The 114,054-nt window shown below is 62.6% G+C and carries 98 protein-coding genes, 3 rRNA genes, 1 pseudogene and 1 riboswitch (2 of these 103 running past the window's edge); of the genes and pseudogenes, 40 read left to right on the top strand and 62 right to left on the bottom strand.

The features are described from left to right. Positions 1-319, top strand: the 3' portion of a protein-coding gene (locus D8767_RS26300; RefSeq protein ID WP_016715358.1) for a hypothetical protein. The gene continues 101 nt to the left of window position 1, outside the view; only the last 319 of its 420 coding nucleotides appear in the window; its start codon lies off the left edge, out of view; the stop codon is at positions 317-319. After that, a complete protein-coding gene (locus D8767_RS26295; RefSeq protein ID WP_016715359.1) occupies positions 319-1,131 on the top strand; it encodes a cobalamin-binding protein in 813 nt (270 codons plus the stop codon). Before D8767_RS26300 ends, D8767_RS26295 begins: the two co-directional genes overlap by 1 nt. On the opposite strand, the gene D8767_RS26290 is transcribed toward D8767_RS26295, so the two are convergent. The 5 genes from D8767_RS26290 to ribB all read right to left on the bottom strand — a co-directional run bounded on the left by D8767_RS26290 (position 1,109) and on the right by ribB (position 6,998). After that, complete coding sequence (locus tag D8767_RS26290; RefSeq protein WP_016715360.1) at positions 1,109-2,980, bottom strand: TonB-dependent receptor domain-containing protein; 1,872 nt, start codon at positions 2,978-2,980, stop codon at positions 1,109-1,111. The two genes, D8767_RS26295 and D8767_RS26290, sit on opposite strands and share 23 nt — an antisense overlap. A 104-nt stretch (positions 2,981-3,084) precedes the next feature. Continuing rightward, the gene (gene dxs / locus D8767_RS26285; RefSeq protein ID WP_016715361.1) at positions 3,085-4,980 is read right to left on the bottom strand and encodes a 1-deoxy-D-xylulose-5-phosphate synthase; all 1,896 of its coding nucleotides are present in this window, start codon (positions 4,978-4,980) and stop codon (positions 3,085-3,087) included. A 105-nt stretch (positions 4,981-5,085) separates the two neighbouring features. Then, entirely contained in the window at positions 5,086-5,973 is an 888-nt protein-coding gene (gene ispA, locus D8767_RS26280) for a (2E,6E)-farnesyl diphosphate synthase (RefSeq protein WP_016715362.1), read from the bottom strand. Beyond that, positions 5,970-6,212: an exodeoxyribonuclease VII small subunit gene (locus tag D8767_RS26275; RefSeq protein ID WP_003255380.1), complete on the bottom strand. Its 243-nt coding sequence runs from the start codon at positions 6,210-6,212 to the stop codon at positions 5,970-5,972. Before D8767_RS26275 ends, ispA begins: the two co-directional genes overlap by 4 nt. 135 nt (positions 6,213-6,347) lie before the next feature. Then, on the bottom strand, positions 6,348-6,998 hold the full coding sequence (gene ribB, locus D8767_RS26270; RefSeq protein WP_016715363.1) for a 3,4-dihydroxy-2-butanone-4-phosphate synthase: 651 nt from the start codon (positions 6,996-6,998) through the stop codon (positions 6,348-6,350). 80 nt (positions 6,999-7,078) lie between these two features. Beyond that, positions 7,079-7,220, bottom strand: a riboswitch (FMN riboswitch). Positions 7,221-7,378: 158 nt separating this feature from the next. On the opposite strand from ribB, the gene D8767_RS26265 reads away from it, so the two are divergent. Further along, positions 7,379-8,365: a zeta toxin family protein gene (locus D8767_RS26265; RefSeq protein WP_016715364.1), complete on the top strand. Its 987-nt coding sequence runs from the start codon at positions 7,379-7,381 to the stop codon at positions 8,363-8,365. 38 nt (positions 8,366-8,403) lie between these two features. Here the strand turns inward: D8767_RS26265 and D8767_RS26260 are convergent, their stop codons facing one another. The 3 genes from D8767_RS26260 to D8767_RS26250 all read right to left on the bottom strand — a co-directional run bounded on the left by D8767_RS26260 (position 8,404) and on the right by D8767_RS26250 (position 11,415). Continuing rightward, on the bottom strand, positions 8,404-9,294 hold the full coding sequence (locus tag D8767_RS26260) for an alpha/beta hydrolase (RefSeq protein WP_016715365.1): 891 nt from the start codon (positions 9,292-9,294) through the stop codon (positions 8,404-8,406). Positions 9,295-9,376: 82 nt separating this feature from the next. After that, the gene (locus D8767_RS26255; RefSeq protein WP_016715366.1) at positions 9,377-10,723 is read right to left on the bottom strand and encodes a sensor histidine kinase; all 1,347 of its coding nucleotides are present in this window, start codon (positions 10,721-10,723) and stop codon (positions 9,377-9,379) included. Beyond that, positions 10,723-11,415, bottom strand: coding sequence for a response regulator transcription factor (locus D8767_RS26250; RefSeq protein WP_016715367.1), 693 nt, complete (start codon positions 11,413-11,415; stop codon positions 10,723-10,725). The genes D8767_RS26255 and D8767_RS26250 overlap by 1 nt, the downstream gene beginning before the upstream one ends. Positions 11,416-11,597: 182 nt before the next feature. Between D8767_RS26250 and D8767_RS26245 the strand changes: the two genes are divergently transcribed. Next, positions 11,598-13,775 (top strand): TonB-dependent siderophore receptor, encoded by a 2,178-nt coding sequence (locus D8767_RS26245; RefSeq protein WP_122048461.1) that lies wholly within the window; start codon positions 11,598-11,600, stop codon positions 13,773-13,775. Between the two features lie 145 nt (positions 13,776-13,920). Here the strand turns inward: D8767_RS26245 and D8767_RS26240 are convergent, their stop codons facing one another. The 13 genes from D8767_RS26240 to D8767_RS26180 all read right to left on the bottom strand — a co-directional run bounded on the left by D8767_RS26240 (position 13,921) and on the right by D8767_RS26180 (position 27,056). Continuing rightward, positions 13,921-14,571 (bottom strand): cytochrome c, encoded by a 651-nt coding sequence (locus D8767_RS26240; protein WP_016715369.1) that lies wholly within the window; start codon positions 14,569-14,571, stop codon positions 13,921-13,923. A 9-nt stretch (positions 14,572-14,580) separates the two neighbouring features. After that, positions 14,581-15,522: a copper resistance protein B gene (locus tag D8767_RS26235; RefSeq protein ID WP_016715370.1), complete on the bottom strand. Its 942-nt coding sequence runs from the start codon at positions 15,520-15,522 to the stop codon at positions 14,581-14,583. Beyond that, positions 15,512-15,823: a hypothetical protein gene (locus tag D8767_RS26230; RefSeq protein WP_033693656.1), complete on the bottom strand. Its 312-nt coding sequence runs from the start codon at positions 15,821-15,823 to the stop codon at positions 15,512-15,514. Before D8767_RS26230 ends, D8767_RS26235 begins: the two co-directional genes overlap by 11 nt. Then, the gene (locus tag D8767_RS26225) at positions 15,820-17,565 is read right to left on the bottom strand and encodes a copper resistance system multicopper oxidase (protein WP_016715372.1); all 1,746 of its coding nucleotides are present in this window, start codon (positions 17,563-17,565) and stop codon (positions 15,820-15,822) included. The genes D8767_RS26230 and D8767_RS26225 overlap by 4 nt, the downstream gene beginning before the upstream one ends. Before the next feature lie 404 nt (positions 17,566-17,969). Continuing rightward, the gene (locus tag D8767_RS26220) at positions 17,970-18,671 is read right to left on the bottom strand and encodes an XRE family transcriptional regulator (RefSeq protein ID WP_016715373.1); all 702 of its coding nucleotides are present in this window, start codon (positions 18,669-18,671) and stop codon (positions 17,970-17,972) included. Positions 18,672-18,858: 187 nt separating this feature from the next. Further along, positions 18,859-19,386, bottom strand: coding sequence for an inorganic diphosphatase (ppa, locus tag D8767_RS26215; RefSeq protein ID WP_003255365.1), 528 nt, complete (start codon positions 19,384-19,386; stop codon positions 18,859-18,861). Between the two features lie 93 nt (positions 19,387-19,479). After that, the gene (locus tag D8767_RS26210; protein ID WP_016715374.1) at positions 19,480-20,295 is read right to left on the bottom strand and encodes a zinc-dependent peptidase; all 816 of its coding nucleotides are present in this window, start codon (positions 20,293-20,295) and stop codon (positions 19,480-19,482) included. A 9-nt stretch (positions 20,296-20,304) separates the two neighbouring features. Beyond that, a complete protein-coding gene (locus tag D8767_RS26205) occupies positions 20,305-20,952 on the bottom strand; it encodes a DedA family protein (RefSeq protein ID WP_016715375.1) in 648 nt (215 codons plus the stop codon). 185 nt (positions 20,953-21,137) lie between these two features. Then, positions 21,138-21,596 (bottom strand): GNAT family N-acetyltransferase, encoded by a 459-nt coding sequence (locus D8767_RS26200; protein WP_016715376.1) that lies wholly within the window; start codon positions 21,594-21,596, stop codon positions 21,138-21,140. A gap of 108 nt (positions 21,597-21,704) precedes the next feature. Beyond that, positions 21,705-22,523, bottom strand: a complete 819-nt coding sequence (gene eutC, locus D8767_RS26195) for an ethanolamine ammonia-lyase subunit EutC (protein WP_020371285.1) — start codon at positions 22,521-22,523, stop codon at positions 21,705-21,707. A gap of 8 nt (positions 22,524-22,531) precedes the next feature. Continuing rightward, a complete protein-coding gene (locus tag D8767_RS26190) occupies positions 22,532-23,926 on the bottom strand; it encodes an ethanolamine ammonia-lyase subunit EutB (protein WP_016715378.1) in 1,395 nt (464 codons plus the stop codon). Positions 23,927-23,972: 46 nt separating this feature from the next. After that, positions 23,973-25,421 (bottom strand): ethanolamine permease, encoded by a 1,449-nt coding sequence (eat, locus tag D8767_RS26185; protein WP_016715379.1) that lies wholly within the window; start codon positions 25,419-25,421, stop codon positions 23,973-23,975. A 114-nt stretch (positions 25,422-25,535) separates the two neighbouring features. Beyond that, complete coding sequence (locus tag D8767_RS26180) at positions 25,536-27,056, bottom strand: aldehyde dehydrogenase family protein (RefSeq protein WP_016715380.1); 1,521 nt, start codon at positions 27,054-27,056, stop codon at positions 25,536-25,538. 256 nt (positions 27,057-27,312) lie between these two features. Here D8767_RS26180 and D8767_RS26175 point away from each other — a divergent pair, with 256 nt between their 5' ends. From D8767_RS26175 to D8767_RS26160, 4 genes are all read left to right on the top strand, one after another. After that, positions 27,313-29,286, top strand: a complete 1,974-nt coding sequence (locus tag D8767_RS26175) for a sigma-54-dependent Fis family transcriptional regulator (protein ID WP_016715381.1) — start codon at positions 27,313-27,315, stop codon at positions 29,284-29,286. A gap of 66 nt (positions 29,287-29,352) precedes the next feature. Next, positions 29,353-30,702, top strand: coding sequence for a UDP-N-acetylmuramate:L-alanyl-gamma-D-glutamyl-meso-diaminopimelate ligase (mpl, locus tag D8767_RS26170; protein ID WP_016715382.1), 1,350 nt, complete (start codon positions 29,353-29,355; stop codon positions 30,700-30,702). After that, positions 30,699-31,328, top strand: a complete 630-nt coding sequence (ubiX, locus tag D8767_RS26165) for a flavin prenyltransferase UbiX (RefSeq protein ID WP_016715383.1) — start codon at positions 30,699-30,701, stop codon at positions 31,326-31,328. The genes mpl and ubiX overlap by 4 nt, the downstream gene beginning before the upstream one ends. Further along, entirely contained in the window at positions 31,325-31,612 is a 288-nt protein-coding gene (locus D8767_RS26160) for a YceK/YidQ family lipoprotein (RefSeq protein ID WP_016715384.1), read from the top strand. Before ubiX ends, D8767_RS26160 begins: the two co-directional genes overlap by 4 nt. Before the next feature lie 46 nt (positions 31,613-31,658). Here the strand turns inward: D8767_RS26160 and D8767_RS26155 are convergent, their stop codons facing one another. The 6 genes from D8767_RS26155 to D8767_RS26130 all read right to left on the bottom strand — a co-directional run bounded on the left by D8767_RS26155 (position 31,659) and on the right by D8767_RS26130 (position 38,950). Next, positions 31,659-32,303 (bottom strand): oxidoreductase, encoded by a 645-nt coding sequence (locus D8767_RS26155; RefSeq protein ID WP_016715385.1) that lies wholly within the window; start codon positions 32,301-32,303, stop codon positions 31,659-31,661. 27 nt (positions 32,304-32,330) lie between these two features. Then, positions 32,331-34,064, bottom strand: coding sequence for a C13 family peptidase (locus D8767_RS26150; RefSeq protein WP_016715386.1), 1,734 nt, complete (start codon positions 34,062-34,064; stop codon positions 32,331-32,333). 671 nt (positions 34,065-34,735) lie between these two features. Then, positions 34,736-35,842 (bottom strand): acetoin dehydrogenase dihydrolipoyllysine-residue acetyltransferase subunit, encoded by a 1,107-nt coding sequence (locus D8767_RS26145; RefSeq protein WP_016715387.1) that lies wholly within the window; start codon positions 35,840-35,842, stop codon positions 34,736-34,738. Beyond that, entirely contained in the window at positions 35,839-36,861 is a 1,023-nt protein-coding gene (locus D8767_RS26140; RefSeq protein ID WP_013970705.1) for an alpha-ketoacid dehydrogenase subunit beta, read from the bottom strand. Before D8767_RS26140 ends, D8767_RS26145 begins: the two co-directional genes overlap by 4 nt. Positions 36,862-36,894: 33 nt before the next feature. Beyond that, entirely contained in the window at positions 36,895-37,872 is a 978-nt protein-coding gene (locus D8767_RS26135) for a thiamine pyrophosphate-dependent dehydrogenase E1 component subunit alpha (RefSeq protein WP_016715388.1), read from the bottom strand. 22 nt (positions 37,873-37,894) lie between these two features. Next, positions 37,895-38,950, bottom strand: a complete 1,056-nt coding sequence (locus D8767_RS26130; protein WP_016715391.1) for an ATP-NAD kinase family protein — start codon at positions 38,948-38,950, stop codon at positions 37,895-37,897. A 283-nt stretch (positions 38,951-39,233) separates the two neighbouring features. Here D8767_RS26130 and D8767_RS26125 point away from each other — a divergent pair, with 283 nt between their 5' ends. Next, positions 39,234-41,087: a sigma-54-dependent Fis family transcriptional regulator gene (locus D8767_RS26125; RefSeq protein WP_016715392.1), complete on the top strand. Its 1,854-nt coding sequence runs from the start codon at positions 39,234-39,236 to the stop codon at positions 41,085-41,087. 72 nt (positions 41,088-41,159) lie between these two features. Here the strand turns inward: D8767_RS26125 and accC are convergent, their stop codons facing one another. The 6 genes from accC to D8767_RS26095 form a co-directional block, all read right to left on the bottom strand. Further along, on the bottom strand, positions 41,160-42,515 hold the full coding sequence (accC, locus tag D8767_RS26120; protein WP_016715394.1) for an acetyl-CoA carboxylase biotin carboxylase subunit: 1,356 nt from the start codon (positions 42,513-42,515) through the stop codon (positions 41,160-41,162). A 17-nt stretch (positions 42,516-42,532) separates the two neighbouring features. After that, positions 42,533-42,997 (bottom strand): acetyl-CoA carboxylase biotin carboxyl carrier protein, encoded by a 465-nt coding sequence (accB, locus tag D8767_RS26115; protein ID WP_016715395.1) that lies wholly within the window; start codon positions 42,995-42,997, stop codon positions 42,533-42,535. A gap of 99 nt (positions 42,998-43,096) precedes the next feature. Further along, positions 43,097-43,552 carry a type II 3-dehydroquinate dehydratase gene (gene aroQ / locus D8767_RS26110; RefSeq protein ID WP_003255330.1) on the bottom strand — a complete coding sequence of 152 codons (456 nt, stop codon included), beginning with the start codon at positions 43,550-43,552 and terminating at the stop codon, positions 43,097-43,099. 179 nt (positions 43,553-43,731) lie between these two features. Beyond that, positions 43,732-45,504, bottom strand: a complete 1,773-nt coding sequence (locus tag D8767_RS26105; protein ID WP_016715396.1) for a protein-disulfide reductase DsbD — start codon at positions 45,502-45,504, stop codon at positions 43,732-43,734. A 163-nt stretch (positions 45,505-45,667) separates the two neighbouring features. Further along, positions 45,668-46,447: a methyl-accepting chemotaxis protein gene (locus D8767_RS29810; RefSeq protein WP_372237809.1), complete on the bottom strand. Its 780-nt coding sequence runs from the start codon at positions 46,445-46,447 to the stop codon at positions 45,668-45,670. Positions 46,448-47,759: 1,312 nt separating this feature from the next. Next, positions 47,760-49,118 carry a diguanylate cyclase gene (locus D8767_RS26095; RefSeq protein ID WP_016715398.1) on the bottom strand — a complete coding sequence of 453 codons (1,359 nt, stop codon included), beginning with the start codon at positions 49,116-49,118 and terminating at the stop codon, positions 47,760-47,762. A gap of 248 nt (positions 49,119-49,366) precedes the next feature. Here D8767_RS26095 and D8767_RS26090 point away from each other — a divergent pair, with 248 nt between their 5' ends. From D8767_RS26090 to speA, 4 genes are all read left to right on the top strand, one after another. After that, on the top strand, positions 49,367-50,434 hold the full coding sequence (locus D8767_RS26090; RefSeq protein WP_016715399.1) for a DUF2333 family protein: 1,068 nt from the start codon (positions 49,367-49,369) through the stop codon (positions 50,432-50,434). A 2-nt stretch (positions 50,435-50,436) separates the two neighbouring features. Next, the gene (locus D8767_RS26085; RefSeq protein ID WP_016715400.1) at positions 50,437-50,973 is read left to right on the top strand and encodes an NUDIX hydrolase; all 537 of its coding nucleotides are present in this window, start codon (positions 50,437-50,439) and stop codon (positions 50,971-50,973) included. Positions 50,974-51,200: 227 nt separating this feature from the next. Further along, positions 51,201-51,572 carry a translation initiation factor Sui1 gene (locus D8767_RS26080; protein WP_016715401.1) on the top strand — a complete coding sequence of 124 codons (372 nt, stop codon included), beginning with the start codon at positions 51,201-51,203 and terminating at the stop codon, positions 51,570-51,572. Positions 51,573-51,723: 151 nt separating this feature from the next. Continuing rightward, positions 51,724-53,637, top strand: a complete 1,914-nt coding sequence (gene speA / locus D8767_RS26075) for an arginine decarboxylase (RefSeq protein ID WP_016715402.1) — start codon at positions 51,724-51,726, stop codon at positions 53,635-53,637. A 37-nt stretch (positions 53,638-53,674) separates the two neighbouring features. Here speA and D8767_RS26070 read toward each other — a convergent pair whose 3' ends face one another. The 3 genes from D8767_RS26070 to D8767_RS26060 form a co-directional block, all read right to left on the bottom strand. After that, on the bottom strand, positions 53,675-54,067 hold the full coding sequence (locus D8767_RS26070) for a hypothetical protein (RefSeq protein WP_230852939.1): 393 nt from the start codon (positions 54,065-54,067) through the stop codon (positions 53,675-53,677). A 16-nt stretch (positions 54,068-54,083) separates the two neighbouring features. Beyond that, positions 54,084-54,425 carry a polymorphic toxin type 44 domain-containing protein gene (locus D8767_RS26065; RefSeq protein WP_085985044.1) on the bottom strand — a complete coding sequence of 114 codons (342 nt, stop codon included), beginning with the start codon at positions 54,423-54,425 and terminating at the stop codon, positions 54,084-54,086. Positions 54,426-54,569: 144 nt separating this feature from the next. Further along, positions 54,570-55,919 (bottom strand): MATE family efflux transporter, encoded by a 1,350-nt coding sequence (locus tag D8767_RS26060; RefSeq protein ID WP_016715403.1) that lies wholly within the window; start codon positions 55,917-55,919, stop codon positions 54,570-54,572. 179 nt (positions 55,920-56,098) lie between these two features. Between D8767_RS26060 and D8767_RS26055 the strand changes: the two genes are divergently transcribed. Then, entirely contained in the window at positions 56,099-61,000 is a 4,902-nt protein-coding gene (locus tag D8767_RS26055) for an alpha-2-macroglobulin (protein WP_016715404.1), read from the top strand. 46 nt (positions 61,001-61,046) lie between these two features. Here the strand turns inward: D8767_RS26055 and D8767_RS26050 are convergent, their stop codons facing one another. Next, the gene (locus D8767_RS26050) at positions 61,047-61,340 is read right to left on the bottom strand and encodes a hypothetical protein (protein WP_016715405.1); all 294 of its coding nucleotides are present in this window, start codon (positions 61,338-61,340) and stop codon (positions 61,047-61,049) included. Positions 61,341-61,417: 77 nt separating this feature from the next. Between D8767_RS26050 and pbpC the strand changes: the two genes are divergently transcribed. Both pbpC and D8767_RS26040 read left to right on the top strand, forming a co-directional pair. Next, positions 61,418-63,772, top strand: a complete 2,355-nt coding sequence (pbpC, locus tag D8767_RS26045; RefSeq protein ID WP_063977315.1) for a peptidoglycan glycosyltransferase PbpC — start codon at positions 61,418-61,420, stop codon at positions 63,770-63,772. Between the two features lie 91 nt (positions 63,773-63,863). Then, complete coding sequence (locus D8767_RS26040) at positions 63,864-65,519, top strand: ShlB/FhaC/HecB family hemolysin secretion/activation protein (RefSeq protein ID WP_016715407.1); 1,656 nt, start codon at positions 63,864-63,866, stop codon at positions 65,517-65,519. Between the two features lie 68 nt (positions 65,520-65,587). Here D8767_RS26040 and D8767_RS26035 read toward each other — a convergent pair whose 3' ends face one another. From D8767_RS26035 to D8767_RS26000, 8 genes are all read right to left on the bottom strand, one after another. Further along, a complete protein-coding gene (locus D8767_RS26035; protein WP_122048519.1) occupies positions 65,588-66,361 on the bottom strand; it encodes a response regulator transcription factor in 774 nt (257 codons plus the stop codon). A 119-nt stretch (positions 66,362-66,480) separates the two neighbouring features. Continuing rightward, entirely contained in the window at positions 66,481-66,951 is a 471-nt protein-coding gene (locus tag D8767_RS26030) for a prepilin peptidase (protein ID WP_016715409.1), read from the bottom strand. Between the two features lie 204 nt (positions 66,952-67,155). Further along, positions 67,156-67,725, bottom strand: coding sequence for a DUF4136 domain-containing protein (locus D8767_RS26025; RefSeq protein ID WP_016715410.1), 570 nt, complete (start codon positions 67,723-67,725; stop codon positions 67,156-67,158). Between the two features lie 19 nt (positions 67,726-67,744). Continuing rightward, a complete protein-coding gene (locus tag D8767_RS26020; protein ID WP_016715411.1) occupies positions 67,745-68,380 on the bottom strand; it encodes a DUF4136 domain-containing protein in 636 nt (211 codons plus the stop codon). A gap of 21 nt (positions 68,381-68,401) precedes the next feature. Next, complete coding sequence (locus tag D8767_RS26015) at positions 68,402-69,151, bottom strand: methyltransferase domain-containing protein (RefSeq protein WP_016715412.1); 750 nt, start codon at positions 69,149-69,151, stop codon at positions 68,402-68,404. Beyond that, a complete protein-coding gene (locus tag D8767_RS26010; protein ID WP_009685784.1) occupies positions 69,148-69,453 on the bottom strand; it encodes a MazG-like family protein in 306 nt (101 codons plus the stop codon). Before D8767_RS26010 ends, D8767_RS26015 begins: the two co-directional genes overlap by 4 nt. 55 nt (positions 69,454-69,508) lie before the next feature. Continuing rightward, on the bottom strand, positions 69,509-70,360 hold the full coding sequence (locus D8767_RS26005) for a MaoC/PaaZ C-terminal domain-containing protein (RefSeq protein ID WP_028699147.1): 852 nt from the start codon (positions 70,358-70,360) through the stop codon (positions 69,509-69,511). Positions 70,361-70,362: 2 nt separating this feature from the next. Then, positions 70,363-71,715 (bottom strand): 3-oxoacyl-ACP reductase, encoded by a 1,353-nt coding sequence (locus tag D8767_RS26000; RefSeq protein ID WP_016715414.1) that lies wholly within the window; start codon positions 71,713-71,715, stop codon positions 70,363-70,365. 118 nt (positions 71,716-71,833) lie between these two features. Here D8767_RS26000 and D8767_RS25995 point away from each other — a divergent pair, with 118 nt between their 5' ends. Then, positions 71,834-73,114, top strand: a complete 1,281-nt coding sequence (locus tag D8767_RS25995; RefSeq protein ID WP_016715415.1) for an acetyl-CoA C-acetyltransferase — start codon at positions 71,834-71,836, stop codon at positions 73,112-73,114. A gap of 54 nt (positions 73,115-73,168) precedes the next feature. Continuing rightward, positions 73,169-73,948, top strand: coding sequence for a helix-turn-helix transcriptional regulator (locus tag D8767_RS25990; RefSeq protein ID WP_028699149.1), 780 nt, complete (start codon positions 73,169-73,171; stop codon positions 73,946-73,948). Positions 73,949-74,013: 65 nt separating this feature from the next. Here D8767_RS25990 and D8767_RS29805 read toward each other — a convergent pair whose 3' ends face one another. The 5 genes and pseudogenes from D8767_RS29805 to D8767_RS25970 form a co-directional block, all read right to left on the bottom strand. Beyond that, a complete protein-coding gene (locus tag D8767_RS29805; protein ID WP_371257973.1) occupies positions 74,014-74,742 on the bottom strand; it encodes a methyl-accepting chemotaxis protein in 729 nt (242 codons plus the stop codon). 129 nt (positions 74,743-74,871) lie between these two features. Further along, positions 74,872-75,759: pseudogene (locus D8767_RS29800) on the bottom strand (cache domain-containing protein); the annotation flags it as partial. A 365-nt stretch (positions 75,760-76,124) separates the two neighbouring features. Next, positions 76,125-76,535 carry a Cu(I)-responsive transcriptional regulator gene (cueR, locus tag D8767_RS25980; protein WP_016497881.1) on the bottom strand — a complete coding sequence of 137 codons (411 nt, stop codon included), beginning with the start codon at positions 76,533-76,535 and terminating at the stop codon, positions 76,125-76,127. Further along, positions 76,532-78,946, bottom strand: coding sequence for a heavy metal translocating P-type ATPase (locus tag D8767_RS25975; RefSeq protein WP_016715418.1), 2,415 nt, complete (start codon positions 78,944-78,946; stop codon positions 76,532-76,534). The genes cueR and D8767_RS25975 overlap by 4 nt, the downstream gene beginning before the upstream one ends. Before the next feature lie 52 nt (positions 78,947-78,998). After that, positions 78,999-79,385 (bottom strand): hypothetical protein, encoded by a 387-nt coding sequence (locus D8767_RS25970; RefSeq protein ID WP_016715419.1) that lies wholly within the window; start codon positions 79,383-79,385, stop codon positions 78,999-79,001. Positions 79,386-79,516: 131 nt separating this feature from the next. Between D8767_RS25970 and D8767_RS25965 the strand changes: the two genes are divergently transcribed. Continuing rightward, a complete protein-coding gene (locus D8767_RS25965) occupies positions 79,517-79,714 on the top strand; it encodes a heavy-metal-associated domain-containing protein (protein WP_016715420.1) in 198 nt (65 codons plus the stop codon). A 104-nt stretch (positions 79,715-79,818) separates the two neighbouring features. After that, positions 79,819-81,000 (top strand): multidrug effflux MFS transporter, encoded by a 1,182-nt coding sequence (locus D8767_RS25960; protein ID WP_016715421.1) that lies wholly within the window; start codon positions 79,819-79,821, stop codon positions 80,998-81,000. Here the strand turns inward: D8767_RS25960 and D8767_RS29405 are convergent. After that, positions 80,951-81,148 (bottom strand): hypothetical protein, encoded by a 198-nt coding sequence (locus tag D8767_RS29405; protein ID WP_080578136.1) that lies wholly within the window; start codon positions 81,146-81,148, stop codon positions 80,951-80,953. The two genes, D8767_RS25960 and D8767_RS29405, sit on opposite strands and share 50 nt — an antisense overlap. A 457-nt stretch (positions 81,149-81,605) precedes the next feature. Here D8767_RS29405 and D8767_RS25950 point away from each other — a divergent pair, with 457 nt between their 5' ends. Further along, positions 81,606-82,319, top strand: coding sequence for a helix-turn-helix transcriptional regulator (locus D8767_RS25950; RefSeq protein WP_016715422.1), 714 nt, complete (start codon positions 81,606-81,608; stop codon positions 82,317-82,319). Between the two features lie 19 nt (positions 82,320-82,338). Here the strand turns inward: D8767_RS25950 and D8767_RS25945 are convergent, their stop codons facing one another. From D8767_RS25945 to D8767_RS25925, 5 genes are all read right to left on the bottom strand, one after another. After that, positions 82,339-83,286 (bottom strand): adenosine deaminase, encoded by a 948-nt coding sequence (locus D8767_RS25945; RefSeq protein ID WP_016715423.1) that lies wholly within the window; start codon positions 83,284-83,286, stop codon positions 82,339-82,341. Positions 83,287-83,372: 86 nt separating this feature from the next. After that, the gene (locus tag D8767_RS25940) at positions 83,373-84,059 is read right to left on the bottom strand and encodes an SDR family oxidoreductase (RefSeq protein ID WP_016715424.1); all 687 of its coding nucleotides are present in this window, start codon (positions 84,057-84,059) and stop codon (positions 83,373-83,375) included. A gap of 366 nt (positions 84,060-84,425) precedes the next feature. After that, entirely contained in the window at positions 84,426-85,010 is a 585-nt protein-coding gene (locus D8767_RS25935; protein WP_016484768.1) for a YigZ family protein, read from the bottom strand. A 9-nt stretch (positions 85,011-85,019) separates the two neighbouring features. After that, the gene (locus tag D8767_RS25930) at positions 85,020-85,682 is read right to left on the bottom strand and encodes a TetR/AcrR family transcriptional regulator (protein ID WP_016715425.1); all 663 of its coding nucleotides are present in this window, start codon (positions 85,680-85,682) and stop codon (positions 85,020-85,022) included. Positions 85,683-85,772: 90 nt separating this feature from the next. Continuing rightward, positions 85,773-86,690 (bottom strand): LysR family transcriptional regulator, encoded by a 918-nt coding sequence (locus tag D8767_RS25925; RefSeq protein WP_016715426.1) that lies wholly within the window; start codon positions 86,688-86,690, stop codon positions 85,773-85,775. A gap of 118 nt (positions 86,691-86,808) precedes the next feature. Here D8767_RS25925 and D8767_RS25920 point away from each other — a divergent pair, with 118 nt between their 5' ends. The 8 genes from D8767_RS25920 to D8767_RS25880 all read left to right on the top strand — a co-directional run bounded on the left by D8767_RS25920 (position 86,809) and on the right by D8767_RS25880 (position 99,079). Next, positions 86,809-88,155, top strand: a complete 1,347-nt coding sequence (locus D8767_RS25920; RefSeq protein ID WP_016715427.1) for an aspartate aminotransferase family protein — start codon at positions 86,809-86,811, stop codon at positions 88,153-88,155. A 73-nt stretch (positions 88,156-88,228) separates the two neighbouring features. Beyond that, complete coding sequence (locus tag D8767_RS25915) at positions 88,229-89,722, top strand: CoA-acylating methylmalonate-semialdehyde dehydrogenase (protein WP_014861053.1); 1,494 nt, start codon at positions 88,229-88,231, stop codon at positions 89,720-89,722. A 560-nt stretch (positions 89,723-90,282) separates the two neighbouring features. Further along, positions 90,283-91,819: ribosomal RNA gene (locus D8767_RS25910) — 16S ribosomal RNA — on the top strand. A gap of 279 nt (positions 91,820-92,098) precedes the next feature. Then, a 23S ribosomal RNA gene (locus D8767_RS25905) occupies positions 92,099-94,991 on the top strand. A 133-nt stretch (positions 94,992-95,124) separates the two neighbouring features. Next, positions 95,125-95,240: ribosomal RNA gene (gene rrf / locus D8767_RS25900) — 5S ribosomal RNA — on the top strand. The 16S, 23S and 5S rRNA genes sit together here, the layout of an rRNA operon. A gap of 276 nt (positions 95,241-95,516) precedes the next feature. Further along, positions 95,517-96,176, top strand: coding sequence for a paraquat-inducible protein A (locus D8767_RS25890; RefSeq protein WP_016713418.1), 660 nt, complete (start codon positions 95,517-95,519; stop codon positions 96,174-96,176). Then, on the top strand, positions 96,163-96,786 hold the full coding sequence (locus D8767_RS25885) for a paraquat-inducible protein A (RefSeq protein ID WP_016713417.1): 624 nt from the start codon (positions 96,163-96,165) through the stop codon (positions 96,784-96,786). Before D8767_RS25890 ends, D8767_RS25885 begins: the two co-directional genes overlap by 14 nt. Next, positions 96,779-99,079: a PqiB family protein gene (locus tag D8767_RS25880; RefSeq protein ID WP_025754944.1), complete on the top strand. Its 2,301-nt coding sequence runs from the start codon at positions 96,779-96,781 to the stop codon at positions 99,077-99,079. Before D8767_RS25885 ends, D8767_RS25880 begins: the two co-directional genes overlap by 8 nt. Before the next feature lie 207 nt (positions 99,080-99,286). On the opposite strand, the gene rpsT is transcribed toward D8767_RS25880, so the two are convergent. Continuing rightward, positions 99,287-99,565, bottom strand: coding sequence for a 30S ribosomal protein S20 (gene rpsT / locus D8767_RS25875; RefSeq protein WP_003247625.1), 279 nt, complete (start codon positions 99,563-99,565; stop codon positions 99,287-99,289). Between the two features lie 250 nt (positions 99,566-99,815). Between rpsT and murJ the strand changes: the two genes are divergently transcribed. From murJ to ispH, 6 genes are all read left to right on the top strand, one after another. Beyond that, positions 99,816-101,354: a murein biosynthesis integral membrane protein MurJ gene (murJ, locus tag D8767_RS25870; protein WP_016713415.1), complete on the top strand. Its 1,539-nt coding sequence runs from the start codon at positions 99,816-99,818 to the stop codon at positions 101,352-101,354. A 118-nt stretch (positions 101,355-101,472) separates the two neighbouring features. Then, entirely contained in the window at positions 101,473-102,423 is a 951-nt protein-coding gene (gene ribF, locus D8767_RS25865) for a bifunctional riboflavin kinase/FAD synthetase (protein ID WP_025754946.1), read from the top strand. After that, entirely contained in the window at positions 102,420-105,251 is a 2,832-nt protein-coding gene (gene ileS, locus D8767_RS25860; RefSeq protein ID WP_016713413.1) for an isoleucine--tRNA ligase, read from the top strand. Before ribF ends, ileS begins: the two co-directional genes overlap by 4 nt. Continuing rightward, the gene (lspA, locus tag D8767_RS25855; protein ID WP_016713412.1) at positions 105,244-105,759 is read left to right on the top strand and encodes a signal peptidase II; all 516 of its coding nucleotides are present in this window, start codon (positions 105,244-105,246) and stop codon (positions 105,757-105,759) included. The genes ileS and lspA overlap by 8 nt, the downstream gene beginning before the upstream one ends. Then, a complete protein-coding gene (fkpB, locus tag D8767_RS25850; RefSeq protein ID WP_016713411.1) occupies positions 105,752-106,189 on the top strand; it encodes an FKBP-type peptidyl-prolyl cis-trans isomerase in 438 nt (145 codons plus the stop codon). Before lspA ends, fkpB begins: the two co-directional genes overlap by 8 nt. A 14-nt stretch (positions 106,190-106,203) precedes the next feature. Next, positions 106,204-107,151 (top strand): 4-hydroxy-3-methylbut-2-enyl diphosphate reductase, encoded by a 948-nt coding sequence (ispH, locus tag D8767_RS25845; protein ID WP_016713410.1) that lies wholly within the window; start codon positions 106,204-106,206, stop codon positions 107,149-107,151. Here the strand turns inward: ispH and D8767_RS25840 are convergent, their stop codons facing one another. Then, positions 107,152-107,634, bottom strand: a complete 483-nt coding sequence (locus D8767_RS25840) for a GspH/FimT family protein (RefSeq protein WP_016713409.1) — start codon at positions 107,632-107,634, stop codon at positions 107,152-107,154. It lies immediately after the preceding gene. A gap of 109 nt (positions 107,635-107,743) precedes the next feature. Here D8767_RS25840 and D8767_RS25835 point away from each other — a divergent pair, with 109 nt between their 5' ends. Genes D8767_RS25835 through thiO form a run of 5 tightly spaced genes read left to right on the top strand, consistent with a single transcriptional unit; the run spans position 107,744 to position 110,568 of the window. Then, entirely contained in the window at positions 107,744-107,926 is a 183-nt protein-coding gene (locus tag D8767_RS25835; protein WP_025754948.1) for a prepilin-type N-terminal cleavage/methylation domain-containing protein, read from the top strand. Continuing rightward, a complete protein-coding gene (locus D8767_RS25830) occupies positions 107,923-108,564 on the top strand; it encodes a PilW family protein (RefSeq protein ID WP_016713407.1) in 642 nt (213 codons plus the stop codon). The genes D8767_RS25835 and D8767_RS25830 overlap by 4 nt, the downstream gene beginning before the upstream one ends. Continuing rightward, positions 108,561-109,025, top strand: coding sequence for a hypothetical protein (locus D8767_RS25825; RefSeq protein ID WP_016713406.1), 465 nt, complete (start codon positions 108,561-108,563; stop codon positions 109,023-109,025). The genes D8767_RS25830 and D8767_RS25825 overlap by 4 nt, the downstream gene beginning before the upstream one ends. Position 109,026: 1 nt before the next feature. Beyond that, positions 109,027-109,416, top strand: coding sequence for a type IV pilin protein (locus D8767_RS25820; RefSeq protein WP_016713405.1), 390 nt, complete (start codon positions 109,027-109,029; stop codon positions 109,414-109,416). A gap of 54 nt (positions 109,417-109,470) precedes the next feature. Further along, on the top strand, positions 109,471-110,568 hold the full coding sequence (gene thiO, locus D8767_RS25815) for a glycine oxidase ThiO (RefSeq protein ID WP_016713404.1): 1,098 nt from the start codon (positions 109,471-109,473) through the stop codon (positions 110,566-110,568). Positions 110,569-110,600: 32 nt separating this feature from the next. Here the strand turns inward: thiO and D8767_RS25810 are convergent, their stop codons facing one another. The 4 genes in view from D8767_RS25810 to D8767_RS25795 are tightly spaced (at most 13 nt apart) and all read right to left on the bottom strand, a layout consistent with a single transcriptional unit that may run on beyond the window. Continuing rightward, a complete protein-coding gene (locus D8767_RS25810) occupies positions 110,601-112,004 on the bottom strand; it encodes an amidase (RefSeq protein WP_016713403.1) in 1,404 nt (467 codons plus the stop codon). A gap of 1 nt (position 112,005) precedes the next feature. Beyond that, complete coding sequence (locus D8767_RS25805) at positions 112,006-113,283, bottom strand: Zn-dependent hydrolase (RefSeq protein ID WP_016713402.1); 1,278 nt, start codon at positions 113,281-113,283, stop codon at positions 112,006-112,008. Positions 113,284-113,296: 13 nt separating this feature from the next. Continuing rightward, positions 113,297-113,992 (bottom strand): ABC transporter ATP-binding protein, encoded by a 696-nt coding sequence (locus D8767_RS25800; RefSeq protein ID WP_016713401.1) that lies wholly within the window; start codon positions 113,990-113,992, stop codon positions 113,297-113,299. Next, positions 113,992-114,054, bottom strand: partial view of an ABC transporter ATP-binding protein gene (locus D8767_RS25795; RefSeq protein ID WP_016713400.1) — the final stretch only. The gene runs 690 nt beyond the window's last position; the window shows 63 of its 753 coding nt (coding positions 691-753); the start codon falls outside the window, past its right edge — the gene reads right to left on this strand; it ends in the stop codon at positions 113,992-113,994. Before D8767_RS25795 ends, D8767_RS25800 begins: the two co-directional genes overlap by 1 nt.

Genomic DNA, 114,054 nt, shown 5'->3' with positions numbered 1-114,054 from the left:
CGGTGACGCACTGATCCCGGTGCTGGCCATGCCACTGTTCATTGCTGGCGCGGCGACCATGTTCCTCAGCCTGCCGCGTTTCGGGGCTTACAAGCGTGCGCTGATCGCCACTTCCAAGGTACTTGGCACGGGCGAAGAGCCCGCCGCCTGGATCGAACTGGCGCGGGTTCGGCGCATGGCCATGCTGTACGCCTGCTTCCCGGCCTGGGTTGCCGCGCTGTCGGTGCTGGTCGGCCTCGAAGCGGTGCCGCAGATCCTGCTGGCGCTGTCCACCGTGGTGGTGCTGTACCTCTATCGCATTCCGCGGCAGCTCGGTTAATGCGTCTGCTGGCTGGCCTTCTGGTGCTGGTTGCCTGCACCGCACTGGCCGCTGAACCCATGCGGGTCGTCAGTCTGGCACCGTCGATGACCGAAATCATGCTCGAGCTGCAGGCCGACGACCTGCTGGTGGGTGTGCTCGACGGTGGCGAACGGCCGGCGGCGCTGCGCGACCTGCCCTCGGTCGGGCGCCAAGGGCAACTGGACATGGAGCGCCTGCTCAGCCTGCGCCCCGACCTGTTGCTGCTGTGGCCTGGCAGCGTGCCGCCCGCCCAGCGCGACCAGCTCAAGCGCCTGGGCATTGCCACTTTCAGTGCCGAACCCCATGACATCGAGCAACTGATTGAACAGATCGAGGCCATTGCCGGGCGCATCGGGCGTGCCGAGCAAGGCCATGCGTACGCTCAAACCCTGCGCAATCGGCTGCAGCAGTTGCGCCAGCAGTACCGGCGAGACGAGCCCTTGCAGGTGTTCTATCAAGTGTGGGATCGGCCGTTGTACACCTTGGGTGGCCGGCAGGTGGTCAGCGACGCCTTGGCCGTGTGCGGGGCGCGCAATGTGTTCGCCGACCTCAGTCAGCCAGCGCCGCAGGTGAACGTGGAGTCTGTACTGCTGCGTAATCCGCAGGTCATCCTGGCGGGCGATCAAGTACAGCTGGCGAGCTGGAAGGCCTGGCCGCAACTGCGTGCGGTTGCCGATGGCCGCCTGCTGGTGGTGCCCGACAAGGGGCTAGAGCGGCCCAGCGGGCAGATGATCGAAGCCACCGCCCGCTTGTGCGCGTTGCTCGCGGCTAAAGCGCCGGCGTCCAGGTAACGCTGAACAGCAGTGTGCGGCCCTCTTCGCGGTACGGGTGGTAGGCGCCTTCATAGCTATAAAGGGCACGGTTGTAGGCGCGGTCCAGCAGGTTATCCAGCTTTGCTTCCAGTTTCACTTCATCCGTGGCTGCCCAGCTACCGCGCAAACCGAGCAGGCCATAGCCGCCGATGCGGTTGCGGTTGGCTTCATCGTCATAGCTGCTGCTGACCGCTTGCCAGCTTGCCCCCACGCTGAAACGGCCCAGTTCACGGTCCAGGTCCAGGCTCAGTGTGCGGCGGGCACGGCGGGCGAGGGTGTGGCCACTGTCGCGGTCACGTGGGTCGATCAGTGCCAGGCCCAGCTGGCTGCGCCACGCCCCCCATTGTTGCGCCAAGGCCATTTCGAAGCCGTTGATGCGCGCCGAGGCGACGTTGCGCGGTATCGAGTCCTGGCCGAACACGATCGCATCGCGCAAATCAGTGCGGTACAGCGAGGCTTCCAGGCGGCTGTCTGTTGTCAGCTGGCTGCGCCATTGCAGCTCGTAGCTTCTGGAATGTTCGGGGTCCAGGTCCGGGTTGCTGAACTGAGGGTAATACAGGTCATTGAAGGTTGGCGCCCGAAAGCCTTCGCTGTAGGACAGCAGCACGTCGTTCTGCGCATTCAACGGTACGGTCAGGCTGCCGCTCCAGGTGGTCTGGCCGCCGAACTGCTGGTTACGGTCATGGCGCACGCCCACTTCGGTGGAAAACTGCTCGCCCCGGTAACGGTGCTGTAGGAAGACGGCACGGTTCCAGCGGCTGTCCTCGGTGAAATCGGTGCTGGCGTGCACGCGGTCTTCGTACCAGTCGCCGCCGAGCAGCAGGCTGTGTTGCTCGCCCAGCGCAAGGTCGTTCTGCCAGGTGACCTGGTCCCGGTAGGTGTTGAACACAAAGCGTTCGGCGCTGAGCTTGTCGCGCTTGTCGTCACGGTTTTCGCTGTGGGCCAGTTCCAGCCGCGAATGCCAGGTTTCGGTAAGCTGGGCATCGAAGTAACTGCCCAGGCTGCTGACGCTGAAATCGGTGTAGGGCTTTTGCCCGAAGCTTTCAAAGGTGACCGGGTCGAAACCGCCGAACGGGTTGTCGTACTCGCTACGGCCGCGGCTATCGAGCAGGTTCAGGCCGGCCTCGAAACGCTCGTCAAAAGTGTGGCTCAGGCTCAGGTTCAGCGACTTGTTGCGGTAGGCATCGTGGTCACCATCGCTGGTGAAAGACGGCCCGGTCGAGTCGATGCCGGCAGTTTCATCCAGGCTGGCGCCCAGGTTGAAGCGGGTCGCATCGTTGCCGCCAGAAAGCCCCAGGCTGCGTTGGAATGTCTGGTTGCTGCCAGCGGCCAGGCGCAGGCGCGGCTGCAGGCCGGGGCCATTACTACGGCGGGTAAAGATCTGGATCACCCCGCCAATGGCATCGCTGCCATACACCGCCGAGCGCGAGCCGCGCAGCACTTCGACACGCTCGATCTGGTCGACGTCTAGAAACTGCAGGCCGCTGTCGCCGGAGGTGGCGTTGGCGATGCGCATACCATCGACCAGCACCAGGCTTTGGGCGGCCTTGGTGCCGCGGATGAAGATGCCCGGCAGGCTGCCGCGTCCACCGGTCGGGGCCACTTGTACGCCGGGCGCGCGGGCGAGCAGGTCGGTGACGCTGGTGGGTTGCAGGCGGTCGATGTCGGTGCGGGTGAAGACGGTGTTGGCGGCGCTGGTGGCTGTGCGTGATTCGACTTGGCGGCTGGCGCTAATGAGTACGTCGGGGAGCTTGAGGGCGTCGTCGCGTTCGGCGGCCAGCAGCGTGAGAGGGAGGCAAAGCAGGGTGGCAAAGGTTGGGTTTCTCATTTTCTGCACCATAGCATTCGCGGGCACGCCCGCTCCCACAGGTAATCCACTGCTCTTAAGGGCGGTGATATACCTGTGGGAGCGGGCGTGCCCGCGAATAGGCCCTAGAGGCCGAGCTTGGCCATGCGGGCTTTCACTGAAGCCTCTATCCCGGCTGCATCCAGCCCACACTCAGCCAGCATTTGCGCAGGCTTGGCATGCTCGACATAGATGTCCGGCAGCCCAAGGTGCAGTAACGGCTTGACCACCCCTTCGTTGGCAAGGAACTCACCCACCGCAGCGCCCGCGCCACCCATGATGGCGTTTTCTTCGATGGTCACCAGCAATTCATGGCTGCCAGCCAGTTCCAGCACCAAGGCTTCGTCCAGCGGCTTGACGAAACGCATGTCGACCACAGTCGCGTTGATCTGCCCGGCAACTTGCATGGCCTCGGCCAGCTGAACGCCGAACACCAGCAGAGCGACGTTCTCACCTTGGCGACGAACCACGCCCTTGCCGATCTCCAGCGGTTCGAGGTCGCCGCTGATCGGCGCATTCGGGCCGGTGCCACGCGGGTAGCGAACAGCCGCCGGGCCGTTGTACAGGTGGCCGGTGCTGAGCATCTTGCGCAGCTCGTTCTCGTCGCTCGGGGTCATCACCAGCATGCCCGGGATGCAGCGCAGGTACGACAAGTCGTAGCTGCCCGCGTGAGTCGGGCCGTCTTCGCCAACCAGGCCGGCGCGGTCGATGGCGAACAGTACGTCGAGGTTTTGCACCGCCACGTCGTGGATCAGCTGGTCGTAGGCGCGCTGCAAGAAGGTGGAGTAGATCGCCACCACCGGCTTGCTGCCCTCGCAGGCCATCCCGGCTGCCAAGGTGACGGCGTGCTGCTCGGCAATCGCTACGTCGAAGTAACGTTCCGGGTAGCGCTCGCTGAAGGCTACAAGATCCGAGCCTTCCTTCATCGCCGGGGTAATACCCACCAGGCGGTTGTCGGCGGCGGCCATGTCGCATAGCCACTGGCCGAACACGGCGGAATATTTCGGTCCGCTGGCTTTTTTCGGCGCGGCAGGCTTGTCGGCTGGCTCCAGCTTGGTGATGGCGTGGTAGCCGATCGGGTCGACCTCGGCCGGGGCGAAGCCTTTACCCTTCTTGGTCACCACATGCAGGAACTGCGGGCCTTTCAGGTCTCGCATGTTGCGCAGGGTGGCGATCATGGTCGGCAGGTCGTGGCCGTCGATCGGGCCGATGTAGTTCCAGCCCAGCTCTTCGAACAGGGTGCCGGGGGCCAGCATGCCCTTGGCATATTCCTCGGTGCGACGGGCGATTTCCCAAGCGCCGGGCAGGCGCGACAGCACTTTCTTGCTGCCTTCGCGCATGCTCGAGTAGGTGCGGCTGGAGAGAATCTTGGCCAGGTAGTTGGACAGGCCACCGACATTGCGCGAAATCGACATGTCGTTGTCGTTGAGGATCACCAGCATGTCGGCGTTGACTTCCTGGGCGTGGTTCAACGCCTCGAAGGCCATACCGGCGGTCAGCGCGCCATCACCGATCACCGCAATCGACTTGCGTGCGCTGTTTTGCAGGCGGGCGGCAATGGCCATGCCCAGTGCGGCGCTGATCGAGGTGCTGGAGTGGCCGACGCCAAAGGTGTCGTACTCGCTTTCGCTGCGGCGCGGGAAGGCGGCGATACCGTCTTTCTGGCGCAGGCTGAGCATGCGGTTACGGCGCCCGGTAAGGATCTTGTGCGGGTAGGCCTGGTGGCCCACGTCCCACACCAGTCGGTCGTCCGGGGTGTCGAATACGTAGTGCAGGGCGATGGTCAGCTCGATCACGCCCAGACCGGCACCAAAATGCCCACCGGTCTGACCCACGGTGTAGAGCAGTTCCTGGCGCAGTTCGTCGGCCAGGGTCTCCAGGTCGGCTTCGGCCAGCCGGCGCAGGCCGGCAGGCGTGTCAGCGCGGTCGAGCAACGGCGTGACCGGGCGTTCGCGGGGGATCTCTTGAAACGTCGTGGGCATCAGGCGAGTCGTTATAGGTGTGTGAAGACGCGGCAGTTTACCCCATTGTAGGAAAAGCTGCCCATTCAGACGGGTGTCGCATGGGCCGCACAGCGGCCCCGAAAATCAGTTGCGGCGTTCGACGATGTACCGCGCCAACGCCCGCAGTGGCTCGGCCTTTTCGCCGAACCCATCCAGTGCGACCAGCGCCTGGTCGCGCAGTTCGATCGCATAGGCCTTGGCCGCTTCCAGCCCCAGCAGTGCCGGGTAGGTCGGTTTGTCACGGGCTATGTCAGCGCCCTGGCGTTTGCCCAGGGTGGCGGTGTCGCTTTCCACGTCGAGGATGTCATCCTGTACCTGGAACGCCAGGCCGATGGCCTGTGCATAAGTCTGCAGGGCCTCTAGCTGAGCCTGTTCGGCACGGGCACTGGCCAATGCGCCAAGGCGCACGCTGGCTTCGATCAGTGCGCCGGTCTTGTGCCGGTGCATGAACTCCAGCGCTTGCTGGTCCAGCTTCAGGCCCACCGAACCGAGGTCGATGGCCTGGCCGCCGACCATGCCGGCTGGCCCGGCGGCCTTGGCCAGGGCCTGCACCATGGCCAGGCGAATGCTGTCGGCCTGCGGGCTCAGGCCTGGGTCGAGCAGGGCGCTGAACGCCAGGCTCTGCAAGCCGTCGCCAGCCAGGATGGCGCAGGCTTCATCGAAGGCTTTGTGAGTGGTTGGCTGGCCGCGACGCAGGTCGTCGTCGTCCATGGCCGGCAGGTCGTCATGCACCAGCGAATAAGCGTGAATCAGTTCGACCGCGCAGGCTGCGCCGTTGGCTTGCTCGGCCGGGGCGCCCAGGGCTTCGCAGGCTGCATAGGCCAGCAATGGGCGTACACGCTTGCCGCCGTTCATCACGCTGTAGCGCATGGCGGCATAAAGGCGTTCCAGCTCTTTGGTCGGGGCGACGAACAGGGGTTCGAGGGCTGCGTCGACGCGTGCCTGGCAATTGGCCTGGTAGGTGCCGATCATGCTTCTGGCTCCGCGTCGAAGGGCTGGGCAGCCAGCTCGCCATCGCGCTCCAGCAGAATTTGCACCTTCTGTTCGGCCTGGGCCAGGGCACCCTGGCAATCACGGGTCAGGGCGATGCCTTGCTCGAAGGCGGCCAGCGACTCTTCCAGCGACAACTCGCCGTTCTCCAGGCGCTCGACCAGTGCTTGCAGGTCTGCGAGGGATTGCTCGAAATCGAGGGAGGCTTTTTTGCGGGCCATGGCGACTGTCTCGGTGGCATATCAGAACGGCGCGACACTAGCAGAGCGGGGCGGGGGGAGCAAACTTCCGGGGCAATGAGGCAAGTTCAAGGGCCCTTTCGCGGGCGTGCCCGCGAATGGCCCCAAGGTGGCCTATCAGGCAGGCTCGGCTTCCCGCTCCAGCATCGCCTCCCGGTACCGCGCCAGCTCCTCGATGGTCAGCACCGGCAAGTTGTACTGCCGCGCGTACACCGCCACCTGCTCGCCACGGGCCATGCTGCCATCGGGGTTCATCAGCTCGCACAGCACGGCTGCCGGGCGCAGGCCGGCCAGGCGTGCCAGGTCCACCGAGCCTTCGGTGTGCCCACGGCGGGTCAACACCCCGCCATTGCGGGCGCGCAGCGGGAACACATGCCCTGGGCTGACGATATGGCGTTGTTCGGCGCTGGAACGCAACGCCGCGCCAATGGTGGTGATGCGGTCCTGGGCAGAAACCCCGGTGGTGATGCCTTCTGCCGCTTCGATGGTGACGGTGAAACCGGTGCCGTGGCGGGCCTGGTTGTTCTGCACCATCGGCGCCAGTTGCAGTTCGTCAACGGTGGCTTCGTCCAGGCACAGGCAGACGATGCCGCTGCAGTCGCGGATCATCATGGCCATGGTTTGCAGCGTGATGTTTTCGGCAGCCGCAATGATGTCCGCTTCGTCTTCGCGGTCGTCATCATCAAGCAGCAATACCGGGCGCCCGGCCTGGAAGGCTGCGATGGCGGCGGAGACATTGGGGAATTGCGGGTGGTGAAGGGTGGACATGAAACGCTCCTCGTGAATGATCGATGAACGTCTCGGGGCGAACAAAATGCGCGCGCAAGGGCGCCCGGATGGCCCCTGCCTGACGCCTTCTTTCATCCGGACTATGACCGTCGGCTCTGGAGTCGCACCAGATCTGCTGACCCCCGGCATGGCCGGGGCGCTCGCGGGCTCATCTTTCGATTTACCGCCGGTGGGGACTTTCACCCCGCCCTGAAGACTGGCCAAGCATAACGCACATGGCCACCCTACTGGCAACCCACGCGTCTACGACCTTCGGCGGGCTGGCCAGAGATGCCATAGCCATCTACCACACGGTACGCCATCGCAACTTCTAGAGTGCCGGGCAGCCCGCTTGGGGCAGATACTTGAGGATTGCAGATATGGCCACGCTTTACCCGTTCACTGCCAACGACGTGACTGATGCCTTTGCCCTGCTCGACAACACGCTGTTCGACAAGGCACGCGAGGCGGACGGGCCTGAAAGTGACCCCACCCCGAACATGCTAATCGTTGCGGGGGCGCAAGGGTCGGGCAAGACTTACTTGCTGGAGAAGCAGTTGCTGCCCAGCGAGCGCTACGAGAACCATGTGCGGCTTTATTTGCCTGAGTTCCGCAAACTGCACCCGCACTACGCACAGATGAGCGAGCACGGTGTGTTGCATGTTTACGAACACACCGAAGCCTTTGTCAGAGAGCTGAGCGGCAAGGTTTTCGAGTATGCCTTCGCCAACCGCTACAACATCATCATGGAATCGGCACTGGACGACGAAGCGTTCGCCGGTTTCCCGCCTGCTGCCGTAGAGGCAGGTTACCGCTTCGAGATTCACATGATTGCCTGCAAAGAGGAATTCAGCCACTGGGCAACCCTCGACCGGGGCGTAAAAAGCGTCGCCAAGGGCGAAATCGAGCGGTTCGTGGCGTTGTCGCAGATCCAGGCTTCCCAGGCGAATGCCCGGAAGATCCTGAACGCATTCGAAAGTGCCTGCCTACAGGCCCCCGGGTCGCAAGTGACGCTTCATGAACGAGGCTTCGAGACGGATCAGCAGAGCAAAGTGCTGTGTCACAGCCGGTGTGATGCCCAGGGTGTGCTGACCCCACAGCCGGACTACGAGGGTCAGCCGTTCTTCCGGGCGCCTTACCACGACACACCTGTTGAAATCCGGCGCAGCCCTGATGGCAGTGGTTCTGGCGTTTACCTTCAGTTCTTCCAGGTTGTGCATGCCAGCATGCTCGATGAGCCGGTGCGCCAGCAGATGGTCGCGGCATGCTGCAAGACACTTGGCCGGACACCAGACCTTGTAGCCCGGATTTCCGGGGATGCCTTCCGTGAACTGAGCCAGTACGTGCTCAAGTACACCTATCCTTGACGATGCGACGGAGCAGCAGGCCGGAACGGGATTACCTGTTATCTGGCCAGCTGCTCGATCACCGTGTTCAAGGAAGCCCCCAGCATTTGCCCATGATCCAGCCCATCGAACCGTTCAAAGCGCACCTGAAGGCCTTTTACCTTGGCCAGGTCCGCCGCCAGCTCGCGCGCGGGCTTCTCGACATCGCCCTTAAGCTGTGCCCGGGGGGTCGAGGGTTCTGCGCTGCCGCGCATCAGTAGCAGCCGCGCAGAATTGTTGCCCAAGCGCTGCTCAAGCCCCTGCGCCTCCTGCACGATCGCCCCGTCATGCCACCACAACGAAGGGCTGGCCGCCGCATAGTCACTGAACGCCCCGGGCCGGGTGAACAGCGTATGCAGCACGGCCAGGCCGCCATAGGAATGGCCCCACAACGTCTGCTGTTGCGCGTCGATCGGGGCCAGCCCGGCCACCATCGGCCGCATGCGTTCGGTCAGCAGATCAAGAAACGCATCCACACCGCCACTGGGCTCGCCGGTCAGCGGGTCACGCTGCTCAGCCTGGCCAGGCAGCGCCGGGGTGTAGTCATACGTACGCCCGGTCCGCTCGATACGTTGTTCGGTCTGGTAACCCACGGCCACCAGCAAAGGCGCCTGGCCGGCGGCGAGCTTGTCCAGTTGCTGGCTTTGCAGCGCCCCGATCGCGGCATTGCCATCGAGCATCCACAGCACCGGGTACCCCGAGGCGGGCGCCGGGCGGTTTGGTTTGCCGACCCACAAGCGGTAATGGCGTTGGCCATCGGCCGAGTCCAGGTCGAGCTGGGTAAAGCGATAGGCCAGGTCCTGGCGCTGCAGCAGCGAGGTGTCCATCTTCTGGTTACGCTCGGGCTGTGCCAGGGCAACAGGCGCCGCAAGGGCCAGTGCCAAAGCCAGTGTCAGGGTCATCTTGCTCATCAGGCGTCTCGTCAGGGCCTGGCGAGGAACGCGAGGCTGGAGCGCCCAGATGATAATCAGTCCTGATTGAGCGTAAAGCGCATTAACTTTCTAAACAGTCGCTGGCGGCCGGCAAGGTCAAATGCAGGCACAGGCCCGGGTGGCCATTGCTGGCCCACAATCGGCCGCCTTGCAGCTCGATGGCGCGTCGGGCAATGGCCAGGCCCAGGCCGAACCCGGCACCGCTGTCGGCAAGGCGTTGGTAAGGTTTGAAGATGCGTTCGAGCTCCGCGTGCGGCACGCCGGGGCCCTGATCGCTCAGGCGCAGGTGCCAAACCTCGCCTTCGCGCCAGCCATCCAGGCTGACCCGGCCTTCGGGTGGCGAATGGCGAATGGCATTGCGCAGCAGGTTTTCCAAGGCTTGTGCAAGGCTGTCCAGGTGGGCTTGTACCTGGCAGTCGATACCAAGCGAACATGGCAGGCGCGCAGGGGCCCAGCCGCTTTCGAAGCAGACGTCCTGGCACAGGGCTTCCCACACTGAAACCATCAATACCGGTTCGGTCGGCAAGCTGGGTTGCTCGGTGTCCATCCAGGCCAGGTCCAGGGTGTCTTCCAGCAACTTCTGCATGTCGGCGACTTCGCGGTCCAGACGCTCGCGCAACTGATGTGACGGCAAGCCGCTGTCATGGGCGATACGCAGTCGTGCCAGCGGCGTGCGCAGTTCGTGCGACAGCGTGCGCAACAGCAGGCGCTGCTGCTCCAGGCTCTGGCGCAAGCGCCCGGCCATGTGCTCGAAGGCCTGTGCCAGTTCACCCAACTCATCCCGACGCTCTTGCAGGGGGAGTGCGGGGCTGTCCAGGTCATCGGCACGCAGGGCGTCGGCACGGTCGCGCAGGCGGTTCAGCGGCACTACCAAATGCCGGTACAACGCCAGGCCCAGCAGCAGGGCGAGCAGTGCGGGGGCTACGCCGTGGGTGACCACGTGGGTCCACGGCGTAAGGCCGGTGGGTAGCAGTCGCTCAGGCAGTTGCAGCACCAAGCGGCCGTGCTCGGGGTGTCGCGGAAATTCGATGCTGACGTAGGGCAGTTCATCTTGCAGGCGACGGCTCATCGGCCAATCGAGTTTGCGCATGAAGGTCAGGTGGCTGGCCTGCTCGGCACTTAGCGGGGTGGTACCGAGGCTTTGCAGGTGCGGGCCGATCACTGCCACCCAGGTGTTCTCGGCGTGTTCCAGTTGCCTGCGCCAGGTCTCGATGCCCACCGCACCGCCTTGGTTCCAGGCGTCTTCGGCTTGTTGCGCATAGCGCGCCAGGTAGTCCTGGTCGGCCGGGGACAGGAAATAGGTGCTGCGCTCCACCGACAGGCCCCAGGTCCAGATCAGCCAGACCAGCAACAGGCAGAAGCCGACTTGCAGCACGGCCAGTTTCCACAGCAACGGGTGGCGGCGCATCAGGGCTGTTCCGTGTCGACCAGGATGTAACCCTGGCCGCGCACGGCCTGGATCTGCAGGTGCTGGGCGTTGATGTCGGCCAGTTTGCGGCGCAGGTTACACACATGCACATCCAGGCCCCGGTCCAGGCGGGTATAGGCCCGGTGAAGCACGGTCTGGTACAGGAACGGCTTGCTCAAGGCTTCGCCGGGATGGGCACGCAGCGTCACCAGCAAGCGGAATTCGGAAGCCGTGAGGCCTGCGGCGTTACCGTTGTGGATAACGTCCTGGCGGTCGTGGTCCAGCATTACCTCGCCCACGTCGGCCCGCAGCGCCGTGCCGCGATCGAACGCCACGCGCCGCAACAGGGCATCGACCCGTGCGTCCAGCTCCGCCAGGCTGAAGGGCTTGGGCAGGTAGTCGTCCGCACCTCGGGTGAAGCCACTGATGCGGTCCTGTTCCGCCCCCAGCGCCGACATCAGCATGACCGGCACCGCCTGCTGGCGGCGCAATGCGTCGAGCAGGCTGAGGCCGTCGATGCCCGGCAGCATGATGTCCAGCAACACCAGTTCGAACTGCGCGCGTGCTATGGCATTCAGGGCCTGAGTGCCGCTGGCGCAGGCATGCACCTGGAAACCACGGTTGAGGAAATGGCGTTCCAGGTCCTGACGCAGGCGTGGATCGTCTTCGACGAGGAGAAGAGAGGTGGGCACGTTGAGCCTTGAATGAGAACTTCTATCAGTTACGAATCATCCCATTGCTGGCAGGGGGAGGGCAACGCCCGGTTGTGTTAAGAAGGTTAATCCTGCTGCAGCCCTGTTTTCGCTCCGGTATCGTTCGCAAAAAGCAACTTGTTTCGTTTGCGAATTAATGTCATTTGGGTGAAGGGTGTGTCATGAACGGTTTCAAACGTGTGGGGAACTCGCGACAGGTGCGGGGCTTGTTGGTGCTGGGCTTGCTGGCACCGTTTTCGTTGTCGGCACTGGCTGAGACCGTCGCGACCCAGGCGGCAGTAGAGGACAACGCGCTTGACCTGCCGGCACTGACCATCGAAGGTAACCGCCTGTACGGCATGCTGCCCTCGGAAGCAACCGGCGGCTACAGCGTCGATGCCGCGACCGTGGGCACCAAGACCCCTGCCGCGCTCAAGGACATCCCGCAATCGATCACCGTTTACACCCAGGATTACGTCAAGGACCGCCAATTCGTACACCTGGATGACCTGGCCAAGTACACCGCCGGCCTGCGCACCCTGACCAACGACAGCGGCCGGTCTTCGATCTACGCCCGTGGTTACGAATACAGCGAGTTCAACATCGACGGCCTGCCGGCCCCCATGGCCAGCATCTTCGGCACCGTGCCGTCGCTGGCGGCGTTCGACCGTGTCGAAATCATGCGTGGCCCGGCCGGGCTGTTCAGCAGCACCAGCGAGCTGGGCGGCATCGTCAACATGGTGCGCAAGCGCCCGACCGCCGAATTCCAGGGCCATATTGAAGGCAGCTACGGCACCTGGGACACCAACCACGAAGAAATCGACCTGAGCGGGCCGCTGGATGATGCCGGCCGCGTGCGCGGGCGTTTCATTGCATCCCGTGACGATACCAATGGCGAAGTCGATTACAACGCCAACACCAGCAACAGTTACTACGGCGCGCTGGATGTCGACCTGGACGATGCCACCACGCTGTCGTTCGGCCTGATGCACGAAGTGAAGAACATCACCCCGCACAACGGCTACCCGGCAACCTTGTCTGGCGACGTGCCGGACTTCAGCCACTCCCGTTTCCTGGGTGCCGACTGGAACTACTTCGACGGCAAGACCACCGACCTGGTCGCCGAGCTGACCCACCGCTTCGACAACGGCGGCTATGGCCGTGTCGCCGCCCGTGGCTCGCACCGCGACACCAATTACCTGTACGCCTTCACCGCGACCAACGCCACCACCGGTGCCAACTCCGAGCGCGCCAGCGCCCGTGACTTCACTCAGGACACCTACTCGCTGGACGCCAGCTACAGCCAGCCGTTCGAAACCCTCGGCCAGGTCAGCGAATTCGTGGTCGGTACCGACTACAAGAACTACGACACCGAATACCTCAACGGCACCACCAACCTGGGCGCCATCAACGTCAACACCTACTCGCCGAAGCAGTTCGCCAAACCGTCGGCCAACTACAGCACTGAGACCGGCATGCAGGAAGAGGAATACGGCCTGTACTCCAAGGTCACCTTCCGCCCGATCGAGCGCCTGGCGTTGATCGCCGGTGGCCGCTTCAGCTGGTATCGCGGTGATTTCTACACCACCACCCTGAGCACCGGTGCCACCACCAACGACAGCAAGCGCGTGGATGGCCACTTCACCCCGTATGGCGGCCTGGTCTATGACCTGACCGAAAACCACGCCCTGTACGCCAGCTACTCGCAGGTGTTCAAGCCGCAGTCCGACACCGACAGCAACGGCCGGGTGCTGAAACCGCGTGAAGGCGAGCAATACGAATTCGGCCTCAAGAGCAGCTACTTCGGCGGCGACCTGAACACCCGCTTCTCAGTGTTCCGCCTGACCGACAAGAACCGCGCCACTACCGAATACGACGAAGATGGCGTAGACACCAACTTCTCGGTTGCCTCCGGCAAAACCCGCGTCAAAGGTGCCGAAGTGGAAGTAAGCGGCAAGCTGACGCCAAACTGGGAGCTGCTGGCCGGCTACACCTGGATGGAAACCGAAACCCTCAAGGGTGATGCAGAAACCACCTTCTTCATCATGCCGCGCAACCAGGCTTCGCTGTGGAGCAAGTACACCATCAGCCAAGGCCCGCTGAACGGCCTGGCCATTGGTGGCGGCATTTCGGCGATGAGCAACTTCTATTCCGAGAATGGCGGCGTGCGCATCGATGCACCGGGCTATGCCACGGTGGATGCGATGCTGTCGTACCCGCTGACCTCGAAGCTGACCGCCACCTTCAACGTCAACAACCTGTTCGACCGGGATTACCTGTCGCGGGTGGGGTCGACCTCCACGTTCAACTTCTACGGGCCGTCGCGCAGCATGATGGTTGGGGCGCGGTATGACTTCTGATTGGTGTTGTGGCGTGTAGGTCTACGTCGACGATTTTGCATCGTTTATGAAATCGAGCGCCGCCCGCGCGGCCCTCGATCTACCAGGCGCTGCAACCCTGTCGGCATGCACCTGTCTGCCCAGTGCAGCATTCAAGGTGAACATTTCAAGGGCCGATTTTTCCTGACCCATCACGATGAGCATGCGTCTTCGACGCCGGCTTCGAGTGGTGATCACTGCCGGCTTGGTCTTGCCCATGCTGGCCTTCATGGTTGTGCATGTCACTCTCACCGCCCCCATGCTGGTGGCCGCCACTGCTTGCGACCATCGCCTGGTACTGCTGAGCATTCATCTGCGGTAGTTGGTCGAGAAAAGCCACTATGCCCCAGATATACGAATCATCCATGCTCTTGCCCCAAGCTGGCATTCCCGTAGCCTTGATGCCGTGCTTGATGGTCCAGAACGCAACAGCGGGATCACCGCTGGCGCCGAGCTTGCTCAGATCAGGAGGCGACGGGTACAGCGCTTGGCTCAGCTCGGTCTTTTCGACGCCAGGGGCCAGATGGCAACCAATGCACATGGCGTTGTAGTTACCGGCGCCGATGCGAATCAGGTTTTCATTCTTGAGGTCCGGTACCTCGATATCCCTGGCCCGTACCTCGATAGACCGATCCCGGGCCATGGCCAGAAAGGCATGCACGGCCGGGAAATGGGGATCATCAGCCCCGACGTTCACCAGGCCAAAGTAAGCTGCGCCCAATACGCCCGCACCGGCGACGGCGCCTGCTGCAACAAGCGTTGTAATTGTTTTTTTCATGTCGGGCTCTCAAAACCACATGCGAATGCCGGCAACGAAACGCGCTTCATCCACATCACCACCCTCGTCGCGGACGAAATCTGCCGTTTTGCCGTAGGAGCGGCTCCAGGTGATGCCTATGTAAGGTGCGAACTGGCGAACGATTTCATACCGTAGCCGCAGCCCGACCTCGGTATTCGCCAGGCCAGAACCCACGCCTCGCTCAGGGTCGTTCTTACCATAGAAATTGGCTTCGGCGGTGGGCTGAAGGATCAGGCGATTGGTCAGCAGAATGTCGTAGTCGCCTTCCAGGCGCGCGGCGGTTTGACCGTTCTCCCCCATGAACGCGGTGGCTTCGGCCTCAAAGCCGTAAAGCGCCATGCCCTGGATACCGAACGCCGCCCAGGTTTGCGGTGATTGCGGTTTGAAATCCTGGCGCACCCCGGCAACTACATCCCACCAGGGGCTGATAGCGCGGCCATAGAGCAGCTGCAACTCGGCATCTTCGGTGACGCCGTTGGTGCGTTCGCCTTCGGAGCGAATCCACAACCGGTTGGTATCGCCGCCGACCCACCCGGTAGCATCCCAGGCCAGGGTGCTGCCTTCGTCTGCATCCTGATACTCAAGCTGGTCCAGCAAGAAGAAGCTATTGAGCGCGCTGTCGTGTACCTGATGCCCGCCCAATGGGGGGAATGCCGCCTGCCGGTCGGCATCCGTCAGTTCGGGAATCGGGGTTCGGCTGGTCGTCGCAGGGCTGGCAGCACCATGGTTCATCTTCGAGTGATCCATGCCCCCATGATCCATGCCCTGCATGCTGCCATGATCCATCTGGCTAGGGTCCATGCCCGACATGGAGCCGTGCCCCATCGCCGAATGGTCCATTTCGCCAGCGGCGAAGCTGGGTGCAGCACCCAGCATGCCGAGTGAAACGGCCAGGGCCAGCAGCGAGGGTCGCGCCGGGCTATTGGCCATCTTTCCCTGCCTTGGCGTTGTCGCTGCCCTGCGATTCCATCATCTTGCTGTGATCCATACCTTCCATCGAGCCATGGTCCATGCCCTTCATGGCGCTGTGATCCATGCCCTTCATGGAACCGTGGTCCATGCCTTGAGCGCCCTTGGCTTTTGCTGCATCTGCGGCCTTCTGGGTGTGTTGCTCATGGTTGTCACCGGCCCACGACGACGGGGCATAAACAGCCAGCAGGCCAGCCATCGCAGCAGAGAGGAAAAACGCGCTTCGTTTCATAGGTTTGTTCATCTCGGATCTCCAGTTCATTCGTCCACGCGGACTTCTCGGAACATGCCCATTTCCATGTGGAACAGCAGGTGGCAGTGATAGGCCCAGCGCCCCAAAGCATCCGCAGTCACGCGGTAACTTCGTTTCGAGCCAGGCGGCATGTCGATGGTGTGCTTGCGCACCATGAAGTTGCCGTTCTCATCCTCCAGGTCGCTCCACATGCCATGCAGGTGGATGGGGTGAGTCATCATGGTGTCGTTGACCAAGGTGATACGAAGGCGCTCCCCGTATTTGAGGCGCAGCGGCTCGGCATCGGAAAACTTGACCCCGTCGAACGACCAGGCGAACTTTTCCATGTGGCCTGTGAGGTGCAACTCGATGGTGCGGCCAGGTTCTCGGCCGTCGGGATCAATGAAGGTGCTGCGCAGGTCGGCATAGGTCAGCACACGGCGGCCGTTGTTACGCAGCCCGATGCCTGGGTCGCTCAGTTTTGGCGTGGGGCTCATCGTCTGCATGTCGACCAAGGGGTTGTTGGTCTCTGAGTCAGGATGGCGCTGCATGGCTCCACTCATGCCGGCCATGCTGCCGTGATCCATGCCGGCCATCTGGCTGTGGTCCATGCCAGCCATGCTGCCATGGTCCATCCCCGACATGCCGCTGTGATCCATACCCATGTCACTCATGGAAATCAGCGGGCGTGGATCAACAGCTGGAACAGCCGCTTGCAGGCCTTCGCGGATGGCCAAGGTGCCCCTGGCATAACCGGTGCGGTCCATGGATTGAGCAAAGACGGTGTATGCCTGCTCATCTTCGGGCTCGACGATCACATCGTAGGTTTCCGCAACCGCGATACGGAACTCGTCTACTGAAACCGGCTTCACATACTGCCCATCCGCCGCAACCACCGTCATCTTCAGGCCGGGAATACGCACGTCGAAATACGTCATGGCGGAGCCGTTGATGAAGCGCAGGCGGATTTTTTCGCCAGGCTTGAATACCCCCGTCCAGTTGGCGCCCGGTGCCTGGCCATTCATGAGGTAGGTGTAGGTGTATCCGCTAACGTCCGCGAGATCGGTAGGGCTCATGTTCATTTCGGCCCACATCGTGCGATCCGCCACCGCAGCGGACCAGCCCATTTCGCCCACGTCGTTGACGAAATCACCCACCGTCCGTTTGTGGAAGTTGTAGTAGTCAGACTGTTTCTTGAGCTTGGACAGCACCCGGGCAGGGTCTTCATCCGTCCAGTCGCTGAGCATCACTACGTAATCCCGGTCATAGGTGAACGGCTCGGGTTCTTTCGCATCGATGACCAGCGCGCCGTACACCCCAACCTGTTCCTGGAAGCCTGAGTGGCTGTGGTACCAGTACGTGCCGTTCTGATGGACTTTGAACCTGTACTCATACAGGCCATCTGGGGCGATGCCATGGAAGCTCAGGCCAGGCACACCATCCATGTTGGCCGGCAGGATGATGCCGTGCCAGTGGATGGAGGTGTCCTGCTTCAAACGGTTGCGCACGCGAAGCGTAACGGTATCGCCTTCGCGCCAGCGAAGCGTTGGGCCAGGTATGGAGCCGTTGATGGCCATCGCTGTGCGCCTCGTGCCGGTGATATTGACCGGCAGTTCACCGATGTACAGGTCGAAGTCGCTGCCTGTCAGCACGTTTGGCTGGCCCGGGCTGGTCAAGGCCCACACCGGCGTGCGCCACATGCCCAACCCGCCGAGCAGTCCGGTAGCGGCCAGGCCTTTGACGAAGGTGCGTCTTGTGGTTTTGCTTTGCATGCCGTTGCGTCCAGTCGTGTGGGGTGCGGATATCCCGGCTGCTGGGTGTCGCAGCCCACGACCAAAATAGCGAGTTGCCGCTGTCAGAAAACTGAGTCCGACATTACTTTTTCGTCAGCTTCTTAAAGGAGGGAGGTAGGCCGCAGAGGGCTTGGGATGGCTTTCGGCGAGGCATTAAAAAGCCGGCTTGTGGCCGGCTTCTCGGGGACGCTTCCGACTAATTTATGGTAAGCCGCAATCGCCTTAACTGAGTGGCCATCAAGGGCCTGAAAGAAATGGCAGATGCCCGTGTGGGATATCGCCAGAGCCCTCTGGACCGCGGCTTGCGCCGGTCGGGGCTGAATGTGCCGCGTAGCATACAAGGGCACGCGCAGGATGCCCAGAAAAAAATGGCACAGGGTGTTTCAGCCAGGCCGCTGTTGGCGGAAATGCGACCAGTGAAACACCCAGCCAAGAATTTCCAGGCCCTGCGCCTGGCACTGTGCGGGGGTGTAGCGTTCGACTGCGTAGTTGCGCCGGTCATGGCTGTGCAGGTACAGCGTACCGTGCTGGCCAAGGCTGAGGTTGTTCACCCTGAGCATGCCGTTGTGCAGCAGGGCATAGGTTTCACCCTCGACCACTCGGGTCATGCCCAGGTCGATGGCCAGGCTGGCATTCAGCGGAATCAGGGGCAGCATGTTGCTGGCCGGCATTGCCAGGCAGATCGCATTGGCAGCATGCACACCCAGCCCCCTCAAGGCTTTTGCCGGCAAGCGCAGGTGTTTGCTGGCCACCGGCGACAGCTGGCCTTGTTGCAACTGGTAGTAAGGCACCTTCACTGCCCGGCCATGTTCCACCGACAGCGGAGAGGGCGGGTTGACGGGCGTCGGCCGGGGCGCGCCGCTGCGCAGGATCGGGTTGGGATGTTTGGGCCCTTCTCCGGTGCGTAGCCAACGGCGGTGCACACAGAACAAGTCGGCCAGTTCGTCCAGCCGGGCCAAAGGCACACCACGTTTGAACCAGTTGTTGACGTGCTGCGGTGTGACGCTGCGTTGGGCGGCAAAATCGGAAGGGGTCAGGCCACATTCGTGGAGCAGGGCTTTGAGGCGGTCGCCGGAAGTGTTCATGGTAGCGAGTGTAGCGGCGGAGGTGTCAGCAAGGATATGAACCGGGTGTTGACAGGGGTTGTACGAAAAGAGGTGGTTTGTAGGGAGTTGATGTAGGACTGCGTAGGATTTATTACCAGCACCCTGAGCATCGCCCATTCAGGCATAAAAAAACCCCGCCATGGCGGGGTTCTTCCTGCAACCGGTATCAGCCCTTGTAGGCAGCAACCGATTTGGTGATCGCGGCACGGGCGGCGTCGGCGCCTTCCCAACCTTCGATCTTGACCCACTTGCCCTTCTCGAGATCTTTGTAGTTGGCAAAGAAGTGCTCGATCTGCTGGATCAGCAGGGCTGGCAGGTCGGTGTATTCCTTCACGTCAACGTACAGCTGCGACAGCTTGTCGTGAGGAACAGCGATGACCTTGGCGTCGCCGCCGCCGTCGTCGGTCATGTTCAGCACGCCAACCGGACGGGCGCGGATAACCGAGCCTGGCGCTACCGGGTAAGGGGTAACAACCAGCACGTCCAGCGGATCACCGTCGTCAGCCAGGGTGTTCGGAATGAAGCCGTAGTTGGCTGGGTAGAACATTGGGGTAGCCATGAAACGGTCGACGAACAGGGTGTCGCTGTCCTTGTCGATTTCGTATTTGATCGGCGCGTGGTTGGCCGGGATCTCGATGGCGACGTAGATGTCGTTCGGCAGGTCTTTGCCCGCCGGAATCTTGCTGTAGCTCATTGGGCAGTGCCCCCGTGTTTGACCAAAAAAGTGGCGGCGATTATAGGCACATTCTGCCGGGGCATGCCACGCCTGGCCTGATGTGCGGCCCCGTCAGGCGTGGCTTTCGCGGTATTCGGGGTGTTCGGCCTGTAGCTGGCGCAGGCGCGCCAGCGGGTCTTGCCGGTAGAACAGCGACAACTGGCGGTAGACCAATGGATAAGCCTGCTGCAGCAGGTCGGGGGCACTAAAGAAGTATTCGCTGGTGACCGCAAAGAACTCCGCCGGGTTTTCCGCGGCATAGGGGTCGATGGCGGTTTCGGCGTCGGGGTTGGCGTCCAGCTGGCGGTTGAGGTCGTCGTAGGCTTGTTGCATGGCCGTTGCCCACTCATCCACCGGCATGCCGCTGTGCAGCGGGGGCAGGCCGTTGGCATCGCCATTGAGCATGTCGAGCTTGTGCGCCAGCTCATGGATGACGAGGTTGTAGGCCTCCCAGCCGCCACTGGCCAGCACGCCGTTCCAGGCCAGGATGATCGGCCCCTGCTGCCAGGCTTCGCCGCTGTGCTCGCCGTCCCAGACGTGCTCCACGCCACTGGCATCGCGGTGGCGCTGGGGGCTTTTGAAGTCGTCGGGGTACAGGATGATTTCGTGGAAACCCTGGTACCAGTTCAGCTCGCCCAGGTGCAGCAGTGGCAGTTGCGCCTGGGCGGCCAGCAGCAGGCGCTGCTCGTCGTCCAGTTCGACGCCGGGCAGGCAGGTGAGGTGCTTGTCGAGCAGGAACAGGATGCAGGCTTCGCGCAGCCAGTGGTCTTCGGCGTCACTGATGCCGTCCAGCATCGGCAGGCGCTCGCGTACGGCCTGCCATTGCTGGGGGGAGATAGGGTAGCGCGCCAGGGTGCGCTTGCGCCGCCAGGCGCTGAACGACCACATGAGTGGCGGTCAGTGAGCCTTGGCGGCCCGGCCCAGGCGGCCGCGCAGCAGGCCGAGGATCATCGGCACCAGCGACAGGATGATGATGCCCACCACCATCAGCGACAGGTGTTGCTTGATGAACGGCACGTTACCGAAGAAGTAACCCAGGGTAACCAGGCCTCCCACCCACAGCAGCGAACCGGCGATGCTGAAACCGAGGAAGCGTGGGTAATGCATGTGCGCGATGCCGGCGACGAACGGTGCAAAGGTACGCAGGATGGGCAGGAAGCGCGCCATGGTCACGGTCTTGCCGCCGTGGCGTTCGTAGAAGTCGTGGGTACGCTGCAGGTAATCGCGGCGGAAGATCTTCGAGTTGGGGTTGTTGAACAACCGCTCGCCGGCCGTTCGCCCTATCACGTAGTTGGTACTGTCCCCCAGGATGGCTGCAGCCATCAGCAGGCCGGCCAGCAGCACCGGGTCCATGCCACCACCAGCGGCCACGGCGCCAGCGATGAACAGCAGCGAATCGCCTGGCAGGAAAGGCATTACCACCAGCCCTGTTTCACAGAAAATGACGGTGAACAGGATGGCGTAGATCCAGGGACCGTAATTGGTGACCAGCAGATCGAGGTAGGCATCGAGATGCAGGATAAGGTCCAGCGGGTTGAAATCCATGTACAGCACCTGTGTTCTGGGGCGTAGGCTCGGTTACCTGGGGATGGGTAAATTTTCACACATGACAGGTGGGGCATTATACGGCTAAGTCAGGATCATGCCCGGGGAGTTTGTAGCGGGGGGTTACGGCAGGTGCTTCCTGTGCTGGCCTTTTCGCGGGCACGCCCGCGAAAGGGTCGGGACTGTCAATCCTGGCTGATTGGCAGGATGTAGCTCTTGAACTCGGTGTCTTCACGAAAACCGATGGATTCGTAGGTCTTGTGCGCAACTTCGTTGTCCGCGCTGGTCGAAACCCGCATGCGCACGGCGTTGGTCTCTTTCGCCATTTTCTTCGCCTCACGCATCAGGTGGTCAGCCACCAGCATGCGCCGCGAGTCTTCGGCCACGTAGATGTCGTTGAGTATCCATACCCGCTTCAGCGATAGCGACGAATAGCTGGGGTACAACTGGCAGAAGCCCATCAGCTTGCTGTCGTCATCATCCGGTAGCGCCAGGTAGATCACCGATTCATCCCGTTTCAGGCGCTTTTCCAGAAAGCTGCGCGAGCTGTCGGGATAGGGCAGCTGCCCATAGAACTCACGGTATCTGACGAACAGTGGCGTGAGCAGGTCGAGGTGTTCCAGGGTTGCCTTGATGATGCGCATGTGCGGCCCTCAGAGTCCATTTAGGGAAACAGCGGAATGCCTGCAGCGTTCAAGGGCATGCTGCCCAATGCGCGTCACAAGTGCAATCCGCCTTCCGTGACATGTTTTTTACCCTTTGCCGAGCAGGAAGTTGCCTTTCTGGATGGCGCTGTCTTCACTTTCCAGGCTATGGACCTCGGCTTCGTCCTTCAGATTCACCCCGGAAAGCTGGCGTTTGCAGGCTTCGCGCATCAAGTACAGCAAGCGGTGCGCCGCCATGCCATAGCTCAGGCCCTCCAGGCGGATGTTGGAAATACAGTTGCGGTAGGCATCGGTCAGGCCGACCTTCGGCGCGTAGGTGAAATACAGGCCCAGGCTGTCGGGCGAGCTGAGCCCTGGGCGTTCGCCGATCAGCATCACGGTCATCCGTGCGCCCAGCAATTCGCCGACCTCGTCTGCCACTGCCACGCGGCCCTGCTGCACCAGCACCACAGGGGCGCTGGTCCAGCCATCAGCGGCCGCTTGCTCCTCGAAACGGCTCAGGAACGGCAGGGTGTGGCGATGAACAGCCAGCGCCGACAGGCCATCGGCAACCACGATGGCCAGGTCGACGCCGCCGGGGTTGGCCTGTGCGTGCTGGCGCAGGGTGGCAATCGAGTCTTCGTTGAGCCGCCGGCCCAGGTCCGGGCGCTGCAGGTACTGGTGGCGGTCGCTAGCGGCACTGTGCAGCACCAGGCTGTCACGGCCACGGTCACTCAGTTGGGTCGCCAGGCCGGCGTGGTCGAAGGCCAGGTGCACGGCATCTCGGGCCTGGGCATGGGCGAACTGGAAGTCCAGCTGCGCCCCGGTTGGCAGGCTGGTGCCGGTGCGGCCCAGGGCGATGCGTGCCGGGGTCAGGTTGCGCAGGGCCAGCCAAGGGTTGTCGGGGGTAGGTGTGCGAGGGTCCATGGTCATCCCTATGCAAGCTGTGCCAAGGCCTGGCGGAAGGCCGGCGGCAGGTTGTCACCAAAGCGCACCCGGCCATCGGCCTGGGTGAAGATGCCGGTGCGGGCCAGCCACGCTTCGAATTCCGGCCCGGGCTTCAGGCCCAGGGTCTGGCGCGCGTACAGCGCGTCGTGGAACGAGGTGGTCTGGTAGTTGAGCATGATGTCGTCGGAACCGGGGATACCCATGATGAAGTTGATCCCGGCCACCCCCAGCAGGGTCAGCAGGGTGTCCATGTCGTCCTGGTCGGCTTCGGCGTGGTTGGTGTAGCAGATATCGCAGCCCATCGGCACGCCCAGCAGCTTGCCGCAGAAGTGGTCTTCCAGGCCGGCGCGGATGATCTGCTTGCCGTTGTACAGGTACTCCGGGCCGATGAAACCGACCACGGTGTTGACCAGAAACGGCTTGAAGTGGCGGGCCACGGCATAGGCGCGGGTTTCGCAGGTTTGCTGGTCGACGCCGTGGTGGGCGTTGGCCGACAGCGCGCTGCCCTGGCCGGTTTCGAAGTACATCAGGTTTTGCCCGAGGGTGCCGCGCTTCAGCGACAGGCCCGCTTCGTAGCCTTCCTGCAGTACGTTCAGGTTGATGCCAAACCCGGCGTTGGCCGCTTCGGTACCGGCGATGGACTGGAACACCAGGTCCAGCGGCACGCCACGGTTGATCGCCTCGATCGAGGTGGTGACGTGGGTCAGCACACAGGCCTGGGTAGGGATGTCGTAGCGCTGGATGATGGCGTCGAGCATTTCCAGCAGGGCGCAGATCGAGGCGATGCTGTCGGTGGCCGGGTTGATGCCAATCATGGCATCGCCGTTGCCGTACAGCAGGCCATCGAGAATGCTGGCGGCGATACCGGCCGGCTCGTCGGTCGGGTGGTTGGGCTGCAGCCGGGTCGACAGGCGCCCGCGCAGGCCCATGGTGCCGCGAAAACGGGTAACCACGCGGATCTTCTGCGCCACCAGCACCAGGTCCTGCACACGCATGATCTTCGAGACCGCTGCTGCCATTTCCGGTGTCAGCCCGGGCGCCAGGGCGCGCAGGCTGTCTTCATCAGCCTCTTCGCTCAGCAGCCAGTCACGCAGGCCGCCCACAGTCAGGTGGCTGACCGGTGCGAACGCCTGGGCATCGTGGGTATCGACGATAAGGCGGGTAACCTCGTCATCTTCGTAAGGGATCAGCGCTTCATTGAGAAAATGCGTCAGCGGGATATTGGCCAGCGCCATCTGCGCAGCGACGCGTTCGCCGTCGTTGCTGGCCGCAACGCCTGCCAGGTAGTCCCCGGAGCGTGCCGGGCTGGCCTTGGCCATCACTTCCTTGAGGCTGTCGAAGCGGTAGACCAGGTGGCCGACCGTGTGTACGAAACTTGCCATACAGAATCTCCAGAGCCGCAGGTTGCCCTGCGGCGGGTGGCGGCAATCAGTGCAGGGCCTCTTCGGCCTTCTGGATCGCGGCGAATTCCTCTTCCGGTGTGCCCGCAACCAGGTGGTGGCGGCTGTAGAAAGCAAAGTAGGCAATTAATACCGCATAGATCACTGCGGCGCCAATCACCACCCGTGGGTCGACCAGGAAGCCGGCAACCACAGCGATGCAGGCCAGCACCAGCGCGACGCCCGAGGTAAAGATGCCACCGGGGGTGCGGTATGGGCGCTCCATCTTCGGCCGGCGGATGCGCAGGGTGATGTGTGCGGCCATCATCAGCACGTAAGAAAGGGTAGCGCCGAATACGGCTACCAGAATCAGCAGGTCACCCTGGCCGGTCAGCGACAGGGCAAAGCCGATGATGCCGGGGATGATCAAGGCCAGTACCGGTGCCTTGCTTTTGTTGGTTTCCGACAGCTTGCGCGGCAGGTAGCCGGCGCGGGACAGGGCGAAGATCTGCCGGGAATAGGCGTAGATGATCGAGAAGAAGCTGGCGATCAGCCCGGCCAGGCCGACCAGGTTGACGAAACCGCCCATCCAGGTACTGCCGCCATAGGCTTTGGACAGTGCCTCGACCAGCGGGTTACCGGACGCTTTCAGTGCTTCGGAGCCTGCACCGCCGGGGCCGACTACCAAAATCAGCAGGGCGAAGGCCAACAGTACCAGCATGGCACCGATCAGGCCGCGTGGCAGGTCACGCTTGGGGTTCTTGGTTTCTTCGGCGGCCAGCGGCACACCTTCGACAGCCAGGAAGAACCAGATGGCATAAGGAATGGCCGCCCACACGCCCACATAACCGAACGGCAGGAAGCTGCTGGCGCCCACCGCGTCCGTTTTGGCGATGTCGAACAGGTTGGCTGCATCAAAATGGGGCACCATGCTCACCAGGAACACCGCCAGGGCGATGGCGGCGATGGCGGTGATGATGAACATCAGCTTCAACGCTTCCCCCACACCGAAGATGTGGATGCCGATGAACACGATGTAGAACGCCAGGTAGATCATCCAGCCGCCGATGCCGAACAGTGACTGGCAATAAGCGCCGATGAACACGGCAATGGCGGCAGGGGCGATGGCGTATTCGATCAGGATCGCCGTACCGGTCAGAAAGCCGCCCCACGGGCCGAAGGCGCTGCGGGCAAAGCCGTAGCCGCCGCCTGCGGTAGGGATCATCGACGACAGCTCGGCCAGCGAAAAGCACATGCACAGGTACATGGTGGCCATCAGCAAGGTGGCGAGGAACATGCCGCCCCAGCCGCCTTGGGCCAAGCCGAAGTTCCAGCCGGCATAGTCGCCGGAAATGACGTAAGCCACGCCCAGGCCGACCAGCAGTACCCAGCCGGCGGCGCCTTTTTTCAGTTCACGTTGCTGGAAATAGTCCGAGCCGACTTTTTCGAAGTCGACAGAAGAGCCTGCCGGCGAGCCGGCGGAATGATCGCTTGGCATAGTTTCACCTGTTCTTTTTCTTGGTGGCCGGAAGGGTTCCGGGCCGATGGTGATGGGTACTGCAGGAAGCGAGCCAGAGCGGTTCGTGAACGCGAACCGCTCTGGCTGACGGGCTTAGAAGAAGCCCAGCGGGTTAATGTCGTAGCTCACCAGCAAGTTCTTGGTTTGCTGATAGTGGTCCAGCATCATCTTGTGGGTCTCACGGCCAACACCGGACTTCTTGTAGCCGCCGAACGCCGCATGCGCCGGGTACAGGTGGTAGCAGTTGGTCCATACGCGGCCAGCCTTGATCCCACGGCCCATGCGGTAGGCACGGTTGATATCGCGGGTCCACACGCCGGCACCCAGGCCGAACTCGGTGTCGTTGGCAATCGCCAGGGCTTCGGCTTCGTCCTTGAAGGTGGTGACGCTGACCACCGGGCCGAAGATTTCTTCCTGGAACACGCGCATCTTGTTGTTGCCCTTGAGCAGGGTCGGCTGGATGTAGTAACCGGTGGCCAGCGAGCCTTCCAGTTTTTCCACCTTGCCGCCGGTCAGCAGCTCGGCACCTTCGTCCTGGGCGATCTGCAGGTACGAGAGGATCTTCTCGAACTGCTGTTGCGAAGCCTGGGCGCCGACCATGGTGTCGGTGTCCAGCGGGTCGCCGCGTTTGATCTGCAGCACCTTCTTCATCACCACTTCCATGAACTGCGGGTAGATCGACTCCTGTACCAGTGCCCGGGATGGGCAGGTACACACTTCGCCCTGGTTGAAGAACGCCAGCACCATGCCTTCGGCCGCCTTCTCGATGAAACTCGGCTCGGCTTGCATGATGTCTTCGAAGTACACGTTCGGCGACTTGCCGCCCAGTTCCACGGTGGATGGAATGATGTTTTCGGCTGCGCATTTCATGATGTGCGAGCCCACCGGGGTGGAGCCGGTGAAGGCGATCTTGGCGATGCGCTTGCTGGTGGCCAGGGCTTCACCGGCTTCGCGGCCAAAGCCTTGCACCACGTTGAGCACGCCTTTTGGCAGCAGGTCGCCAATCAGTTCGACCAGCACGGTGATGCCCAGCGGGGTCTGTTCGGCAGGCTTGAGCACCACGCAGTTGCCCGCGGCCAGTGCCGGGGCAAGTTTCCAGGCGGCCATCAGGATCGGGAAGTTCCACGGGATGATCTGCCCGACCACGCCCAGCGGTTCGTGAATGTGGTAGGCCACGGTGCCTTCGTTGATTTCGGCAGCACCCCCTTCCTGGGCGCGGATGCAGCCGGCGAAGTAGCGGAAGTGGTCGACCGCCAGCGGGATGTCGGCGTTGAGGGTTTCGCGGACCGGCTTGCCGTTGTCCCAGGTTTCGGTAATCGCCAGCAGTTCGAGGTTTTGCTCGATGCGGTCGGCGATCTTCAACAGCACGTTGGAGCGGTCCTGCACTGAAGTGCGGCCCCAGGCGTCGGCAGCGGCGTGGGCGGCGTCGAGCGCCTTATCGATGTCTTCGGCAGTGGAACGGGGAAATTCGGCGATCAGTTTGCCATTCACCGGGGACGTGTTTTCAAAGTACTGCCCCTTGACCGGAGCTACGAACTCGCCACCGATGTAGTTGCCGTAGCGGCTCTTGAAGGAAACCTTCGCGCCCTCGGTACCGGGATGTGCGTAACGCATGGTGTGTCTCCTGGCTGTTATGTTTGTTGAGGAGTTGCAAAGCGTAGAGCAAAGGTTGGGCCAGCGTTTCGCACGCCAGTCAAATCAATGACTTGGGTCAGCTACCAAGGCCCTGTGATTGGCCGCTGTACCAGCCCCGGTACGCGCGGGGGTGACACTTTGTGCCATTTGCGACACGTCACAGGCGGGTGCATTGCAAAGGCTTCCCGGGTGGAGGATGCTGGCGGAACTCTCTATCTGCGGAGAACTACAACAAATGCAGAGCAATCCTTTCATTCGGCATGCCCAGCAAGTGCATACCGTTGCCCATGGTGGGGCCGGGGAGGGGGGCAGTGACCCGTCCATTGCCCGCTCCTGGCTGCGCTGCCTGGAGGACTACCACCTCGACCCTTCGGTGATCGAGGCGCCCGTGGTGCTTGAGCATGGGCGTTTGCTGGAAAGCCGCGAGCGCCTGCGCCAGGTGCTGCAAATTGCCGATCATGAAATGAACAGCCTGCACCAGCAGCTTTCCGGCGCCGGCCATGCGGTACTGCTGACCGACGCCCGCGGGGTGATCCTCAACTGCGTCAGCGCGGCCACCGAGCGGCGCAGCTTCGAGCGTGCCGGGCTGTGGTTGGGCGCCGACTGGAGCGAGGCGCGCGAGGGCACCAACGGCATCGGCACCTGCCTGGTCGAGCGCCAGGCATTGACCATTCACCAGAACGAGCACTTCCGTGGCCGCCACACTGGCCTGACCTGCTCGGCCAGCCCAGTGTTCGACCCGCATGGCGAACTGCTGGCGGTGCTGGATGTGTCATCGGCACGGCCTGACGTTTCGCGCCAGAGCCAGTTCCACACCATGGCGCTGGTGAACCTGTCGGCGAAGATGATTGAAAGCTGCTATTTCCTGCGCCACTTCGAGCAGCAGTGGCTGTTGCGTTTTCACCTGCAGGCCGAGTCGGTCGGCCTGTTCAGCGAAGGCCTGCTGGCGTTCGACGGCGATGGGCGGATTTGTGCTGCCAACCAGAGCGCGTTGAACCTGCTGGGCAGCGTGCGCGGTGGCGTGCTGGGCAAACACGTGGAGCGTTTTTTTGCCTGTAGCCACGACGAACTGTTCAGCCGCGCCACCCCCGCTGGCAGCACGGTCTGGCCGCTGCATACGCTGGACGGTCGCCAAGTGTTTGCCAGCCTGCGCGGCAAGGCCCGTGCGCCCGTGTGGTCGGTGCCTGTTGCGCAACCCTTGCCCATGCACCCGATGGAACCGGCCATCTGCCTGCTCGACCCGGCTCTGCAGAACGAATTCCGCCGCAGCGTACGGGTGTTCGAGCGTGACGTGCCGCTGTTGCTACGTGGTGAAACCGGTTGTGGCAAAGAAGCGTTTGCCCAGGCCGTGCACCAGGCCAGCGGGCGACGCGGCAAGCCGTTCATCGCCATCAACTGTGCCTCGATCCCGGAAAGCCTGATCGAGAGCGAGTTGTTCGGTTACCGAGGCGGCAGTTTTACCGGAGCACGCAAAGAAGGCATGCGCGGCAAGCTGCTGCAGGCCGATGGCGGCACCTTGCTGCTGGACGAGATCGGCGACATGCCGCTGGCCTTGCAAACCCGCCTGCTGCGGGTACTGGAAGAGCGCCAGGTGGTGCCCATCGGTGGCGAGCCGCAAGCGGTGGATGTCCGTATTGTCAGCGCCACCCACCGCGACTTGCTGGAGCGGGTGGAGCAGGGCAGTTTCCGTGAGGACCTGTATTACCGCCTGAATGGCCTGGAGGTGGCGTTGCCGGCGGTGCGTGAGCGCAGTGACAAAACACAGCTGCTGGACTTTTTGTTGCATCAGGAGGCGCAGGGGCAACGTGTCGAACTGGAGCCCAGGGCGCGTCAGGCGCTGCTGGACTTTGCCTGGCCGGGTAATGTGCGGCAGATGCGCAACGTGCTGCGTACCTTGGTGGCGCTTTGCGAGAACGCCCGAATCGAGTTCTCGGATCTCCCCGCTATTGTTCGCGAGGGCTTCGCCCTCGATCGCCGGCAAGCCAGCTCCCACAGGTACTGCACCAAGCCTGAGGGACGTGCAAACCCTGTGGGATCTGGCTTGCCGGCGATAGGGCCAGTTGTGTTGGAGGATGCCGAGCGCCAAGCGCTGATGGCGACCCTGGAGGCAAAACACTGGCACTTGACCCGTGTCGCCGAGCATCTGGGCATCAGCCGCAATACCTTGTATCGAAAACTGCGCAAACACGGCATTGCGAGGGCCGACTGAGCGAAACAGCGGGTGCGATTTGTCGCGCCCTGGGCTACCCTGCCTCGATGTTTTGCGAGGTCGACCATGCATATTCACATTCTCGGTATTTGCGGCACTTTCATGGGCTCGCTGGCGGTGCTGGCCAAGGAACTTGGCCATCGCGTCACCGGCTCGGACGCCAACGTCTATCCCCCGATGAGCACTCAGCTCGAAGCCCAGGGCATCGAACTGACCCAAGGCTATGACCCGGCCCAGCTGGACCCGGCACCCGACCTGGTGGTCATCGGCAACGCCATGTCACGCGGCAACCCGGCAGTGGAATACGTGCTGAACAAGGGCCTGCCCTATGTTTCCGGCCCGCAGTGGCTGGCCGACCATGTGCTGCAAGGCCGCTGGGTGCTGGCCGTTGCCGGTACCCACGGCAAGACCACCACCAGCAGCATGCTGGCCTGGGTGCTGGAGCACGCCGGCATGAGCCCGGGCTTCCTGATTGGCGGTGTGCCGCAGAATTTCTCGGTATCGGCCCGCCTGGGCGACACGCCGTTCTTCGTCGTCGAAGCCGACGAGTACGACAGCGCCTTCTTCGACAAGCGCTCGAAGTTCGTGCATTACCACCCGCGTACCGCGATCCTCAACAACCTTGAGTTCGACCACGCGGACATCTTCCCGGACCTGGCCTCGATCGAGCGGCAGTTCCACCACCTGGTACGCACCATTCCGAGCGAAGGCCTGGTGATTCACCCTACCACCGAGCAAGCGCTGGAGCGGGTGATCGGCATGGGCTGCTGGACCCCGGTGCAGACCACAGGCGTTGGTGGCCAGTGGCAGGCGCGCCTGCTCAGCCCAGACGGCTCGCGTTTCGAAGTGTTGTTCGAAGGCGAAGCGCAAGGCGTGGTGGACTGGGCACTGACGGGCCAGCACAACGTTGCCAACGCGCTGGCCACCCTGGCCGCCGCCCGCCATGTCGGCGTGGCCGCGGCCATGGGCATCGAAGGCCTCAGCGCGTTCAAGAGCGTAAAACGGCGCATGGAAAAGGTGGCCGAAGTGCAGGGCGTGACCATCTACGATGATTTCGCCCACCACCCGACTGCCATCGCCACCACCCTCGATGGCCTGCGCAAGCGTGTTGGCGAGGCCCCGGTGATTGCCGTGATCGAACCACGCTCCAACTCGATGAAGCTGGGCGCCCACCGTGACGGTTTGCCAGAGAGCGTCAACGACGCCGACCAGGTCATCTGGTACGCCCCGGCCAACCTCGGCTGGGACCTGGCGGCCACCGCCGCGCAGTGCAAGGTCCCGAGTGTGGTAGCCGACAGCCTTGACGCGATCATCGAGCGGGTCAAGGGCCAGGCCCGCCCGGGCACTCATGTGGTGATCATGAGCAACGGCGGCTTCGGCGGCCTGCACGGCAAACTGGCCGAGGCGCTGAAGTGAGCGGGCCAGAACGTATCACCCTGGCCATGACGGGCGCCTCGGGCGCCCAGTATGGCCTGCGCCTGCTCGATTGCCTGGTGCGCGAAGACCGCGAAGTGCACTTCCTGATCTCCAAGGCCGCGCAACTGGTAATGGCCACCGAGACCGACGTGCTGTTGCCGGCCAAGCCCCAGGCGATGCAGGCCTTCCTTACCGAATACACCGGCGCCGCCGACGGGCAGATCCGCGTGTATGGCAAGGAAGACTGGATGTCGCCGGTGGCCTCCGGCTCCGGTGCCCCGGCGGCGATGGTGGTAGTGCCTTGTTCCACTGGCACCTTGTCGGCCATTGCCACCGGTGCCTGCAACAACCTGATCGAACGCGCTGCCGACGTTACCCTCAAGGAGCGTCGGCAACTGATCCTGGTGCCACGCGAAGCCCCGTTTTCCACCATCCACCTGGAAAACATGCTCAAGCTGTCGCAGATGGGCGCGGTGATCCTGCCGGCGGCACCGGGCTTTTACCACCAGCCGCAGACCATCGACGACCTGGTCGACTTTGTCGTGGCGCGTATTCTCAACCTGCTGAACATTCCCCAGGACATGTTGCCACGCTGGGGTGAGCACCACTTTGGGGTGGATGATTGAAGCGAGCGTTGGTGGGGGTGCTGGCGCTGGTGATGCTGGGGGGCTGCGCCACGGTACGCACGCTGGATGCCGCCAAGCCCGGGGCGCCGGTGGTGTATGCCGGCACCCGGCTGGATTTGTACGTAATCAATGGTGGGTGTTGCCCGCGAGATCACTACGGGGCTGATGCACCAGCCTATCCTGGGCTGGACCTGCCGGGGAGCATGTTGCTCGATACCCTGTTGTTGCCGTTGTCGTTACTGACAGCAGCCGGTGTAGGCTTCCAGGCCACCGGTGGCCTGTAACGGCCCTTTCGCGGGCTGCCCGCGAAGAGGCCGTCATAGGTAACGCCTATTTCTTGCCCAACCTGCGCAACTCATCCGACTCCACAACCCGTATCCCGTCCTCTTCCTCTAACGCCAGCCGCCAAAGCGCCCGCGCCAGAGTGCAAGCCTCGATCCCCCGGTATTTACCCGGTATCAGCTTGGAAAACGGCGAAACCAACTGCTCACTGAGGCGTGGCTGAATGCGTTCGCCCAGCAGCAACGACGGCCGCACGATGGTCAACTGCGGCCAGTCCTGAGCCTTCAGCGCCTCTTCCATCTCACCTTTGACCCGGTTGTAGAAAATCGACGATTTCGGGTCGGCACCCAGCGCGCTGACCACCAACAGATGCCGCGCGCCCATTTCCCGGGCACGTTTGCTGAACGCCACCACCATGTCCAGGTCCACCGCACGGAACGCCGATTCGGAGCCGGCCTGCTTCAGCGTGGTGCCCAGGCAGCAATAGGCGATATCGACCCGCCCGGCCAACTGAGGAAGGAATACCGCCGGGTCGCCCACCGGGTTTTCCAGGTGCGGATGCTCGGCCAGCGGCCGGCGAGTGGGCGCCAGTACGCGGGTGATGGTGGGCTCGTTGAGCAGGCGGTCGAGCAGGTGTTCACCCGTCAGACCTGTGGCACCGGCAAGCAGGACATGCTGAGGCGTCAAATACATGATGTCTCTCCCTTGTTACACACAATTCTAGTGGTTGCCGGGCGTTTCCGCTCGTCGCTCCGCGCTGGCTTGTGTGGCGTTACGCAACGCTTCTTCGGCCTGTTGCCGGCGCAGCTGCTGCCAGTGCTCAAGCACGGCGGGCGGCGCCCACAGCTGCGGCTCGGAGGCCTCGAAGCCTTCCCTTTGTTCTCTTTCGGCAACGCTGGTACGTGCCAGTTCAAATGCCTGTTTGAGGTCGTCGGTCTGGTTCAGCGCTTCGGCGAACAGGGCATCGCCAAAGTAGGTGAAGTCGGCTTCTTCCGAGCAACCGAAAGACACGCGGTCGGCCCGGGCCGCCGTCATGATCAGCGTGCGCTCATCCTTGAGCGGGGCGATGTAGCCCCCTGAATAGCAGGCCGAGATGACGATTACCTTGTCTCGATTCTTGAGCGGCGCCAGGGCAGTGGCCAGTTCGTCGGCGGAAAGGTCAGCCAATTGCAGGCGCGGCTGGTCGAGCACCAGTTGATGGTCCTGGCTGCCATGGCTGGTAAGGTAGATGAACACCAGGTCTTCAGGGCCGCTGCGCTCGGCCAGGGTGCGGGCGGCACGGGTAAGGTTTTCGCGAGTGGCCATGGGGCGGGTGGCCATGTGGTCGCGGTGGTTGACCAAGGTCATCTGGCCACGGGCACCAAAGCGCACCTTGAGCATGTTGCTGACGTAGTCGGCTTCGCGCAGGAACACGCTCTGCTGGCCATCCCCGGCCACCACCAGGCTGTACAGCTGGATCGATGGGGCTGAGCGCGGGACACGGGCCAGCGCCTCGTCCAGCAGGCGGCCCTGATTGAGCAGGGCCAGGTCCAGCGGATCGGGTAGCAACTGGCCGTTCTGGTCGCGTACCCGCACGCCATTGACCCAGACGCCGCTTTCGACCTTGCCGCTGGCCAGGATCAATCGCCCATGCCCGTGGTAGGCATCGTTCAGGAAGCCGCCGATGTACTTGCTGCCATCGGCCAGCTGCAGGCTGCCCTGGCCCGACAGGCGCCAGTCGGCGAACTCGCCTTTGTAATGGCTGCCATCGCTGCCCAGCAGTTCGCCTTCGCCGATCAATGAGCCATCCTTGAATTCGCCAATCCACACATCGCCATCGGCGTTTTCGTAACGGCCGCGACCTTCCAGGCGGTTGTCCTTGAACTCGCCGATGTACTGCTCACCGTCAACGCTGTCGTAGGTGCCGCTGCCTTGCAGCTCGCCGTTGACGAAGCGGCCACTGAACTGGTTACCGCTGGCATCGCTGCGTACGCCGGCGCCGTTGGGTTTGCCCTTGGCGAACAGGCCCTGGTAGCGGCTGCCGTCGGCCAGTTCCAGTTCGCCAGCGCCGTCGTAGAGGTCGTCCTTGAACTGGCCACGGTAGGTCTGGTCGGCTTGCTTGAGCGTGCCTTCGCCATCGCGGCGGCCATGCTTGAAGGTGCCGGCATAGTGGCTGCCCGGCGTGGTCAGGTCGCCCAGTCCCTGGAACAGCCCCCCGGCGAACTGGCCACGGTACACCTCGCCGTTCTGGCCGTGCCATTCTCCCTGGCCGTGCCATTGGCCGTCCTTGAAGCCGCCGGCGTACCAGCTGCCGTTGGGGTAGTCGATACGGCCCTCGCCCTGCAGCAGGCCATCGACCACCTGACCCCGGTAACGCCCCCCGTCAGGCAGGCGCGCGTCCGGCGGAAGCAGCGATTCGCCATCGCCACAGGCGGCGAGCAGCAAGACCAAGGTAATGGGGAGCAGTGGACGCATGGCGAGGACCGGGCAATAGGTCTGCCGAGTATGACGCAGAATGGGATCCTGAGACAGCGAGGGCATGGGCTGCGCCCGCAGGATTTACCATGGATCGTGGGCGTGCGCGGTCCCTGTGGGGCTTTAGCCGCGAACACCGGCAAGGCCAGCTTCCACAAGAAGACAGTTGCTCCCACAGGGTGTGCGCTGACCTTGAGCCTTGCGCAGAATTTGTGGGAGCTGGCTTGCCGGCGATGAGGCCGCTCGGCTCAACCTGAATCTCAGGTGAAATCCCCGGTCTGGCGATGCAAAAGTAGCTCAGCCAACTTACAGAACGTGCGGTGGCTGCGAGGTGCATGTCGGGGGATTGGGTGAGGGCTAGCGGGTGCATGTCTTGAGTTGTTCGGCGCCTGGGAAATCGAGCGCCGCCGGCGCTCGCTCCTACGTTTGTTTCGGGCCAGTAACGCCTGGGCCATCGCGCGCGACCGCCTCGTTTGTACGACGCCAAATCGAGCCATGCGCCAAGGCGTCCGCGCGCAGATCCCACAGGACAAATTGGCCCGAAACAAACGTAGGAGCGAGCGTAGCTCGCGATGCGCCGCGCGGGCGGCGCTAGATGTCCTAGGCGCTGGAGCACTCAAGGCATGCACTTCCATGCCCATCCGCCATCCCCAGACATGTAACTCATTACCTCAATGCCCCCGTAAAAACTCCACCATCCTCCGGTTCACCTCCTCAGCCGCCTCCATCTGCACCATATGCCCGGCCTCTGGCAGCACCAGCACTTCGGCCTCCAGGCCCTCTGCGTGGCTGGCCGGGATAATCGCGTCCTTGCCACCCCACACCACCAGTGCCGGATGCTGCCCCAGCACGCCGCGCAGGTCGTGGCGCTGCCTGTCACCGTCGGCAATGGCTATTGCCAGCTGGCGCAAGGCATCATCGACACCTTCCAGGCGCTTGAACTTGAGCATGTCTTCCAGCATCTGCCGGGTGACCAGTGCCGGGTCGGCGAACAGCTGCACCATCTGCGGTTTGAGGGCGTTGCGGTTCGCGGCGGCAACAAAGCCTTGCAGGTACTGCCCATTGATTGCCTCACCCAGGCCGGCACTGGCGATCAGGCTCAGGCTGGCCACCCGCTGCGGCGCCAGGCGCGCCACGTTCAGGCTGACCGCGCCACCCATGGAGTGTCCGGCCAGGTGGGCCTTGGCGATGTCCAGGTGGTCGAGCAGGGCCAGCACGGTTTCGCTCAGTTCATCCAGGTCGCCCCGTTGCAGGGCCTTTGCCGACTCGCCGTGCCCCGGCAGGTCAAGGGCGATCACCCGGCGCTCGGCCGCCAGCGCCGGGTGGTTGAACAGCCAGTTGTTGAGGTCGCCGCCAAAGCCGTGTACCAGTACCAGCGGCGTACCGCCTTCGCCCAGTTCGAACCAGCGCAACAGGCGGCCGCCCACTTCAGCCTTCTGCGGGGTCGGCCCTTGTGCTTGGTCGGCGCCCCCTTCGGCGACGAACTCGGCCTGGAAGCGCTGTACCACTGCATCGATCTCGGATTCCTCGGCTTCGCCTTCCACCACCACCGCCAGCAGTGCGCCAACCGGCAGGGTTTCATCCGGTTTGGCCACCTGGCGGCGCAATACACCACTGAACGGGGCTTCGACGCTGCTGCTGATCTTGTCGGTCTCGACGTCCAGCACCTCGTCGCCCTTGTTGATTTCGTCGCCTTCCTGCTTGAGCCAGGCGTCCACCCGGCCCTCGGTCATCGAAAGGCCCCACTTGGGCATGGTCAGGGTATGGATCTGGCTCATGCGGCACTCCTTGCAGCTTCGATCACCTTGCGCACGGCAGCCTCGATCTTCGCCGCGTCAGGGATGTACAGGTCTTCCAGGGCATCGGAGAACGGCACCGGGGTGTGCGGTGCGGTGACCATTTCGATCGGGCCCTTGAGCGCGCCGAAGGCCTTCTGCGCCACCAGCGCGCTGATGTCGGTGGCCATGGAGCAACGCGGGTTGGCTTCGTCGATCACCACCAGTCGGCCGGTTTTTTCCACGCTTTCCAGAATGCTGTCTTCGTCCAGCGGGCTGGTGGTGCGCAGGTCCAGCACTTCGCAGTCGATGCCCTGGCGGGCCAGGTTGTTGGCAGCCTCCAGCGCCACATGCACCATGCGCCCGTAAGTGACCAGGGTCACATCGTCACCATCGCGCAGGAAGTTGGCCTCGCCGAACGGCACGGTGTACACCTCTTCCGGCACCTCGCCCTGCATGCTGTACAGCAGCTTGTGCTCGCAGAAGATCACCGGGTCGTTGTCGCGGATCGCCTGGATCAACAGGCCTTTGGCATCGTAAGGCGAGGACGGGCACACCACTTTCAGGCCTGGGATGTGCGTCCACAGCGAGGTGAGCATTTGCGAGTGCTGGGCCGCCGCACGCAGGCCGGCGCCATACATGGTGCGCATCACCAGCGGGGTGACTGCCTTGCCGCCGAACATGTAGCGGAACTTGGCGGCCTGGTTGAGGATCTGGTCCAGGCAGCAGCCGGCGAAGTCAACGAACATCAGCTCGCACACCGGGCGCAGGCCCTGGGTGGCAGCCCCGACGGCGGCCCCGACGTAGCCGATTTCCGACAGCGGCGCGTCCAGCACGCGGCCGGGAAACTGGTGGTACAGGCCTTTGGTCACGCCCAGCACGCCCCCCCACGCGTCATCCTCGCCGGGGGCGCCGGCACCGCCGGCCACGTCTTCTCCAATGATGAACACGGTGTTGTCGCGGCGCATTTCCTGGGCCAGGGCTTCGTTGATGGCCTGCTGGTAGCTGATCTTTCTTGCCATGGTGGTTCTCCTGTTGTTCTTGTAATCCGCGGCTCAGGGGTAGGCGACGTAGACGTCGGTGAGCAGGTCGGCGGGCTGTGGCTTGGGATCGGACTTGGCGCGGCGCACGGCGTCCTCGATCAGGTCTTCGATGCGGGCGTCGATGGCGTCCAGTTGCTCGGCAGTGAGCAGGCCGGCACGGGTGGTCTTGTTGCGGAACTGCATCAGGCAATCGCGGGATTCGCGCAGGTTCTTCACTTCATCCGGGGCGCGGTAGGTTTGTGCATCGCCTTCGAAGTGGCCGTAGTAGCGGCTGAGCTTGACCTCGATCAGCGACGGGCCTTGCCCGGAGCGTGCGCGCTCGATGGCTGCGCCAGCGGCCTCGTACACCGCAAAGAAGTCGAAGCCGTCGATGGTGACACCCGGCATGCCGAAACCGGCGGCGCGGTCGGCAATATGGTCGCAGGCAACGGACCAATTGGAGGCGGTGGCTTCGGCGTAGCCGTTGTTCTCGGCCACGAAGATGCAGGGCAGGTTCATGATTGACGCCATGTTCATGGCCTCGAACACCGCACCTTCGTTGGAGGCGCCATCGCCGAAGAAGGCCACCGATACATCGTCGCGGCCTTTGATCTTGGCGGCCAGCGCTGCCCCGGCTACCAGCGGGGCGCCAGCGCCGACGATGCCGTTGGCGCCGAGCATGCCTTTCTCCAGGTCGGCAATGTGCATCGAGCCGCCCTTGCCGCCACATACGCCGGTCTTCTTGCCGTAGATCTCGGCCATCATGCCGTACACGTCCACGCCCTTGGCGATGCAGTGGCCATGACCACGGTGGGTTGACGCGATGCAGTCGCTGTCGCGCAAGTGGGCCATGACCCCGGCGGCCGAGGCCTCTTCGCCAGCGTACAGGTGGACGAAACCGGGGATCTCGCCCGTGGCGAATTCCACATGCAGGCGTTCTTCGAACGCACGGATGGTGCGCATCACTTCATAGGCATGCAGCAGTTGTTCGGTACTCAGTTGATTGGACATCTTGTTGTTCTCCAGGGTTGTCTCAACGCGGGGATGCAGAATGCAGCCGCTGGCCGCGCGGGACGGCCAGCAGGTGGTGGCGGGCGGCGTGCGCCAGTACGGCCTCGACATCCACGCTTAGCGGGCCTTGGTGGTCGAGGGTGATGGTGGGCGTGTCGTGCTCGGCGAATTCGATCTCGCGTTCGCCGTCCAGGGCCAGGGTGCCGCTGGTCAGGCTCAGGCGATGGGCAACGCCAGGAGTCAGCGGGCCGCTGGCGGTGATGCCGCAGGCTTGCAGCAGGCCGGGTGCCAGCGGCGCGAGCAATGTTTGTTCGGCGCCGGGATTCAGGCGTACCCAGGCACCGTGCAGCTCGTGGCGTGACACTGGGCACCACAGGCCGCACAGGGCCGACAGGCCGATGGCATGGGGTTCGGCAAAGCAGGCGAAGACTTCGCACAGGTCCTCGCTGCGGCTGAGCGCACGGGCGCCGATGAAGCGCTGTGGCGACACGGCCACTTCGACCAAGGCCCATTCGGCCAGCTGTTGCTCGGGCACTCTTACCAGCAGGCGCTTGTTACGGCGCAGGCCGATGCTGGCGGGCACCAGGCCGCTGGCGAACAGGCCACCGGCAAGGCCAGCGCTGGTGGCTTCGCGCAGTTCGGGGAACGCATTGTTGGTGCCGGTGGATAAGGTCAGCAGCGGCACGTCACCGGCCTCGGCAGCGACTGCCTTGTGGGTGCCATCGCCACCGAGCACGGCGATCATCGCCACGCCGCGCTCGACCATGTGCCGGGTGGCCTGGCGGGTGTCGGCAACGGTCTGGGTCAGCGGCAGGTCGAGTATTTCGAGGGCCGGCCAGTGCTGGTCACGGGCGCCCGGGCCCTGGCTGGCCTTGAGCACGGCAGCAGCGATGCCGGTCATGTCGCTGGGCAACAGCACCTGGCCGATACCGGTGGCACCGAAGGCCGCCAGCAGGCGCTGGATGGCCGAGGCCTTGTCGGTGCTGGAATAGAGCCCGGCGTTGGCGGTCAGGCGGCGCAGGTCGCGGCCAGAGGCAGGGTTGGCAATGATCCCGACAATCGGGGCGGGTTGCGGCATGGCGCACCTCGTATTTTTGTTTGCCAAGGCAGGAGCAAGCGCGGTGCCAGCTTTCTTTGATTTGACCGAAATGGCCGCGCTAGAGGGTTTTGGTTGCGTATTGGCATGCCTTTGCCACGGTGCTGGCGAGACGCCGGGTGCCAGCGCCAGGCAGGCATTGCCGAGACGCTGAGACGCGGCGTCTCAAGCCAGCCGGTAATCACACAGTGCTTGTCGGGGCATGCCCAGAGGCGCTTAATGGCCGGACAACGATAAAAACAGCAACGAGAACCGGAGGGCCTGAATGCTTGCCGCGAACTCCCGAGCCCATGTCGACTGCGTCAGCAGGGTGTTGAAGAATGCCGACCGCCTGCCACAGGCGCCGGTGCCACCGCTGATCCTCGACTCCTGGCGCCGTTCCATGGAGCTGTACCGCCTCGACCCTGGGTCCCAGCAGGGGCCGCGTATCCTTTCTCAAAGCCTGCTCAACGAGTGCCGCGAACGCGCCGAACTGTTCCTGCGCATCGCCAGCGATGCTGTGGCACGCCTACACGAGCGGGTACGCGGTGCCGACTACTGCGTACTGCTGACCGATGCCCAGGGGCGCACCATCGATTACCGGGTCGAGTCGGCCATCCGCAACGACTGCCGCAAGGCCGGGCTGTACCTGGGCACCTGCTGGTCGGAAGGCGAGGAGGGTACCTGCGGCGTGGCGGCGGTGTTGACCGCCAAGGCCCCGGTCACCGTGCACAAGCGGGACCACTTCCGCGCTGCGTTCATCGGCCTGACCTGCACGGCGGCACCGGTATTCGACCCGCTGGGCGAGTTGTTGGGCGTGGTGGATGTGTCAGCCTTGCAGTCGCCAGATGACCGCCGTAGCCAGCATCTGATCCGCCAACTGGTGGAGCAGACCGCCCGCGAGATCGAAAACGCCTTTTTCATGCACAGTGCCCAAGGCCACTGGGTGATGCGCGCCCACGGCACGCCGGGTTATGTGGAAAGCCAGCCGGACTACCTGCTGGCCTGGGATGCCGATGGCCGCCTGCAGGCGATCAACAGCCTGGCGCGGCAACGGCTGGTGGAGCGCCTGGGGCGCTTGCCCGAGCATATTGGTGAGCTGTTCGACATTGACCAGCTACGCCGGGTGAGCGCGTCGTCGGCCCAGCGCCTGCCGGGTCTGGGGGGGCTGTATGGTCGGGTCAGCGCCCCACGGCAACGCCAGCGCGCGCAGCCGTTGCGCCAGGCCCAGGACGCACGCATCGAACAGCACCTGCGCTTGGCCACGCGGGTCAAGGACTGCAATCTGGCGGTACTGGTGCAAGGTGAGACCGGGGCTGGCAAAGAAGTGTTCGCCCGCCAACTGCACCAGCAAAGCCAGCGCCGGGATGGCCCGTTCGTCACGCTGAACTGTGCGGCCATTCCGGAAAGCCTGATCGAGAGCGAGCTGTTTGGCTACGTGGCTGGAGCCTTTACCGGGGCCTCCAGCAAAGGCATGCAAGGGCTGTTGCAGCAGGCCGATGGCGGCACGCTGTTCCTCGATGAAATCGGCGACATGCCGCTGAACCTGCAAACGCGCCTGCTGCGGGTGCTGGCCGAGGGTGAAGTGGCGCCGTTGGGCGCCGCGCGGCGTGAGCGTGTGGACATCCAGGTGATCTGCGCCACCCATCGCGATCTGGCCGCGATGGTTGAGGACGGGCGCTTTCGTGAAGACCTGTACTTCCGCCTGGCCAATGCCCGCTTCGAGTTGCCGCCGCTGCGGGAACGTGAGGATCGGTTGGGGTTGATTCATCAGCTGCTGGCCGAGGAGGCCGGTGCGTGTGCTGTCGAGGTGGTGTTGGCCGATGATGCGCTGCAAGCATTGCTGGTTTACCGTTGGCCGGGGAACTTGCGTCAGCTGCGGCAGGTGTTGCGCTATGCCTGCGCGGTGAGTGAAGGCGGGCAGGTGCAATTGCAGGACTTGCCGCAAGAGGTGCGCGGTGAAGCGGTTGCTTCGCCTGAGAGCAGCGTGTCTTGCCCGGCCCGGCAGTTGTTGCTGGATGCTCTGATTCGCCATCGCTGGAAACCGGCCGATGCGGCGCGGGCGTTGGGGATATCGCGGGCGACGCTGTATCGGCGGGTGCATGAGCACCGCATCGAAATGCCGCGCATGAAGGGATAGGCCTTCAGGCCCTGGCAGGCAATAAAAAAACCCGGCACAAGGCCGGGGTTTTTGGTGCATCACACTACTCGATCAATGCTCGTTGGCCAGCTTGTGTTCGAGGTAGTGAATGTTGACGCCGCCTTTGCAGAAACCTTCATCACGCACCAGGTCGCGGTGCAGTGGGATGTTGGTCTTGATGCCGTCGACGACGATCTCGTCCAGGGCATTGCGCATGCGTGCCATGGCTTCGTCGCGGTCCTTGCCGTAGGTGATCAGCTTGCCGATCAGCGAGTCGTAGTTCGGCGGAACCGAATAACCGCTGTACAGGTGCGAATCGACGCGTACGCCGTTGCCGCCTGGTGCGTGGAAGTGCTTCACCTTGCCTGGGCTCGGGATGAACTTCTTCGGGTCTTCGGCGTTGATACGGCATTCCAGCGAGTGGCCACGAATCACCACGTCTTCCTGGCGGTACGACAGCTTGTTGCCAGCGGCGATGCTCAGCATCTCCTTGACGATGTCGATACCGGTCACCATCTCGGACACCGGGTGCTCAACCTGCACGCGGGTGTTCATCTCGATGAAGTAGAAGCGGCCGTTCTCGTACAGGAACTCGAACGTACCCGCACCACGGTAGCCGATCTCGATGCACGCATCGACGCAACGCTTGAACACTTCCTGGCGGGCTTTCTCGTCGATGCCCGGGGCTGGTGCTTCTTCCAGCACCTTCTGGTGACGGCGCTGCAGCGAGCAGTCACGGTCGCCCAGGTGAATGGCGTTGCCCTGGCCGTCGGACAGTACCTGGACTTCCACGTGGCGTGGGTTGGTCAGGAACTTCTCCAGGTAGACCATCGGGTTGCCGAAGGCTGCACCGGCTTCGGTACGGGTGAGCTTGGCCGAGGCAATCAGGTCCTCTTCCTTATGCACCACGCGCATGCCGCGACCACCACCGCCACCGGCGGCCTTGATGATCACCGGGTAACCGACGTCACGGGCAATCGCCAGGGCGACTTCTTCGTCTTCCGGCAGCGGGCCATCGGAGCCCGGTACGGTCGGTACGCCCGACTTGATCATCGCGTCCTTGGCCGAAACCTTGTCGCCCATCAGGCGAATGGTGTCGGCTTTCGGGCCGATGAAGGCGAAACCGGATTTTTCAACCTGCTCGGCGAAGTCGGCGTTTTCTGCCAGGAAGCCGTAGCCCGGGTGAATCGCGGTGGCGCCGGTGACTTCGGCGGCAGCGATGATTGCCGGGATATGCAGGTAGGAATCCTTGGACGATGCAGGACCGATGCAGACCGACTCGTCTGCCAGGCCCAGGTGCATCAGTTCACGGTCGGCGGTGGAGTGCACAGCGACGGTTTTGATGCCCAGCTCTTTGCAGGCACGCAGGATCCGCAGGGCAATTTCCCCGCGGTTGGCGATCAGGACTTTTTCGAGCTTCCCAGACATCGTTGGCTCTCCGCGATTCAAACGACGGTGAACAGCGGCTGGTCGAACTCAACCGGCTGGCCGTCTTCTACCAGGATGGCGTCGATGACACCGCCAACATCGGCTTCGATGTGGTTCATCATCTTCATGGCTTCGACGATGCACAGGGTGTCGCCTTTCTTCACGGTCTGGCCCACTTCAGCGAAGTTCGGCGAGGTCGGCGAAGGCTTGCGGTAGAAGGTACCTACCATTGGCGAGCGGATCACGGTGCCTTTCAGGGCCGGGGCGGCGGCGGCAGCTTCGGCGGCTGGAGCGGCAGCGGCAACCGGGGCGGCAACAGGCGCAGCAGCGGCTACTGGAGCCGGTGCGAAGTACTGTTGGGCAGCCGGGGTTTTGCTGTGACGGCTGATACGGACCGACTCTTCGCCTTCCTTGATCTCCAGTTCGTCGATGCCAGACTCTTCCAGCAGCTCGATCAGTTTCTTGACTTTACGGATATCCATTAATCATCAACTCCCAAAGGTTCGGTCAGGGGGCGAAATACAAAAAAACGTAACTGAACGTTTCTCTAGAACCCTGGCCCACTGAGGCCAGGGTTTTCATCATTTGGGCTGTGCGTTGGCAGCCAGTTGTTCCAGCGCGGACTCCAGGGCCAGGCGATAACCGCTGGCGCCCAGGCCGCAGATCACCCCTACGGCAACATCGGAAAAGTAGGAGTGGTGACGGAACGGTTCGCGTTTGTGCACGTTGGACAGGTGCACTTCGATGAATGGGATGCTCACCGCAAGCAATGCGTCACGTAATGCGACGCTTGTGTGGGTGAAAGCAGCCGGATTGATCAGGATGAAGTCCACACCCTCGTTGCGTGCGGCGTGAATACGATCGATCAGTTCGTACTCGGCATTGCTCTGCAGGTATTGCAAATGGTGGCCTGCGGCGCGGGCACGTTGCTCCAGGTCCTGGTTGATCTGGGCCAGGGTCACGGCGCCGTAGTGGCCTGGCTCGCGGGTACCGAGCAGGTTGAGGTTGGGGCCGTGGAGCACCAGTAGCGTTGCCATCTGCGGATTCCTTGGGTTTGTAGGGCAATTCGACACAGCGCGGCGAGTGTGCCGCAAAGCGACGGCAGGTGTCCAGTTCCCGGCAGTAGCCAGCACGATGTCCGAGATTCGCGCGAAGTATGTGACCAAATACTTAAATCTGGTCACCTATTTCAGGATTTTTCCCGGCACGGGGGAAGTTATAGACCGACTTTCCCGCGCACGCGTGTCAGAATTTGCGCAAATTCACCGGCGTTTATCTCGCCAATCACCTGATCGGCGGTCATTTCGCTGCCGTTCGCGGCAAAGAAGAGCAAGGCGGGGGGGCCGAACAGCTGATAGCGGTCGAGCAGTGTACGTTGCTCGGCATTGCTCTCGGTGATGTCGAAACGCACCAACTTGAAGCCGGTCAGCTGCGTTTGCACCTGTGGCGCGTTCAGCACTTCATGCTCGATCACTTTGCAGCTGATGCACCAGTCGGCGTACCAGTCCAGCAGCACGGGCTGGCCTGCCGCCTTGGCCTGGGCCAGCGCCGCGTCCAGTGCGGCGGGAGTGGTGATGGTTTGCCAGGCATCCGCCTTTGCCGCCGGGCTGTCGCCGCTGACCGCCAGTGTTGCAACCGGCAGCGGGCGCAGCGGGTCGCCTTGGCCACTCAGCGCGCCATACCAGCAAGCCAGGGCGTAGACCAGCAAGCCCAGGCCCAGCAGTTGGGCCAGGCGCTGGCGTGCGCTTTTTACAACGAACTCCAGGGCGCCGAGGAACAGCGCCACGCCAGCGGCGAGGAAACCGACCAGCAGCAAGGTAAGCGGGCCCGGCAGCACGCGGCTGAGCAAGCCGATGGCCAGCCCCAGCAGCAGGACACCGATGGCGTTTTTCACGGTATTCATCCAAGGGCCGCTTTTGGGCAGCCAGGCTGCGCCACCGGTGGCTACCAACAGCAATGGCGCGCCCATGCCGAGGCCCAGGGCAAACAGCTTGAGCGCGCCGCCCACGGCATCGCCGCTGGCGCTGATGTACAGCAGGGCACCGGCCAAGGGGGCGGATACGCACGGCGAAACCAGCAGGCTGGAAAGCACGCCGAGCACGGCCGCGCCGAGCAGCGAGCCACCCTTGGTGTGGTTGGCGACGTTGTTCAGACGGTTGCTCAGGGCCTGCGGCAGCTTGATTTCGAACAGGCCGAACATGGCCAGGGCGAACACCACGAAGAACAGCGCGAACGGCACCAGCACCCAGGCCGATTGCAGACGGGCCTGCAGGTTAAGGCCGGCACCGAACAGGCCCATCAGCGCGCCGAGTACGGCGAAGCTGGCCGCCATCGGCAGCACGTAGGCCAGCGATAGAGCGAGCCCGCGCAGGCCGCCGACCTGGCCACGCAGCACCACGCCAGACAGGATCGGCAGCATCGGCAACACGCACGGGGTGAAGGTCAGGCCGACGCCGGCAAGGAAGAACAGCAGCAGTGATTTCCAGTTCCAGGCGTGTTCGGCAGCGCCCGGCGTATTTGCGCCGCTTTCGCCATTGATGCTCAGGCGTTCGGTTTCCGGTGGGTAGCACAGGCCCTTGTCGGCGCAACCCTGGTAGCCCACCAGCAGGGTGAAGGCACGCGGGTCGGTGCGCGGCAGTTCGATGTCGACCACGCCGTGGTAAACCTCGACGTCGCCGAAGAACTCATCGTGCTTGGCTTCGCCTTTGGGGATGTTCGGCGTGCCCAGGGCAACGTCGGCCGGCTCGGTGCGGAACTGGAAGCGGTGGCGGTAAAGGTAGTAGCCCTCGGTGGCGACGAAGCGCAGCTTGAGGGTGTGCGCATCGGCCTGGATCAGGCTGAGCTTGAAGGCCTCGTGCACCGGCAGGAAGTCGGCATTATTGGACAGCGAAGCGGCCCCGAGGGTGGCGCTGGGGCGGTTGTCGAGCAGGCCCGTGGCGAAGGCAGGGCTGGCCAGCAGCAGGAACAGCAGGAAAAACAGGCGGCGCATGGCGGACTCGCGAGGTGGAACGTGCCGGCATGATAGCGGAGTTGGTGGAGGATGGGGCCAGCTGGGCTTGCCATGACATTTTTAGCGCCTGGGAGATCGAGCGCCGCCCGCGCGGCGCTCGATCTCCCAGGCACTGCACATGTCATGGCGAGCACCCGCCAGTTCACACCCTGAACGCCCGCACCGCCCGATTCAGCTCACCGCCCAGGCCCAACAACTGCTCGCCTTGCTCGCGCCCCTCACCAATGCGCTGCAGGTTGTCCTCACCCAACTCATGAATCCGTTCGCTGTGGTCACGAATCTCACTCACCGCGCCGCTCTGCTGCGCCGTGACATCGGCAATCCGCACGGCGGTAGCCGAGATGGTGCGAATGGCGCAGACAATCTCGTCCAGCGCGCCATCTGCCGCTTGGGCCTGGTTGGCTGTGGCCTCGGCATGCTCAAGCTGCGCACGCATCCCTGCTACCGAACTTCTCGCGGCTTGCTGCAGGCGGTCGATCAGTGCCTGAATCTCGCCGGTAGCCCCCGTGGTGCGTTGAGCCAGCGAGCGCACTTCATCGGCTACCACGGCAAAGCCACGGCCCATCTCACCCGCACGCGCCGCTTCGATGGCGGCGTTCAGCGCCAGCAGGTTGGTTTGCTCGGCAATCGAGCGGATCACCGTCAGCACCCCGCCGATGGTGGCCGACTCTTCCGCCAGTTGCTCGATCATGCGGGCGTTGCCTTGCACTTCATCAACCAGTTCACGCAAACCTGACAGGCTCTGGCCGATCACCGCCTGGCCTTGCTCCACCGCACGCCCGGCATCGCGGCTGGCGTCGGCGGCGGCGCTGGCATCACCTGCCACTTGCTGAATGGTCGCTTCCAGTTCGCCCAGGGCGTCGCGGATCTGCCCGGTATCGCCCGCCTGGCGTTCGGCGCCGTCGTGCAGGGCGGCGCTCATACCGGCCAGTGCGTGGCTGCTGCCCGCCACTTGCTCGGCGTTGTGGCGGATGGTGCCGACCAGTTCCACCAGGTACTGGCGCAGGCGGTTGAGCGATTCCTGGATGTCGCGCAGTTCGCGGTTGGTCTTGCCCAGGGCGATACCTTGGGCGAAGTCGCCTTCGGCCCACCGTGACAAGGCGGGTGCCAGGCCGGTGAGGGTACGCGTCAGACGGCGCTGCAGGGTGTCGATCAACAAGGCGATCAGCAGGATCAAGCCAATCATCAAACCCTGGATGATGCGCACCTCGGCGGCAATTTTCGCATGCTGGCCACGCACTTCGGGTTCCAATGCTGCAATGGCTAGCTGCACGGCCTCAAGGCGTTGATTAGTGCTGGCGGCCAGGGCGCCGCGGCGTTCGATCTGTTCGCGGGTACGCTGCAATTCAGCCGGGTAGCGGCTCAGCAGGCTTTGCAGTTCACGCTTTAGGCCAACCGCGATGTCTTCCTGCTGGGCATTGGCCTGGGTCTCAAGGCCCATCATCGCGGCGAAGTCGTCGGCACCGGACTCGGCGGCGCGGGTTACGCCAAGCAAGGGCAAGGCATCGATGGCTTGAGCCTGGGCGCGGATCAGTTGCAGCTCGCGCTCCACCTCGTCGGCAAGCTCCGGGCGGCCGCTATTGACCAGTTTGTCCCGGGCCAGCGAAAGGCGGCTCAGGTGCACAGTGGCATCGAGCAATGGCAACAGGTAGCGGTTGGCATCGGCGTTGCCGCTGTCGCGAGCGTAGCCGGCCAGTTGTTCGACGTTGGCTCCCAGCTCCCGCTCGGCCTGCAGCAGCAGGGCTTGTGGGTCACCGGCCAGCTTGCCAGCGGCCAGCAACTCATTGGCGGTGAAGGCCTGCAGGCTGTCCAGGCTTGGGCGTAATGTGTCGGCCAGCTCAACGGGCCATTCGGCCAGGGCGGCCTGCAGCTGCTGGTTGGCCTCCATGGCGGCGGCATGACGCAGGGCGTCGCCGCTGGCCAGGTACGCCTGGATGTTGCGTGCCGCCAGGTTCTGAAACTGCTGGGACAGGCCCAGGTAACGCTCCATCATCTGGTAGGGGCGCTCGAGGGCGCGCTGCGACCACCACAAGGTGGCGCCCAAGGCGAGGCACACGGTCACCAGTAACAGGGTGTTGAAATTGGTCAGCCACTTCAGGCGCATAGCCGCGAACTTCCTGCGCAGGGGAGTAGAGGTAGGCGCCTGAAGTTATTGCGATTTTGTGACCGGGTGATGACGACAAGGGGCTGGCGTCAGAAAAAAAGTGGCACAGTGCCTGTACTGGTGAAACTGGTCAGGGTTCTACACGCACTACACAGTTGCGCCCGGCATGCTTGGCCCGGTACAACGCCTCGTCCGCCGCACTGGCCATGGTCAGCGCATCGAGCCCGTCATCCAGCTGCACCACACCTGCACTGAACGTGCACTGCAAATCCCGGGGTTGTGCCGGGTAGAGAATTTCGGCAAAGCGCCGGCGGATTTCGTCCAGCACCCTGTGTGCTGCGTCCAGCGCGGTGTTGGGCATGACAATGGCGAACTCCTCGCCGCCGTAGCGGCCGATGAAGTCAGTCTTGCGCAAACGCTGCTTGAGAAACAGGGCCAGGCTCTTGATCACCCGGTCGCCCATGGGGTGGCCATGGCGGTCGTTGATCTTCTTGAAATGGTCGATGTCGAGCATGGCAAAGCTCAACGGTTGCTGTTCACGGCGGGCGCGGAAGCTGCAGTCTTCCAGCAGTTGCAGGATGTGGGTGTGGTTGTACAGCCCGGTCAGGCTGTCGCGCACCATGCGCGCCTTCAGGTGCCGGGCACGGGCGGCGCGGTTGCGCACGGTGGTGATGAGGTGGCGTGAGCGAAACGGTTTGGTCAGGAAGTCATCCCCGCCTTCGCTCATGGCGTCCAGCTGTTTGTCCAGGTCGTCTTCGGCAGACAGGTAGATGATCGGCACGCTCACGTAGCGGTCGCTGTGGCGAATCACCTTGGCCAGCTCCGGGCCGGTACAGGCTGGCATGTACAGGTCGAGAATGATGAGGTCGGGCTGGAAGTCGGCAAGCTCTGCCATGGTGCGGATCGGGTCGGTCAGGCTGCGGGTTACCATACCGGCGCTGGCCAGCACCCGCTCGGTATACAGGGCCTGGGTGCGCGAGTCGTCGATGATCAGCACGCGCAGCGGGTCGTGCGGGCTGGCGTTGGTCAGCAGTTCGACCTTCTCCAGCAGGCTGGAAGCCTCCAGGCTGCCGGTGAGAAAGTCCTGGCCACCCGCGCGCACGGCGGCCAGGCGGGTCGGGGTGTCGGCTTCGTGGTGGCTGAAGAACAGCAGCGGAACAGGTTGCGCCAGCGCCTGCTGCACCTGGACGGCCAGCAGCAAGCCTTGGCCAGCGCCGGTGAAGTCGACGTCCATGATGATGGCCGAGGGTGAGTACTCGCTGATCGAAGCGCAGAGCGCCGCAGCGCTTGGCAGCGCTTGCACCACCAGGCCGAAGAATTCCAGTTGCTGGGCCAAACGCTGGGCACGCTCGTGGTCCTGCAGCAGGATGTACACCGGTTTACGCAGGGGCGGCAGCAGCACCTGGTCGAGCGGGTCATCCTTGCGCAGGCCGCTACGCGTCGCCTGTTGGGCGGGGCACTGCGGGCTCGGCTCGACTGCTTGGCTCATGTCCTGGCTACTTATAGGTTGGGGTGTGCAGGGGCAATGATGGCTGTATGCTAGCAGCTCTTACCGAATACGTGAGTGCCCTGCATCAACAAAGCGGCCAGAACGAATATTCAGTTGCTGACCGATTGGTCGCTTATGCGTACGGTGGTGTCTGCTTTATAGTGCTGTCACACGGGCTTGCCGTGGCACCCTGGCGCAGGCCTGTGGTCCAAGCCTCTGAACCGTCGTGACTGATTAAGGACAAAGCCATGCTGGACTGGAAAAATCGCGAGGCCAAAGCCGAGCCCCGCGAGCGTGTCGATGGCCGCGGCGCTGCTGCCCGTAGCTACCTTGGCGGCCTTTGGAGCCGTGCCCTGGGGACCCTTATCGGGTTGTACCTGCTGGTGTGTATCGGCCTGGGCTGGTACTGGAGCCAGGAGCCTGCGCTGTTCCCGGTGCAGCAGAATGCCCAAGCCGCTGCCGAGCGCACCGGCCAGCAGATGGTGGTGGGTTATACCACCCTCGAAACCCTCAAGTCCGTGGCCGGCACCTTGCTGAACAAGCCGGGCGGCTACATTTCCAACGACCGCTTCCCGCCCGGGCTGTGGATGGACAACATGCCGAGCTGGGAATACGGCGTGCTGGTCCAGGTCCGCGACCTGTCCCGCGCCCTGCGCAAGGACTTTGCCCGTTCGCAGTCGCAGTCCACCGAGGACGCCGACCTGGCCAAGGCCGAGCCGCGCTTCAACTTCGACAACAAGAGCTGGATCTTGCCATCGAGCGAGTCGGAGTTCGAAGAGGGCATCAAGTCGCTGACCCGCTACCAGACCCGTCTGGCTGCCGGCGACAAGGGCGCGATCTTCTACACCCGTGCCGACAACCTGAACAACTGGCTGGGTGACGTGGCTACCCGCCTAGGCTCGCTGTCGCAGCGCCTGTCGGCCAGCGTTGGCCGGGTGAAGCTGAACACCACGCTAAAGACCGAGTCGGTGGTTGCCGGCCAGGCGCCGCAGGTGGACGAAGAGCTGGTGGAAACCCCATGGCTGCAGATCGACAACGTGTTCTACGAAGCCCGTGGCCAGGCCTGGGCGCTGTCGCACCTGCTGCGCGCCATCGAGGTGGACTTTGCCGACGTGCTGGCGAAGAAGAACGCCACGGTCAGCGTGCGTCAGATCATTCGTGAGCTGGAAGCCTCGCAAGAGCCGCTGTGGAGCCCGATGGTGCTCAACGGCAGTGGTTTCGGCATGTGGGCCAACCACTCGCTGGTCATGGCCAACTACATTTCCCGGGCTAACGCTGCGGTCATCGACCTGCGTCAGCTGCTGTCGCAGGGTTGATAATGGCCATAAGCCCAAACGAGGCCGCCCACCGGGCGGCTTCCGACCGCGAACAGGTCACCTGGGTGGACGAAGCCGATCAGGTGCTTGGAGCGTTGCCCCGCGCCGAACTGCGCGAGCGGGGGTTGATCGGGCGTTGCACGTTCATTCTGCTGTTCAATAGCGCCGGTGAGTTGTGCGTGCACCGGCGGACCTTGAGCAAAGCGCTGTACCCGGGGTACTGGGATGTGGCGGCGGGCGGCATGGTGACAGCCGGTGAGGGTTATGCCGAATCGGCGGCGCGTGAGCTGGCCGAGGAGTTGGGGATTGAAGGGGTGGAGCTGCGGTTTCACGAGCGGTTCTATTTTGACCAGCCCGACAACCGGTTGTGGTGTGCGGTGTATTCGGCGGTATCGGATGCGCCGTTGCGCTTGCAGCCGGAAGAGGTGATCGAGGCGCGGTTCATTGGGCTTGAGCAGGCTGAGCAAGAGCGTCTGACCAAGCCCTATTGCCCCGACTCGTTGGCGGCTTTGCAGCGCTATAAAGCCAGCCTGGGATGACGCAGGGGATCGCAAAGCGGTCCCAGTGTCGAATGGCGTCGCAAAACATTCGCAAAATGCCGCAATCCAGTACTTAGCAATCGCCTTTTTTATCGTTACACTGCGCGCCCTTTTCGGGCTGCTGCATCACTTGCGGCAGTAGCGCCGCCCCTGCCAGAGTGGGGCTTCGCGGTCGGCCTCTACCCCAAGGCGCGGCCAGTTTTTGTCCTCAGCACAGAGGAACAAAAGTGTCCAAGAAAGCTTCTTCTTTTTCCGCCCTTGGCGGTCTCGTGTACTCCACCGATGCCGGTCGACACTGCCCCGACTGTGGCCAGCCGGTGGACGCCTGCATCTGCAAGCAGCAAATCATCCCCGAAGGCGACGGCATTGCCCGTGTGCGCCGTGAGAGCAAAGGCCGTGGGGGCAAGACCGTGACCACCGTCACCGGCGTGCCGCTGCCGCTCGACCAGCTCAAGGAGCTGGCGACCACGCTCAAGCGCCGCTGTGGTACCGGCGGCGCCCTGAAGGATGGGGTGATCGAGATTCAGGGCGATCATGTCGAGCTGTTGATCGGCGAGCTGACCAAACAGGGTTTCAAGGCGAAAAAGTCCGGCGGCTGAGGCCATCGCGCGATTTTTTGCCCAGCGCTTTCTAAACTCGTTCCCGTGGTCAAGGTCTATGCCTGAGCACGGATGAATCGTCATTTTCAGCTTTTACACTCGCTCCGCTGCCTGCGGGGCAGTGTCTTCGACTTATCTATAGGGGACTTGAATGTCCGTACGACGCACACGCAAAGACGATGGTAGCCAATGGACCGTGGCCGACAGCCGCAGTGTTTATGGCATCCGCCATTGGGGCGCTGGTTATTTCGCCATCAATGAAGCCGGGCGCGTCGAAGTGCGCCCCAACGGCCCCAAGAGCGCGCCGATCGACCTGTTCGAACAGGTCGACGAACTGCGTCAGAGCGGCCTGTCGCTGCCCCTGTTGGTACGCTTCCCCGACATTCTGCAGGACCGCGTTCGCCAGCTGACCGGCGCGTTCGACGCCAACATCGCGCGCCTGGAATACCAGAGCAAGTACACCGCGCTGTACCCGATCAAGGTCAACCAGCAAGAAGCGGTGGTGGAAAATATCATCGCCACGCAGAATGTTTCGATTGGCCTGGAAGCCGGCTCCAAGCCCGAGCTGCTGGCCGTGCTGGCACTGGCGCCAAAGGGCGGCACCATCGTCTGCAACGGCTACAAGGACCGCGAGTTCATCCGCCTGGCGCTGATGGGCCAGAAGCTGGGCCACAACGTGTTCATCGTCATCGAGAAAGAGTCGGAAGTGGCTCTGGTGATCGAAGAAGCCGCCGAGCTCAAGGTGAAACCCCAGGTCGGCCTGCGCGTGCGCCTGTCGTCGCTGGCTTCGAGCAAGTGGGCCGACACCGGTGGTGAAAAGTCCAAGTTCGGTTTGTCTGCCGCTCAGTTGCTCTCCGTGGTGCAGCGCTTCCGCGATGCTGGCCTGGACCAGGGCATCCGCCTGCTGCACTTCCACATGGGCTCGCAGATCGCCAACCTGGCCGACTACCAGCACGGCTTCAAGGAAGCCATCCGTTACTACGGCGAGCTGCGTGCGCTGGGCCTGCCGGTGGACCACATCGACGTTGGCGGTGGCCTGGGCGTGGACTACGACGGTACCCACTCGCGCAATGCCAGTTCCATCAACTACGACATGGATGACTATGCCGGCGTGGTAGTGGGCATGCTCAAGGAGTTCTGCGACGCGCAGGGCCTGCCCCATCCGCACATCTTCTCCGAGAGTGGCCGTTCGTTGACCGCGCACCACGCCATGTTGGTGATTCAGGTCACCGACGTCGAGAAACACAACGACGACGTGCCGACCATCGAGAACAAGGAAGCCCTGCCTGAGACCGTGCAGTGGCTGGTCGACCTGCTGGGCCCGACCGACATCGAGATGGTGACCGAGACTTACTGGCGCGCCACCCACTACATGGGTGACGTGGCGGCGCAGTATGCCGATGGCAAGATCACCCTGGGCGAGAAAGCCCTGGCCGAGCAGTGCTACTTTGCCGTGTGCCGCCGCCTGCACAACTCGCTCAAGGCCCGCCAGCGCTCGCACCGCCAGGTACTGGACGAGCTGAACGACAAGCTCGCCGACAAGTACATCTGCAACTTCTCGGTGTTCCAGAGCCTGCCGGACACCTGGGCCATCGGCCAGGTGCTGCCGATCATCCCGCTGCACCGCCTGGACGAAGAGCCGATGCGCCGTGCGGTGCTGCAGGACCTGACCTGCGACTCCGACGGCAAGATCAACCAGTACGTCGACGAGCAGAGCATCGAGACCAGCATGCCGGTGCATGCGGTGAAAGAGGGCGAGGACTACTTGCTGGGCGTGTTCCTGGTGGGTGCCTACCAGGAAATCCTGGGGGACATGCACAACCTGTTCGGTGATACCGACTCGGTGAACATCTACCAGAATGCCGATGGCAGCGTGTACCACGCCGGTATTGAAACCCACGACACCATCGAAGACATGCTGCGCTATGTGCACTTGTCGCCGGAGGAGTTGATGACCCACTACCGCGACAAGGTGGCCAGTGCCAAGATCACTGCGCGGGAGCGGACCCAGTTCCTGGATGCGTTGCGTCTTGGGTTGACCCGGTCTTCCTATCTGTCCTCCTGAGAATCAAAGGGGCCGTTATGCGGCCCCTTTTAGCTTTTTACTTTTGTCGAGCCGTTGCGGTGAGCTCGACTGTAACAGGCAAGACTGCGCCATTTTCTCTGAGGGCTGTGGTACTCGAATAGCTGTAGACCTGTTCCTCTGTGCGAGCCGATATTCTCAAACCCTCAACGTATTTCACTGCTCCTGATTGTCGAGTGACGAGGAAGGGCGTAAGCGTCCGAAGGCTCTGCAATGCCTGATCATCTGGCTGTTTTTTTTCAGCTACAAAGTACAGGTAGGTCATCGGCACCGTTGCACCGCCAGCATCGCTGAGCACTTCATAAACGGCACTGTGTTTGCTAATTGGCGTTGCCGATACGATCTTGGTCAGTGCTGGAGTTGAACCTGCGGAGAAAATCCATAGGGCTTGCCCAAGGGTGAGTACAAACAATCCTCCTATCAGCCACCTAGTAGCCGTGTGACTTGGCATATTCGATACCTTTCCTGATCCATTCCTGGTCTCCAGGATCATCACCGTAAGGAGACTCACCCCACCATGATCCAAAGGATGAGTCACTGGTGCCCGCTCGGTTTTGTGCCCATCCGGCACCCCGCAATAGGAACGCTTCGGAAAGACCCGCAGCAGTTCCAGTTGCTCCATAGTTGAAGTTGCCTAAGGCCTCGTACTCTCTTCCCTGTTGCTTGTAGTCCCATTCACCTCGATTTCTAACCTTTGAATAGAACCATGACACTAGGAAAGCATTGCCCCCATTCTTGAAGTAGTTACGCTCTCGGCTTGCAGCATGCATGTTGCTTGCTTAGAACAGATACACCTGATGGCGCGGGTGGAGGGTACATGATGGCTCCTTGCTCGTAGGCATTTAAGATAAGCCCCTCCTTGGGTGCTGCATTTATCGGCCTGAGGCTTGGAAACAGTCAACCAAACATCTTTTTCATATTGTGTTTCCTTGCCCGCCGATCCACTGATCTTTTAACTTCCACCCCACCCACCCCAGCGTCACCGCCCGCAACCCCATGAACCCGAGAAACGCCAACCACAACCCATGGTTGCCGAATCCGCTCATGCCTACCGCCACCGGCAGTGCAATCGCGACTGACACCAACATTGCATTGCGCATCTCCCGCGCCCGGGTCGCACCGATGAACAAACCGTCCAGCAAATAACTCCACACCGCAATCAACGGCAGCAATGCCAGGTACGGCAGGTAGGGATAAGCCGCCGCCCGCACGCTCTCGATATCGGTCTGTAAGTCAATAAACAGGTGCCCACCCAGCAAGAACAGTGCGGCAAATCCCAGGCTGGTAATCAGCGACCAGCCACACGCGACCACCAGCGAGCGGCGCAGGGTATCCCGGTCGCGGGCGCCGATGGCGTGGCCGCACAGGGCTTCGACCGCATGCGCCAGGCCGTCGAGCGCGTAGGCGGTCAACAGCAGGCCGTTAAGCAGCAGGGCGTTGGCAGCCACGGTGGCCTCGCCCAGGCGTGCGCCCTGTACGGTAATCAGCAGAAACACCAGTTGCAGCGCCAGGCTGCGCAGGAAGATGTCGCGGTTGACCGACAGCAGCGGTCGCCAGGCCTGCCAGCGTTTGAGCGCTGCCCACACGATCTGCCCTGGGTAAGCCCGCAGCGCCGGACGGGTCAGGGACAGGCCGAGCAGGGCAGCACTCCATTCTGCAATCACCGAGGCCCGCGCCGAACCCAGCACCCCCCAGTCCAGCCCCAGGACGAACCACAGGTTCAGGATGATGTTCAGCAGGTTGGTGGTCAGCAGGATGGCCAGCGGTGCCCGGGCGTTCTGGGTGCCCAGGAACCAGCCGACCAGCGCGTAGCTGGCCAGTGCTGCGGGCAGGCCAAGCAGGCGGGTATGAAAGAAGTCTTCAGTGGATTGCTGAAGGGCGGCGCTGGGTTGCATCGCCTGCAGTGCCAGCTGGCTGAACGGCAGGGCCAGCAGGCCAATCAGCAGGGCGAAGCCGACCGCCAGCAGCAACCCTTGCACCAGCACCTGGCGCAACGCCGCGCCATCACCACGGCCGGCAGCCTGAGCGGCGAAACCGGTAGAGCCCATGCGCAGGAAACCCATCAGGCCGACCATGAAGGTGAACAGCGTGGCGCCCACGGCCACGGCGCCCAGCTGGTGGGCGTGGGGGAGGTGGCCGATGACCGCGCTGTCGACCAGGGCTACCAGCGGCACGGAGATGTTGGACAGGATCATCGGCGCGGCCAATGCCCAGACCTTGCGGTGGGTGGGGCGGTGGCGCCAGTCAGTGAAGAGTTGGGACATTTGCATTCCATGAGACTTGGGGCCGCTATGCGGCCCCCTTATCGAATGCCGCAGTGTAACGACCAGGCAACCATTTAGCGCGACCATGGTCTCACCTCGCGCGCAACGCCGGGTGTTGCACCCGACCTTGCGCTATAGTTGCTGCCCTCACATACACGCTGCCAAAGAGTTCCTACTCCATGTTCAACAAAGGATTGTTGCTGGCCTGCGCGCTGGCCTTGCTCAGTGCCTGTGACTCTTCCACGCCAGACAAACCTGCGCCGGCGCAGAAGCCTGTTGCTACAGCGCCCGCCGAAGCCGCTGCCCCCAAACGCGAAGACCCCGCCGTGCTCGCCAAGCGCTACGAGGGCCGCGAAATCACGGTGCTGGACGTATCCGAAGTGCAGCTCGATGGTGCGGCCACGCTGTCGATCAGCTTCTCCGCACCGCTGGATGCCAAGCAGGACTTTGCCACCAAGGTACACCTGGTCGATACCGTCAAAGGCAAGCTCGACGGCGCCTGGGAACTCTCTGACAACCAGATGGAACTGCGCCTGCGCCACCTGGAACCACAGCGCAAGCTGGTGCTGACCGTGGACAAGGGCCTGCTCGCGGTCAACGGCAAGCAACTGGACAGCGAGTCGGTCACCCAGCTGGAAACCCGCGACATGCAGCCGACCATCGGCTTTGCCAGCCGTGGATCGCTGCTGCCCACACGCCTGGCCGAAGGGCTGCCGGTGATTGCCCTCAACGTCGACAAGGTCGATGTCGAGTTCTTCCGGGTGAAGCCGGAAATGCTCTCGACCTTCCTGGCCAGCTGGGGGCGCAACAGCAGCCTGTACTACTACCAGTCCAAGGAAACCCTGGACATGGCCGAGCTGGTCTACAGCGGCCGCTTCGACCTCAACCCTGCCCGTAACACCCGCGAAACCGTGCTACTGCCCATCGCCGGCATCAAGCCACTGCAGGATCCGGGTGTGTACCTGGCAGTGATGCGCGCCTCGGGCACCTACGACTACTCGCAGCCGGCGACCCTGTTCACCCTCAGTGACATCGGCGTGTCGGCACACCGTTACCGCGACCGCCTGGACGTGTTCGCGCAGGCGCTGGAAGGCGGCAAGGCGTTGAGCGGCGTCAACCTCGAAATCCATGACGAGAAGGGCAAGCTGCTGGCCCAGGCCAGTACCGATGGCAAAGGCCACGCCCAACTGCCGATCACCCCGAAGGCCGATACCCTGATCGCCACCCAAGGTGTGCACACCACCCTGCTGCGCCTGAACACCGCCGCGCTGGACCTGGCCGAATTCGACATCACCGGCCCCCAGGCCAACCCGCTGCAGTTTTTCATCTTCGGCCCGCGTGACCTGTATCGCCCAGGCGAAACCGTGCTGCTCAACGGCCTGCTGCGCGACCAGGACGGCAAACCCGTCAAAGCCCAACCCGTCAGCGTGGAAGTGCGCCGCCCGGATGAGCAGGTCAGCCGCAAGTTCGTCTGGGAAGCCGACAGCAATGGCTTGTACCAATACCAGCTGCAACTGGCCACCGAAGCCCCGACCGGGCGCTGGCAGTTGCTGCTCGACCTGGGCGGCGGGCGCAAGCAGGTGTATGAGTTCCTCGTCGAAGACTTCCTGCCTGAGCGACTGGCGCTGGAGCTGAAGGGGAGCAGCACGCCACTGTCGCCGGATGAGGATGCGCGCATCCAGGTCAATGGCCGTTACCTCTATGGCGCCCCGGCTGCTGGTAATCGCCTGAGTGGCCAGGCCTATGTGCGCCCGCTGCGCGAGGCGGTGCCCGCTCTGCCGGGCTACCAGTTTGGCTCGGTCACCGAAACCGAGCTGAACCAGGATCTGGAACTGGACGAAGTCACCCTCGACCAGGCGGGCAAGGCGGTGGTCGATATCGAAAGCCGCTGGGCCGAAGCCCGCTCGCCGCTGCAACTGACCGTGCAAGCCAGCTTGCAGGAGTCGGGTGGCCGTCCGATCACCCGGCGCCTGGAGCAGCCGATCTGGCCAGCCGAGCGCTTGCCGGGCCTGCGTGGCCTGTTCGATGGCGAGGAAACCGACAGTGACGGGCCAGTGGAATTCGAGTTCCTGGTGGCCGACCGCGATGGCAACAAGCTGGCGGCCGATGACCTCAAGGTGCGGTTGATTCGTGAGCGCCGCGACTACTACTGGAACTACTCGCAGAGCGACGGCTGGAGCTACGCCTACAACGAAAAATTCCTCACCCAGAGCGAAGAGACGGTCAGCGTCAAGGCCGGCTCCACTGCCAAGCTGAGCTTCCAGGTTGAATGGGGCCCTTACCGCGTCGAGGTGGAAGACCCGCAAACTGGCTTGGTTTCCAGCGAACGCTTCTGGGCCGGCTACCGTGCCCAGGACAACGCTGAAGGCGGTGCCGTACGCCCCGACCAGGTCAAGCTGGCGCTGGACAAACCGTCCTACGCCGACGGTGCCACGGCCAAGGTCACCGTCACCCCGCCTGCCGCAGGTAGCGGCTACCTGATGATCGAGTCCAGCGATGGCCCGCTGTGGTGGCAGGAAATCGACGTGCCCGCCGAAGGCAAGACCTTCGATGTGCAACTGGACAAAGCCTGGGCCCGCCACGACCTGTATATCAGCGCGCTGGTGATCCGCCCGGGTGAGCGCAAGGCCAACGCCACGCCCAAGCGTTCGGTGGGTGTGCTGCACCTGCCGCTGGACCGCGCTGAGCGCAAGTTGGCGGTGAGTCTGCAGGCACCAGACAAGATGCGCCCGAAACAACCGCTGACCGTGAAGGTGAAGGCCGCCAATGCGGATGGCAGCGTGCCCAGGCAAGTGCATGTGCTGGTGTCGGCGGTTGACGTGGGCATCCTCAACATCACCGATTTTAAAACTCCCGACCCGTTCGCCAGCCTGTTCGGTCGCAAGGCCTACGGTGCCGACCAACTGGATATCTACGGCCAGCTGATCGAAGCCGGGCAGGGCCGCCTGGCCAGCCTGGCGTTCGGTGGTGACGCGGCCATGGCCAAAGGGGGCAAGCGCCCTAATACCACGGTGACCATCGTCGCCCAGCAGAGCTTGCCGGTGACTCTGGATGACAAGGGTGAGGGCGAAGCTACGGTCGATATCCCGGACTTCAACGGCGAGCTGCGGCTGATGGCCCAGGCCTGGACCGAAGAACACTTCGGCATGGCCGAAGGCAAGACCGTGGTGGCCGCGCCACTGATTGCCGAGCTTTCGGCCCCGCGCTTCCTGGCCGGAGGCGACCGCACCAGTCTGGCGCTGGATTTGGCCAACCTGTCGGGCCGCGCTCAACAACTGAATGTTGAAATCACCACCGAGGGGCAGCTTAGCCTCGTGGCCAGTGCCGTACAGAACGTAGCCCTGACTGAAGGCCAGCGTTCGACACTGATGATCCCGGTGCAGGCCCAGGGCGGCCTGGGGCAAGGCAAGGTGCATGTGCGGATCACAGGCCTGCAACTACCAAACGAGCCGACCACCGCGTTCGAACGGGAGTGGACGTTGGGCGTGCGCCCGGCCTACCCGGCGATGCTCAAACACTACCGCGTGGCTTTGAAAGACCAACCCTGGACCCTGCCTGAGGCGGACCTGGCGGCCTTCGAGCCTGCCGGCCTGGAAGCGAGCCTGGCCTTGTCGAGCCGGCCGCCGCTGAACCTGGCCGAGCAGATTCGCGCCCTGGAAGCCTACCCCTACGGTTGCCTTGAGCAGACCACCAGCGGCCTTTACCCGTCGTTGTACGCCGATGCCGACAGCCTCAAGCGCCTGGGCATCAAGGGCGAGCCGGCGGACGTGCGCAAGCGCAAGATCGAGATGGGCATCGAGCACCTGTTGGGCATGCAGCGCTACAACGGCAGCTTTGGCCTGTGGAGTTCGGACAGCGAAGAAGAGTACTGGCTGACTGCCTATGTCACCGACTTCCTGCTGCGTGCCCGTGACCAGGGTTACGGCGTGCCGGCCGAGGCGTTGAAGAAGGCCAGCGAGCGCCTGCTGCGCTACCTGCAAGAGCGCAACCTGATCGAAGTGGACTACAGCGAAAACGCCGACCACACCCGCTTCGCCGTGCAGGCCTATGCAGCGCTGGTGCTGTCGCGCAGTCAGCAGGCGCCGTTGGGTGCCTTGCGTGGCCTGTTCGAGCGCCGTGCCGATGCGCGTTCCGGCTTGCCGCTGGTACAACTGGCAGTGGCACTGGACAAGATGGGCGACAAGCCGCGAGCCGAGCAGGCTTTGCAGGCGGGCCTGGGCATCAGCCGTGGCAAAGGCTGGATGGCGGACTACGGCAGCGCACTGCGTGATCAGGCGTTGATCCTGGCCTTGTTGCAGGAGAGCAACCTTGCCAGCAGTCAGGTCGACCAGCGGCTGTTCGCCTTGTCGGACGAACTGGCGGCCAACCGCTGGTTGTCGACCCAGGAGCGCAATGCACTGTTCCTTGCCGGCCGTGGCCTGTTGGGCAAGCCGGAAGGCAAGTGGCAGGCACGCCTGGACAGCGCTGGCGAGGTGCGCGAGTTCAACAATGCCGAAGCCGGCATGAAGCTGGAAGGCCCGCTGCTGGCTTCGCCGCTGAGCGTGCAGAACGAAGGCAGCGAGACGCTGTACCAGCAACTCACCCTGTCTGGTTACCCCCGTCAGGCGCCTGCGGCCGGCGGCAATGGTATGCAGATTCGCCGTGAGTACCTGGGCATGAATGGCCAGCCATTGGACCTGCATAACCTGCGCAGCGGCGACCTGGTGCTGGTGCACCTTGCGCTCAAGGCCGAAGACCGCGTGCCGGATGCCTTGGTGGTGGACTTGCTGCCCGCAGGCCTGGAGCTGGAAAACCAGAACCTGGCGCAGAGTGCCGCCAGCCTGGACAACGCCAGCACCGCGGTGAAGGAATGGCGCGAGTCGATGCAGAACGCCAGCGTGGTGCACCAGGAGTACCGTGATGACCGTTATGTTGCCGCGCTCAAGCTCGACGGCTACGGCACCACCCACCTGTTGTACCTGGCGCGGGCGGTGACCCCGGGCACCTACCGTGTGCCGCCGCCGCAGGTTGAGTCGATGTACCGGCCGAACCTGCAGGCCGTGGGGGATGGGCAAGGGGAGATGACCGTAAAAGCCCGGTAAGAATCTGCCCTGCGCATCCACTGGGTCGCGCAGGGCAGCTCTACCATCAGTGAATCACCCAGCTCATCACCCACAGCCCCAGCACCAGCCAGATGATCCCGAGGATGATCGAGGCGCGCATGAACGCGCGGATGGCCGAGTACAGCAGCATCAGGCCGACGATCAGGGCCAGGATGCTGAGCAGCGAGGTGTCCATGCCCAGTGTGCGCGCCAGGCCGTCGATGAAATTGCCGCCAGCATTGGCCAGCAGGTTGAACAGCCCGCTCAATGCGTCGACGATGAAGCGGATCAACGACCCCAGTGCCTGGCCCAGCCACTCGAAAAAACCTTCTACATGCATAGTTGTTTCCTGATGAACGATTCGGCGAGGTTGCCGTTCCCAAGCCTTTGGCCATCACCTGGCCAGGTCGGTTCCCGATGCCAAGCTTAGCGCGGCCATGCACGCGTGCGGGCAAGTGGTTGCGTGCCACGGTAATCGGCTTGCTAGTGCTGTGTGGCCTGGTGTGGCTGGCTGACCGGATCTGGCCGCTGCCCATGCCGGGCGACGACCTGGCCCGGGTGGTGGTGGCCGAAGACGGCGCGCCGTTGTGGCGCTTTGCCGATGCCGAGGGTGTCTGGCGCTACCCGGTCAGCCCTGACGAAGTTACGCCGTTGTACCTGCAGGCCTTGCTGACTTACGAGGACCGCTGGTTCTACCGCCATCCCGGGGTCAACCCCCTGGCCCTGGCCCGAGCCGCCTGGCTGAACCTGCGCGGCGGACGCGTGGTGTCGGGCGGCAGCACGCTGTCGATGCAGGTGGCACGGCTGCTCGACCCGCATGAACGTACCCTGGCCGGTAAACTGCGCCAACTGTGGCGTACGGCGCAGCTGGAGTGGCATCTGTCCAAGCGCGAAATCCTGCAGATCTACCTTGACCGCGCACCCTTTGGCGGCACCTTGCAGGGGGTTGCCGCAGCCAGCTGGGCGTACCTGGGCAAATCACCCTTGCACCTGACCCCGGCCGAAGCAGCGCTGCTGGCGGTACTGCCACAGGCGCCCAGCCGGCTAAGGCCGGACCGCCATCCTGCGCGTGCCCAGCGTGCCCGCGACAAGGTGCTGCAGCGCCTGGCCGAATACCAGGTATGGCCTGCGCAGCAAATCCGCGAGGCAGCCGAGGAGCCGCTGGTGCTGGCTCCACGTCAGGGGCCCGCCTTGGCGCCCTTGCTCGCCAGACGGCTGAACAGCGCCGACAGCCCACCGCTGATCCGCACCACCCTCGATGCGGCACTGCAGCGGCGCCTGGAAGACCTGCTGTTGGGCTGGCGTGCGCGCCTGCCGGAGCGTACCTCGGCAGCCATCCTGGTAGTCGAGGCGCAGACCATGGCGGTGCGTGCCTACCTGGGCTCGATTGATCTGGCCGATGAGCGCCGCTTCGGGCATGTCGACATGGTGCGTTCGCTACGTTCACCCGGTTCTACGCTCAAGCCGTTCCTGTACGGCATGGCGCTGGATGATGGCCTGATCCATTCCGAATCGCTACTGCAGGACGTGCCACGCCGCTATGGCGACTACCGGCCCGGTAACTTCTCCATGGGCTTCAGCGGGCCGGTGTCGGCCAGTTCGGCGCTGGCCCTGTCACTCAACTTGCCGGCGGTGCAATTGCTGGAGGCCTACGGCCCGAAACGCTTTGCCGCGCAACTGCGCATGGCGGGTATGCCGCTGATACTACCGCCGCTGGCCGAGCCCAACCTGTCGTTGATCCTCGGTGGCGCCGGTAGCCGTCTGGAAGACTTGGTGGGTGGTTATGCAGCCTTCGCGCGCGGTGGCAACAGCGCGAGGGTGCGCTTGCAACCTCAGGAGCCGCTGGTAGAGCGGCGCTTGCTGTCACCGGGGGCGGCGTGGATCATCCGGCGCATTCTCAGTGGCCAGGCGCGCCCCGACCGCGACCCGCACGCCGAGCTGGTGCAGCGCCCGCAACTGGCCTGGAAAACAGGCACCAGTTATGGCTTTCGCGATGCCTGGTCGATTGGCGTGGGCCCGCGCTACCTGATCGGCGTGTGGATCGGCCGCCCGGACGGCACACCCGTACCCGGCCAGTTCGGCCTGGCCTCGGCGGCGCCACTGATGCTGCAGGTGCATGACCTGCTGAGCAACCGCGACAGCCAGCGCGGCATCAGCGTGCCGGTGGAGCGGGTGCCGGCGAATATCGGGGTGGCGGCGATCTGTTGGCCGCTGGGCCAGCCGATGAGCAAGCAGGACCCCAACTGCCGGCGTCAGCGTTTTGCCTGGACCCTGGATGGCACCACGCCGCCAACCCTGCAAGCTGCCGATCAGCCGCTGGGCCTGGGCCTGCGTGAGCGCGTGTGGGTCAACGAGCAGGGGCTGCGTGTGGATGGTAGCTGCCCAAGCGCCAAGGCCCGTGACATTGCGTTGTGGCCGGCCCCGCTGGAGCCCTGGCTACCCCGTGTCGAGCGGCGCGCGGCGCGCCTGCCGGCCATCGACCCGGCCTGCCCGCCGCAGGTGCCGGCCAGCGCACCGCCGCTGTCGATCGTCGGCGTGCGCCCCGGCGACAACCTGCGCCGCCCGGCCACCAGCAGCGAGCCGTTGCAACTCTATGTATCGGCCTTGGGCGGGGGCGGGCGGCGCTGGTGGTTCCTCAATGGCCAGCCCTTGGGCGAAACCCAGGGGCAGGACAGCCTGCTGGTTCGCTTGCCGCAGGTCGGACAGGCCGAGCTCAGCGCGCTGGATGAAAGCGGCGAGACGGCGCGGGTGGCGTTCCAGGTCAGCGAGTAGGCGTTCGACGGCATTCGGGCCAGCACCTACGCTTGCAGATAACGGGTGTGACCGGCTGGCGCCCCGTAACCAAGGGAACATGGAGCGCCCTATGCGTCCTCTGGCCGTGCCCCTGCTGTTGTTGCCTTGGGCGCTTGCTGCCCACGCAGAGCCATTGCCGGGTTTTCTCGACAGCCATGAATACGAACGGCGCCTGCCTGCTGCCAACCTGCCGATAGAGGCCTACCGCCCCATCAGCCCCAACCTGAGGTTGGCCGGGCCGGTTGGCGAAAGACTTGACTGGGCACCTGCGGACACGCCCGTCGTTGTGCATAAAGTGCGTTTCGAGGGGGGCACGGTGTTCCCCTTGAGTGATCTGCGCGAGCACTACCAGCCGCTGGTCGGGCGCCAGACCACGTTGGGCGAGTTGCAGCAGTACACCCAGCAGCTAACCCAGCGCTATCGGCAGGAGGGTTACCTGCTTTCCTATGCCTACCTGCCACCGCAGAATGTGGCCGAGGGCCGGGTGAATGTGGTGCTGGTCGAGGGTTACATCCGCGATTACCACATCGACGGTGATATCGGCCCGGCCAGCGACTATCTCCGGCAGCTATTGGCACGCCTTGAGGCTGAGCGCCCGCTGACCCGCGAAACGCTAGAACGCTACCTGGGGCTGGCAGGGCGCTTGCCCGGCGTGTCGATAGAGGCTGAGCTGGCGATGGCAAGAACCGGTGACGGTGCGGCCCTTTTGACCGTGCATGCGCGGCACAAACCGTTCAGCGCCGCTGTTACGTTGGCAGACTCCAGTCGCGATGATGCACAGGCGCTGCTGACGGCCACCAGCAATGCCCAGACCCGCTTTGCCGAACAGTTCCAGGCCAGCCTGCTACTGCCCCCAGGCGATGACCAGGTGCATTACCAACGGCTGGATTACAGCCAGCACCTGGACGAGGCCGGCAGCCAACTGTTGTTGTCGGCTTCGCGCTACCGCAGTGAGCCGGGCACGCGAATCCGCCTGGACGATGGCCGCGACATCACCCGTGAGCGTGACAGCCAACGCTATGCGATAGGCCTGCGCCAACCCGTGATTGTCAGGCCGAATGAATGGCTGGCCGTGCAGGGGCACGTGTATGCGGTCAGCGAACATGTCGAAGAGCGGCAGTCTTCGTCACGGGACTACGACACTTCTGTGCGCGCGCTGTCATTCGAGGGCGACTGGCGCAAAGTGGAAGGTAGTCGCCTGCGCATGGTCAGTGCCGGGGTCTACCAAGGCCTGGATTACCTGGGCGCCCGCAGCGATGCCGACTACGACATGGACTTTTTGCGGTTCAGGTTGTCGGCCCTGCAAAGTGACCCGCTGTCAGCGAGTTGGCAGGGTGTAGTGTCTGGCGCGTTGTACTGGAGTGATGACCGGCTACCCGATAGCGAACGGGTGGGGTTTGGTGGGCAGAGCTTCGGGCGTGGCTATCCCCGTGATCAGGCCGACGGAGACAAGGGGTGGGGTGTGGCTTACGAGGTGAGCTACAGCATGCGGGGTAGCAGGTTGGCGCTGGTTCAGCCCTATTTGGCAGTGGATGCGGCGCAGACCTGGCATAACCGGGGATCGGTGGAGGATGCCCACCTGGCTTCGGCGGCACTGGGTGTACGGTTGGGGGATGGGCGGCTTTTCAATGTTGCGTTGGAGGTGGCAAAACCGCTGGCGGATGTGGCGTTGGACAGTCTGGACCGTGCCCCCCGCTTGACCTTGAGTATTGGCCTTCAACTGTAGGGGGGCGCTTTGCGCGCCTTGTGTCGCGATGGGCTGCAAAGCAGCCCCGGCAATTTTGAAGCAGTCACTTAGTGGGTAGTAAACCGCTGGTGAACCGGTGACGAACTGGGCGTCAGTGCCAGTGCCAACTGGGTGCGGTTGTGCATGTGGGTCAGGCGCAGTATCTGCGACACATACAACTTCACCGTGTTTTCGGTAATGCCCAGCTCACAGGCAATCTGGTAGTTGGTCTTGCCCTTGCTCACCAGCCGTGCCACTTCAAGTTGGCGCGGCGATAGCTTCTCGAACGCTGCCGGTAGCTCGCTCTCACTGTCTTCCACATCGCTGGCGCGTCGGTGGGTGCCTTGGCCGCGGGCCTTTTCCAGGTCCTGGTACAATTCGTCCACCGAGTCGGCCAGATTCTGCAACCGCTGGTTCAACCCGCCCAAGGCGCGGAAGTTGCGCTGGCGCTCCAGTAGGGCCTCTTCCTGGCGGCGCACGCCCTCGAGCAGTTCATCGAGGTCCGTGGGCTTCTGGTAGTAATCGGCAAAGCCTTCACGCAGGGCGCGGATCACATCCTGTTTTTCCGCGCGCCCAGTCAGCATGATGGCTTCGAACATGCGCTGCCCGGTGATTTGCTTGAGCGCGCGAACCAGTTCGATACCATCACGGTCGGGCATGTGCAGGTCGCAGATGATCAGGCCAATGGCCTCGTCAGCCAGGTAGCGCTCGAGGGCTTCGTCGGTGGAATGGGCCGGCAGGCAGTGGTAACCCCGGCTTTCAAGAAACTCACATAGCTGTTCGACGATGACTGGCTGGTCATCGACCACCAAAATCTTCACATCACTGAAAGGTCTGGACACGATCAACTCCCTGTTCGTATGCGGCCCTGCTCCCGGGCCAGACGCTCTGGCAGCTTAAAAATAGCCCTACGTTGCGATTTTGTACAAGGCATGTACAAGGTATCGGACCATAGGTTGGCTCATTGGATCCATACCGCCGTTAGAAGAAAACCTGCTAGCACATAGGGTACGAAGGCCTGTTTGTCGCCCATTTCTTCAGTCAGGGTTTGCAACCGCTTCTTTACTTTGGGGTTGAGCAGGGTCCACAGACGCCGGCGGGTAAGCAGCCACACCAGCACACTGACGCCGGCGCCGATGAAGGTGCCGAGCACGTATTGCGGGCTGGTGGCGAGGGCCAGCGCGCCCATCAGCTTGACGTCGTCGGCACCGAAGCGGCCGAGCATGTACCCCGGCAAGGTCAGCAGCATGACGATGGCCAGCGCCCAGCCGGCATCGGCGGCCTCGGCGCCGATCCAGCTGCGACCGGTGGCGAACAGCCAGACCAGAGCGCCCGTTGCCACGCCCAGGGTCAGCAGGTTGGAGATCTGGCGTTGACGCACATCCTGTTCGGAGCACAAGGCAAGCCACAGCAGGAGAACAATGCTTTGCATTGGCAGGTCGCCTTTCCCAAAAGTTGAACACTTCTACCCGGTCAGTCAGGTTTCCTTAAGTGAAGATAGACGGGAACCTGCGAGGGAGTGGGCGGGAACGGGAAAAAGGCGTGGTCGAAATGGATTTTGTCGTTCTTGACACCGTTTAAGTGGGGGAGCGACCTTGGGGCGCGAAAAGGTGCTCCCACTATTAAGGGCTGAGGCTTATTTCTTGCTACCCGGCGGGTAGTTGGCCAATACCTTGTTCACAGTATTGCGGATGGCGCTGTTGCGTTCTTCCGGGCTTGGCGGGTAGTTGTTCATGATTTGCTCGGCACTGCCGCGCCACACCAGCTTGCCGTCACGCCCGTCGAACATATCCACCTGAATGGTCGCGACCTTGTAGTCGACACTGCGGGTTTCGTTGTACATCGGGCCACCCCAGTAACCGCCCCAATAGCCACCCCAGCCACCGCCATAGTTGGTGGTGATCTGCTGCTGGCGCTGCTCGACGATCAGGTAGGTGCGGACCGTCAGGTCAGGCCGTGCGCCACCCTGGACCGGGCGCAGCCCACGTTGGTCGAGCTGGTCGGCTACCGCCTGGCGGATGCGCTGCTCGGTAAGGTCGCTCTTGATGCGGGGGTCGTCCGGGCGGTACTGCAGGCCCGGTTCCTGCCACGCCCAGCTGCGGTAAGCGGCAAAGTCACGGCTGGCATCGAAATCCTGCTGGACGTTGTTGCTGGAGCAGGCTGCAAGCAGTAACACGAATGACAGTAGAACGAGACGGCGCAACATGATGGTTCTCCGTTAGCGATTAACTGGGAGGATAGCCGCTGAGCGCCTTGTGCACAGAGTCTCGCAGGGCGCTTTCGCGTTCACGCGGCGAGTCCTTGTCGCTGCCGCTTTCGGCGCTGGCACTCCATACCGGCTGACCGCTGCGAGCGTCGTACAGGTCGATGCGCACTACCATCACGTCCACTTCGTAGGTGCGTACGATGGGCACGCTGGCATAACCCCCGTAGCCATGGCGATAGCCACCATAGCCCACGCCACCGTAGGGGTAGGGGCCGTAGTACGGGTCGTAGGTGTCGTAGTCACGCACCTGGCGCAAGCGTTTTTCCAGGCGCATGTCGGCGCTCACCAGCAGGTCGCCGGTGGCACCTCGGGCGGGGCGCAGGCCATGCTGGTCGAGTGCCCCGCTGACAGCATCGGCCAGTTGCGCCGGGTCGGCATTGGCCGAGCCACTGGGCAGTTCGCCGTTGCGCCAGCTCCAACTGCGGTAGTGCCCATAATCGCGGGCGGGTGCCGGGTAGGCACTGGCGTCGAAGGTGGTGGCCGCCTGGGCGGGGGCCGGAGGCAGCGGGCTGCTGCTGGCCACATACGGGTTGCTGCCCTGGCAGCCAGCCAGGGCGAATGGCAGCAGGGCCAGGCACAACAGACGGTACGGCATGAACTCCTCCGGCAGGGTGGGTTAGCGGGGGCGGCACACCCAGTGCAGGTAGCGGCCAAGCCCGGCGAAGGCGGGGTGGCGGCGGTGGGCCAGTTCCATTTCCAGCAGGTCGAGCAGCTCGGCCTTGCCCTGGAACTCCTTGGGCATGTAGTCGTGGAACACCCGCACACCGCTTTCGCTTTCAACTTGCCACATAGGATCAAGTTGCGCCTTGAGCGCGCGTGGATCAAGCGGTTTCTGTGGGGTCAGGCTCTGCTTTTCACCTTCCAGCCGGTTGCTGCGCAACTTGCGGAAATGGCCCTTGAGCAGGTTGCGATAGACCAGGGCGTCGCGGTTGTAGAAGGCCAGTGACAGCCACCCGGAAGGCGCCGTGAGCTGGTGCAGTACGGGCAGGATGCTCTCAGGCTCTGCCAGCCATTCGAGTACGGCATGGCATAGCACCAGGTCGTAAGGTTCGGTGAGCTGGCCGAGCAGGTCTTGCCAGGGGGCCTGGATGAACGTGGCAGTCTGGCCAGCCTCGGCAAAGCGCGCGCGGGCGCCATCGAGCATCGGCGCGGCAGGCTCGGCCAAGGTCAGGTGATGACCACGCTGGGCCAGCCACAAGGCCATGTGGCCCAGCCCGGCACCGATATCGAGAATGCGCAGCGGCCGATCGGGCAGTGCCTCGGCCAGGTCGGCTTGCAGCACGGCCAGGCGGATCGCACCCTTGGCACCGCCGTAGATCTTCTCGGCAAAGCGAGTGGCCAGCTCATCGAAGTGACGGTCATTCATCGGGCGAAGCGCCTTTCGCTGTCGGCCAGCTTGGCCCGCACCACCTGGTCCATGTCCAAGCCCAGCTCGCTGCACAGCAGCAACAGATAGAGCACCACATCACCGACCTCCTGGCCGGCGTGGGCCAGTTTGTCGGCAGGCAGCTGGCGCGATTCGTCTTCGCTCAGCCACTGGAAAATTTCTACCAGCTCGGCCATTTCGACGCTGGCGGCCATGGCCAGGTTCTTCGGGCTGTGGAAACCGCGCCAGTCGTTGTTGTCGCGGATCTGGTGCAGGCGTTGGGTGAGTTCTTGCAGATTCATCGGGGTCTCCTAATGCTGCATAGCTTCTGCCCAGGCCCGATGCAAAGCAAGTGGCCTACACCCGACCCCACCGCCCGATCATATGCAATACCTCCCCATGCCCCTCCAGCCGTAGCTGACCTGCAGTGCCTGCCTCACTGGCACTGAGCACCACCTCCGACGGCAACCGTACCGGTTTGCGGAAGTCCACTTCAAAGGCATACCCACTGTGCGGCAGGTGCCCACGCAATGCCGCCAGGGCCATGGCCATGCTCCACATGCCATGGGCAATGGCTGTAGGAAAGCCGAACAACCGGGCACTGACAGCACTGAGGTGGATAGGGTTGTAGTCCCCGCAGACCTTGGCATACCGCCGGCCGATGTCACTGTCGGCGTACCAGCGGCTGGCCTCGGGTAATGCATCTGGCTTAGCTTCGGGTGGTTCACTCGCCTCGCCTTCCAGCTTCAACCCACGTACCAGCATGCGGCTGGTTTCGCGCCAGAGCAGGCCAATGCCGTCTTCGGCCTCGGTGACCAGGTCGAAGGTGCCGCCCTTTGCATGCGGTTGCAGGTTGTGCGCATACACCGCAACGCGCAGCCCTTCGATACCGCCAAGCGGGCGCAGCACTTCGATGCGGTTGTACAGATGCACCAGGCCGAGCAGTGGGAAGGGGAAGTCTGGAGCGGTCATCAACTGCAACTGCAGGTTGAACGCCATGACATGTGGATACGTCGCCGGCAGGCGGCCATCGTCGGGAAAGTGGCAGAGCTTCCGGTAGGCGCCCAGGTTGCCCTGCTGAACCGGGATGAAGCAGCGTAGGCCATCGTCCGGCAGGTGGTCGCCGCTGATGGTGCGTTTGCTGGCTGCGCGCAGGTACAGGCTGGCGCGCGAAGCCGGGCTGTGCAGGTCATGCCAGTGTCGGCTCATGCTCAGGCCCCCATCAATGCCTGGCCGCACACCCGCAGCACCTGGCCGTTGACTGCCCCGGAGCCCGGTTGACTGAGCCAGGCAATGGCTTCGGCGACGTCCTGCGGACGCCCGCCCTGGCCCAACGAGCTCAGGCGCCGGCCGGCCTCGCGCAGGCCCATGGGCATGGCTGCGGTCATGTGGGTTTCGATAAAGCCGGGCGCCACGGCATTGATGCTGCCGCCACGTTCGGCGAGCCGGGGCGCCCAGGCCTGGGCTAGACCGATCAGCCCGGCCTTGCTGGCGGCGTAGTTGGCCTGCCCACGGTTGCCGGCAATGCCGCTGACCGAGGCCAGCAGGGTGATACGTGCGTTTTCCCCCAGCGCGCCACTGTCATACAGCGCCTGGGTCAGTACCTGTGGGGCCTTGAGGTTGACGGCCAGCACCGCGTCCCAGTAGTCCGGGGTCATGTTGGCCAGGGTCTTGTCACGCGTGATGCCGGCGTTGTGCACCACGATGTCGATGCCGTCGGGCAAGGCCGCCAGCAGTTGCGTTGCCGCGTCGCTGGCGCAGATATCCAGCGCCAGCGCTTTGCCACCCAGGCGTGCAGCGAGGGCGTCGAGGTCCTGGCTGGCCTGTGGTACATCCAGCAGCAGCACATCAGCGCCATCCCGTGCCAGGGTTTCGGCAATGGCAGCGCCGATGCCGCGCGCTGCGCCAGTGACCAGGGCACGACGGCCGGCCAGTGGGCGGGTCCAGTCCTCAACCCGGCTGATACAGGCTTCCAGGCGCAGCACCTGGCCAGAGATGAAAGCACTCTTGGGCGAGAGGAAAAAGCGCAGGGCGCCCTCCAGCTGGTCATCGGCTCCGGGGGCGACATACAGCAGCTGGGCAGTCGCGCCGTTGCGCAGCTCCTTGGCCAGCGAACGGCTGAAGCCTTCCAGTGCCCGTTGGGCAACGCTGGCCAACAGATTGTCGAGGCTTTCCGGTGCGCGCCCCAGCACCACGATATGCGCGCAAGGCGCCAGGCTACGCAGCAGGGGCTGGAAAAATTCGCGCAACTGCTTCAAGGCATCGCTGTCGGACAGATGACGGGCATCGAATACCACGGCCTGGATTTTCGGCCCCAGGCCGGCCACCCAGGCTTCAGCCAGCAGGTCGTCGGCATTGAAGCTGTAAACCTCGTCAGTCAGGCATGGGGCGATGGCTTCAACCTGTTTCGCCATTGGCCCGCCGCCCAGCACCAGCGCCCCTTCCACCGGGCGTAGGCGGCCGGCCTGCCAGCGCTCCAGCGGGGCTGGGCGTGGCAGGCCAAGGGCATCCACGAGGCGGCGGCCGAGGTTGGAGTTGGCAAAGCCGAGGTAGCGATCGCTCATGAGTGGGTCTCCGCAAAGGCAAGCTTGAAAGTGTGGACCAACTTCGTGGCAAGGTCGTTCGCCCACGGTAAAAACACCTAGGCTGTACGGATCAAATTGTTTCAGGAGGAAAAAGCGCATGCGTTCACTTCGCCGGGTCGCGATCCTGGGCGGCAACCGAATTCCCTTCGCCCGCTCCAACGGCGCTTACGCCACGGCCAGCAACCAGGCGATGCTCACTGTTGCCCTTGAAGGATTGATCGAACGCTATCGCCTGCATGGGCTGCGGCTGGGGGAGGTAGTGGCTGGCGCGGTGCTCAAGCACTCGCGCGACATGAACCTCACCCGCGAATGTGTGCTGGGTTCGCGCCTTTCACCGCAGACCCCGGCCTATGACCTCCAGCAAGCCTGCGGTACCGGGCTCGAAGCGGCGTTGCTGGTGGCCAACAAGATCGCCCTGGGGCAGATCGACAGTGGTATTGCCGGCGGCGTGGATACCACCTCCGACGCACCGATTGCCGTCAACGAAAGCCTGCGCCACATCCTCCTGCAAGCCAACCGTGGCAAAAGCCTGAGCGAGCGGCTCAAGCCCTTTCTCAAGCTCAGGCCTCACCACCTGAAACCCGAACTACCACGCAATGGCGAACCACGCACCGGGCTGTCGATGGGCGAGCATTGCGAGCGTATGGCCCAGGCCTGGCGCATTGGCCGTGCCGAACAGGACGCGTTGGCGCTGCTCAGCCACCAGAAACTGGCTGCCGCGTATGCCGAGGGTTGGCAGGATGATTTGCTGACGCCGTTTCTTACGTTGACCCGCGACAATAACCTGCGCCCCGACCTGACCCTTGAGCGGTTGGCCAAGCTGCAACCCGCCTTTGACCGCAGCGGGCAGGGCACGCTGACGGCCGGTAACGCCACACCGCTGACGGACGGCGCCTCTATGGTGTTGCTGGGCAGCGAGGAATGGGCCGCGCAGCAGGGGCTGGAGGTGCTGGCTTATCTGGTCGATGGCGAAACCGCTGCGGTGGACTTTGTGACCGGTCGCGAAGGGCTCTTGATGGCGCCGGTGTATGCCGTGCCACGCTTGCTGGCGCGCAATGGCCTGACCTTGCAAGACTTTGACTACTACGAAATCCACGAAGCCTTCGCTGCCCAGGTGCTGTGTACGCTCAAGGCCTGGGAAGATGCCGATTATTGCCGTGAACGGTTGGGGCTGGAGGCGCCGCTTGGGGCGATTGACCGCAGCAAGCTCAATGTAAAAGGCAGCTCGCTGGCAGCGGGGCACCCGTTTGCGGCGACCGGAGGGCGCATATTGGCCAACCTGGCCAAGCTGTTGGCCACGGCAGGGAAGGGGCGAGGGTTGATATCGATTTGTGCGGCAGGTGGGCAGGGGGTGACGGTGATTGTCGAGCGCACCTGACGTGCGTCTGCGTCAGCTGTTAGGCTTGTCCCATCAGAACTACAAGAAGCCGCCATGCCGACCATCGGACATCCCCGCGCCATCCCGGCGCTTGACCACCTGCCCAGGCCTCTCTACGCCCGTGCCGAAAGCCTCGGCGCCGGCTCCTGGACCACCCGCCACCAGCACGACTGGGTGCAGTTTTCCTACGCCATCAGCGGTGTACTTGGCGTGTACACCCGCGACGGCAGTTACTTCGCGCCGCCCCAGTGGGGGGTGTGGATTCCTGCTGATGCCGAGCACGAAGTGGTGACCTCGATGCAGGCCGAAATGCGCAGCCTGTATGTACGGCGTGATGCCTGCCCGTGGGCACCAGAGCAATGCCGGGTGCTGGAAGTAACCCCGTTGGCACGCGAGCTGATCAAGCAGTTTTGCCTGTTCCCGGCGGATTACCCCGAAGATGACAGCGCCGAAGCACGCCTGGTGGCGGTGCTGCTCGACCAGTTGCGCACGTTGCCCGAGGTCGGTTTTTCGCTGCCGTTGCCAAGGCACCCTGGGTTGCTGGGGCTGTGCAACGGTTTGATTGCTGCACCGGACCAGCCGCAGACATTGCAGCAATGGGCGCGGGAGCTGGGTTGCTCGGAGAAGACGCTGATGCGGCTGTTCCAGCGGGAGACTGGGTTGAGCTTTCGAAACTGGCGGCAGCGCATGCGGCTGTTGTCGTCGCTGGCGTTGCTGGAGGCGGGGGAGAATGTGACCGAGGCGGCGCTGGGATGTGGGTATGACTCGACTTCGGCTTACATTGCGGCGTTCAAGCAGTTGTTCGGGGCGACGCCTGGGGAGTTGAAGCTTTAGTCCTCGGTTGCCTGTACCTGCCTCTTCGCGGCGTTAGTCGCGAAGAGGCAGGTACAGGCAACGCATCAGGTGCGGAACCTGCGCACAAGCGCATCCAGCTCATTGGACAGCCCTGCCAGGCTCTCCGAGTCCACCCGCGCCGCCTGGGCCAGTTCGGCGACCAGCTGGGCATCACCGTGAATCTGGCTGATGTGACGGTTGATGTCCTCGGCCACCTGATGCTGTTCCTCGGCGGCTGTGGCGATCTGCGTATTCATGTCGCGGATCACATCCACCGATTCCCGGATTTGCCCGAAGCTGTCGCGTGCCAGGCCAATGCGGCTCACCGATTGCTGCGATACCTCCAGGCTGGCATGCATCTGCGCGGCCACTTCGGCAGTGCGGTTGGCCAGGTTGCCCAGCAGGCCATCGATTTCGGCAGTGGAGTCGGCAGTGCGTTTGGCCAGGGCCCGTACTTCATCGGCCACCACGGCAAAGCCACGGCCTTGCTCACCCGCGCGGGCGGCTTCGATGGCGGCGTTGAGGGCCAGCAGGTTGGTCTGCTCGGCGATCGAGCGGATGGTGCCGAGGATCGACTGGATGGCATTGCTGTCCCGCTCCAGCTGCTGGATCGACTGGGCCGACTGCTCGATTTCCTGGCTCAGGCGGTCAACGCTGTGTACCGCTGCATCGATCTGCTGCTGGCCTTCGCGGGCCTGCTGCTGACCGCTGTCGGCCGACTGCGCTGCCTGGCTGCAGGAGCGCGCCACTTCGTTGGCGGTGGCGACCATTTCGTGGAACGCGGTGGAAACCATGTCCACGGCTTCGCGCTGGCGGCCTGCGGCCTCGGCCATGTCGCTGGAGACGCGGGTCGAGCTGCTGGAGGTGCTGAGGATTTTGCCGGCGGCAGCGCCAATGTGCTGGATCAGGCTGCGGATGGCGCCCAGGAACTGGTTGAACCAGCTGGCCAGTTGCGCGGTTTCGTCGCGGCCGCGGATTTCCAGGTTACGGGTCAGGTCACCTTCACCTTGGGCAATGTCTTCCAGGCCGTTGGTAACGCTGTTGATCGGGCGCACGATCAGTTTGGCGAACGCTGCACCCACCACGGCGAACAACGCCGCCAACACCACGGCGACGACCCCGATCAGCCAGGTTAGCCGGGTGGTGGTCTGCATCACTTCGCTGTGTTCGATCAGGCCGATGAAGGTCCAGCCCAGTTGCTCGTCGGGGTAGACGTTGGCCATGTAGCGCACGCCATTGAGCTCGACTTCGACCAGGCCTTTGCCCGCCTTGGCCAACTCGGCATAACCACCGCCAAAGCTCGCCAGTTGCTTGAAGTTGTGCCCGGCGTCGCGTGGGTCGACCATTACGTTACCGTTGCTTTCCACCAGCATCAGGTAGCCGCTTTCGCCCAGCTTGATCTGCTTGATGATCTCGGTAAGGCCCTTGAGCGACACGTCGATGTTGACCACGCCACCGGGGTTGCCCAGCTGGTTGGCCACGGCGCGCACGGTGCTGACCAGTACCGCATCGTCTGCAGCCCAGTAGTAGGCGCCGGTACGTACGGTTTTGCCCGGGTTGGCCATGGCCAGTTGGTACCAGGGGCGAGTCCGTGGGTCGTAATTGACGAACTTCTGCCCTGCCGGCCAGCCTGTGTAGCCACCGTCGTTCACCCCGTAGGACAAGTAGGCATACGCAGGGTGTGAGTTGGCCAGGCGGGTCATGAAGTCAAGGAGCTTGCTGGCCTGCTCGCCCAGTTCGTAGGACGGCGAGGCACTCATGTACTTGTTCAGCTCGCTGCCCGTGGCGGCGACCATTGGCTGCGAAGCCATGTACTCGACGTTCTGGTTGATGCCCTGGAAGAAGATGTTCATCGCGTTGCTGACCTGGCGGATTTCCCGGCTGCTGCTGTCGAGGAATCCGTCGCGGGCTTCGCCACGCAGGTTGAGGACCACCAAGGTGGCCACGAGGACGATGGGCAAGCCGGCGATGACCGCGAATGCCCAGGTCAGTTTCTGTTTGATGCTCATCGACGCTCCCGGAATTTTTATTGTCGACACACGAGGCAGGTAGCCAGTGCATCGGCAGCATCCGGGTTTTATGTAGCCAGAACGCCCGTATTTATTGGATAAAGTCGTAGTTGGTGACTATTCGGTCGCGTTTGGACGCTTTTGGCATACCAAACGCGTGTGACCGTTCAGTGGCAGCAGCTGCCGGCGGCGCCGTTGGCGAGGTCTTTGAGGATCGGGCAGTCCGGGCGGTCGTCCCCTTGGCAGTGCGAAACCAGCTCGCCAAGGGTGTCGCGCAGGCTCACCAGTTCCTCGATGCGCCGGTTCAGCTCGTCGATGTGCTGCATGGCCAGCGCTTTCACATCGGCGCTGGCACGCTGGCGGTCCTGCCACAAGGTCAGCAGCTTGCCGACCTCCTCCAGGGAAAACCCCAGGTCGCGGGAGCGCTTGATGAAGGCCAGGCTGTGCAAGTCTTCCGCCTGGTACAGGCGGTAGCCGCTGTCGCTGCGTGTGGCCGGTTTGAGCAGGCCGATGGATTCGTAGTAACGGATCATCTTGGTGCTAAGCCCGCTGCGGCGGGCGGCCTGGCCGATATTCATGGCGCCTCCTGGGTGGTGGTGGTGGTGGTGGTGGTGGTGGGTTTCCACGTCTTGAGCCACAGTGCGTTGCTGACCACGCTCACGCTGGACAGGGCCATGGCGGCGCCGGCCAGTACCGGGTTGAGGTAACCCAGCGCGGCCAGCGGGATGCCGATCAGGTTGTAGATGAATGCCCAGAACAGGTTCTGGCGAATCTTCGCATAGGTCTTGCGGCTGATCTCCAGGGCCGCAGGCACCAGGCGAGGGTCGCCGCGCATCAGGGTGATGCCAGCGGCCTGCATGGCCACGTCGGTACCGCCACCCATGGCAATGCCGATGTCGGCGGCGGCCAGTGCCGGGGCATCGTTGATGCCATCACCCACCATGGCGACCACGCCGTCCTGTTTGAGCGTGGCCACGGTCGCAGCCTTGTCGGCTGGCAATACTTCGGCATGCACATCGTCGATGCCCAGGGCGTCTGCAACCACTTTGGCGCTGCCGCGGTTGTCGCCGGTCAGCAGGTGGCTGCTGATGTGTTGGGCATGCAGGGTGTCGATGGCTTGCGCGGCGCCGGGCTTGAGGCTGTCACCAAAGGCGAACAGCCCCAGCACGCGGGGTTGCGCGCCACGTTCGAGCAGCCACGACAAGGTACGCCCCTCGGCTTCCCAGGCCTGGGCCTTCGCAGCCAGGTCGCCGGGCTGCAGCCCGCTTTCGTCCAGCAGGCGGCGGTTACCCAGGGCCAGCTCACGGCCTTCCACACTTCCTGCGATACCGCGCCCGGTCAGCGACTGACTGTCGGTAACCACCGGCACGTCCAGCCCCTGTTCGGCACAGGCATCCAGCACTGCTTTGGCCAGTGGGTGTTCGCTGCCACGTTGCAGGGCGCCGGCCAGGCGGTGGAGGTCGGCACTGCTGCCAGCCTGTGCCTGGCTGTGAACCACCCGAGGACTGCCGGAGGTGAGGGTGCCGGTTTTGTCGAAGACCACGCGGTTGACCGCATGGGCACGCTCCAGGGCTTCGGCGTCCTTGATCAGGATACCGTGGCGGGCAGCGACCCCGGTGCCGGCCATGATTGCCGCAGGGGTGGCCAGGCCGAGGGCGCAGGGGCAGGCGATGACCAGCACGGCGACGGCGTTGATCAGCGCGGTTTCCAGCGGTGCGCCGGCCAGCCACCAGCCGACCAGCGTGATCAGGGCCAGCACCAGCACGGCGGGGACGAACACCTGGCTGACCCGATCGACCAGCTTCTGGATCGGCGCCTTGGCGGCCTGGGCGTCTTCGACCAGGCGGATGATACGTGCCAGCACGGTTTCGGTCCCCAGCGCCTGGGTGCGCACCAGCAACCGGCCTTCGCCATTGATGGCACCGCCCGTGACGCTGTCGCCCGGCTGCTTGGGTACTGGCAGGCTCTCTCCGCTGATCAGGGCTTCGTCGGCATGGCTGCTGCCGTCCTCGACTACACCATCGACCGGGAAGCGCTCGCCGGGCTTGACCAGTACCAGGTCGCCCAGGCGCAACTGGGCAATGGGCACGTCTTCTTCCTGACCCTCGACGACACGCACGGCACGTTCCGGACGCAGTGCCTCAAGGGCGCGGATGGCGCTGGCGGTCTGGCGCTTGGCACGGCTTTCCAGGTACTTGCCCAGCAATACCAGGGCAATGACCACGGCCGAGGCTTCGAAGTACAAGTGCGGGGCCATGCCGGCGGGTGCTTGCGCCCACTGGTAAAGGCTCAGGCCATAGCCGGCGCTGGTGCCCAGGGCCACCAGCAGGTCCATGTTGCCGGCACCGGCGCGCACGGCCTTCCAGGCGGCTTTGTAGAAGCGTGCGCCGAGAATGAATTGCACCGGCGTGGCCAGCAGGAACTGTACCCATGCTGGCAGCATCCAGTGCAGGCCGAAGGGCTGCACCAGCATTGGCAGTACCAGCGGCAGGGCCAACAGCAAGGCTGCGCCGACCGCCAGACGCTCATTGCGCAGGCGGCGCTGGGCAGCGCTTTGGTCGTCCTTGGCCGATTGCGGCAGGCTGGCGCTGTAGCCGGCATTGTGCACGGCGTCGATCAGCTGGTTGTCATCGAGGGCTGCGAGCACTTCGAGGTGAGCGCGTTCGCTGGCGAGGTTGACGCTGACGTGCTCGACCCCAGGCAGCTTGCCAAGGGCACGCTCAACGCGGCCGGCGCAACTGGCGCAGGTCATGCCGCCAATCTGCAGTTCGACAGTGCGGGTGGGCACGTCGTAGCCGGCTTCGCGCACGGCGTCGACCAGGGCGGGCAGGCTGTTGGCCGGGGCCTGGACCCGAGCCTGTTCGGTGGCGAGGTTGACGCTGACCTGTTCAGCGCCGGTGACCTTGCGCAGGGCGCGCTCAACCCTGCCGGCACAGCTGGCGCAGGTCATGCCGGAGATCGGCAGGTCGTAAGTGGTGGATGCGGGCATGGCTCTCCTCCTTGGACAGGCCTCCAGCATCAACCTTGCCATGCAGGTAAGGTCAATAGCCCAGGCCGGCTCGCTTCAACTCCAGGCCATATTGCCCCATGGCGATGCGGTATTTGTTGATCTGGCCCGCCTGCAAATTCAAACGTGTGCTGCGCTGGTCCTCGATGCCCGGCGCGCAGCCTTGCACCTGCCCTGGCAGCAGGCGCAGACGTACGTCCACCGGACCGGGTGGAAGGTTGAACGAGGTGGACTGTTCCTGGAACACGCGCCCGGAGAGCTGGTCGTTGAGGTAAACGCCAATTTCGCAACCGGTGGCCACTTCCAGGCGTTCCCGGGAGATGATCAGTACGCTGTAGTCCGAGTTGCCCTCGGCGCTAGCCGGTGGCACCGCAGCCAGTGCGCTCAATAGCCCGACAACGCCCAATGCTGCCCTGAACATGAATAATCTCCTGCTTGCCTGATCGTCAAAGGCGCAGCTTGGCCGACACGGGCGTAGATTTCCACCCCGGGTGTTGACCTTGCCCCGATGGCAAGCTTGAGACTCGTTGAAAACCTGAAGGAGAGACCCCCATGCAAGTGTTCAATGTACAAGGCATGACCTGTGGCCATTGTGTGAAAGCGGTGACCCGGGCGGTGCAGGAGCAGGATGCTGCGGCCAAAATCGAGGTCGACCTGGCGGCCAGACAGGTGCGGGTGCAGAGTGAGCTGGCACCAGAGCAGATTCTTACCGCCATTCGGGACGAGGGCTATCAGGCCGAGGTGGCGTGATACGTCAGGGTTGCCTGGCGGCCCATGTGTTGCAAATGTTTTCATCCTGAAGGGGTCCACAGCAGGTAGAATCAGCCACTTGCTTAGCCTGCTATGGATTCCTGATGAACCTGCGAATGGTGCTCATCCTGGGCGCACTCAGTGCGTTCGGGCCCTTGGCGATCGACTTTTACCTGCCCGCCTTCCCGGCCATGGCGCAGGCGTTCGCCACCGACGAAAAACACGTCCAGGCCACCTTGGCCGCTTACTTCCTTGGCCTGTCTATCGGCCAGCTGGCTTACGGGCCGGTTGCCGACCGCTTTGGGCGTCGCAAACCGCTGATGTTCGGCGTGACCCTGTTCACCCTGGCGTCACTGGCCTGTGCCTATGCCCCCAACCTCGACACCCTGGTGGTTGCGCGCTTTGTCCAGGCGCTGGGCGGTTGTGCAGGCATGGTGCTGTCGCGGGCCATCGTCAGCGACAAGTGCGACCCGGTGGCCTCGGCCAAGGTGTTCTCGCAACTGATGCTGGTCATGGGCCTGGCGCCAATCCTGGCACCGATGCTGGGCGGGGTGTTGGTGAACCTGGCGGGCTGGCAGTCGATCTTCCTGGCTTTGAGCCTATTCAGCGCCGGTTGCCTGCTGGCAGTCAGCCTGGGCCTGCCGGAAAGCCTGCCTGCGCATATACCGCGACAGCCGCTGTCTGGCGCATTGCGCCAGTATTTGCGTCTGCTCGCTGACCGGGTGTTCCTTGGCCATGCCTTGACGGGTGGTATCGCCATTGCCGGCATGTTTGCCTACATTGCCGGTTCGCCATTCGTGTTCATCAAGCTCTATGGCGTACCGGCCGAACATTACGGCTGGCTATTCGGCACCAATGCTGCCGGCTTCATACTCGTGGCGCAGGTGAATGCCCGATTGCTGGCCAAGCGCGGGCCTGCTTTCCTGCTGGCGCGCGCCGTGTGGCTGTACCTGGTTGCGGGCCTGGTGCTGTTGGGCGTGGCGGCTTTGCGACCCGCGCAGCTGTGGCCGCTGCTGGTGCCGTTGTTCATCTGCATTGCCAGCCTGGGCTGCATCATCCCCAATGCATCGGCGTGTGCCATGAGCGGGCAGGGCGCGCGGGCCGGCAGTGCTTCGGCATTGATGGGGTGCGTGCAGTTCAGCGTTGCTGCGGGTGCCGCTGCGCTGGTCGGGCTACTGCACGATGGCAGCGCGGTACCTATGGCGCTGGTGATCAGCTTGTGCGGGGCATTGGCGGTCAGTGTCGCGCTGCTGACCCGGCGCTTGCAGGCCAAGGCTCCCGCATGAGCGGGTGAGGTGCCTGAAGGCGGGTTTCCAGCGTGGCGACGAAGGCCCGCGCCTCGGCCTCGCTGCGGAAACTGACCACGTGTTGATCGAGCTGGACCTGCCAAGGACAGGCGGGGTTTCGGCTCGATGCACTGACGATAATTTTCATCGCGGCATACCTCCAGAATGGGAAGAGCCGCTCAAGTGTAGCGCTGGCCCTCCTGCCTGCCATGTGTTGCGTCAATGTCCTGACTGACGGTCGAAGGGCGCAATGCCTGCAAACCTGCGAAACCTTCGCTAGCTCGCGCGCTATTTGTGGAAGGTCGCTGTGGGCCGTATCTGAAATTGCTGCAAGTCTTTTTCTATCCAGATATTTCGGGGCCTCTGTCTGTGGGTATCGGCGCTTTGGCTGACCGGCTTGCGGGTCGCTTTCTGGCGCCGCTTCACTGGTTGCCATGGGTAGGCATACCCAGTGGTTTTTCGTCGCCGATGTGTCTGCGCAAGGCCGTCTGAATGCGATTTTCTGCGGCTTATACTGCGAGCCAGGCCAGCGCCAGCGAGAGGTGCTTCCCTGCCAGGGTTGGCCATCGCATCCACTCAGTGAACTTGCAGGGAGTTACAGGGACATGAACGCAGCCAGCAGCATCAGCCAGATTGCCAGCTTGATGGCCGACCCCAAACGCAGTGCCATGTTGTGGGCATTGATCGACGGTACGCCACGGCTAGCCAATGAGCTTGCGATAATGACCGGCCTGACGTCCTCGTCGGCTTGCGCGCACCTTTCGTTGCTGTCATCGGCCGGTTTGCTCCGGCATGAAGCCAGGGGGCGAAAACGCTACTTCCGCCTGGCAACCCCACAGGTCGGGGCGGCGGTCGAGGCCTTGGCCAGCGTACAGCTGGAAAGCACCAGGGGAGAGCAGGCCAAGGCACCGGTATCACCGCTGCCCATGTCGATGCGCCGGGCACGCCGTTGTGGCGATCACCTGGGCGGGGAGTTGGCCAGTGAGCTGTATCACCGCCTGGTGGTGGCCGGCTGGCTGGAAGGCAGCGGAAGGCAGTTGATGGTCAGTGACGAGGGGAGGGCGCAGTTGGCCTCGGTCGGGGTGTACATCGATGCCCTGGCACCCCACGAGCAACGCGGTTGCGTGATTTGCCGCTGCACCGAGTGGAATGACCAGGCCCCGCATCTGGGCGGCGTGCTGGGCCAGGCTTTGTTCAGGCTATTCCTGCAATCTGGCTGGATGCGTGAGGCCGAAGACACGCGGGCGTTGCATATCTCTGCGCTGGGTATCCAGCAGATCAATCGCATCGCCCGCGTGGAGACATTGCAGGTCGGTTGAACGCAACGTCGTCGTTCAATCAGACCAGCCGGGCATCCAGGCTGTTCTGTGCCAGGCGACGGGCCTGGTCTTCGGTCATGCCCAGGTGGGTGTGCAGGGCGTGGAAGTTTTCCGTGACGTAGCCGCCGAAGTAGGCCGGGTCGTCCGAGTTGACCGTCACTTTCACGCCACGCTCGAGCATGTCGAGGATGTTGTGCTGGCTCATGTGGTCGAACACGCACAGTTTGGTGTTGGACAGCGGGCACACCGTGAGCGGGATCTGCTCATCGATGATGCGCTGCATCAGGCGCTCGTCCTCGATGGCGCGCACGCCATGGTCGATACGCTTGATTTGCAGCAGGTCCAGCGCTTCCCAGATGTACTCGGGCGGGCCTTCTTCGCCGGCATGGGCGACGGCAACGAAGCCTTCGCTGCGGGCGCGGTCGAACACACGCTGGAACTTGCTCGGCGGGTGGCCCATTTCCGAGCTGTCCAGGCCAACGGCGATGAATGCATCGCGGAACGGCAGGGCCTGGTCGAGGGTTTTTTGCGCTTCATCTTCGCTCAGGTGGCGCAGGAAGCTGAGGATCAGGCCACTGCTGATGCCCAGTTGCTGACGGCCGTCCTTCAGTGCCTGGTTGATACCGTTTAGCACCACTTCAAAGGGGATGCCACGGTCGGTGTGGGTTTGCGGGTCGAAGAACGGTTCGGTGTGTATCACGTTCTGCGCCTTGCAGCGTTGCAGGTAGGCCCAGGTCAGGTCGTAGAAGTCCTGCTCGGTACGCAGCACATCGGCGCCCTGGTAATACAGGTCGAGGAACTCCTGCAGGTTGTTGAAGGCGTAGGCGCCCCGCAAGGTCTCTACATCGGCCCAGGGCAAGGCGATCTTGTTGCGCTCGGCCAGGGCGAACAGCAACTCGGGCTCCAGCGAGCCTTCCAGGTGCAAGTGCAGCTCGGCCTTGGGCAGGGCGTTCAACCAGTCATACATATAGGGGGGTCTCAATCAGGTACGGTTGCCGCCATTCTACAGGGGCTGGCCGGGCATTGCGCCCGGCCAGGCTGCGACCCGGTGAATCACCAGACCAAGGGTTCGCCCTTGTAGTTGATGAAACGCAGGCCACCCTTGCCGCTTTGCGCCTTGATCTGGTCGAGCATGCCGCGGGTGCTGGTGAGTACGTCGATCTCGGCGTTTTCGCCACCCATGTCGGTTTTTACCCAGCCTGGGTGCATGGCCAGCACGCACAGGTCGGGGCGCTGCTGCTCGACGACAAAGCTGTTGATCATCGAGTTCAACGCCGCCTTGCTGGCCTTGTACAGGCAAATTTCACCGCCGTCGGGGATGGTCACGCTGCCCAGGATCGAGCTCATGAAGGCCAGTACGCCGCTGCCCTCGCGTACCTGGCCGACGAGGCGCCGGGCCACGCGGATCGGTGCGACGGCGTTGGTCATGAACAGGTCGCCGACGTCTTTGTTTTGTACGGTCTCCAGGTCTTGTGGCAGGGGGCCCATGACACCGGCGTTGACGAATACCAGGTCGAACACCTGGCCCTGCAGGCGTTGCTTCAGGCCGTCGAGCTGGGCGGTGTCGTTCATCTCCAACTGCTCGATGAGCACGCCGGGCACGTCCGCCAGGGCGCCGGGCTGCTGTGGGTTGCGGACAGTAGCAGTGATGTTCCAGCCATCTTCGTGCAGGCGTTGCACCAGGCCCAGGCCAAGCCCGCGCGAGGCGCCGATGATGAGGGCAGTTCTTGAATTAGCCATAGGAACATTCCTTTATCGGTGTAGGAAAAAGGAATTGAGCATACGTTACGGAAGGCGTGTGCGCTCACCGGATAAACGGCTAAAAATTGATCAAGGTTGCCAGAGCGCTTGTAGCCGGGCGCTTCGCCTGTTGGCGCACGGGTTATCCACAGGCTGTTCCACAGTTATTGTGTGCAAGCTCTGGTGGGGTGGGTAGGCTTGTCGAGCCCTCCACTGGGGATAACTTTCACGCTTTCAGCGGTTTGCGGCTGTCATCAAGCAGTGATCAAAATATGATCAAAGCTATGCGGGCCTTGAATTTATTGGGCTGCAACCGAGTGCCCCAAGCTTATCCACAGGCCGGCCCACAGTTGCTGTGGGCAATGTTCAGCGGGCTTCGAGCAGGATGCGCCCGCGGCTCAAGTCGGCCAGTTGCTGCTGCAGGGGGGCCAGGTGGGCGTCACCCAGCGCAATTAGCAGGTCCACGCCGTTGGCGGTGAATTGCTCATCCAGGACGAGGCCATCAACCTCTGCCAGACGCAGTTTCACCAGTGCCAGTTCGCTGAAACTGCAGCTGCAAGTGAATTCGCTGCGCTGCACCAGCAGCCGTTTAGGCGCCTGCTGCAGGCATTTGTTGGCGCCACCGCCATAGGCCCTGGCCAGGCCGCCGGTACCCAGTTGTATACCGCCATACCAGCGGATCACCAGCACCACGACCTGGTCGCAGTCTTGTGCTTCGATGGCTGCCAAAATCGGCCGCCCGGCAGTGCCGCCGGGTTCACCGTCATCGCTGCTGCGGTATTGGGCGCCAAGCTTCCAGGCCCAGCAGTTGTGGGTGGCAGCCAGGTCGCTGTGGCGTTCGATGAAACTCATCGCATCCGCAGCACTGCTGATCGGCCCGGCCAGGGTGATGAAGCGGCTTTTGCGGATTTCCTCGCGGTACTCGCAGAGGTCGAGCAGGGTAGAAGGCATAAATGACGTTCAGGCAGCCGGCTTGATGCCGCAGCCCTTCAGAATGATGTGGATAAGGTTGTTGCTCGCGTCTTCCATGTCCTGCTTGGTCAGGCGGCTGCGGCCGGTAACCTGGCAGATCTGGGTGGCGAAGTCGGCGTAGTGCTGGGTGCTGCCCCACAGCAGGAAGATCAAGTGCACCGGGTCGACCGGGTCCATCTTGCCGGCTGCGATCCAGGCCTGGAACACAGCGGCTCGGCCGCGGAACCACTCACGGTAGTCGGCACTGAAATATTCGGTCAGGCAGGTGCCGCCGCTGATCACTTCCATGGCGAAAATCCGCGAAGCTTGCGGGTTGCGCCTGGAAAACTCCATCTTGGTACGGATGTACTGGCTCAGGGCCTCGCCGGGGTCGTCATCGACGCTCAAGGCGTTGAAGGTGCTGTCCCACAACTCGATGATGTTGCTGAGCACGGCAATGTACAGGCCCAGCTTGTTGTTGAAGTAGTAATGCAGGTTGGCCTTGGGCAAGCCCGCCTTGAGGGCGATGGTGTTCATGCTGGTGCCCTTGAAACCATGGCGGGCGAACTCGTCTTCGGCGGCCTGGATAATGGCCTGTTCGTTCTTCTGGCGGATGCGGCCCGCGGGCTTGCCCGAGGCAGAGAGGCGATGCGCAGGGACTTCTAGGGTCATGGACGATTCCGTACGGGTCAGGGGCTGCGGCTGTCGGACAAGATTACCTGCCTGTGCCGAAGTGACAAGCGTTTGCGGCAGAGACTGGCATCAACGTGTCGCAGCCAGGCTGTCGAGAAAGCTTTCCAGCACCAGGTTCGGCCGCCGGCCCTTGCGCGTTACCCAGCTCAGGCTCAGGTCATAGAAGCGCTGTTGAGGCTTGAGGGCACGCAAGCGGCCCTGCTGCACCCAGAAGGTGGCGTAATGATCGGGCAGGTAGCCGATGTAGCGCCCGGTGAGGATAAGGAACGCCATCCCTTCGCGGTCCGAAGCACTGGCCGTGCAGTTCAGCGCCTGGTAGTGCGCCTGGATGTCGGCCGGCAGGCGGAATGTCGGGGTAATGGCTTCCTGGCTGTTCAGGCGTTCGTCGTCGATCTGCTGGTCATCGGCATAGAACAGCGGGTGGCCAACGGCGCAGTAAAGCAGCGAACGTTCGCTGTACAACGGTTGGTACTCAAGGCCCGACAGCGGGCTGGTCTGGGGGACTACGCCCACATGCAGGCTGCCGTCGAGCACACCGTGTTCAACCTGGCTGGGGGCAATCATGCGGATCTGGATGCGCACATCGGGGCCTCGGTCCTTGAGTTCGGCCAGTGCGTGGGTGATGCGCATGTGCGGCAGGGTGACCAAGTTGTCGGTCAGGCCAATGTTCAGCTCGCCACGCAAATGCTGGTGCAGGCCATTGACCTCGGTGCGAAAGCTTTCCAGCGCGCTGAGCAGTTGCAGGGCCGAATGGTAGACCTCACGGCCCTCCTCGGTCAGCGAAAAACCTGCGCGGCCACGTTGGCACAGGCGCAGACCAAGGCGTTGCTCCAGGTCGTTCATCTGCTGGCTGATGGCCGAGCGGCCAATGCCCAGCACGTTTTCGGCGGCCGAGAAGCCGCCGCACTCGACTACGCTGCGGTAGATCTTCAGCAAGCGGATGTCGAAGTCGCTGACCTGGGCGAGTGGATCGGGGCGTCGGCTCATTAGTTTAGTCTTGGCCTGTCTGAAGATTAGAAATGTAGGCTTTTTCAGACTTTATCCGCGTGCCAACTTAGCTGCAACAACATCCATCGTTGCCTAATCGTCTTCCGAGGAACCGCCGATGAACATGCCCGAAACCGCTCCCGCCGGTATCGCCAGCCAGCTCAAGCTGGATGCCCACTGGATGCCCTACACCGCCAACCGTAACTTCCAGCGCGACCCACGGCTGATCGTGGCGGCCGAAGGCAACTACCTGGTCGATGACCAAGGGCGCAAGATTTTCGATGCCTTGTCTGGCCTGTGGACCTGCGGTGCCGGGCACACCCGCAAGGAAATCACCGAGGCAGTGGCCCGCCAGATTGGCACCCTCGATTACTCACCGGCCTTCCAGTTCGGCCACCCGCTGTCGTTCCAGCTCGCCGAGAAGATCACCGCGCTGACCCCGGGAGACCTGAATCACGTCTTCTATACCAACTCTGGTTCCGAGTGCGCCGACACCGCCCTGAAAATGGTGCGTGCCTACTGGCGCCTGAAAGGCCAGGCCACCAAGACCAAGATCATCGGCCGTGCCCGTGGCTACCACGGCGTGAACATTGCCGGTACCAGCCTGGGTGGCGTCAACGGCAACCGCAAGCTGTTCGGTCAGCTGCTGGATGTCGACCACCTGCCTCACACCGTGCTGCCAGTGAACGCCTTCTCCAAGGGCATGCCGGAAGAGGGTGGTATTGCCCTGGCTGACGAAATGCTCAAGCTGATCGAGCTGCACGATGCTTCCAACATCGCCGCGGTGATCGTCGAGCCGCTGGCCGGTTCGGCCGGCGTACTGCCGCCGCCGAAGGGTTACCTGAAGCGCCTGCGTGAAATCTGCACCCAGCACAACATCCTGCTGATCTTCGACGAAGTGATCACCGGCTTCGGCCGCATGGGGGCGATGACCGGCGCTGAAGCCTTCGGCGTGACCCCGGACCTGATGTGCATCGCCAAGCAGGTCACCAACGGCGCCATTCCGATGGGTGCGGTGATTGCCAGCAGCGAGATCTACCAGACCTTCATGAACCAGCCGACCCCGGAGTACGCCGTGGAATTCCCGCACGGCTACACCTATTCGGCCCACCCGGTAGCCTGTGCCGCCGGTATCGCCGCGCTGGACCTGCTGCAGAAGGAAAGCCTGGTGCAGTCCGCCGCCGAGCTGTCGCCGCACTTCGAGAAGCTGCTGCACGGCGTGAAGGGCACCAAGAACATCGTCGATATCCGTAACTACGGCCTGGCCGGCGCCATCCAGATCGCCGCTCGCGACGGTGATGCCATCGTCCGCCCGTACGAAGCGGCGATGAAACTGTGGAAGGCGGGCTTCTACGTGCGCTTCGGTGGCGACACCCTGCAGTTCGGCCCAACCTTCAACACCACGCCGCAGGAACTGGACCGCCTGTTCGACGCAGTCGGCGAAACCCTGAACCTGATCGACTGATCTATCCGATTTTGATGCCCGGCGCGTGAACGCATCACGCGCCTGCTTCTACCTTCTTTATCTGGAGTTTTGCATGAGCATTGTTCAGCACCTGATCCACGGCGAGCTGGTTACCAAGGGTGAGCGCACCGCCGATGTCTTCAACCCGTCCACCGGCCAGGCTGTACGCAAGGTCGAGCTGGCCAGCCGCGCGACCGTGCAGGAAGCGATCGACTCCGCCAAGGCAGCCTTCCCGGCCTGGCGCAACACCCCGCCGGCCAAACGCGCCCAGGTGATGTTCCGCTTCAAGCAACTGCTGGAGCAGAACGAAGCCAAAATCTCGCAGATGATCAGCGAAGAGCACGGCAAGACCCTGGAAGACGCAGCCGGTGAGCTGAAGCGCGGCATCGAGAACGTCGAGTTCGCCTGCGCGGCGCCAGAGGTGCTGAAAGGCGAGTACAGCCGCAACGTCGGCCCGAACATCGACGCCTGGTCTGACTTCCAGCCACTGGGCGTGGTCGCGGGTATTACCCCGTTCAACTTCCCGGCCATGGTGCCGCTGTGGATGTACCCGCTGGCCATCGCCTGCGGTAACGCGTTCATCCTCAAACCTTCCGAGCGTGACCCGAGCTCCACGCTGTTCATTGCCCAACTGCTGCTGGAAGCCGGCCTGCCAAAGGGCATCCTGAACGTGGTGCACGGTGACAAGGAAGCAGTGGATGCGCTGATCGAAGCGCCAGAAGTGAAAGCACTGAGCTTTGTGGGTTCGACCCCGATCGCCGAATACATCTATGCAGAAGGTACCAAGCGCGGCAAGCGTGTACAGGCCCTGGGTGGTGCCAAGAACCACGCGGTGCTGATGCCGGATGCCGACCTGGACAACGCCGTCAGCGCACTGATGGGCGCGGCCTACGGTTCGTGCGGCGAGCGTTGCATGGCCATTTCGGTGGCTGTGTGCGTGGGCGACCAAGTGGCTGATGCGCTGATTGCCAAGCTGGAACCACAGATCAAGGCGCTGAAGATTGGTGCAGGCACCTCGTGCGGTCTGGACATGGGCCCTCTGGTGACTGCGGCTGCACGTGACAAGGTAGTGGGTTACATCGATGACGGTGTTGCTGCCGGCGCCAAGCTGGTGGTGGACGGGCGCGGCTTCCGTGTGGCCGGTAATGAAGATGGTTACTTCGTGGGCGGCACCCTGTTCGACAAGGTGACCCCAGAGATGCGCATCTATAAAGAAGAGATCTTCGGCCCGGTGCTGTGCGTGGTGCGCGTGAACAGCCTGGAGCAGGCCATGCAGCTGATCAACGATCATGAGTATGGCAACGGTACCTGCATCTTCACCCGTGACGGTGAAGCGGCGCGCCTGTTCTGCGACGAGATCGAAGTGGGCATGGTGGGGGTGAACGTACCGCTGCCGGTGCCGGTGGCTTACCACAGCTTTGGTGGCTGGAAGCGTTCGCTGTTCGGTGACCTGCATGCCTATGGCCCGGACGGTGTTCGCTTCTATACCCGTCGCAAGGCAATTACCCAGCGTTGGCCGCAGCGTGCCAGCCATGAGGCATCGCAATTCGCATTCCCTAGCCTTTAAGGCAGGTAACTGAAGCGGGGAGGCCGGCAGGCCTCCCCGCTTTGTTTTTCAGCAATATTAAGGTTTCTTGAAATTAAGGGTTGACGGGGTTTCGAATCCCCTTATAATGCGCCCCACTTCCAGCGACATCGGAACGAAAAACTCCTTGAGATTCAACGAGTTAATTAGTTAAGGTGAGGTTGAAAGGGCTACGATCGAATGATCGCAAGCGGTTGAAATGGTGGTTGACAGCGGTTTTAAACGCTGTATGATTCGCCTCCCGCTACGAGAGATCGCAGCGAGCCAAGTGTTTGAAGCTAAACGAGTTTCTCGCAAAAAACTTCAAAATAAACGCTTGACAGGCTCTGAGGAAAGCGTAGAATGCGCGCCTCGGTTGAGACGAAAAGCTCTTAACCAAACGCTCTTTAACAAATCGAATCAAGCAATTCGTGTGGGTGCTTGTGAGTACGGACTGATAGTCAAAAAGATTATCAGCATCACAAGTGGCCATGCGAGAAATCACATAGTCATTTGAGATTGCTGAGCCAAGTTTAGGGTTTCTTAAAAACCCAAGCAGTATTGAACTGAAGAGTTTGATCATGGCTCAGATTGAACGCTGGCGGCAGGCCTAACACATGCAAGTCGAGCGGATGACGGGAGCTTGCTCCTTGATTCAGCGGCGGACGGGTGAGTAATGCCTAGGAATCTGCCTGGTAGTGGGGGACAACGTTTCGAAAGGAACGCTAATACCGCATACGTCCTACGGGAGAAAGCAGGGGACCTTCGGGCCTTGCGCTATCAGATGAGCCTAGGTCGGATTAGCTAGTTGGTGGGGTAATGGCTCACCAAGGCGACGATCCGTAACTGGTCTGAGAGGATGATCAGTCACACTGGAACTGAGACACGGTCCAGACTCCTACGGGAGGCAGCAGTGGGGAATATTGGACAATGGGCGAAAGCCTGATCCAGCCATGCCGCGTGTGTGAAGAAGGTCTTCGGATTGTAAAGCACTTTAAGTTGGGAGGAAGGGCAGTAAGTTAATACCTTGCTGTTTTGACGTTACCGACAGAATAAGCACCGGCTAACTCTGTGCCAGCAGCCGCGGTAATACAGAGGGTGCAAGCGTTAATCGGAATTACTGGGCGTAAAGCGCGCGTAGGTGGTTCGTTAAGTTGGATGTGAAAGCCCCGGGCTCAACCTGGGAACTGCATCCAAAACTGGCGAGCTAGAGTACGGTAGAGGGTGGTGGAATTTCCTGTGTAGCGGTGAAATGCGTAGATATAGGAAGGAACACCAGTGGCGAAGGCGACCACCTGGACTGATACTGACACTGAGGTGCGAAAGCGTGGGGAGCAAACAGGATTAGATACCCTGGTAGTCCACGCCGTAAACGATGTCAACTAGCCGTTGGAATCCTTGAGATTTTAGTGGCGCAGCTAACGCATTAAGTTGACCGCCTGGGGAGTACGGCCGCAAGGTTAAAACTCAAATGAATTGACGGGGGCCCGCACAAGCGGTGGAGCATGTGGTTTAATTCGAAGCAACGCGAAGAACCTTACCAGGCCTTGACATGCAGAGAACTTTCCAGAGATGGATTGGTGCCTTCGGGAACTCTGACACAGGTGCTGCATGGCTGTCGTCAGCTCGTGTCGTGAGATGTTGGGTTAAGTCCCGTAACGAGCGCAACCCTTGTCCTTAGTTACCAGCACGTAATGGTGGGCACTCTAAGGAGACTGCCGGTGACAAACCGGAGGAAGGTGGGGATGACGTCAAGTCATCATGGCCCTTACGGCCTGGGCTACACACGTGCTACAATGGTCGGTACAGAGGGTTGCCAAGCCGCGAGGTGGAGCTAATCTCACAAAACCGATCGTAGTCCGGATCGCAGTCTGCAACTCGACTGCGTGAAGTCGGAATCGCTAGTAATCGCGAATCAGAATGTCGCGGTGAATACGTTCCCGGGCCTTGTACACACCGCCCGTCACACCATGGGAGTGGGTTGCACCAGAAGTAGCTAGTCTAACCTTCGGGAGGACGGTTACCACGGTGTGATTCATGACTGGGGTGAAGTCGTAACAAGGTAGCCGTAGGGGAACCTGCGGCTGGATCACCTCCTTAATCGACGACATCAGCCTGCTGATGAGCTCCCACACGAATTGCTTGATTCATTTGCTGATCAGAACTCAGAAATGAGCATTCAGTTTGAATGTTGATTTCTGACTTTTGTCAGACCGTTCTTTAAAAATTCGGATATGTGATAGATATAGACTGATGACCAGTTTCACTGCTGGAAATCAGGCTAAGGTAAAATTTGTGAGTTCTGCTCAGCAATGAGCGAAATGCGAATTTTCGGCGAATGTCGTCTTCACAGTATAACCAGATTGCTTGGGGTTATATGGTCAAGTGAAGAAGCGCATACGGTGGATGCCTTGGCAGTCAGAGGCGATGAAAGACGTGGTAGCCTGCGATAAGCTTTGGGGAGTCGGCAAACAGACTGTGATCCAGAGATCTCTGAATGGGGGAACCCACTCAGCATAAGCTGAGTATCTTGTACTGAATACATAGGTGCAAGAGGCGAACCAGGGGAACTGAAACATCTAAGTACCCTGAGGAAAAGAAATCAACCGAGATTCCCTTAGTAGTGGCGAGCGAACGGGGACCAGCCCTTAAGTTGATTTGAGATTAGTGGAACGCTCTGGAAAGTGCGGCCATAGTGGGTGATAGCCCCGTACACGAAAATCTCTTGTCAATGAAATCGAGTAGGACGGAGCACGAGAAACTTTGTCTGAATATGGGGGGACCATCCTCCAAGGCTAAATACTACTGACTGACCGATAGTGAACCAGTACCGTGAGGGAAAGGCGAAAAGAACCCCGGAGAGGGGAGTGAAATAGAACCTGAAACCGTATGCGTACAAGCAGTGGGAGCCTACTTTGTTAGGTGACTGCGTACCTTTTGTATAATGGGTCAGCGACTTATATTCAGTGGCGAGCTTAACCGAATAGGGGAGGCGTAGCGAAAGCGAGTCTTAATAGGGCGTTTAGTCGCTGGGTATAGACCCGAAACCGGGCGATCTATCCATGGGCAGGTTGAAGGTTAGGTAACACTGACTGGAGGACCGAACCGACTACCGTTGAAAAGTTAGCGGATGACCTGTGGATCGGAGTGAAAGGCTAATCAAGCTCGGAGATAGCTGGTTCTCCTCGAAAGCTATTTAGGTAGCGCCTCATGTATCACTGTAGGGGGTAGAGCACTGTTTCGGCTAGGGGGTCATCCCGACTTACCAAACCGATGCAAACTCCGAATACCTACAAGTGCCGAGCATGGGAGACACACGGCGGGTGCTAACGTCCGTCGTGAAAAGGGAAACAACCCAGACCGTCAGCTAAGGTCCCAAAGTCATGGTTAAGTGGGAAACGATGTGGGAAGGCTTAGACAGCTAGGAGGTTGGCTTAGAAGCAGCCACCCTTTAAAGAAAGCGTAATAGCTCACTAGTCGAGTCGGCCTGCGCGGAAGATGTAACGGGGCTCAAACCATGCACCGAAGCTACGGGTATCATCTTATGATGATGCGGTAGAGGAGCGTTCTGTAAGCCTGTGAAGGTGAGTTGAGAAGCTTGCTGGAGGTATCAGAAGTGCGAATGCTGACATGAGTAACGACAATGCGAGTGAAAAACTCGCACGCCGAAAGACCAAGGTTTCCTGCGCAACGTTAATCGACGCAGGGTTAGTCGGTCCCTAAGGCGAGGCTGAAAAGCGTAGTCGATGGAAAACAGGTTAATATTCCTGTACTTCCAGTTATTGCGATGGAGGGACGGAGAAGGTTAGGCCAGCCTGGCGTTGGTTGTCCAGGTTTAAGGTGGTAGGCTGAAATCTTAGGCAAATCCGGGATTTCAAGGCCGAGAGCTGATGACGAGTTGCCTTTAGGCGACGAAGTGGTTGATACCATGCTTCCAAGAAAAGCTCCTAAGCTTCAGATAACTGGGAACCGTACCCCAAACCGACACAGGTGGTTAGGTAGAGAATACCAAGGCGCTTGAGAGAACTCGGGTGAAGGAACTAGGCAAAATGGCACCGTAACTTCGGGAGAAGGTGCGCCGGCGAGGGTGAAGGACTTGCTCCGTAAGCTCATGCCGGTCGAAGATACCAGGCCGCTGCGACTGTTTATTAAAAACACAGCACTCTGCAAACACGAAAGTGGACGTATAGGGTGTGACGCCTGCCCGGTGCCGGAAGGTTAATTGATGGGGTTAGCGCAAGCGAAGCTCTTGATCGAAGCCCCGGTAAACGGCGGCCGTAACTATAACGGTCCTAAGGTAGCGAAATTCCTTGTCGGGTAAGTTCCGACCTGCACGAATGGCGTAACGATGGCGGCGCTGTCTCCACCCGAGACTCAGTGAAATTGAAATCGCTGTGAAGATGCAGTGTATCCGCGGCTAGACGGAAAGACCCCGTGAACCTTTACTATAGCTTTGCACTGGACTTTGAATTTGCTTGTGTAGGATAGGTGGGAGGCTTTGAAGTGGGGACGCCAGTTCTCATGGAGCCATCCTTGAAATACCACCCTGGCAACTTTGAGGTTCTAACTCAGGTCCGTTATCCGGATCGAGGACAGTGTATGGTGGGTAGTTTGACTGGGGCGGTCTCCTCCCAAAGAGTAACGGAGGAGTACGAAGGTGCGCTCAGACCGGTCGGAAATCGGTCGTAGAGTATAAAGGCAAAAGCGCGCTTGACTGCGAGACAAACACGTCGAGCAGGTACGAAAGTAGGTCTTAGTGATCCGGTGGTTCTGTATGGAAGGGCCATCGCTCAACGGATAAAAGGTACTCCGGGGATAACAGGCTGATACCGCCCAAGAGTTCATATCGACGGCGGTGTTTGGCACCTCGATGTCGGCTCATCACATCCTGGGGCTGAAGCCGGTCCCAAGGGTATGGCTGTTCGCCATTTAAAGTGGTACGCGAGCTGGGTTTAGAACGTCGTGAGACAGTTCGGTCCCTATCTGCCGTGGACGTTTGAGATTTGAGAGGGGCTGCTCCTAGTACGAGAGGACCGGAGTGGACGAACCTCTGGTGTTCCGGTTGTCACGCCAGTGGCATTGCCGGGTAGCTATGTTCGGAAGAGATAACCGCTGAAAGCATCTAAGCGGGAAACTTGCCTCAAGATGAGATCTCACTGGGATCTTGAATCCCCTAAAGGGCCGTCGAAGACTACGACGTTGATAGGTTGGGTGTGTAAGCGCTGTGAGGCGTTGAGCTAACCAATACTAATTGCCCGTGAGGCTTGACCATATAACACCCAAGCAATTTGCGCGTAAGCCGAATTGTGGTGGTGAAGACGAAAGACCCGAAAGTTCGCAACATCACAAATATCGCATATCCGAATTGGCCAAGAGTGTTCACGAACATTCTGGCAACAGAATTTCTTGACGACCATAGAGCATTGGAACCACCTGATCCCATCCCGAACTCAGTAGTGAAACGATGCATCGCCGATGGTAGTGTGGGGTTTCCCCATGTGAGAGTAGGTCATCGTCAAGATTCATTTCGCAAAACCCCTATCTGCGCATGCAGGTAGGGGTTTTGTCTTTGTGGCCCGAAAAAGCCAGGTCCACGCAAGTCTCGGCCTTGCCCAGATCCCTGTAGGAGCGGCTTTAGCCGCGAACACCGGCAACGCCGGTGCCATCCACCGTGTCGCCTGTTTCACGGGCGCGCCCGCTCCCGCAGGAAGGTGATACACCCTCCTGGCCAAGGTCAGCTCCCACAATTCGAGCCAGAACACTAGAATAGCCCCACGCACCTATTCAGAAGCGCTATATGCCAAACCCTGTCGATCCCGAAACCCTGGCCCAGTTGCCGCTGGACGAGCTTGTCGCCTGTCACGAATGCGACCTGCTGCTGCGCAAGCCCGTGCTCCAGCATGATGAAAAAGCCCAGTGCCCGCGCTGTGGCTACGAGCTCTACGCTCACCGGCACAATGTGGTCAACCGCAGCCTGGCCTTGGTGTTGACCGCCCTGTTGCTTTTCGTGCCAGCCAATTTCCTGCCAATCATGCAGCTGCATCTGCTTGGCCAGACTTCGGACGACACCGTCTGGAGTGGTGTGCTGGGCCTGTACAGCTCAGGAATGCGCGCCGTAGCCGTGGTGGTTTTCCTGTGTAGCATGGCCATCCCCCTGGCAAAACTGCTCTGCCAGTTGGCAGTGCTGCTGAGTATCCGCCTGAATGTGGGGCGTAACTTCGGCCTGCTGTTCTACCGCATCTATCACCACCTGCGTGATTGGGGCATGCTCGAGGTCTATTTCATGGGGGTGCTGGTGGCCATCGTCAAGTTGGTGGACCTGGCCGAATTGACAGTGGGCCTGGGGTTGTTCTGTTTCATCAGCCTGTTATTGATCCAGGTGTGGCTCGAAGTGGTGATGTCACCTCACCAGATCTGGAGTGCGCTATCGGGGGAGGACCTGCATGCGGGCGATTGATGCGGGCATTCTTGTCTGCAATGAATGTCACCAGCTGAACCGGCAAGCGCCCGACAGCACTTCACAGACCTGTACGCGTTGCGGCGCCATCGTGCATGCACGCCGGCCGAACAGCATCGTGCGTACCTGGGCGTTACTGATTGCTGCATCGATCCTGTACATCCCGGCCAACATGCTGCCGATCATGACCGTGAGTACGCTCGGTCAGGGCAGCCCTGACACGATCATGTCTGGCGTCATCACGCTGCTCAAGCACGGTATGGTGCCCATCGCGGCTGTGGTGTTCATTGCCAGTATCCTGGTGCCCACATTCAAGCTGGTGGGTATTGGCTTGCTGCTGTACTCCGTTCAACGTCGGCAACCGCTGTCTGCCCGACAACGGATATTGATGTACCGCTTCATCGAATTCATTGGGCGCTGGTCCATGCTGGACATCTTTGTCATTGCCATTCTGGTGGCGGTGGTGAATTTCGGCCGAATAGCCAGTGTCGAAGCCAACCTGGGCGCTGTCGCCTTCGCAACTGTGGTGATCCTGACAATGCTTGCCGCTTTAACTTTCGATCCCCGACTGATTTGGGATAACACGGAGTCGGATGACGACCATGAGTGACCTGCCAACGGCTAAAACCCGCCCAGCCTCGAACTGGTCGGCTATCTGGATCCTGCCTTTGATTGCCTTGATGATCGGTGGCTGGCTCGCATGGCAAGCCTACCGTGATGCCGGTGTGCAAATTGAAGTCCGTTTCGAGTCGGGCGAGGGCATCGTCGCCAACAAGACTGAGGTGATCTACAAGGGCATGCCGGTTGGCAAGGTGGTAAGCCTGGTGCTCGACGCCAAGGGCGACAACCAGGGTGTGATCGCTACCATCGAGATGAACAAGGCCGCCGAGCCTCACCTGACCAAAGGCACGCGCTTCTGGCTGGTGAAGCCGAGTGTCAGCCTGGCAGGTATTTCCGGTCTTGAAACATTGGTATCGGGTAACTACATCGCCGTTAGCCCGGGGGAGGGGGAGCGCACCAAGCGCTTCACCGCATTGAAGGTGGCACCACCGCTCTCGGATACGGAGCCGGGCCTGCATTTGACGCTCAAGGCCGACAGGCTGGGCTCGCTCAACCGTGACAGCCCGGTGTTCTACAAACAGATCCAGGTTGGTCGCGTAAAAAGCTACCGCTTGTCCGAGGACCAGAGCACTGTAGAGGTCAAGGTTTTCATCGAGCCAGCCTACGCCAGCCTGGTCCGCAAGCACACGCGTTTCTGGAACGCCAGTGGCGTCAGCATCGATGCTTCGCTTTCGGGTGTTAAGGTGCGCAGCGAGTCGCTGTCGAGCATCGTGGCCGGTGGTATCGCTTTCGCCACGCCGGAATACCGCAAGGACAGCCCGCCCACCGACCCGAGCCTGCCGTTCCGTCTGTATGAAGACTTCGATGCAGCCCAGGCCGGTATCCGCGTCAAAGTGAAGCTGAGCGACTATGAAGGCCTGCAGGCAGGTCGCACGCCGGTGATGTACAAGGGCATCCAGGTGGGCTCGCTGAAAGCCCTGAAGATGGAAGACAACCTGGCCAGTGCATCAGCGGAGCTGACGCTGGACCCGCTGACCGAGGACTACCTGGTCGAAGGCACGCAGTTCTGGGTGGTCAAACCGTCGATTTCCCTGGCGGGTATCACCGGCCTGGAGGCATTGGTCAAAGGTAACTACATCGCCATTCGCCCGGGCGAAAAGGGCGCCCGGCCCGAGCGTGAGTTCGAGGCCCGCGCCAAGGCGCCGCCGCTCGACCTCAAGGCGCCGGGTCTGCACATGGTGTTGTTCGCCGATACCCTGGGTTCGCTGGAAATCGGCAGCCCGGTAATGTACCGCCAGGTGAAGGTGGGCAGCGTGCAGAGCTACCAGTTCGCCCGTAACAGCAACCGAATTCTGATCGGCGTGCATATCGAGAAAGAGTACGAGAAGCTGGTCAACGGTTCATCGCGCTTCTGGAACGTCAGTGGTATCACCCTGACGGGCGGCCTGTCGGGCATCAAGATCAAGAGTGAGTCGCTGCAAACGCTGATGGCCGGTGGTATCGCCTTCGACACGCCACGGCCCGATGTGGCGCTCAAGCGCCATATTCCGCGCTTCCGCCTGCATGATAGCCAAGAGGCGGTAAACCGCGCGGGTACCTTGATTACCATCCGCGTTGACCGGGCAGATGGCCTGAAGCCGGGCACAGCGATCCGCTTCCGTGGCCTGGATGTGGGCAGTATCGAAAGCGTCGACCTCACCGACGACCTGCAGGCGGTGCTTCTGCGCGCTCGCATTACCGAGTCGGCAGACCGTATCGCCCGTGTCGGGACGCAGTTCTGGGTGGTCAAGCCGGCTTTGGGCCTGGTACGCACCGAAAACCTCGACACCCTTGTGGGCGGGCAGTACCTGGAAGTGCAGCCGGCGGCCAAGGACCGTGGCCCGCAGCGCGATTTCATCGCCTTGGCTGATGCGCCGCAGGTGGCGGGGCCAGAGGTCGGTTTGCCATTGACGCTTAGTGCGCCACGCCGCGGCTCGATCAAGCCCGGGGTGCCGGTGACCTACCGCGAGGTGGCGGTGGGGAAGGTGACGGGCTTCGAGCTGGGCCAGAATGCCGACCGCGTGCTGATCCATATCCTTATCGAGCCACGCTATGCTGCTTTGGTGCGCAGTGGTAGCCGCTTCTGGAACAGCAGTGGCTTCGGTTTCGACTGGGGGCTGTTCAAGGGGGCTACGGTGCGTACCGAGTCGGTGGAGACCCTGATCGACGGTGGTATCGCGTTCGCTACACCAGATGGCGAGCAAATGGGTAACCCGGCCCGGCCACAGCAGACCTTCGCCTTGTTCGACAAGGCCGAGGATGAATGGCTGCAGTGGGCACCGAAGATCCAGATAGCCAAGTAAGAATTGTTGGAGCGGGTTTACCTGCAAGAAATCTCGCGATGCATGGCACCGGCTCTGCCGGTGTTCGCGGGTAAACCCGTTCCTACGAGCGTCAATTGATGAGTATTATTGTGTCAATTGACCATCAATGTTCGAATCGAACGATTCCAATAAATCGCAGGCAACAAAAAGCCGACCCTAGGGTCGGCTTTTCGACTAGCACGTCGCTTAGGCAGCTGCAGCTTCTTTCAGCGCCTTGATGTGGCCATTCAGACGGCCTTTGTGACGAGCAGCCTTGTTCTTGTGGATGATACCTTTGTCGGCCATACGGTCGATTACAGGTACAGCCAGAACGTAAGCGGCTTGCGCTTTTTCGGCGTCTTTTGCGTCGATGGCTTTAACTACATTCTTGATGTAGGTGCGGACCATGGAACGCAGGCTGGCGTTGTGGCTGCGACGCTTCTCAGCCTGTTTTGCACGTTTCTTGGCGGAAGGTGTGTTGGCCACCGTCGAGCTCCTCGAAAGACTTTAGGTAAATAGCAAACAAAATAGGCCGCGAATCATGCCGATCAGTCGACCGGATGTCAAGGCCACCTGCAAGGTTCCGCCGAGCGGTGCGCCAACAAGCGGGAAAGATTCCTTTCTGCTGCGCGACCTGTACACTCGGGAATTTTTGGCTCCCCTGCGAAGGCGCGGGAGTATCGCACATTCGGACGCTGTCTGGCAGCGTCCTCTGTCATTGGCGTGAATCTTTTCGATGAACCTGCTCAAATCCCTGGCTGCAGTAAGCTCGATCACCATGATTTCGCGGGTGCTGGGCTTTGTTCGCGACACCATCCTGGCCCGCATTTTTGGTGCTGGTGTCGCCACCGATGCCTTCTTCATCGCGTTCAAGTTGCCCAACCTGCTGCGGCGCATCTTCGCCGAAGGGGCCTTCTCCCAGGCCTTCGTGCCGATCCTGGCCGAATACAAGACCCAGCAAGGCGAGGAGGCGACTCGCACTTTCATCGCGTATGTCAGTGGCCTGTTGACCCTGGTCCTGGCCTTGGTGACTGCCATCGGCATCCTGGCGGCACCGTGGGTGGTGTGGGCCACAGCCCCGGGCTTTGTCGACAGCGCGGAAAAATACGAGCTGACCACTGCGCTGTTGCGGGTGACTTTTCCTTATATATTGCTGATCTCGCTGTCTTCCCTGGCTGGGGCGATCCTCAATACCTGGAACCGTTTTTCGGTACCCGCCTTCACCCCGACCCTGCTGAACGTGGCGATGATCGCCTTCGCCGTGCTGCTGACGCCGTACTTCGACCCGCCGATCATGGCTTTGGCCTGGGGTGTGCTGGCCGGTGGCCTGGCGCAGTTGCTGTACCAGCTGCCAGCGCTGAAAAAGATCGGCATGCTCGTGCTGCCGCGCCTGAACCTCAAGGACGCGGGTGTATGGCGGGTGCTGAAGCAGATGCTGCCGGCGATTCTCGGGGTTTCGGTAAGCCAGATTTCGCTCATCATCAACACCATCTTCGCCTCCTTCCTGGTGGCCGGCTCGGTGTCGTGGATGTACTACGCCGACCGCCTCATGGAGTTGCCCTCGGGCGTGCTCGGCGTGGCCCTGGGTACCATCCTGCTGCCGACTTTGGCCAAGACCTATGCCAACAAGGACCGCGAAGAGTATTCGCGAATCCTCGACTGGGGCCTGCGGTTGTGCTTCCTGCTGGTCCTGCCATGCACCTTGGCCTTGGCCATCCTTGCCGAGCCGCTGACCGTGGCGCTGTTCCAGTACGGCAAGTTCAGTGCGGTTGACGCGGCCATGACCCAGCGTGCGCTGATTGCCTATTCCGTGGGCTTGCTGGCGATCATTCTGGTCAAGGTACTGGCACCCGGCTTCTATGCGCAGCAGAATATCCGCACACCGGTGAAGATCGCGATTTTCACCCTGGTCTGCACCCAGCTGTTCAACCTGGCCCTGATCGGCCCGCTGGCCCATGCCGGCCTGGCCCTGGCGATCAGCCTGGGCGCCTGCCTGAACGCCGGCCTGCTGTTCTGGAAGCTGCGCAGCCAGCAGCTGTTCCAGCCCCAGCCCGGCTGGGCGATGTTCCTGCTCAAACTGGTGCTGGCGGTGGGGTTGATGTCGGCGGTATTGCTGGCCGGCATGCACTACCTGCCGGCCTGGGAGCAAGGCAACATGCTTGAGCGCCTGCTACGCCTGGGGGCGTTGATCCTGGCAGGTGTGGTGACGTATTTCGGTTGCCTGTACCTGTGCGGCTTCCGGCCCCGGCATTTTGCCCGCAAGGCCCTGCATTGAGGCTTCGGACGGGTCAGGCGTCGGTTTTTCACATTCCACGCCGCCCTTGGGCGTTGCTGCCTGTCACCAGCGCCCGGGTGTGGTTATAATCGGCCACTTTATGAGCAAGAAGCGCGTTATGCAGCTGGTTCGAGGTCTTCACAACCTGCGCCCCGAGCACCGGGGCTGTGTCGCCACCATTGGCAACTTCGACGGGGTTCACCGCGGCCACCAGGCAATCCTGGCGCGCCTGCGCGAGCGCGGCCAGGCGTTGGGCCTGCCGACCTGTGTGGTGATCTTCGAACCGCAACCGCGCGAGTATTTCGCCCCCGATACCGCACCGGCGCGTCTGGCACGCCTGCGCGACAAGGTCGAGCTACTGGCCGCCGAAGGTATCGACCGAGTGCTGTGCCTGGCGTTCAACCAGCGGCTGAGCAAGCTCAGCGCCGATGCCTTCGTCAAGGCCATCCTGGTTGACGGCCTGGGTGTGCGTCACCTTGAAGTGGGCGACGACTTCCGCTTTGGCTGCGACCGCGCCGGCGGCTTCGCCTTCCTGGTCGAGGCCGGCCAGCAGTATGGTTTCACCGTCGAGGCCGCCAACACGGTGATTCAGGACGGCCTGCGCGTCAGCAGCACTGAGGTGCGCAAGGCCCTGTCCGAAGGCAACTTCGAGCTGGCCGAACACCTGCTGGGCCGCCCGTACAACATCACCGGCCGCGTGCTGCATGGCCAGAAGCTGGCCCGCCAGCTCGGCACACCTACCGCCAACATCCAGCTCAAGCGCCGCCGCGTGCCGCTGTCCGGGGTCTACCTGGCCAGCATCGAGATCGACGGCAAGGCCTGGCCGGGTGTCGGCAATATCGGCGTGCGTCCCACCGTTGCCGGTGATGGGCGCCCGCACCTGGAGATTCATCTGCTGGATTATGCCGGCGACCTTTACGGCCGGCGCCTGACGGTGGAGTTCCACCACAAGCTGCGTGAAGAGCAGCGATTTGCCTCCCTGGAGGCGCTGAAGTCGGCGATCGATGCGGATATCGCCGCCGCACGTGCACATTGGCACGCTCAACCGCTAACGAAGAGCCTGAAATGACCGACTACAAAGCCACGCTTAACCTTCCGGACACCGCCTTCCCCATGAAGGCCGGCCTGCCTCAGCGCGAACCGCAGATCCTGCAGCGCTGGGACAGCATTGGCCTGTACCAGAAGCTGCGCGAAATTGGCAAGGATCGTCCCAAGTTCGTCCTGCACGACGGCCCGCCCTATGCCAACGGCAAGATTCACATCGGTCATGCGCTGAACAAGATCCTCAAGGACATGATCGTCCGTTCCAAGACCCTGGCCGGCTTCGATGCGCCGTACGTGCCGGGCTGGGACTGCCATGGTCTGCCGATCGAGCACAAGGTCGAGGTAACCCACGGCAAGCACCTGTCCGCCGACCGCACCCGCGAGCTGTGCCGCGAGTATGCTGCTGAGCAGATCGAAGGGCAGAAGACTGAGTTCATCCGCCTGGGTGTGCTGGGTGACTGGGACAACCCGTACAAGACCATGAACTTCGCCAACGAGGCCGGCGAAATCCGCGCCCTGGCCGAAATGGTCAAGCAAGGCTTCGTGTTCAAGGGCCTCAAGCCTGTGAACTGGTGCTTCGATTGCGGTTCGGCGCTGGCCGAGGCCGAGGTCGAGTACGCCGACAAGAAATCCCAGACCATCGACGTGGCCTTCCCGGTTGCCGATGAGGCCAAGCTGGCCGCCGCTTTCGGCCTGGATGCGCTGGCCAAACCAGCCGCCATCGTGATCTGGACCACCACCCCGTGGACCATCCCGGCCAACCAGGCGCTGAACATCCACCCGGAGTTCAAATACGCCTTGGTCGATACCGGTGAGCGTCTGCTGGTGCTGGCTGAAGAGCTGGTCGAGTCGTGCCTCAAGCGCTACAACCTGGAAGGCTCGGTCATCGCTACCGCTGAAGGTTCGGCGCTGGAACTGATCAACTTCCGCCACCCGTTCTACGACCGCCTGTCGCCGATCTACCTGGCCGACTACGTCGAGCTGGGCGCCGGTACCGGCGTGGTGCACTCCTCGCCAGCCTACGGTGAAGACGACTTCGTCACCTGCAAGCGCTACGGCATGGTCAATGACGACATCCTCACCCCGGTGCAGAGCAACGGTGTGTATGTCGAGTCGCTGCCCTTCTTCGGCGGCCAGTTCATCTGGAAGGCCAACCCGGCCATCGTCGAGAAGCTGAGCGAAGTCGGTGCGCTGATGCACACCGAAACCATCAGCCACAGCTACATGCACTGCTGGCGTCACAAAACCCCGCTGATCTACCGCGCCACCGCGCAGTGGTTCGTGGGCATGGACAAGCAGCCGACCACTGGCGAGCCGCTGCGTGAGCGCGCGCTGAAAGCCATCGAAGACACCAAGTTCGTGCCGGCCTGGGGCCAGGCGCGCCTGCACGCGATGATCGCCAACCGCCCGGACTGGTGCATCTCGCGTCAGCGCAACTGGGGTGTACCGATCCCGTTCTTCCTGCACAAGCAAACCGGCGAACTGCACCCACGCACCGTCGAGCTGATGGAAGCAGTGGCCAAGCGCGTCGAACAGGAAGGCATCGAAGCTTGGTTCAAACTGGACGCCGCCGAGCTGCTGGGCGCTGAAGCCGGCCAGTACGACAAGATCGCCGACACGCTCGATGTGTGGTTCGACTCGGGCACCACCCACTGGCATGTGCTGCGTGGTTCGCACGACATCGGCCACGCCACCGGCCCGCGCGCCGACCTGTACCTGGAAGGTTCCGACCAGCACCGCGGCTGGTTCCACTCTTCCTTGCTGACCGGTTGCGCCATCGACAACCATGCGCCTTACCGCGAGCTGCTGACCCACGGCTTCACCGTGGACGAGAACGGCCGCAAGATGTCCAAGTCGCTGGGTAACACCATCGAGCCGGAGAAGGTCAACAACACCCTGGGTGCCGATATCCTGCGCCTGTGGGTTTCCGCTACCGACTACTCCGGTGAAATGGCGGTTTCCGAGCAGATCCTGCAGCGCAGCGCCGACGCCTACCGCCGTATCCGCAATACCGCGCGCTTCCTGCTGTCCAACCTGTCCGGCTTCGACCCGGCCCGCGACCTGCTGGCCCCGGAAGACATGCTGGCACTGGACCGTTGGGCCGTGGACCGCACCCTGTTGCTGCAACGCGAGCTGGAAGAGCACTACAGCGAGTACCGTTTCTGGAACGTTTACTCCAAGGTGCACAACTTCTGCGTGCAGGAGCTGGGCGGCTTCTACCTCGACATCATCAAGGACCGCCAGTACACCACCGGCGCCAACAGTGTCGCCCGCCGTTCCTGCCAGACCGCGCTGTACCACATCAGCGAAGCGCTGGTGCGCTGGATCGCGCCGATCCTGGCATTCACCGCCGATGAAATCTGGCAGTACCTGCCGGGCGAGCGCAACGAGTCGGTGATGCTCAACGGCTGGTACCAGGGCCTGAGCGAGCTGCCGGAAGGCACCGAGCTGGACCGCGCCTACTGGGACCGCGTGATGGCAGTGAAGGCCTCGGTCAACAAGGAGCTGGAAAACCAGCGTACCGCCAAGGTCATTGGCGGCAACCTGCAGGCCGAAGTCACCCTGTACGCCGACGAAGGGCTGAGCGCCGACCTGGGCAAGCTGGGCGACGAACTGCGCTTCGTGCTGATCACTTCGGCCGCCAGCGTGGTGCCGTTCGTGCAGGCGCCAGCGGATGCTGTGGCCACCGAAGTCGAAGGCCTCAAGCTGAAAGTGGTCAAGTCCGGTCACGCCAAGTGCGGCCGTTGCTGGCACTTCCGCGCCGACGTCGGCAGCCACCCGGAGCACCCGGAAATCTGCAGCCGTTGCGTCGACAACCTGAGCGGTTCGGGCGAGGTGCGTCACTATGCCTAACCCTGCAGCGGGGCGCTTCGGGCGCCTTGCATGGCTTTGGCTGAGCTTGCTGGTCCTGGTTCTTGACCAGGCCACCAAGCTGTATTTCAACAACGCCTTGACCATGTACCAGCAGATTGTCGTCATTCCGGACTACTTCAGCTGGACCTTGGCCTACAACACCGGCGCCGCCTTCAGCTTCCTGGCAGAAAGCTCGGGCTGGCAGCGCTGGCTGTTCGCCCTGATCGCCGTGGTGGTCAGTGCCGTGCTGGTGGTGTGGCTCAAGCGCCTGGGGCGCAACGAGACCTGGCTGGCTGTGGCGCTGTCGCTGGTGCTGGGTGGTGCGATCGGCAACCTTTACGACCGCGTCGTGCTGGGCCATGTGGTCGACTTCATCCTGGTGCACTGGCAGAACCGCCATTACTTCCCGGCCTTCAACCTGGCCGACAGCGCCATTACCGTTGGCGCGGTGATGCTGGCGCTGGATATGTTCAAGAGCAAGAAGTCTGAGGATCCGGTCCATGACTGACACGCGTATCGGCCAGAACACCGAAGTCACCCTGCACTTCGCGCTGCATCTGGAAAACGGCGACACCGTCGACAGCACGTTCGACAAGGCCCCGGCCACCTTCAAGGTGGGCGACGGCAACCTGCTGCCAGGTTTCGAAAACGCGCTGTTCGGCTTCAAGGCCGGTGACAAGCGTACTGTGGTGGTGGCCCCGGAGAACGCCTTCGGCCAGCCCAACCCGCAAAACGTGCAAGTCATGCCGCGGTCCAACTTCGAAGGCATGGAGCTGTCCGAAGGGCTGCTGATCATCTTCAATGACGCCGCCAACACCGAGCTGCCGGGTGTGGTCAAAGCGTTCGATGACGACCAGGTGACCATCGACTTCAATCACCCACTGGCTGGCAAGACCCTGACCTTCGAGGTGGAGATCCTCGGGGTGAAGGCCCTGTAAGCCTGGAGCCGAGCATGCAAATCAAACTCGCCAACCCTCGCGGCTTCTGCGCGGGGGTCGACCGGGCGATCGAGATCGTCAACCGCGCGCTGGAAGTTTTCGGCCCGCCGATCTATGTGCGTCACGAGGTGGTGCACAACAAGTTCGTGGTGGAAGACCTGCGCAACCGCGGTGCCATCTTCGTCGAAGAGCTGGACCAGGTGCCGGACGATGTCATCGTCATCTTCAGTGCCCACGGTGTTTCCCAGGCTGTGCGCCAGGAAGCGGCTGGCCGTGGCTTGAAAGTGTTCGATGCCACCTGCCCGCTGGTGACCAAGGTGCATATCGAGGTTGCCAAGTACAGCCGCGACGGCCGTGAGTGCATTCTCATCGGCCACGAAGGGCACCCGGAAGTCGAAGGCACCATGGGCCAGTACGACGCCAGCAACGGTGGCTCCATCTACCTCGTCGAAGACGAAGAGGATGTGGCCAAGTTGCAGGTGCGCGACCCGGACCACCTGGCCTTCGTGACCCAGACCACGTTGTCGATGGACGACACCAGCCGCGTCATCGATGCCCTGCGTGCACGCTTCCCGAACATCGGTGGCCCGCGCAAGGACGACATCTGCTACGCCACCCAGAACCGCCAGGATGCCGTGAAGCAACTGGCCGGTGAATGCGACGTGGTGCTGGTGGTGGGCAGCCCTAACAGCTCCAACTCCAACCGCCTGCGCGAGCTGGCCGAGCGTATGGGCACCCCGGCTTACCTGATCGACGGTGCTGAAGACCTGCAACAAGGTTGGTTCGACCAGGCCGCTCGAATCGGCATCACCGCCGGTGCTTCTGCCCCAGAAGTGCTGGTGCGTGGCGTGATCGAGCAGCTCAAGGCCTGGGGTGCCACTGGCGCTGAAGAGCTGGATGGGCGGGAAGAGAACATCACGTTCTCGATGCCTAAAGAGCTGCGGGTTCGTTCGCTGATCTGATCAATGGCCTGCGCACAGGGAAACCTTTTCCGGTTCACCTGTGCGCAGTCTGATTCGCCCGGTGGAAGCCATCACCACCTGAGTAAAGCTGGTGGCGGCGTTTTTCTCGCAGAGCTCCAGCGTGCCACCTGTCTTGCCCAGTGGGACACCCAGTGCGCTGAACCTGATCTGATCGCCTGTATTGGCCATTATCCTTATGGGCCTTGAAAGACGTTGTTCACGCAATACCTGCTCATTGTGCTCCAGCAACACTCGCCATCCTTTTCCCCAATCGCTCTCAACGCCCTGGACCCGCACGTTCTGGCCCAGCAGCAGTGCATGGCTGCGAGCACTGCGCAGTGCCTGTGCCAAATCTCGGGCAGCCGCTGCCCTGTGTAGGTCATCAGTCATTCTGGCGTAAGCCGGCATACCGAGCTGTGTCAGCAAGACGGCCACGGCCAAGGCCGACAACATTTGAATCAGTGTTACGCCTCGTTGCTTCACCGTGCATTCCTCCCTGGAAGTGCTTGGCTATAGCTTCACGTTCATCGGCCAAGCCGTCTAGTCGGCCGGGTTCAGGGCCATTGCAGGAAAAATCGCGGGAGGTGCAGGGATGCACGCAAGGCAACGGGGCATGACGCTCCTGGAAGTGTTGTTGGCAGTCGTGGTTGTGGCCGTGGGCATGTTCGCAACGGCAGCGATGCAGTTGCAGGCATTGCAGGCTGCGGACGGCGCACGTCGTGATGGGCAGGCCGCGATGGCGGTGCACAGCGAGCATGAGCGGAGGCGGCGATGAGGCGCCGCCAGATTGGGTTCGGTCTGGTTGAGGTGGTGATGGCGCTGGCCATCGGATTGATGCTACTGGCAGCGGCCAGCCAGCTCTTTACCTCTGCACACCAGACCTGGCGTCTGCAAAGTACGGCAGTGCGCATGCAGGATGAGGCACGACTTGCTTTGCTGCGCATGGCGCAGGATATCCGCATGGCAGGGATGTTTGGTTGCCTGAGGATTAAACCTGACGACTTTGAGTACCCGGCTGCGCGGCAGGCTTTCGCCCGCCCCCTGGAGGTTGAAGCCACTACCCTCAGCCTGGTTGTGGCGGAGTTGTCCGGAAAAACTGGCAACGGTGACTGGGTTTTGCAGACGGACTGCATCGAAAAAGTGCGCGTGGATGAAAAAACAGTAGAGGGTTACCCACTGACGTTCCCCATCAGCCAGTACGTCTATCAGTTCCATGACAATAGGCTGAGGTTCAAGCGAAAAGGCAACTTCCAACCACTGGTCGAGAATGTGCGAGAGGTGCGTTTCGAACGTGTGCAAACGCCGCAGGGGGAGAGGGTAGACATCACGCTGATGTTGTACGAGCCCACGCTCAACCTCGAACAGCGCCATGAACTCAGCGTGGCGCTGCGCAATCGGGTGCCGGGGCCATGAAGCGCCAACGCGGTGTCGTGCTGCTGTTGGCGTTGGTACTGAGCCTGCTGCTCGGCTTGCTGACTGCCTCTGCCTTACGTGATGCCTTGGTAGAGACTCGAATGGCCGGCTACCTGCGCGATGGCCTGCTGGCGTTCGAAGAGGCAGAGGCCACATTGCAGGCCGGGGCAGATGAACTGCTGCGGGCACCTCCAGGCAAATGCCAGATGTGCCTGCCTCCGCCGCACCCGCACGATTTGACTGGGCAGTGGCAGCGCAGCAGCAGCGGCTACTTTCAGGTCCAGCATCTAGGCATGAGCACGCGCGTTGCGTACATGCCGGAAGGGCAGCCAGTTGCGTTGTACCGGGTAACCGCCGTCAGCCAGCAAGCACAAGCCCGGCAAGTATTGGAAGCCGTCTACGCCGTGGCCGGCGACACAATCCAGCGCATCACCTGGCGCCAAAGACTCAGAGGAGACTGACATGCAGCAAGGCTTGAGCCTGATCGAGTTGTTGATTGTGCTGGCCGTGACCGGCATTCTGGCAGCCATTGCCTACCCCAGTTACAGCGACCAGCTTCGGCGAGCCGCGCGCAGCGAAGCGGTTGGCCTGCTGCACGATGCCGCCTTGCGCCTGGAGCGCCACCGCGTGCGCACCGGCCAGTACGCCGAAGGCGACCCGGCCTTGCCCGACGGCACCCGCTATTACAGCCTGCAGGCCCAGCGCGACAGCGACACCTTCACGCTGCGCGCCCGGCGGCTGCCGCATGGGCTGATGGCGCAGGATGGCTGTGGCGACTTCCAGCTTGACCAGGCCGGTGTACAGCGCAATCCGGGTGCTGTTGAACACGGCGCCCACTGCTGGGGAAGCTGAAGGTTGAATGATGCCCCGTGCATCGCGGTTTTACTTCAGGTGTTGGATCGACAGATGAGCAAGCAAGTAGTGGTGGTCGGCGGCGGGGTCATCGGCCTGCTGACGGCGTTCAACCTGGCGGCGAAGGTCGGGCAGGTCGTGGTGTGTGACCAAGGCGAGGTCGGCCGTGAGTCGTCGTGGGCCGGTGGCGGCATTGTTTCGCCGCTGTACCCGTGGCGCTACAGCCCGGCGGTGACCGCCCTGGCGCACTGGTCGCAGGACTTTTATCCACAGCTGGGCGAGCGTTTGTTCGCCAGCACCGGCGTCGACCCCGAAGTGCACACCACTGGCCTGTACTGGCTGGACCTGGACGACGAGGCCGAAGCGCTGGCCTGGGCCGAGCGCGAGCAGCGGCCGCTAAGTGCCGTGGATATCTCGGCGGCCTATCATGCGGTGCCGGTGCTGGGCCCGGGCTTCAAGCGCGCCATCTACATGGCTGGCGTGGCCAATGTGCGCAACCCGCGCTTGGTCAAGTCGCTGAAGGCGGCGTTGCTGGCGCTGCCGAACGTAACCCTGCGCGAACACTGTCAGATCACCGGCTTCGTTCAGCAAGACGGGCGTGTGACCGGTGTGCAGACGGCTGATGGCGTGCTGGCGGCGGATGAGGTGGTGCTCAGTGCTGGCGCCTGGAGTGGCGACCTCTTGCGTACCCTTGGCCTTGAGCTGCCGGTGGAGCCGGTGAAGGGCCAGATGATTTTGTTCAAGTGTACCGAAGACTTTTTGCCGAGCATGGTGCTGGCCAAAGGGCGCTATGCGATCCCGCGTCGCGATGGGCACATTCTGGTGGGCAGTACGCTGGAACATGCCGGGTATGACAAAACCCCGACCGGCGATGCGCTGGAAAGCCTGAAGGCATCGGCGGTGGAGTTGTTGCCTGAGCTTGAGGGGGCCACCGTGGTCGGGCATTGGGCGGGGCTGCGGCCGGGGTCGCCGGAAGGCATTCCCTACATCGGGCCGGTGCCAGGGCATGCGGGGTTGTGGCTGAACTGCGGTCATTACCGTAATGGGCTGGTGCTGGCGCCGGCTTCGTGCCAGTTGTTCACCGACCTGTTGACCGGGGCCGAGCCTATCATCGACCCGGCGCCTTATGCGCCAGAAGGGCGTTTGGGCTGAGATTGCCGGGGCTGCTTTGCAGCCCCGGAATGTCAACGCGGTGCCTGCAAGTGCCGGCTCGGGTAATGCTGCTCATACACCTTGCACACCCGCAGCACCTGCTCATCGGCAAAGCGCCCGGCCACCACCTGCAGCCCCACCGGCAATCCTTCGCGGGTAAACCCACAAGGCACCGAAGCCGCCGGCTGCTGGGTGAGGTTGAAGGGATAGCTGAACGGCGTCCACTCCATCCACTGCGCCATCTCCGACCCAGGCGGCACGTTGTGCCCGGCTTCGAATGCCACCAGCGGCAGCATCGGCGATACCAGCACGTCATAGCGCTGGTGGAAGGCATTCATCTGCGCAATCAGCGCCGCCCGTGCCTCCAGCGCCTGGGTGTATTCGGCAAGGCTGATCTTTGCGCCTTGCTCGGCAATCCAGCGTAGTCCGGGGTCAAGCAACGTTCGCTGTTCATCACTCAAGGCACTGGCCAACCGCGCCGCGCCGGCAAACCACAGGGTATTGAAGGTTTCCAGCGGGTCGTTGAACCCCGGGTCCACCTCTTCCACCTGCGCGCCCAGCCGTGCCAGGCGCTGCACTGCTTGCGCCACCAGTGCCTGGATTTGCGGGTCGACCTGCACGTAACCGAAGTTGGCACTGTAGGCGATGCGCAGGCCGCTCAGGTCTTGCTGCTGGCCCATCCACGGCGCCTGCCGTGGTGCACCGGCCAGCCCGTCTCGGGCATCGGGGCGGGCGACGCAGTCGAGCATCAGTACCGCGTCGTCTACGGTGCGCGTCATCGGCCCCAAGTGCGACAGCACGGTCATGGCGCTGGCCGGCCATTGCGGCACATAGCCGAAAGTCGGTTTGATGCCGAAGGTGCCGGTAAAGGCACACGGGATACGAATCGAGCCGCCGGCATCGCTACCCTGGTGCAGCACCCCCAGGTTCAGTGCAGCGGCGGCCGCAGCTCCCCCCGACGAGCCTCCGGCAGTCCGCCTTGTATCCCAGGGGTTGCGGGTGATGCCGTACAGCGGGTTGTCTGTGACCCCCTTCCAGCCGAACTCCGGCGTTGTGGTTTTGCCCACCAGCACTGCGCCGGCTTCACGCATGAACGCCGTGAAGGGGGCATCGACGTCCCACGGCCCTGCGCCGGAGGTGGTGCGTGATCCCTTGCGGGTCGGCATGCCACGGGTCAGGGTCAGGTCCTTGATCGAGGCGGGTACGCCATCCAGCCGGCCACAGGGCTCGCCCCGTTGCCAGCGCTGCTCGCTGGCGCGGGCGGCGGCGCGAGCACCTTCACCGTCGACATGGCAGAAGGCGTTCACCGCCGGGTTGTGCAGGTCGATGCGCGCTAACACGTCGTCGACCACCTCGACCGGCGACAGCTGATGGCGCTGGTACAGTTCGAGCAATTCGACGGCGGTGAACTCACCCAACGCGGTTTTCTGGGTCATCTCAACGGGCTCCTGGGTTGGCGGCCTGGAACATGGCACGCAGCAGGACGTCACAGCCGTCGGCCAGGTCCTGCGGCGCGGCATTTTCGATTTCGTTGTGGCTGATGCCACCCTCGCATGGCACGAAGATCATCCCAGCCGGGCCCAGCTCGGCGAGGAAGATGGCATCGTGACCGGCGCCACTGACGATATCCATATGGCTCAGGCCCAGCGTGCGTGCGCCCTGGCGCACGGCATCCACGCACTGCTCGGCGAAATACAGTGGCGGAAAGTCGGCGGTCGGGGTCAGCTGGTAGCTCAGCCCGTGCCTGGTTGTGCTGCTTTCGATGGCCGTGCGTACTTCGCTGACCATGGCCGCGAGGTGCCCGGGGTCGAGGTGGCGCAAGTCGATGGTCATGTGCACCTGGCCGGGGATGACGTTGCGCGAGCCCGGGTGCAAGGTCAGGCAGCCGACCGTGCCGCAGGCATGCGGCTGGTGGGCGTGGGCCACGCGGTTGACCGCAGCCACCACCTCGGCCGCGCCAACCAGGGCGTCCTTGCGCAGGTGCATCGGGGTGGGGCCGGCATGGGCCTCGACACCGGTCAGCACCAGATCGAACCATTTCTGGCCCAGGCAGCCCTGGACAACACCGATGGTGGTGCGCTGGTCTTCCAGCACCGGGCCCTGCTCGATATGTGCTTCGAAGTAGGCACCGACGGGATGCCCGGTGGGCACACGCGGGCCGGCGTACCCAATGCGCTGCAGCTCGGCGCCGACCGACAGGCCCTGATCGTCGACCTTATCAAGGGTTTCCTGCAGGTCGAACTTACCGGCGAACACACCCGAGCCCATCATGCAGGGCGGGAAGCGCGAGCCTTCTTCGTTGGTCCACACCACCACTTCCAAGGGCGCTTCGGTGGTCAGGCCGAGATCGTTCAGGGTGCGGATCACTTCGAGGCCAGCCATGACGCCATAGCAGCCATCGAACTTGCCGCCGGTGGGTTGGGTGTCGATGTGGCTGCCGGTCATCACGGGTGGCAGGGCAGGGTTGCGGCCGGGGCGGCGGGCGAAGATGTTGCCGATGGCGTCGATGCTGACGGTGCAGCCGGCATCTTCGCACCAGCGCACGAACAGGTCGCGGGCCTGGCGGTCGAGGTCGGTCAGCGCCAGGCGGCATACGCCGCCCTTGGCGGTGGCGCCGAGCAGGGCCAGGTCCATCAGCGATTGCCACAGGCGCTCGCGGTTGACCTGCGAACCTTGGCCGAGCAGGTGCTGTGAGGGATCGATGCGGGTGTTCATGGGCGTTCTCCTTTCAGGCGCTCAGGGCCAGGTAACGGTTCTTGATGCTCGGGTCCTCACGGAACTGCGCCGCGCTGCCCTGGTAAGCGACCCGACCCTGCTCCAGCACATAATGGCGGTCGGCAAGGGCATCGCAGACCATCAGGTTCTGTTCCACCAGCAGGATCGACAGGCCCTCGTCCTTGATGCGCCGCAAGATCTTCACCAGCTCGTCGACAATCACCGGGGCCAGCCCTTCAGTGGGTTCATCGAGGATCAGCAGCTTGGGGCCGTTGAGCAGGGCGCGGGCGATGGCCAGCATCTGCTGCTCGCCACCGGACAGCGCGAAACCACCATTGCGGCGGCGCTCCTTGAGCCGTGGGAACATGCTGTAGACGTCTTCCAGCTGCCAGCGACTGGTTTTGCGCACGGCAATTTTCAGGTTCTCCTCGACGCTGAGCTGGCGGAAGATGCCGCGGTGTTCGGGCACCAGGGCAATGCCGAGCCGGGCGATATCGAAAATTTCGCGGCCCACCAGCGGCTGGCCGTTGAAGCTGATCTGCCCCTGCCGTGGGCGGACGATGCCGAGGATGCTGCGCAAGGTGGTGGTCTTGCCGGCACCGTTGCGCCCAAGCAGGGTTACCAGCTCGCCGGCCTCGACCTTGAGCGAAACCCCTTCGAGCACATGGCTCTTGTCGTAGTAGGCGTGGATCGAATCGACGTTGAGCATCAGGCGGCCTCTCCAAGGTAAGCGGTGCGTACGCGCTCGTCGTTGCGCACCTGTTCAGGGGT

The organism is Pseudomonas sp. LTGT-11-2Z (assembly GCF_003691445.1).
Classification (GTDB): domain Bacteria; phylum Pseudomonadota; class Gammaproteobacteria; order Pseudomonadales; family Pseudomonadaceae; genus Aquipseudomonas; species Aquipseudomonas monteilii.
This window is presented reverse-complemented; position numbering and strand designations above follow the sequence as displayed.

What these genes read in the sequence shown, in the direction of transcription:
- accC (WP_016715394.1), bottom strand. Translation starts at nt 42,515, where the DNA reads ATGTCTGGGAAGCTCGAAAAAGTCCTGATCGCCAACCGCGGGGAAATT.
- D8767_RS25970 (WP_016715419.1), bottom strand. Translation starts at nt 79,385, where the DNA reads ATGTTCAGGGCAGCATTGGGCGTTGTCGGGCTATTGAGCGCACTGGCT.
- D8767_RS26015 (WP_016715412.1), bottom strand. Translation starts at nt 69,151, where the DNA reads ATGAATGACCGTCACTTCGATGAGCTGGCCACTCGCTTTGCCGAGAAG.
- D8767_RS25930 (WP_016715425.1), bottom strand. Translation starts at nt 85,682, where the DNA reads ATGACCCTAGAAGTCCCTGCGCATCGCCTCTCTGCCTCGGGCAAGCCC.
- D8767_RS25920 (WP_016715427.1), top strand. Translation starts at nt 86,809, where the DNA reads ATGAACATGCCCGAAACCGCTCCCGCCGGTATCGCCAGCCAGCTCAAG.
- D8767_RS29405 (WP_080578136.1), bottom strand. Translation starts at nt 81,148, where the DNA reads ATGAAAATTATCGTCAGTGCATCGAGCCGAAACCCCGCCTGTCCTTGG.
- D8767_RS26230 (WP_033693656.1), bottom strand. Translation starts at nt 15,823, where the DNA reads ATGAACTGGAGATCCGAGATGAACAAACCTATGAAACGAAGCGCGTTT.
- ispH (WP_016713410.1), top strand. Translation starts at nt 106,204, where the DNA reads ATGCAAATCAAACTCGCCAACCCTCGCGGCTTCTGCGCGGGGGTCGAC.
- D8767_RS26005 (WP_028699147.1), bottom strand. Translation starts at nt 70,360, where the DNA reads ATGAGCCGACACTGGCATGACCTGCACAGCCCGGCTTCGCGCGCCAGC.
- D8767_RS25940 (WP_016715424.1), bottom strand. Translation starts at nt 84,059, where the DNA reads ATGGCTAATTCAAGAACTGCCCTCATCATCGGCGCCTCGCGCGGGCTT.
- D8767_RS26175 (WP_016715381.1), top strand. Translation starts at nt 27,313, where the DNA reads ATGCAGAGCAATCCTTTCATTCGGCATGCCCAGCAAGTGCATACCGTT.
- aroQ (WP_003255330.1), bottom strand. Translation starts at nt 43,552, where the DNA reads ATGGCAACGCTACTGGTGCTCCACGGCCCCAACCTCAACCTGCTCGGT.
- lspA (WP_016713412.1), top strand. Translation starts at nt 105,244, where the DNA reads ATGCCTAACCCTGCAGCGGGGCGCTTCGGGCGCCTTGCATGGCTTTGG.
- D8767_RS26235 (WP_016715370.1), bottom strand. Translation starts at nt 15,522, where the DNA reads ATGGCCAATAGCCCGGCGCGACCCTCGCTGCTGGCCCTGGCCGTTTCA.
- D8767_RS25990 (WP_028699149.1), top strand. Translation starts at nt 73,169, where the DNA reads ATGCCGACCATCGGACATCCCCGCGCCATCCCGGCGCTTGACCACCTG.
- D8767_RS26090 (WP_016715399.1), top strand. Translation starts at nt 49,367, where the DNA reads ATGCTGGACTGGAAAAATCGCGAGGCCAAAGCCGAGCCCCGCGAGCGT.
- speA (WP_016715402.1), top strand. Translation starts at nt 51,724, where the DNA reads ATGTCCGTACGACGCACACGCAAAGACGATGGTAGCCAATGGACCGTG.
- D8767_RS26220 (WP_016715373.1), bottom strand. Translation starts at nt 18,671, where the DNA reads ATGAACACTTCCGGCGACCGCCTCAAAGCCCTGCTCCACGAATGTGGC.
- fkpB (WP_016713411.1), top strand. Translation starts at nt 105,752, where the DNA reads ATGACTGACACGCGTATCGGCCAGAACACCGAAGTCACCCTGCACTTC.
- D8767_RS26050 (WP_016715405.1), bottom strand. Translation starts at nt 61,340, where the DNA reads ATGCATGTAGAAGGTTTTTTCGAGTGGCTGGGCCAGGCACTGGGGTCG.
- D8767_RS29810 (WP_372237809.1), bottom strand. Translation starts at nt 46,447, where the DNA reads ATGAGCGCCGCCCTGCACGACGGCGCCGAACGCCAGGCGGGCGATACC.
- D8767_RS25965 (WP_016715420.1), top strand. Translation starts at nt 79,517, where the DNA reads ATGCAAGTGTTCAATGTACAAGGCATGACCTGTGGCCATTGTGTGAAA.
- mpl (WP_016715382.1), top strand. Translation starts at nt 29,353, where the DNA reads ATGCATATTCACATTCTCGGTATTTGCGGCACTTTCATGGGCTCGCTG.
- cueR (WP_016497881.1), bottom strand. Translation starts at nt 76,535, where the DNA reads ATGAATATCGGCCAGGCCGCCCGCCGCAGCGGGCTTAGCACCAAGATG.
- D8767_RS26040 (WP_016715407.1), top strand. Translation starts at nt 63,864, where the DNA reads ATGCGTCCTCTGGCCGTGCCCCTGCTGTTGTTGCCTTGGGCGCTTGCT.
- D8767_RS25995 (WP_016715415.1), top strand. Translation starts at nt 71,834, where the DNA reads ATGCGTTCACTTCGCCGGGTCGCGATCCTGGGCGGCAACCGAATTCCC.
- D8767_RS26295 (WP_016715359.1), top strand. Translation starts at nt 319, where the DNA reads ATGCGTCTGCTGGCTGGCCTTCTGGTGCTGGTTGCCTGCACCGCACTG.
- D8767_RS25820 (WP_016713405.1), top strand. Translation starts at nt 109,027, where the DNA reads ATGCAGCAAGGCTTGAGCCTGATCGAGTTGTTGATTGTGCTGGCCGTG.
- D8767_RS26125 (WP_016715392.1), top strand. Translation starts at nt 39,234, where the DNA reads ATGCTTGCCGCGAACTCCCGAGCCCATGTCGACTGCGTCAGCAGGGTG.
- accB (WP_016715395.1), bottom strand. Translation starts at nt 42,997, where the DNA reads ATGGATATCCGTAAAGTCAAGAAACTGATCGAGCTGCTGGAAGAGTCT.
- D8767_RS25810 (WP_016713403.1), bottom strand. Translation starts at nt 112,004, where the DNA reads ATGACCCAGAAAACCGCGTTGGGTGAGTTCACCGCCGTCGAATTGCTC.
- D8767_RS25880 (WP_025754944.1), top strand. Translation starts at nt 96,779, where the DNA reads ATGAGTGACCTGCCAACGGCTAAAACCCGCCCAGCCTCGAACTGGTCG.
- D8767_RS26135 (WP_016715388.1), bottom strand. Translation starts at nt 37,872, where the DNA reads ATGTCCAATCAACTGAGTACCGAACAACTGCTGCATGCCTATGAAGTG.
- D8767_RS25885 (WP_016713417.1), top strand. Translation starts at nt 96,163, where the DNA reads ATGCGGGCGATTGATGCGGGCATTCTTGTCTGCAATGAATGTCACCAG.
- D8767_RS25975 (WP_016715418.1), bottom strand. Translation starts at nt 78,946, where the DNA reads ATGCCCGCATCCACCACTTACGACCTGCCGATCTCCGGCATGACCTGC.
- D8767_RS26030 (WP_016715409.1), bottom strand. Translation starts at nt 66,951, where the DNA reads ATGCAAAGCATTGTTCTCCTGCTGTGGCTTGCCTTGTGCTCCGAACAG.
- eutC (WP_020371285.1), bottom strand. Translation starts at nt 22,523, where the DNA reads ATGGACCCTCGCACACCTACCCCCGACAACCCTTGGCTGGCCCTGCGC.
- D8767_RS25945 (WP_016715423.1), bottom strand. Translation starts at nt 83,286, where the DNA reads ATGTATGACTGGTTGAACGCCCTGCCCAAGGCCGAGCTGCACTTGCAC.
- D8767_RS26190 (WP_016715378.1), bottom strand. Translation starts at nt 23,926, where the DNA reads ATGGCAAGTTTCGTACACACGGTCGGCCACCTGGTCTACCGCTTCGAC.
- D8767_RS25800 (WP_016713401.1), bottom strand. Translation starts at nt 113,992, where the DNA reads ATGCTCAACGTCGATTCGATCCACGCCTACTACGACAAGAGCCATGTG.
- D8767_RS26210 (WP_016715374.1), bottom strand. Translation starts at nt 20,295, where the DNA reads ATGTGGTCGTTCAGCGCCTGGCGGCGCAAGCGCACCCTGGCGCGCTAC.
- D8767_RS26240 (WP_016715369.1), bottom strand. Translation starts at nt 14,571, where the DNA reads ATGAAAAAAACAATTACAACGCTTGTTGCAGCAGGCGCCGTCGCCGGT.
- D8767_RS26140 (WP_013970705.1), bottom strand. Translation starts at nt 36,861, where the DNA reads ATGGCAAGAAAGATCAGCTACCAGCAGGCCATCAACGAAGCCCTGGCC.
- D8767_RS26255 (WP_016715366.1), bottom strand. Translation starts at nt 10,723, where the DNA reads ATGCGCCGCCACCCGTTGCTGTGGAAACTGGCCGTGCTGCAAGTCGGC.
- D8767_RS26085 (WP_016715400.1), top strand. Translation starts at nt 50,437, where the DNA reads ATGGCCATAAGCCCAAACGAGGCCGCCCACCGGGCGGCTTCCGACCGC.
- D8767_RS25960 (WP_016715421.1), top strand. Translation starts at nt 79,819, where the DNA reads ATGAACCTGCGAATGGTGCTCATCCTGGGCGCACTCAGTGCGTTCGGG.
- D8767_RS26000 (WP_016715414.1), bottom strand. Translation starts at nt 71,715, where the DNA reads ATGAGCGATCGCTACCTCGGCTTTGCCAACTCCAACCTCGGCCGCCGC.
- thiO (WP_016713404.1), top strand. Translation starts at nt 109,471, where the DNA reads ATGAGCAAGCAAGTAGTGGTGGTCGGCGGCGGGGTCATCGGCCTGCTG.
- D8767_RS25830 (WP_016713407.1), top strand. Translation starts at nt 107,923, where the DNA reads ATGAGGCGCCGCCAGATTGGGTTCGGTCTGGTTGAGGTGGTGATGGCG.
- D8767_RS26180 (WP_016715380.1), bottom strand. Translation starts at nt 27,056, where the DNA reads ATGCGTTACGCACATCCCGGTACCGAGGGCGCGAAGGTTTCCTTCAAG.
- eat (WP_016715379.1), bottom strand. Translation starts at nt 25,421, where the DNA reads ATGCCAAGCGATCATTCCGCCGGCTCGCCGGCAGGCTCTTCTGTCGAC.
- D8767_RS26275 (WP_003255380.1), bottom strand. Translation starts at nt 6,212, where the DNA reads ATGGCCCGCAAAAAAGCCTCCCTCGATTTCGAGCAATCCCTCGCAGAC.
- D8767_RS29805 (WP_371257973.1), bottom strand. Translation starts at nt 74,742, where the DNA reads ATGGTTTCCACCGCGTTCCACGAAATGGTCGCCACCGCCAACGAAGTG.
- D8767_RS26105 (WP_016715396.1), bottom strand. Translation starts at nt 45,504, where the DNA reads ATGCGCCGCCTGTTTTTCCTGCTGTTCCTGCTGCTGGCCAGCCCTGCC.
- D8767_RS25935 (WP_016484768.1), bottom strand. Translation starts at nt 85,010, where the DNA reads ATGCCTTCTACCCTGCTCGACCTCTGCGAGTACCGCGAGGAAATCCGC.
- D8767_RS26205 (WP_016715375.1), bottom strand. Translation starts at nt 20,952, where the DNA reads ATGGATTTCAACCCGCTGGACCTTATCCTGCATCTCGATGCCTACCTC.
- D8767_RS25825 (WP_016713406.1), top strand. Translation starts at nt 108,561, where the DNA reads ATGAAGCGCCAACGCGGTGTCGTGCTGCTGTTGGCGTTGGTACTGAGC.
- D8767_RS26065 (WP_085985044.1), bottom strand. Translation starts at nt 54,425, where the DNA reads ATGCATGCTGCAAGCCGAGAGCGTAACTACTTCAAGAATGGGGGCAAT.
- pbpC (WP_063977315.1), top strand. Translation starts at nt 61,418, where the DNA reads ATGCCAAGCTTAGCGCGGCCATGCACGCGTGCGGGCAAGTGGTTGCGT.
- D8767_RS26150 (WP_016715386.1), bottom strand. Translation starts at nt 34,064, where the DNA reads ATGCGTCCACTGCTCCCCATTACCTTGGTCTTGCTGCTCGCCGCCTGT.
- D8767_RS26145 (WP_016715387.1), bottom strand. Translation starts at nt 35,842, where the DNA reads ATGAGCCAGATCCATACCCTGACCATGCCCAAGTGGGGCCTTTCGATG.
- D8767_RS26060 (WP_016715403.1), bottom strand. Translation starts at nt 55,919, where the DNA reads ATGTCCCAACTCTTCACTGACTGGCGCCACCGCCCCACCCACCGCAAG.
- ribB (WP_016715363.1), bottom strand. Translation starts at nt 6,998, where the DNA reads ATGTCCACCCTTCACCACCCGCAATTCCCCAATGTCTCCGCCGCCATC.
- D8767_RS26260 (WP_016715365.1), bottom strand. Translation starts at nt 9,294, where the DNA reads ATGAGCAAGATGACCCTGACACTGGCTTTGGCACTGGCCCTTGCGGCG.
- D8767_RS26130 (WP_016715391.1), bottom strand. Translation starts at nt 38,950, where the DNA reads ATGCCGCAACCCGCCCCGATTGTCGGGATCATTGCCAACCCTGCCTCT.
- D8767_RS26225 (WP_016715372.1), bottom strand. Translation starts at nt 17,565, where the DNA reads ATGCAAAGCAAAACCACAAGACGCACCTTCGTCAAAGGCCTGGCCGCT.
- D8767_RS26020 (WP_016715411.1), bottom strand. Translation starts at nt 68,380, where the DNA reads ATGCCGTACCGTCTGTTGTGCCTGGCCCTGCTGCCATTCGCCCTGGCT.
- murJ (WP_016713415.1), top strand. Translation starts at nt 99,816, where the DNA reads ATGAACCTGCTCAAATCCCTGGCTGCAGTAAGCTCGATCACCATGATT.
- D8767_RS25925 (WP_016715426.1), bottom strand. Translation starts at nt 86,690, where the DNA reads ATGAGCCGACGCCCCGATCCACTCGCCCAGGTCAGCGACTTCGACATC.
- D8767_RS26055 (WP_016715404.1), top strand. Translation starts at nt 56,099, where the DNA reads ATGTTCAACAAAGGATTGTTGCTGGCCTGCGCGCTGGCCTTGCTCAGT.
- D8767_RS25835 (WP_025754948.1), top strand. Translation starts at nt 107,744, where the DNA reads ATGCACGCAAGGCAACGGGGCATGACGCTCCTGGAAGTGTTGTTGGCA.
- D8767_RS25915 (WP_014861053.1), top strand. Translation starts at nt 88,229, where the DNA reads ATGAGCATTGTTCAGCACCTGATCCACGGCGAGCTGGTTACCAAGGGT.
- D8767_RS25950 (WP_016715422.1), top strand. Translation starts at nt 81,606, where the DNA reads ATGAACGCAGCCAGCAGCATCAGCCAGATTGCCAGCTTGATGGCCGAC.
- ispA (WP_016715362.1), bottom strand. Translation starts at nt 5,973, where the DNA reads ATGATCGGCACCTACCAGGCCAATTGCCAGGCACGCGTCGACGCAGCC.
- D8767_RS26245 (WP_122048461.1), top strand. Translation starts at nt 11,598, where the DNA reads ATGAACGGTTTCAAACGTGTGGGGAACTCGCGACAGGTGCGGGGCTTG.
- D8767_RS26265 (WP_016715364.1), top strand. Translation starts at nt 7,379, where the DNA reads ATGGCCACGCTTTACCCGTTCACTGCCAACGACGTGACTGATGCCTTT.
- dxs (WP_016715361.1), bottom strand. Translation starts at nt 4,980, where the DNA reads ATGCCCACGACGTTTCAAGAGATCCCCCGCGAACGCCCGGTCACGCCG.
- D8767_RS25890 (WP_016713418.1), top strand. Translation starts at nt 95,517, where the DNA reads ATGCCAAACCCTGTCGATCCCGAAACCCTGGCCCAGTTGCCGCTGGAC.
- D8767_RS26010 (WP_009685784.1), bottom strand. Translation starts at nt 69,453, where the DNA reads ATGAATCTGCAAGAACTCACCCAACGCCTGCACCAGATCCGCGACAAC.
- D8767_RS26200 (WP_016715376.1), bottom strand. Translation starts at nt 21,596, where the DNA reads ATGCGCATCATCAAGGCAACCCTGGAACACCTCGACCTGCTCACGCCA.
- D8767_RS25805 (WP_016713402.1), bottom strand. Translation starts at nt 113,283, where the DNA reads ATGAACACCCGCATCGATCCCTCACAGCACCTGCTCGGCCAAGGTTCG.
- D8767_RS26025 (WP_016715410.1), bottom strand. Translation starts at nt 67,725, where the DNA reads ATGTTGCGCCGTCTCGTTCTACTGTCATTCGTGTTACTGCTTGCAGCC.
- D8767_RS26290 (WP_016715360.1), bottom strand. Translation starts at nt 2,980, where the DNA reads ATGAGAAACCCAACCTTTGCCACCCTGCTTTGCCTCCCTCTCACGCTG.
- ribF (WP_025754946.1), top strand. Translation starts at nt 101,473, where the DNA reads ATGCAGCTGGTTCGAGGTCTTCACAACCTGCGCCCCGAGCACCGGGGC.
- D8767_RS26155 (WP_016715385.1), bottom strand. Translation starts at nt 32,303, where the DNA reads ATGTATTTGACGCCTCAGCATGTCCTGCTTGCCGGTGCCACAGGTCTG.
- ppa (WP_003255365.1), bottom strand. Translation starts at nt 19,386, where the DNA reads ATGAGCTACAGCAAGATTCCGGCGGGCAAAGACCTGCCGAACGACATC.
- ileS (WP_016713413.1), top strand. Translation starts at nt 102,420, where the DNA reads ATGACCGACTACAAAGCCACGCTTAACCTTCCGGACACCGCCTTCCCC.
- D8767_RS26095 (WP_016715398.1), bottom strand. Translation starts at nt 49,118, where the DNA reads ATGAGCCAAGCAGTCGAGCCGAGCCCGCAGTGCCCCGCCCAACAGGCG.